The 100708-nt window shown below is 69.1% G+C and carries 75 protein-coding genes; 14 read left to right on the forward strand and 61 right to left on the reverse strand.

What is annotated here, in order from left to right:
- Nucleotides 1-111: 111 nt before the first annotated feature.
- Complete coding sequence (locus tag RT2_RS16570) at nucleotides 112-1257, forward strand: alkaline phosphatase family protein (protein ID WP_072845900.1); 1146 nt, start codon at nucleotides 112-114, stop codon at nucleotides 1255-1257.
- 86 nt (nucleotides 1258-1343) lie between these two features.
- Here RT2_RS16570 and RT2_RS16575 read toward each other — a convergent pair whose 3' ends face one another.
- From RT2_RS16575 to eccCa, 4 genes are all read right to left on the reverse strand, one after another.
- Nucleotides 1344-1634 carry a WXG100 family type VII secretion target gene (locus RT2_RS16575; protein WP_072845901.1) on the reverse strand — a complete coding sequence of 97 codons (291 nt, stop codon included), beginning with the start codon at nucleotides 1632-1634 and terminating at the stop codon, nucleotides 1344-1346.
- Between the two features lie 57 nt (nucleotides 1635-1691).
- The gene (locus tag RT2_RS16580) at nucleotides 1692-2006 is read right to left on the reverse strand and encodes a WXG100 family type VII secretion target (RefSeq protein ID WP_072845902.1); all 315 of its coding nucleotides are present in this window, start codon (nucleotides 2004-2006) and stop codon (nucleotides 1692-1694) included.
- 148 nt (nucleotides 2007-2154) lie between these two features.
- A complete protein-coding gene (locus RT2_RS16585) occupies nucleotides 2155-3645 on the reverse strand; it encodes a type VII secretion-associated protein (protein ID WP_139191273.1) in 1491 nt (496 codons plus the stop codon).
- On the reverse strand, nucleotides 3627-7622 hold the full coding sequence (eccCa, locus tag RT2_RS16590) for a type VII secretion protein EccCa (protein WP_072845904.1): 3996 nt from the start codon (nucleotides 7620-7622) through the stop codon (nucleotides 3627-3629). The genes RT2_RS16585 and eccCa overlap by 19 nt, the downstream gene beginning before the upstream one ends.
- A gap of 197 nt (nucleotides 7623-7819) precedes the next feature.
- On the opposite strand from eccCa, the gene eccD reads away from it, so the two are divergent.
- Nucleotides 7820-9304 carry a type VII secretion integral membrane protein EccD gene (gene eccD / locus RT2_RS26520; protein WP_072845905.1) on the forward strand — a complete coding sequence of 495 codons (1485 nt, stop codon included), beginning with the start codon at nucleotides 7820-7822 and terminating at the stop codon, nucleotides 9302-9304.
- Nucleotides 9301-10683 (forward strand): type VII secretion-associated serine protease mycosin, encoded by a 1383-nt coding sequence (gene mycP / locus RT2_RS26525; protein ID WP_072845906.1) that lies wholly within the window; start codon nucleotides 9301-9303, stop codon nucleotides 10681-10683. The genes eccD and mycP overlap by 4 nt, the downstream gene beginning before the upstream one ends.
- Here mycP and eccB read toward each other — a convergent pair.
- Entirely contained in the window at nucleotides 10650-12116 is a 1467-nt protein-coding gene (eccB, locus tag RT2_RS16605) for a type VII secretion protein EccB (RefSeq protein ID WP_072845907.1), read from the reverse strand. The genes mycP and eccB overlap by 34 nt on opposite strands.
- 127 nt (nucleotides 12117-12243) lie before the next feature.
- On the opposite strand from eccB, the gene eccE reads away from it, so the two are divergent.
- A complete protein-coding gene (gene eccE / locus RT2_RS16610) occupies nucleotides 12244-13920 on the forward strand; it encodes a type VII secretion protein EccE (RefSeq protein WP_083577433.1) in 1677 nt (558 codons plus the stop codon).
- 14 nt (nucleotides 13921-13934) lie between these two features.
- On the opposite strand, the gene RT2_RS16615 is transcribed toward eccE, so the two are convergent.
- The 3 genes from RT2_RS16615 to RT2_RS16625 form a co-directional block, all read right to left on the reverse strand.
- Nucleotides 13935-14495 carry an NADPH-dependent FMN reductase gene (locus RT2_RS16615; RefSeq protein ID WP_371851178.1) on the reverse strand — a complete coding sequence of 187 codons (561 nt, stop codon included), beginning with the start codon at nucleotides 14493-14495 and terminating at the stop codon, nucleotides 13935-13937.
- A gap of 105 nt (nucleotides 14496-14600) precedes the next feature.
- Nucleotides 14601-15509, reverse strand: a complete 909-nt coding sequence (locus tag RT2_RS16620) for an Ig-like domain-containing protein (protein WP_169888409.1) — start codon at nucleotides 15507-15509, stop codon at nucleotides 14601-14603.
- A 168-nt stretch (nucleotides 15510-15677) separates the two neighbouring features.
- Nucleotides 15678-16253 (reverse strand): TetR/AcrR family transcriptional regulator, encoded by a 576-nt coding sequence (locus RT2_RS16625; RefSeq protein ID WP_072845910.1) that lies wholly within the window; start codon nucleotides 16251-16253, stop codon nucleotides 15678-15680.
- 57 nt (nucleotides 16254-16310) lie between these two features.
- On the opposite strand from RT2_RS16625, the gene RT2_RS16630 reads away from it, so the two are divergent.
- Nucleotides 16311-17453 carry an acyl-CoA dehydrogenase family protein gene (locus RT2_RS16630; RefSeq protein WP_072845911.1) on the forward strand — a complete coding sequence of 381 codons (1143 nt, stop codon included), beginning with the start codon at nucleotides 16311-16313 and terminating at the stop codon, nucleotides 17451-17453.
- Between the two features lie 72 nt (nucleotides 17454-17525).
- Here the strand turns inward: RT2_RS16630 and RT2_RS16635 are convergent, their stop codons facing one another.
- Nucleotides 17526-18059 carry an MmpS family transport accessory protein gene (locus RT2_RS16635; RefSeq protein ID WP_169888412.1) on the reverse strand — a complete coding sequence of 178 codons (534 nt, stop codon included), beginning with the start codon at nucleotides 18057-18059 and terminating at the stop codon, nucleotides 17526-17528.
- A 348-nt stretch (nucleotides 18060-18407) separates the two neighbouring features.
- On the opposite strand from RT2_RS16635, the gene RT2_RS16640 reads away from it, so the two are divergent.
- Nucleotides 18408-18788, forward strand: a complete 381-nt coding sequence (locus tag RT2_RS16640; protein WP_139191275.1) for a PAS domain S-box protein — start codon at nucleotides 18408-18410, stop codon at nucleotides 18786-18788.
- Nucleotides 18789-18832: 44 nt separating this feature from the next.
- Here the strand turns inward: RT2_RS16640 and truA are convergent, their stop codons facing one another.
- From truA to infA, 8 genes are all read right to left on the reverse strand, one after another.
- The gene (gene truA / locus RT2_RS16645; protein ID WP_072845914.1) at nucleotides 18833-19687 is read right to left on the reverse strand and encodes a tRNA pseudouridine(38-40) synthase TruA; all 855 of its coding nucleotides are present in this window, start codon (nucleotides 19685-19687) and stop codon (nucleotides 18833-18835) included.
- A 23-nt stretch (nucleotides 19688-19710) separates the two neighbouring features.
- On the reverse strand, nucleotides 19711-20214 hold the full coding sequence (rplQ, locus tag RT2_RS16650) for a 50S ribosomal protein L17 (protein WP_072845915.1): 504 nt from the start codon (nucleotides 20212-20214) through the stop codon (nucleotides 19711-19713).
- 35 nt (nucleotides 20215-20249) lie between these two features.
- Entirely contained in the window at nucleotides 20250-21314 is a 1065-nt protein-coding gene (locus RT2_RS16655; RefSeq protein ID WP_072845916.1) for a DNA-directed RNA polymerase subunit alpha, read from the reverse strand.
- Between the two features lie 115 nt (nucleotides 21315-21429).
- The gene (gene rpsD / locus RT2_RS16660; RefSeq protein WP_072845917.1) at nucleotides 21430-22035 is read right to left on the reverse strand and encodes a 30S ribosomal protein S4; all 606 of its coding nucleotides are present in this window, start codon (nucleotides 22033-22035) and stop codon (nucleotides 21430-21432) included.
- Between the two features lie 21 nt (nucleotides 22036-22056).
- The gene (gene rpsK, locus RT2_RS16665) at nucleotides 22057-22470 is read right to left on the reverse strand and encodes a 30S ribosomal protein S11 (protein ID WP_072845918.1); all 414 of its coding nucleotides are present in this window, start codon (nucleotides 22468-22470) and stop codon (nucleotides 22057-22059) included.
- Entirely contained in the window at nucleotides 22470-22844 is a 375-nt protein-coding gene (gene rpsM, locus RT2_RS16670; protein WP_072845919.1) for a 30S ribosomal protein S13, read from the reverse strand. The genes rpsK and rpsM overlap by 1 nt, the downstream gene beginning before the upstream one ends.
- Before the next feature lie 226 nt (nucleotides 22845-23070).
- Nucleotides 23071-23184: a 50S ribosomal protein L36 gene (gene rpmJ / locus RT2_RS16675; RefSeq protein WP_003938068.1), complete on the reverse strand. Its 114-nt coding sequence runs from the start codon at nucleotides 23182-23184 to the stop codon at nucleotides 23071-23073.
- Between the two features lie 80 nt (nucleotides 23185-23264).
- Nucleotides 23265-23486 (reverse strand): translation initiation factor IF-1, encoded by a 222-nt coding sequence (gene infA / locus RT2_RS16680; RefSeq protein ID WP_003418601.1) that lies wholly within the window; start codon nucleotides 23484-23486, stop codon nucleotides 23265-23267.
- Nucleotides 23487-23688: 202 nt separating this feature from the next.
- Here infA and dtd point away from each other — a divergent pair, with 202 nt between their 5' ends.
- Nucleotides 23689-24120 carry a D-aminoacyl-tRNA deacylase gene (gene dtd, locus RT2_RS16685; RefSeq protein WP_072845920.1) on the forward strand — a complete coding sequence of 144 codons (432 nt, stop codon included), beginning with the start codon at nucleotides 23689-23691 and terminating at the stop codon, nucleotides 24118-24120.
- Nucleotides 24121-24151: 31 nt separating this feature from the next.
- Here the strand turns inward: dtd and RT2_RS16690 are convergent, their stop codons facing one another.
- From RT2_RS16690 to rpsJ, 25 genes are all read right to left on the reverse strand, one after another.
- On the reverse strand, nucleotides 24152-24463 hold the full coding sequence (locus tag RT2_RS16690; protein ID WP_072845921.1) for a hypothetical protein: 312 nt from the start codon (nucleotides 24461-24463) through the stop codon (nucleotides 24152-24154).
- Nucleotides 24464-24661: 198 nt separating this feature from the next.
- Entirely contained in the window at nucleotides 24662-25456 is a 795-nt protein-coding gene (gene map, locus RT2_RS16695; protein ID WP_072845922.1) for a type I methionyl aminopeptidase, read from the reverse strand.
- Nucleotides 25457-25517: 61 nt separating this feature from the next.
- Complete coding sequence (locus RT2_RS16700) at nucleotides 25518-26063, reverse strand: adenylate kinase (protein WP_072845923.1); 546 nt, start codon at nucleotides 26061-26063, stop codon at nucleotides 25518-25520.
- Nucleotides 26060-27373, reverse strand: coding sequence for a preprotein translocase subunit SecY (gene secY / locus RT2_RS16705; protein ID WP_072845924.1), 1314 nt, complete (start codon nucleotides 27371-27373; stop codon nucleotides 26060-26062). Before secY ends, RT2_RS16700 begins: the two co-directional genes overlap by 4 nt.
- 249 nt (nucleotides 27374-27622) lie before the next feature.
- Nucleotides 27623-28066, reverse strand: a complete 444-nt coding sequence (gene rplO, locus RT2_RS16710; RefSeq protein WP_072845925.1) for a 50S ribosomal protein L15 — start codon at nucleotides 28064-28066, stop codon at nucleotides 27623-27625.
- A 2-nt stretch (nucleotides 28067-28068) separates the two neighbouring features.
- The gene (gene rpmD, locus RT2_RS16715) at nucleotides 28069-28248 is read right to left on the reverse strand and encodes a 50S ribosomal protein L30 (protein WP_072845926.1); all 180 of its coding nucleotides are present in this window, start codon (nucleotides 28246-28248) and stop codon (nucleotides 28069-28071) included.
- Nucleotides 28248-28904: a 30S ribosomal protein S5 gene (rpsE, locus tag RT2_RS16720; protein WP_072845927.1), complete on the reverse strand. Its 657-nt coding sequence runs from the start codon at nucleotides 28902-28904 to the stop codon at nucleotides 28248-28250. The genes rpmD and rpsE overlap by 1 nt, the downstream gene beginning before the upstream one ends.
- A gap of 31 nt (nucleotides 28905-28935) precedes the next feature.
- The gene (gene rplR, locus RT2_RS16725; protein WP_072845928.1) at nucleotides 28936-29343 is read right to left on the reverse strand and encodes a 50S ribosomal protein L18; all 408 of its coding nucleotides are present in this window, start codon (nucleotides 29341-29343) and stop codon (nucleotides 28936-28938) included.
- A gap of 1 nt (nucleotide 29344) precedes the next feature.
- Entirely contained in the window at nucleotides 29345-29884 is a 540-nt protein-coding gene (gene rplF / locus RT2_RS16730; RefSeq protein WP_072845929.1) for a 50S ribosomal protein L6, read from the reverse strand.
- Between the two features lie 14 nt (nucleotides 29885-29898).
- Nucleotides 29899-30297 carry a 30S ribosomal protein S8 gene (gene rpsH / locus RT2_RS16735; protein WP_072845930.1) on the reverse strand — a complete coding sequence of 133 codons (399 nt, stop codon included), beginning with the start codon at nucleotides 30295-30297 and terminating at the stop codon, nucleotides 29899-29901.
- A gap of 153 nt (nucleotides 30298-30450) precedes the next feature.
- The gene (locus RT2_RS16740) at nucleotides 30451-30636 is read right to left on the reverse strand and encodes a type Z 30S ribosomal protein S14 (RefSeq protein ID WP_072845931.1); all 186 of its coding nucleotides are present in this window, start codon (nucleotides 30634-30636) and stop codon (nucleotides 30451-30453) included.
- A 3-nt stretch (nucleotides 30637-30639) separates the two neighbouring features.
- Nucleotides 30640-31206 (reverse strand): 50S ribosomal protein L5, encoded by a 567-nt coding sequence (rplE, locus tag RT2_RS16745; protein ID WP_072845932.1) that lies wholly within the window; start codon nucleotides 31204-31206, stop codon nucleotides 30640-30642.
- A 1-nt stretch (nucleotide 31207) separates the two neighbouring features.
- Entirely contained in the window at nucleotides 31208-31522 is a 315-nt protein-coding gene (rplX, locus tag RT2_RS16750; protein WP_072845933.1) for a 50S ribosomal protein L24, read from the reverse strand.
- Nucleotides 31522-31890, reverse strand: coding sequence for a 50S ribosomal protein L14 (gene rplN / locus RT2_RS16755; protein WP_072845934.1), 369 nt, complete (start codon nucleotides 31888-31890; stop codon nucleotides 31522-31524). The genes rplX and rplN overlap by 1 nt, the downstream gene beginning before the upstream one ends.
- A gap of 256 nt (nucleotides 31891-32146) precedes the next feature.
- On the reverse strand, nucleotides 32147-32434 hold the full coding sequence (rpsQ, locus tag RT2_RS16760) for a 30S ribosomal protein S17 (protein WP_072845935.1): 288 nt from the start codon (nucleotides 32432-32434) through the stop codon (nucleotides 32147-32149).
- Nucleotides 32431-32667 (reverse strand): 50S ribosomal protein L29, encoded by a 237-nt coding sequence (rpmC, locus tag RT2_RS16765; RefSeq protein ID WP_072845936.1) that lies wholly within the window; start codon nucleotides 32665-32667, stop codon nucleotides 32431-32433. The genes rpsQ and rpmC overlap by 4 nt, the downstream gene beginning before the upstream one ends.
- Nucleotides 32667-33083, reverse strand: coding sequence for a 50S ribosomal protein L16 (gene rplP / locus RT2_RS16770; RefSeq protein ID WP_072845937.1), 417 nt, complete (start codon nucleotides 33081-33083; stop codon nucleotides 32667-32669). The genes rpmC and rplP overlap by 1 nt, the downstream gene beginning before the upstream one ends.
- Before the next feature lie 4 nt (nucleotides 33084-33087).
- Nucleotides 33088-33894 (reverse strand): 30S ribosomal protein S3, encoded by an 807-nt coding sequence (gene rpsC, locus RT2_RS16775; RefSeq protein ID WP_072845938.1) that lies wholly within the window; start codon nucleotides 33892-33894, stop codon nucleotides 33088-33090.
- Nucleotides 33894-34298 (reverse strand): 50S ribosomal protein L22, encoded by a 405-nt coding sequence (gene rplV / locus RT2_RS16780; protein WP_072845939.1) that lies wholly within the window; start codon nucleotides 34296-34298, stop codon nucleotides 33894-33896. Before rplV ends, rpsC begins: the two co-directional genes overlap by 1 nt.
- A complete protein-coding gene (gene rpsS, locus RT2_RS16785; RefSeq protein ID WP_003940820.1) occupies nucleotides 34295-34576 on the reverse strand; it encodes a 30S ribosomal protein S19 in 282 nt (93 codons plus the stop codon). The genes rplV and rpsS overlap by 4 nt, the downstream gene beginning before the upstream one ends.
- A gap of 18 nt (nucleotides 34577-34594) precedes the next feature.
- Nucleotides 34595-35434: a 50S ribosomal protein L2 gene (gene rplB, locus RT2_RS16790; RefSeq protein ID WP_072845940.1), complete on the reverse strand. Its 840-nt coding sequence runs from the start codon at nucleotides 35432-35434 to the stop codon at nucleotides 34595-34597.
- A 39-nt stretch (nucleotides 35435-35473) separates the two neighbouring features.
- Nucleotides 35474-35779, reverse strand: a complete 306-nt coding sequence (gene rplW, locus RT2_RS16795) for a 50S ribosomal protein L23 (protein ID WP_072845941.1) — start codon at nucleotides 35777-35779, stop codon at nucleotides 35474-35476.
- Complete coding sequence (rplD, locus tag RT2_RS16800; RefSeq protein WP_072845942.1) at nucleotides 35776-36456, reverse strand: 50S ribosomal protein L4; 681 nt, start codon at nucleotides 36454-36456, stop codon at nucleotides 35776-35778. Before rplD ends, rplW begins: the two co-directional genes overlap by 4 nt.
- Complete coding sequence (rplC, locus tag RT2_RS16805) at nucleotides 36453-37109, reverse strand: 50S ribosomal protein L3 (protein ID WP_072845943.1); 657 nt, start codon at nucleotides 37107-37109, stop codon at nucleotides 36453-36455. The genes rplD and rplC overlap by 4 nt, the downstream gene beginning before the upstream one ends.
- Nucleotides 37110-37129: 20 nt before the next feature.
- Entirely contained in the window at nucleotides 37130-37435 is a 306-nt protein-coding gene (gene rpsJ, locus RT2_RS16810; protein ID WP_003938093.1) for a 30S ribosomal protein S10, read from the reverse strand.
- A 521-nt stretch (nucleotides 37436-37956) separates the two neighbouring features.
- On the opposite strand from rpsJ, the gene RT2_RS16815 reads away from it, so the two are divergent.
- On the forward strand, nucleotides 37957-38445 hold the full coding sequence (locus tag RT2_RS16815; RefSeq protein WP_072845944.1) for a hotdog fold domain-containing protein: 489 nt from the start codon (nucleotides 37957-37959) through the stop codon (nucleotides 38443-38445).
- A gap of 24 nt (nucleotides 38446-38469) precedes the next feature.
- Here RT2_RS16815 and RT2_RS16820 read toward each other — a convergent pair whose 3' ends face one another.
- A complete protein-coding gene (locus RT2_RS16820) occupies nucleotides 38470-39261 on the reverse strand; it encodes an oxygenase MpaB family protein (protein WP_072845945.1) in 792 nt (263 codons plus the stop codon).
- A gap of 542 nt (nucleotides 39262-39803) precedes the next feature.
- Here RT2_RS16820 and RT2_RS16825 point away from each other — a divergent pair.
- Genes RT2_RS16825 through RT2_RS16835 form a run of 3 tightly spaced genes read left to right on the forward strand, consistent with a single transcriptional unit; the run spans nucleotide 39804 to nucleotide 42489 of the window.
- Entirely contained in the window at nucleotides 39804-40772 is a 969-nt protein-coding gene (locus RT2_RS16825) for an ATP-binding cassette domain-containing protein (RefSeq protein ID WP_072845946.1), read from the forward strand.
- The gene (locus RT2_RS16830) at nucleotides 40769-41626 is read left to right on the forward strand and encodes an ABC transporter permease (RefSeq protein ID WP_083577437.1); all 858 of its coding nucleotides are present in this window, start codon (nucleotides 40769-40771) and stop codon (nucleotides 41624-41626) included. Before RT2_RS16825 ends, RT2_RS16830 begins: the two co-directional genes overlap by 4 nt.
- Nucleotides 41623-42489: an ABC transporter permease gene (locus RT2_RS16835; RefSeq protein ID WP_072845947.1), complete on the forward strand. Its 867-nt coding sequence runs from the start codon at nucleotides 41623-41625 to the stop codon at nucleotides 42487-42489. The genes RT2_RS16830 and RT2_RS16835 overlap by 4 nt, the downstream gene beginning before the upstream one ends.
- A 601-nt stretch (nucleotides 42490-43090) precedes the next feature.
- Here RT2_RS16835 and RT2_RS16840 read toward each other — a convergent pair.
- The 13 genes from RT2_RS16840 to fadD5 form a co-directional block, all read right to left on the reverse strand.
- Nucleotides 43091-69448, reverse strand: coding sequence for a non-ribosomal peptide synthase/polyketide synthase (locus RT2_RS16840; RefSeq protein ID WP_169888415.1), 26358 nt, complete (start codon nucleotides 69446-69448; stop codon nucleotides 43091-43093).
- Nucleotides 69449-69704: 256 nt separating this feature from the next.
- Complete coding sequence (locus tag RT2_RS16845) at nucleotides 69705-79283, reverse strand: non-ribosomal peptide synthetase (protein WP_072845949.1); 9579 nt, start codon at nucleotides 79281-79283, stop codon at nucleotides 69705-69707.
- 481 nt (nucleotides 79284-79764) lie between these two features.
- Entirely contained in the window at nucleotides 79765-80646 is an 882-nt protein-coding gene (locus RT2_RS16850; RefSeq protein ID WP_072845950.1) for an oxygenase MpaB family protein, read from the reverse strand.
- A gap of 40 nt (nucleotides 80647-80686) precedes the next feature.
- The gene (locus RT2_RS16855) at nucleotides 80687-81280 is read right to left on the reverse strand and encodes an Rv1363c family protein (RefSeq protein WP_245709508.1); all 594 of its coding nucleotides are present in this window, start codon (nucleotides 81278-81280) and stop codon (nucleotides 80687-80689) included.
- Nucleotides 81270-82487, reverse strand: coding sequence for an MlaD family protein (locus RT2_RS16860; RefSeq protein ID WP_072845951.1), 1218 nt, complete (start codon nucleotides 82485-82487; stop codon nucleotides 81270-81272). Before RT2_RS16860 ends, RT2_RS16855 begins: the two co-directional genes overlap by 11 nt.
- Entirely contained in the window at nucleotides 82484-83560 is a 1077-nt protein-coding gene (locus tag RT2_RS16865; RefSeq protein ID WP_072845952.1) for an MCE family protein, read from the reverse strand. Before RT2_RS16865 ends, RT2_RS16860 begins: the two co-directional genes overlap by 4 nt.
- A complete protein-coding gene (locus RT2_RS16870) occupies nucleotides 83560-84717 on the reverse strand; it encodes an MCE family protein (RefSeq protein ID WP_083577439.1) in 1158 nt (385 codons plus the stop codon). The genes RT2_RS16865 and RT2_RS16870 overlap by 1 nt, the downstream gene beginning before the upstream one ends.
- Nucleotides 84714-85760 (reverse strand): MCE family protein, encoded by a 1047-nt coding sequence (locus RT2_RS16875; RefSeq protein WP_072845953.1) that lies wholly within the window; start codon nucleotides 85758-85760, stop codon nucleotides 84714-84716. Before RT2_RS16875 ends, RT2_RS16870 begins: the two co-directional genes overlap by 4 nt.
- A 40-nt stretch (nucleotides 85761-85800) precedes the next feature.
- Nucleotides 85801-86847, reverse strand: coding sequence for an MCE family protein (locus RT2_RS16880; protein WP_072845954.1), 1047 nt, complete (start codon nucleotides 86845-86847; stop codon nucleotides 85801-85803).
- Nucleotides 86844-88067, reverse strand: coding sequence for an MCE family protein (locus tag RT2_RS16885; protein ID WP_072845955.1), 1224 nt, complete (start codon nucleotides 88065-88067; stop codon nucleotides 86844-86846). The genes RT2_RS16880 and RT2_RS16885 overlap by 4 nt, the downstream gene beginning before the upstream one ends.
- Complete coding sequence (locus RT2_RS16890; RefSeq protein WP_072845956.1) at nucleotides 88067-88924, reverse strand: MlaE family ABC transporter permease; 858 nt, start codon at nucleotides 88922-88924, stop codon at nucleotides 88067-88069. The genes RT2_RS16885 and RT2_RS16890 overlap by 1 nt, the downstream gene beginning before the upstream one ends.
- Nucleotides 88924-89733 (reverse strand): ABC transporter permease, encoded by an 810-nt coding sequence (locus tag RT2_RS16895; protein WP_072845969.1) that lies wholly within the window; start codon nucleotides 89731-89733, stop codon nucleotides 88924-88926. Before RT2_RS16895 ends, RT2_RS16890 begins: the two co-directional genes overlap by 1 nt.
- Nucleotides 89734-89908: 175 nt before the next feature.
- Nucleotides 89909-91495, reverse strand: coding sequence for a fatty-acid--CoA ligase FadD5 (gene fadD5, locus RT2_RS16900; protein ID WP_072845957.1), 1587 nt, complete (start codon nucleotides 91493-91495; stop codon nucleotides 89909-89911).
- 563 nt (nucleotides 91496-92058) lie between these two features.
- Between fadD5 and RT2_RS16905 the strand changes: the two genes are divergently transcribed.
- Nucleotides 92059-93279 (forward strand): TetR/AcrR family transcriptional regulator, encoded by a 1221-nt coding sequence (locus tag RT2_RS16905; protein WP_072845958.1) that lies wholly within the window; start codon nucleotides 92059-92061, stop codon nucleotides 93277-93279.
- Nucleotides 93280-93405: 126 nt separating this feature from the next.
- On the opposite strand, the gene RT2_RS16910 is transcribed toward RT2_RS16905, so the two are convergent.
- From RT2_RS16910 to RT2_RS16920, 3 genes are all read right to left on the reverse strand, one after another.
- A complete protein-coding gene (locus tag RT2_RS16910) occupies nucleotides 93406-94527 on the reverse strand; it encodes a lipid II:glycine glycyltransferase FemX (protein WP_072845959.1) in 1122 nt (373 codons plus the stop codon).
- 103 nt (nucleotides 94528-94630) lie between these two features.
- Nucleotides 94631-95533, reverse strand: a complete 903-nt coding sequence (locus tag RT2_RS16915) for an oxygenase MpaB family protein (protein WP_072845970.1) — start codon at nucleotides 95531-95533, stop codon at nucleotides 94631-94633.
- Between the two features lie 10 nt (nucleotides 95534-95543).
- Nucleotides 95544-97070 carry an aldehyde dehydrogenase family protein gene (locus tag RT2_RS16920; protein WP_072845960.1) on the reverse strand — a complete coding sequence of 509 codons (1527 nt, stop codon included), beginning with the start codon at nucleotides 97068-97070 and terminating at the stop codon, nucleotides 95544-95546.
- 196 nt (nucleotides 97071-97266) lie between these two features.
- On the opposite strand from RT2_RS16920, the gene RT2_RS16925 reads away from it, so the two are divergent.
- Together RT2_RS16925 and RT2_RS16930 are read left to right on the forward strand one after the other, a co-directional pair.
- Nucleotides 97267-98412 carry an acyl-CoA dehydrogenase family protein gene (locus RT2_RS16925; protein WP_072845961.1) on the forward strand — a complete coding sequence of 382 codons (1146 nt, stop codon included), beginning with the start codon at nucleotides 97267-97269 and terminating at the stop codon, nucleotides 98410-98412.
- Nucleotides 98413-98458: 46 nt separating this feature from the next.
- Nucleotides 98459-99154 carry a GntR family transcriptional regulator gene (locus tag RT2_RS16930; protein ID WP_072845962.1) on the forward strand — a complete coding sequence of 232 codons (696 nt, stop codon included), beginning with the start codon at nucleotides 98459-98461 and terminating at the stop codon, nucleotides 99152-99154.
- 264 nt (nucleotides 99155-99418) lie between these two features.
- Here RT2_RS16930 and RT2_RS16935 read toward each other — a convergent pair whose 3' ends face one another.
- On the reverse strand, nucleotides 99419-99640 hold the full coding sequence (locus RT2_RS16935; RefSeq protein ID WP_072845963.1) for an MbtH family protein: 222 nt from the start codon (nucleotides 99638-99640) through the stop codon (nucleotides 99419-99421).
- Nucleotides 99641-99702: 62 nt separating this feature from the next.
- Nucleotides 99703-100708 (reverse strand): thioesterase domain-containing protein (locus RT2_RS16940; protein ID WP_255312548.1); only part of this gene is annotated, 1006 nt, incomplete at its 5' end.

Raw genomic sequence — 100708 nt, forward strand, 5'->3', positions numbered from 1 at the left:
TCGACAAAAGTTACGTGACCGTGAACCGATAGGCAAATCGCCTGGTCAGAGCCGGTGCAATCCGCATCGACCTCATCCGGCGACTATTCCGACGGCGATACGCTGGGCCGCATGCTCCTTGCACCCCGGTACGGCCAGGCGACGCTGTCGGATCTGGTCCCCTCCGCACTGTCCCACTTGGCCGTGCCCGGCGAGACCGACCGGATCGGTCTGCCCCTGGGAGGCGTCTCCCGCATCTGCGTGCTGCTGATCGACGGCCTCGGCGCGGAACTGCTCGCGGCACATCCCGACGCGGCCCCATTCCTGTCCAGCCTGGCCGGGCCCGTCCTGACCGCCGGGTTCCCCACCACCACCGCGACCAGCCTCTCCTCGCTGGGGACCGGGTTGCCCTCCGGTGAACACGGGGTGGTCGGCTACCTGTTCGCGGCCGACGGCCAGGACCGCCTGATGAACCCGCTCAAGTGGCGACTGCACGGCGACGGCCCCCGGGTGGACCTGTTGAAGGAGTTGGTGCCCGAACAGTTCCAGCCCACCCCGACCGCGTTCGAGCGCGCCGCCGACCACGGGGTCACCGTGACCCGGGTCGGGCCGCCCTACCAGTACGAGTCCGGGCTGACCCGCGCCGTGCTGCGCGGCGGAACTTTCGTCCCCAGCTTCTCGATGGGCGACCTGGTGGATGGCGCCGCGACCGCTCTGCGGGCGTCCGATCGCGCCCTCGTCTACGCCTACCACGGTGAACTCGACCTGACCGGGCACGCGCGCGGCGCCGGATCGGAGGCCTGGGCACTCGAGCTCGCGCAGGTGGACCTGCTGGTCCGACAGCTCGCGGACCGGCTCCCCGCCGACACCGCGCTGATCGTCACCGCCGACCACGGCATGGTGGACGTCCAGTCCCCCGTCGACCTCGATGCGCTGCCCGAGCTGCGCGAGGGGGTGCGGCTGATCGGCGGCGAGCCCCGCGCCCGACACGTGTACACCGACGCCGGCGCCGCGTCGGACGTCCAGGCTCGGTGGCGGGACCGCCTCGGTGAGGACTACGAGGTGCTCACCCGCGAGGAGGTGATCGGCCTGGGCTGGTTCGGCCCGACCGTGACCGCGTCGTCGCGGCGGCGGATCGGTGACGTGATCGCGCTGGCCTGCGGCTCCGGGGCACTGATCCGCACGGGTGCGGAGCCGCTGCAGTCCCGGTTGATCGGGCATCACGGCTCACTGACCTCCGCCGAACTGCACGTTCCCCTGCTGGTGTTCCGGAGCTGACGACGGATCCGGAACACGGGTGAACCCCCGGCGGCTCTCCTCCGCCGGGGGTTCACCCACTCATGTACGCGCCCTGCGCGTCGGCGTCAGCTCCAGCTGGCCGCCGCGCTGTTGTTCGTCGCGTTCATGTCGTCGTTGCCGGCGCCGACCGCGCGGCCGATGGCCTCCAGCACCAGGTTCAGGTCGTTGGCTGCGGCATCCCACTTCGCCTGCTGCGCCTGGTATGCCTCCGACGCGGAGCCCTCCCAGTCCGCGACGAGCGGCGCGAGGTAGCTTTTCAGGTCGGCAAGCTTGCCGTTGATGTTGCCGCTGGTAGCGGCGATGTCCGCGCGAGCACCGTCGATTGCCCCGAACGTGTAACGCATGGTCCCGCTCATATGTCTCCCCCTACATCAAGTGGATCGAAGTTCGCCTACCCCCGCGTGGACGCGGACTCAGATGTTCAGGCTGCCGCCGGCGCCGTTGATCGCGCTGGTGTGGTCGTCCTGGGCCGCCGCGTAGGCGACGCCGTTGGCCCGGATGTTCTCGCTGATCGCGAGCAACGACTCGTTGAGCCGCTTGGCGCTCGAATCCCAGCGCGCCATCAGGTTGTCGAAAGCGACCTTGGCCGCGCCCTCCCAGGCGCCGTTGACGGCGGCGAGCCGGCCCTGCAGCGACGACAGCTGTCCCTGGATGTCCGCATTCACGTCGCCGACGTGCCGCGACGCGGACTCCATCGTTTCGGTGGTGGTCCTCATCTGACCGCTCATGCCCCACTCCTCACTTCTCGTCCCGGTGTCCAACGACTTCGGGTCCGGGTGGACCTCGGTCGGACCGCGCCTACACCCAGTTGGACGCGAGCCGGGCGCGGTTCGGTTCCGCCCGACCCCGGGCAATTTCCCCAGGAACCGACCCTCCTCATCCGAGCGTCACCGAGGTCGACCGAATCGCCTGGTCACAGGCCCCCGCGAGGTCCTCCCAGCGGTCGGCGAGCGACTGGCAGCCGACGCTCACCTGCAGGCCGTCCGCGACGTACACGTGCCACCGCACCTCCGAGTCCGGGTCGGGGATCTCCCGGTATGTCAATGCCTCTCGCCCGTCCGCCGGCGCCCGTTCGAGGGACCGGAACACCCCGGGCCGCTCGGCAATGCGCTGCCGCAACGTCCGCGCCACCGCGTCCAGATCCGCACCGGGCGTGAGTTCCTTCTGCACCAACAGGATTCGCGCCGGACCGCCGTCGTCACGCACCAGCTCGAGCCGGTCCGGACGGCGGCCGGCCACGCGCTCACCCCAGCCCGGCGGCACGGCCAGTTCGACCCGGCCCACCGCACCGCGCTCGGTCTTCGGGGCAACATGCTGGGCCACAGGGGGTTCGGCGGCAACGGATTCGGCCGGACCGGCGGCCGGCGCCGGCCACGCCGCCGTGGAACCCGCCGTCGCAGTCCCGTCCTGCGAGTGGAGGACGCCGGCACCCACCACGGCCAGTCCCGTGACGGCGGCCACCGCAGCCAACGCCGCGGCCACCCTCCGGCGACCGGGACTGCCACCGCGCGACGGAGCCGGGTCTGCCGGCTCCCGCCAGGCAGCCTCGGGCAGCGCCGTCGGCAGCGGCGCCGACACGAGCGCCAAGGCACCCGCGACCACCTCGGCACCGGAGACCTCGGTCGCCACTGTCGCGGTGCGCCCACCCGATTCCAGGGCGCGCAGCAGGACCTGCCCCGTCCCGGCGGGACCTTCACCGGTCACCAGCACCCGCGCCGGCCAGCGCGGGCACGCGGCGACCAGTGCCGCCACCCACTCCCCCGCCCGCCCGGGCTCACCGGTCGCCGTGGCACTGTCCGTCGGGTCCCCTTCCCCTCCACCGAGACACAGGTCCGCCGACCCCCACTCGCCGAGGTGGACGCAGTCCAGGGACCCCGACGCGCTGGCCGTCGAGGCGAGCAAGCCCACTTCGAGGACCGCCACCTCGCTGTCGGCACCCGCCGCCCGGCGCACCGCGTCCGGCACCGAGACCAGGGTGACCTCCCGTCCCACGGTGCGACCGGCCGCGGACAGCGCTCCGCGCCGACCGCGCCCCCAGTTCGCGGGGTGGGTGAGGACCACGAGGTCCGCGGGTCGGTCCAGTCCACAACCGGCGGCCGCGTGCGCGACCAGTCCGGCCAGCACCTCCGTCATCGGGAAGACGCCCTCACCGAGCGCGAGGTAGCGGTCGTCCACGTACCGGATCGGGTGTCGCTCGACCACCGCCGAATCCGACAGGCCGAGCCCCATGCCGAACACCAGTCCCGCCGCGGATGCGGACACCGTTGCGGGGCAGAAGAATTCCGCCGCGCCGGATCGCGCCCACAGGGCCGACTCGGTGAGGTGAATCGCCAGCACGCGGGCCGCCGTCACAGCGGGTCCAGCCACGCGACCTGTATGAGGGAGGTGGCGGACCGGGTGACGAACGTGCCGCGACCGGCTGGCATCTCGCTCGCCCGGACCGCGCCGACCAGCGCGCCCTCGTCGCGGCTGCCGCTCATCACCACCCCGACGGGCACCAGTTCCCGCAACCGGGCGAGCACCGGCTCGTACAGTGCGCGGGCGGCTCCACCGGTCCGCCGGGCGACCAGCAGGTGCAGACCGATGTCCCGCGCATGCGGCAGGTAGTCCAGCAGCGGCGCCAACGGGTTTCCGCCGGAGGTGGCCACGAGGTCGTAGTCGTCGACGACGACGTAGATCTCCGGGCCGCTCCACCAGGAACGTTCCCGCAGTTGCCGCTGGGTCACCTCCGGACCCGGCATGCGTCCGGCCAGGATCCCGGCGAGCTCGGTGATCATCGTGGAAAGCGTCGCCGCCGATGCGGCGTACCCCGCGAGGTGGTCACCCTCGACGGCGCCGAGCATGGTCCGCCGGTAGTCGGCCACGATGATCTTCGCCTGCCCCGAGGTGTTCGACTCGACGATGCCCGCACAGATCCCGCGGAGCAGGGTGGTCTTGCCGCTCGCGCTGTCCCCGAACACCAGCAGGTGTGGCTGGTCGGCGAGGTCGACGTAGGCCGGGGCCAGGTCCGCCTCGCCGATGCCGATCGGGACCCGTCGGCACGGCGCCTCCCGGTCGGCCGGGGGCCACTGGGCTGCGGCCAGCAGCGCCGTCCGCGCACACCGCTCCGGCAGCATCCGGACCGGCGGGGCCGTCTCTCCGGCCGCCGCCGCGACCACCCGCGCCACCGTGTCCGCGACCCCTGCGGTGAGGTCGACGCTGCGCGCGACGCCGTCCACCCGGGGCAACGCCGTCAGCAGGTGCAGGCCGTCGCGGGTCATGCCCCGTCCCGGCCTGCCCTCCGGCACTCGGGATGCCTTGGCCCGTCCCATGTCCGAGTCCGACGGGTCGCCGAGCCTGAGCTCGATCCTGGTCCCCAGCTGGTCCTTGAGGGCCGGACGGATCTCGCCCCAACGGGAGGCCGTGACCACCACGTGGACGCCGAAGGACAAGCCCTGGCCGGCGAGCGCACCGATCTGAGCCTCCAGCGGCTCGAAGTCGTGCCGGATGCCCGGCCAGCCGTCGATCACCAGGAACACGTCGCCGAAGGGGTCCGCCGTGACCGCGTCGGCGTCGGACCCGCCAGCTCCACGCAGCCGCCGGAACTCGGCCATCGAGTCGATGCCGAGCTCGCGGAACCGCTGTTCGCGCCGCCGGAGCACGGTGCTCACCTCCGCGACGGTACGCCGGACCCGGTCCACGTCGAGGCGGTTGGCGACCGAGCCGACGTGCGGCACCCCGGCCAGCCCGGCCAGCGTGCCGCCGCCGAAGTCGAGGCAGTAGAACTGCACCTGCCGCGGCGAATGTGTCAGTGCCAGTGACAGGATCAGCGTTCGCAGCGCCGTGGACTTTCCGGACTGCGGACCCCCGACCACGGCGACATTGCCCTGCGAACCCGACAGGTCCACCACCAGTGGGGCGCGGCGCTGGTCGAAGGGGCGGTCCACCACGCCGACCGTCGCCCGCAGGCCCGCCGACGTGGACGCGGGTTCGAGCGGCCCCGGCAGGATCTGGTCAAGTGTCGGCGGATCGGTCAGCGGCGGCAGCCACACCTCGTGCGCCGCGGGACCGCAGCCTCTGACCCCCTCGACGACGGCCTCGAGCACGGTCCGCCCGGACGCCTCGGCCGGCGCCGGCTCTGGAGGCGACTGCGCGGGCCGCTCGGTCACCCAGGCCGCCAACGGAACCGGAGCCGCGGTGAACGGTCGCGGCAGCAGGTCCGTCGCTGCCGACGACGCCCCGAGCGGAGCCCCGGGGCGGCCGGACGGGCACGGGCCCGAGACGTACGCGGCCGCGAAGCGCACGATCTCCGCCGAGTCGCACTTGAGATAGCCCGAGCCCGGCGTCGCGGGCAAGTGGTATGCATCCGGCACGCCGAGCACCGTCCGGGACTCGTTGGCGGAGAACGTCTTGAGACCGATGCGGTACGACAGGTGGCTGTCGAGTCCGCGGAGCTTGCCCTCCTCCAGTCGCTGGCTCGCGAGCAGCAGGTGCATGTGCAGCGAGCGGCCCAACCGGCCGATCGCCACGAACAGGTCCGCGAACTCCGGTTGCTGACTGAGCAGTTCGGAGAACTCGTCGACGACGATGATCAATGCGGGCAGCGGCGCCAGGTCCGCGCCCGCGGCCCGGGCCTTCTCGTAGTCGGACACGTTGGCGAAATTGCCCGCCGAACGCAGCAGTTCCTGGCGGCGGTTCATCTCGCCCGCCAGGGCGTCACGCATCCGGTCGACCATCGCCAATTCCTCGGCCAGGTTGGTGATCACCGCCGCGACGTGTGGCGCCCGGTCGAGGCCCAGAAAGGTCGCACCGCCCTTGAAGTCGACCAGCACCAGATTCAGCGCCGCGGGTGAGTGGGTGGCGATCAGTCCCAGCACCAGGGTGCGGAGGAACTCCGACTTCCCGGATCCGGTTGCCCCGATGCACAACCCGTGCGGACCCATCCCGTTCTCGGCAGCCTCCTTGAGGTCGATCTCCACCGTCGAGCCGTCGGCCCCGACCCCGATCGGCACCCGCAGCCTCTCGCGGGGCGGGCGGGGAGCCCATGCGATCGGGGGGTCGAAGGCCGTCACGTCTGAGATCCCGAGCAGTTGCTGCCAACTCGCGGTCGGCGGGCCGTCCTCGACGTCGGACTCGGTGCCCGCCGCCGCGACAGCCCGGTACGGGGCAAGTCGCCTCGCCGCCGTCTCGGCCTGCTCGACGCTGTGCCGGTCGGCGACGGCAAAGGTCTCCACCCCGGATCCGGTTCGGGCGCCGAGAGACACTTCGCCGGGTGAGGTGCGGTCCAGGACCAGTTCGATTCCGCGGGCGGCCACCAGCGACGGGCAGAATCCCGTCAGGTCCACCACCGTGACCGAGTCCAACCCGTCGGCAAGCCGGCTCTCGCCGTCGAGGATGCCGCCGTCGACCACGACCACCAGTTGGGCGACACCCGCCGCCGCCGGCGCACCACGGGAGTACCCGGCACGCATCGAGAACTGCGAGTACAGCGTGGCGTCGAGTTCCGTCAGCGAGCCGAACACCATCCGGCTCACGCCGGCGCCGTCGACCACCTCCGGGTTCGCGGCGTGCGGGAGCCACTTGGCCCACTCCCACTCGGTCGCGGTGTCCGGCCCGCACAGGATCGCGACCCTGACCTGGTCGGGACCGTGAAAAGTACACAGCTGCAGCAGCATCGAGCGAACCAGGTCACGGCCGGCGGACCTGTCGCCGCTCACGCCGATCGCCGCGAAGCCACGCAGGGACACCGACGTCGGCAGCGCGGGCACCACGGAGTGGGTGCGGACGAACCGGCGCAGCGACACGGCCGCGACCGGCTCGAGGTCCTCCACCGGCCCGGTCTCGGGTGCGATCAGCCTGGTGGCCAGCCGCTGGCTGCCCGCCCCGACGCGGACGTGGCAGTAGTCGACGTCGCCCACCCGGCGCTCCCACATCCGGTCGGTGCCGGCCAGCGTCCACAGCAGGTCCGGGTCGGGGTGAGTCCACTCGAGCGCACGGCGCTGCTGGTGGCCGGTGTCGTAGACGTCGCGCCGCAACTGGTCCAGGTACCGCAGGTAGTCCTTGCGGTCCTCGTCGACCTCCGCCGACCTGGTGCCACCGCCGCGGCCGCTGCCGAGCATGCCCAGCATCGAGACGACCATCATCACCGGGAACAGCAGCGACATCGGGTTCGCCGCCATCCCCGAGGTGAACATCAGCGCCACCATGCCGAGCACCGCGACGACCATCACCAGCGGAAGCACCTTGGCGAGCAGGTTCCCGGGCACCACCTTCGGGACCTCGGGGGGCGACTGCAGGCTGAGTTCGCCACCGGGAACGCGCGGCACCTCCCGCCGCGCCTTGCGTACGAAACGCACAGTGCTCACGCGCGTTCACCCCCATGGTCGTCGCGTTGCCCCGATGCCCGTCCCGCCCCCCCGGGACGATGCATCGACGACGAACGGTAGCCGATCGAATTCCCGCAACGTGGCGAACCGTCGAATCCGGTTGTCGTAGAGTGCGTCCGTGTTCCGTCGAGGAACGCCGCAGGTGGGGACCTGCGTGGCAGGGGGGATTTCCGGGGATGAACAACATTGACGTGGCCGGGCGGCCGACGAACGGGTCCGGCACCGCGCAGTCCGACCTGTGCCGGCTGTCGGTGCGCACCGAGCACACTCAGATCGACCTCGCGGTGCCGCACACCGTGTCGGTGGCGATGATCGTCCCCGGCATCGTCGATCTGATCGACCAGCACGCCCCGTTCGGTCAACACGGCACCGCAGACCTTTTCGGCGGCGGCGAGGGCCGCACGGAGGCAATCCAGTGGGCGTTGTCCCGGCTGGGTCAGGCGCCCCTGGATGCCGCGCGGACCCTCGCCGAGCACGGGGTGCGCGACGGCGAACTCCTCGTCCTGACGCCCACGGAGCGCGCCGCGCCACCTCCACTGTTCGACGATCTCATGCACAACGTCGCGGCCGTCGACGCGGACCGCCACCGGCGATGGGGGCCGGGGCCGGCGCGGGCCATGAGCGCGGTGGTCGCCGCCGCGGCCGCCGTCGTCGGTTCCGCGACGCTGATGACGGCGAGGTCCACCGCCGACGGCGTCGCCGGGGCCCTGGCCGCGCTGGTAGTCGCGGTGCTCGCGCTCACCGCGGGCGCCCTGGTCAGCCGGGTGTACCGGGACCGGTACGCCGCGACCGCACTCGTCGGGTGCGCACTGCCGCTTGCCTTCACCGCCGGCGCGCTGATGGTGCCCGGCCACCTCGGGGCCGCCCACCTGTTCCTCGGGTCGGTGGCCTGCGGGGTCTTCGCGGTGCTGGCCGTCCGGGCCGGCGGGGTGGGACTCGCGTTGTGCACCGCGACCGCGACGGGCGCGGTCCTGGCGGGCGCGGCGGCCGCCGCCGGGATGCTGACCGACCAGCCCCGTCACGTGATCGGCGCGGTGCTCGGTGCTGCGGCCCTCGCCGGACTGGCGATCGCGCCTCGCCTGTCGATTCTGCTGGCGACGCTGCCGCTACCACCGGTCCCCTCGCCCGGGACGCCGTTGGACCCGGACGAGCCCGACTCGGACGCGGGTGGTGTGCCCGCCGCGTTCGAGGGCCTGCAGACCCGTGCCCGGCGGGCGCACCGGCACCTCACCGGTCTGGTCTGCGCGATGGCCCTGACGACAGCCGCCGGCGCGCTGATGTCCGCGCGACTGTTCGCCGACGACGGGATCTACTGGCCCGGAACGATGTTCGCATCCGTCTGTGCGGTGGTGCTGATGCTGCGCGGACGCGGCCACTCCAGTCTCGCCCCGGCCGCCGCCCTCATCGGGTCGGGCGCCGCGACGCTCGCGCTGCTCGTCACCGGCGCGGCGGTCGCCGGCACCGGCCCGTCGCTCGCCCTGTTCGCGCTGGCGGTGCTCGGCGCGGGTGCCGCACTCACGCTCGGCATGCTCGCCCCCGAACACGCCTTCTCGCCGGTGACGCGCCGCAGCGTCGAGATCGTCGACTACGCGGCCATCGCGGCGGTGGTCCCGTTGGCCTGCTGGGTGTCCGGCCTGTTCGCGACGATGCGCGGGCTGTGACCGCCCGCGGCCGCCGACTCGCGACCGTCGCCGCGGTCGCCGGGGCGGTCGCGCTCGGTCCCGGCACCGCGGGCGCCGTACTGCCACCCGTTGTCGACCCGGGCCGACTGCCACCGAACTCGGCACCCACCGCGCCCGCGACCGAGCTCCGCGACCCCTGCACGGCAACCTCCGCGGTGGCCGACCTGGCGCAGGTCCCCATCCCGCAACGCGCCCTCGACCTGGAATCCGTGTGGCCGTTGACAACCGGTCGCGGGCAGCTCGTCGCCGTCATCGACACCGGCGTATCACCGCACCAACGGCTGCCAGGTCTGGTCCCCGGCGGCGACTATGTCTCCACCGGAGACGGCACCGAGGACTGCGACGCCCACGGCACACTTGTCGCCGGGATCGTCGCGGCGACCCGCGACGCCGCGACCGGGTTCGCCGGTGTGGCCCCGGACGCCCGCATCCTGAGCATCCGCCAGTCCAGCAACCTCTACCGGGAGACCGGCGGCGCCCGGGATGCCGAGGGCCGCAATGCCCGCGGCGTCGGCACCATCGGCACCCTCGCGAGCGCGGTCCGACGCGCCGCGGACCTGGGTGCCACCGTCATCAACATCTCGGAGGTCGCCTGCCTGCCCGCGGGCTCGGGGGACGGCGGAGTCCTCGGGGCCGCGGTGGACTACGCGGCGCGGGTCAAGGACGCCGTGATCGTCGCGGCCGCGGGAAACCTCGACACCGAGGCATGCCGGGCGTCGAACCCGCCGCCGGATCCCGCGCGGCCGCACGCAGACCCGTGGGAGGCGGTCACCACTGTCGCCACCCCCGCCTGGTACGACGACCAGGTCCTCGCCGTCGGCTCAGTCGACCCGGGCGGGGCCGCGTCTGCCTTCACCGTGGCGGGCCCCTGGGTGGACGTCGCGGCGCCAGGCACCGGCATCGCCTCGCTGGACCCACGCCGGACGGGACCCGACGGGGTCACCGACTCCACCGACGGCGGCGCGGTGCAGGGCACCAGTTTTGCCGCACCGTATGTCGCGGGCACCGCCGCGCTGGTCCGGGCCCGCCATCCGCATCTCACCGCGCGGCAGGTGATGGACCGGATCGAGGCCACCGCTCACGCGCCCGCCACCGGCTGGGACCCGTACATCGGTCACGGCGTGGTCGACCCGATGGCCGCGGTGACCGCGGAGACGACACTGACCCCGACCGGGCGCGAGCCGCGGTCGAGAGCGGTGGCGGCCCCCGATGCGCCGCCGCCGCCCGACCACCGCGCACGCGACGCCGCGCTGATCGGCGCGACCGCGGTGGGCGCGTTGCTCGGGATCGGACTGCTCGCGTCACTGCCGCTCCGCCGCGTCCGTCAGCGAGCGGGGTCGGGCACCACCACCGGGTGATCGTCCGGTGCCACCCCGTCATGAGCGAGGAACGCGGCCTCTCGCCCCAGCGTGGGCCCCGGCGCCAGCAGCGACAGGATGGGCCACGGTACCGGCGCGCCGGGGGCGGTAAGTCCGAGAGCCTTTGCCGCGTCGTCGTTCTCGACTCCGTAGCGCACCCCGGTGTCGGCCACGAAGAACAGTGCGCCACGGCGCTCACTGGACGCCGCGATGTCCGTGGAGTGGACCAGACCACCGTTGCCCGGACGCAGGTAGGCGGCATCGGCGTTGTCCCCGGCTCCGTCGGCCTGGGCCAGCATGACGGGACGAGCACCGTCGGGCAGCGGCAGCGTGTTCCCGGCGATCACGCTGACCGTCGCGCGCAGCCCGCCCGGCGCCGCGGCGGCGCCCGGCACCGGCTTCCACGACAGGCAGCTGACGGGACTGCCGGCCACCCCGACCAACTCCGGCGGCATCGCCGGAAAGGTCGACACGGCAAGGTCGTTCGCCTGCGGCAACCTGGACACGACGTCGGGAGTGACGGAGTCCGTGCCGGCGGCGCCCTGCGAATCGGAGTACCGGATGAGGCCGGCGGTGGCCTGACTGATCCGTTGCAGCCCGCCGCGCAACAGGACGTAGAACCGGGTCTCCTGCGCGTCCTGCACCTGCACGACCGATCCGATGGTCTTGCCCGGCAGTGAGTACGGCGGCTGCTCCCCCGCACCCTCGATGACGGGCGGCGTCAGCGCCGGCGCCTCCGGGATGGCCTCGAGCAGCCCGGCGCTGACCGGTCGCGGCTCGATCCCGTCGAGACCGAAGGCCAACGCGACCGCGTGGTCCGCCGGGTCGATCCGCGCCCGGGTACCGGCGTGGACGAGGAACGTACCGTCGCCCGCGCGCACCAGCAGCGCCTGCGCGTCGGTGAGCGTGGACACCTGCTCGCCGAGCACCGGGTCGCCGGCCAGCACCGCGGTACTCACTGCGCTGTTGCCGCCGGCGGCGACGGCGTCACAGACCATCCAGGCGACCGCGTCCCCGTCCGGAAGTGCCGACGGCGCACCGGGAATGCCCATCAGGGCTCCCCTCGGCCGGCTGCCGAGCTCGGATTCCTTCACGATCACCGGGGCCGCGGCGCTGCCGGTGACAAGTCGTGCGGACGCCAGGTTGAGGACGGGGTGCAGCACGTCCTCGACCACGACGAACATGGCGCCCGAGTCCTTGCCGACGACAATCGGGGCGTCGCCGATCTTGTCCTGCGGCCGGATCAGCGCGAGCGCGGCGCACCCGGCCAGCCCCAGTACCGCGAGGACGGCCCCCACCGTCATCGCCCTCGACTGGGATCGCATCGGGTCGTGCAGCATTCGCACGTCCCGACGCACCAGCGCGTGCTCCATCCGTCGCACCAGGAAGCGGTATCCGCTCACCTGGACACGCGTAGTCGGCTGTGCAGCCATGGTCCCTCCCCCGTAACGGCGCACATTACGGGGGCACACAGTACAGTGGCCGTCGGCCGGTGCACGGGGGAATTGCCCGGCCATGGGGAACACATCGCATGGGGATGCGTGGTGGGGGGAATCGGGGATGATCGTGTTTCGACGCCGGGGGCGACGTCGGCCGGTGCTGCCGGACACGACGGTCCGGGCACTGGTGTGCGCTCAGTTGCTGGGGGTGACTGCGGCATTGGCGGCCGGGGCGGCCGGGCTGTGCTGGTGGCAGTCGCTGCTGCTGGGCACCGCGGTCGCGGCCGCCGCGATGGCGCCGGTCCGGGGACGCAACCTGCTGTCGTGGTGCGCCGCCGCGTGCGCCTACCCGATGCGGCGGGACCGGACGGCGGTCTCCGCCACGAACTTCCGGTCCCCTGGCGGTCCCGTCGTCGGGCTCGGATGGGACCTCGACCCGTCCGGCCGAGGAGCCGCCGTCGCCGCGGTCGTCGAGATGCTGCCGCCCCCGGGAAGCCACACCGAGCTGTCCCGGAAGGGTTGCGAGCCGTCTCACCGGCTGCCGGTGGCCGCAATCGCGGAATCGTTGAACCACCACGACCTCTGTCTCAGCGGCATCGACATCGTCAGCCACGGCGCCCGGGTGTGTGAGGGCACTACCGCCGCCGATGTGTACGACCAGTTGATCGGACCGCTGCCGGCTACCGCTCGCCGCACGGTCTGGTTGGTGCTCCGGTTCGACGCCGCCGCCGAGTCAGAGGCGGTGGCCCGTCGGGGCGGTGGCGCGACGGGCGCCGCGCGAGCGGCATCCGTCGCCGCCCGCCGGATGGTCCGCACCCTGGAGGCCGCGGGCTGCCCGGCACGAGTCCTCGATGCCGCCGAGATCGACGCGGCGGCAATGCAGGTCACCCGTGGCGTGAGGCCCTGGTCTTTCGCCCGCGCCTGGAGCCAGGTACCCCTGCCCGGCGCCTGCAACACCGGCTACGGAATCACGCCACGGGCATTGTCCGAGGACCTGCTGACCGAACTCTGGGCACAGCCCGGTCTCGGCACCACCGTCGCGCTACGGCTGCGCCCGGGCCACCGGCCGGGCGCGGTGCGGATCGGCGCGTCGTGCCGGCTGACCACCCGGACCCGCCCCGACCGGCTCGAGACGCCGGGGCTGGCGACCATGTCGGGCCGGCACGCCGACGCACTCGCGTCGGTCCTGCCCGCCGCGCCCGACCATCTCGACTCGCTGACCGGCTTCGCAGAAATCGACGCGAACCGCCTCGATGCCCTGGTGCTGCCGACCGCGGGGTGCGGGCAGCTGATCGGGTCCGCCGACGACGGGCGGGCGGTCGCCACCCGCATCGTCGGTCCGGAGATCGGCGCGGTCGAGGTGATCGGCGAGCTGTACCTCGCCCGACAGCTGGTCCTGCGCGCGATCGCCACCGGTGCACGGGTACTCGTCTGCTCGGCCCGCCCGCAGGACTGGGCTCAACTGGTCGACGCCATCGCCGGTCCGGACCGGGTACGCCTGACCAACGAGACGCGGATCGACCCGCGTTTCACCGCGGTGCTCTTCGACGGCATCGAGCCGGTCGAGCTCGGTCCCGGCGTCACCGCGATCCGACTGCTGGAACGGCCAGGGCCCCCGACGCTCGCGCCGCCGGACGTCACCGTCGTCCAGCCCGGCTCGCGGGGAGATCGAATCGTGTTACGGACCAAGGAGACTCGTCGTGAGCTGACCCTGGTCACCATTGCGGAGGAGACCGCGTTCCTGGGGAGCCCGCAACCCGCAGCGGCGGTGCCCGGTGCCCTCGTTCCCTCGTCCTGAGCCCGGCCGCGACGTCAGCCCGGGTACGGCCGGGCCGCGCGCGCCGACCGCGCGGCGTCCGCCCACCAGGCCAGCTGGTCGAGCAGTCGGGCGGCGCCGTCGATCGCCGCGCCGTCCTCGGTCTCCCCGTCCGGGCCGAATCTCTTGCGGGCCTGGTGAAAACTCACCGTCTGCCGGACCGTGACCATGTGCACCTCGGCCACCACCTGACGCAGTTGCTCGGTCGCCCGTAGCCCGCCGGACAGGCCCCCGTACGAGACGAACCCGACCGGCTTCGCCCGCCACTCCTGCTTGGCGCTGTCCACCGCGTTCTTGAGGGCAGCCGGGTAACCGTGGTTGTACTCCGGCGTCACCATCACGAACGCCTCCGCCGAGGCGATCCGCTCGCGGAACCGGTCCGACTCGGCGGTGGCCGAGAGATCGTGCGGCAACTCGACGTCGGCGAGATCCAGGACCTCGGTGTCGAAGGCCGGATGATGCCGGGCCCGCCGGACGAACCATTCGGCGACGACGGGGGCGAATCTGCCCTCCCGGACACTGCCGACAATCACTTCCAGCCGAATAGGTTCTGTCACCACACCCCATCGAACCACGGGATGGGCGACGCCGGACACGACGAGGCCCCCTGCCCAGGCGGGTCAGGGGGCCTCGTCACGACCTGGCGCTACGCGATGGTGCTGTTACGAACCGAACAACCGGCCCAGCGAACCGGCGGACCCGGTGCCGCCGTCGCCATCGCCGTCGTCAGCCACGGACACCTGCGTGGTCAGTGTCGGCGAGACGGACGCGGCGTGCCGGTCCGAGCCGGAGAAGCGGGCCGAGATCCGGTGGGCACCCACCGAGCCGAAGCTGTGTGAGAGCGTTGCCTTGCCGTCGACGACGCCGACCGGCTCACCGAGCGGGACCTCGCCGTCGGTGAACTGCACGGTGCCGCCGGCGGGCGTCGGGGCCACCGTGGCCGTGAGGTCGACCGCGGAGCCCACGGTTGCGGTGCCAGGCACCTCCAACCCGGTGGTGGTGGCGATGTCCCGCGCCTCGACGGTGACGTTCACACCGATGGGGTTGAAGGTCGTCGCCCCGAGCCAGGTGCCCACCTGGAACGAGAGCCCACTGTCGAACGTCCCGGCCCGTGCGGCATCCGGAACCTTGTAGGTGACCTCGAACGTCACGTCCTTGTTCTCGCTCAGCCAACGGTCCGAGACCAGCCACGAACCCGACACGGACAGACTGTTGTTCGCATTGTCCAACGACGGCGTCACCGGGTTCGTCGACGAGCCCGAGGTCAGCCCCGAGGCCGTGACCTTCGCACTGCCGGCCACGTACTCGAACCCGGCAGGATGCACGTCGGTGATGGTCTCGAGGTACCGGTCCACGGCACTGGTCACCTCGAACACCGTCTTGTAGGTCACCGTGGCGCCGCGCTCCGCGCTGCCCGGCGAGACGCTCTTGGTGACCTTGACGTTGTCGGTTGTCTTGGTCGCCGAGGTCGGCGCCGCGGACGCGGCCCCGCTGCCGGCGACGAGTCCGACTGCCACCACCGCAGCGGCGCTGACGGCCGCCGCTACCCGGCGAATCACGTTTTGGGGCATGGGGGTTCCTCCATGGTTCAGACGGGGCCTGCCGCACGAAGGTCGCATCGCGACGGCTGCTGCCGGGCGGCGCGGCGAGCGACAACTGCCAGTGTTCATACAGTTATACAGTTGCAAACATCGTTTCCCCTGTTCAGGGTTCACTCGCCGTCAGATTGCAAGACCCTGTCAGATCGCAAGACCGTGGGTGACCAGCGCGGCCAGCTCCTCGTACGCCTGCGCGTCGCCGAGTCCGGTCGTCTCGGCGACCTGCCTGCGCTGGATCCGCACCATCGTCGACGCCGTCACCTCGGCGACGAACGCCGCGTGGACGTCCCGGAACTCGCCGGCCCGGACCCCCTCTGTGATGAGGTCCTGCACTCGACCCGCCGCGTAGCGGGTGTTCTGCTCGTAGACCTCCCGGGCGGCCGCGTTCGCGGCGAGGTCCTCCATGAACTGCGTCGACGCCGGGCGCAGCTGCTCGCCGACCGCTTCCAGGTAGGTCCGAATGCGGTCTCGGGCGCCGCTCGCCCCGGCTAGTCGCTCCTCCACCCGCTCGGTCGCACCCCGGAAGAAGTGGACCGTCGCGGCGCGGACGAGCTGTTCCTTGCTGGCCGCCAGTCCGTAGAGCGTGGACTTCGAGCACCGCAGCCTGGTCGCCAACTCGTCGAGGGTGAGGTGGGCGAAACCCTCCGCCAACAGCAGCTCGACGAGCTGGTCGAGCAGCTGAGCCTTGCGGGCCGCGCCACGCACCTGGGTTGCCATACAGATAACAGTACTGCAGTATCGATGCTAGTACCGTTATTGACCCGAGGAGAGCGCATGCCCGTCGAACGACTGCTGCCCAGCCAGGAAGCTCACGACCTGATCGCGCTGACCCGCGACGTGGCAGACAAGGTGCTGCGCCCCAAGGTCGACGCACACGAGAAGTCCGAGACCTTCCCCGACGGGGTGTTCCCCGCACTCGGGCGCGCGGGTCTGCTGAGCCTGCCGTATCCCGAGGAGTTCGGCGGCGGCGGCCAACCCTACGAGGTGTACCTCCAGGTACTCGAGGAGCTGGCGGCGCGCTGGGCGGCCGTGGCCGTGGCAACCAGCGTCCACAGCCTGTCCTGCTTCGCGCTCGCCACTCACGGCACCACCGAGCAGCAGGCCAAGTGGCTGCCGGACATGTTGAGCGGCAACACCATCGGCGCCTACAGCCTCTCCGAGCCGCAGGCCGGCTCCGACGCGGCCGCGCTCACCTGCAAGGCCACCGCCGTCGACGGCGGGTTCCGGATCAACGGCTCGAAAGCGTGGATCACCAACGGCGGTCGCGCCGACTTCTACACGCTCTTCGCGCGCACCAGCGACGACGGACCGCGCGGGATCTCCTGCTTCCTGGTCGATTCCGCGACCGAGGGCCTGAGCTTCGGCAAGCCCGAGGAGAAGATGGGACTGCGGGCGGTGCCGACCACCTCCGCACACTACGACGACGCCTTCGTCGACGCCGAGCGCCTCATCGGACAGACCGGCCAGGGCCTGCCGATCGCGTTCAGCGCGCTCGACTCGGGCCGACTCGGCATCGCCGCCGTCGCGGTCGGGCTCGCCCAGGGCGCACTCGACGACGCGGTTGCATATGCCAAGGAGCGCAAGGCATTCGGCAAGCGCATCATCGACCACCAGGGGCTCGGCTTCCTCGTTGCCGACATGGCCGCCGCCGTGGACTCTGCGCGCGCCACCTACCTCGACGCCGCACGGCGACGCGACGCCGGGTTGCCCTACTCACGCCAGGCGAGTGTGGCCAAGCTGATCGCCACCGACGCCGCCATGAAGGTCACGACCGATGCGGTCCAGGTCTTCGGCGGCTACGGCTACACCCAGGACTTCCCGGTCGAGCGGTACATGCGCGAAGCCAAGATCACCCAGATCTTCGAGGGCACCAACCAGATCCAGCGCCTGGTGATCGCGCGGTCGCTCGCCGGCTGATACTCAGATCGGCTCCGGTCCCGTTCCAGCACGAGCGCCCCGCACAAGGCGGGGCGCTCGCTGGCATTTCGATCAGAACATCGGGGCAGTGCAGTTCACGACCGCATACTTGCCGGTCGCGGTCTGTTCATCCTTGACCTTCCCGTCGACCGTGACACGACACGTAACGGAAGTGCCCTCGGTTTGAGCCGTCACACCTGCGATCACGACGGTCGACGGATTCGTCACGGTCAACGACCACGGAGCAGTCGGGTTGCTCTCCTGCTGCATCTCACTGTTGGCATCGAAATAGGTGACGCTATTGAGCGTCGCACTGTCAGAGATCACCTCGTAGGCGATGGTCTTGCCCTTGCCCGAGGGAGCCGCTGCGGTCAGGGGCGGAATCGACGCAGGCGCGGGCGCATCAACCACTGCAGGCGCATCAACCCCGCCTGCAGCGGTACCAGCGTCACCCTCCTTGTCCCCTCCGCCGGCCATTCCCACGATGACAAACAGGGCGATGATGCCGCCCACGACCCACGGCCACTTCTTGCGCTTCTTCGGCGCCGACGCCGGCACCTCCTGGTGGCCAGTCGGTGACTGATTCGGGTCAAACGGTGCAGACATTGAAGGCTCCCTGGGTATTTCGGTCCTGATGGCGCCGACGCATTCCCCGCCGTCGCCGGTTTGCCGAAGATTTGTCATCAAATTCTCAGCAAACTCAAAGAATTGTAGTTCGGCTAGCTAACGACTAGCCTTGCCGCCCCGTTCGAGTCCCAGGTCGGTGCCATGCTTGCCTGAAAGTCAGCGCTGTGCCGCTTGCCGTGGCCACGGAGCGGAGCGCGGCCGCACGACCGCGTCAAGTGTCATGTGTCGCGCATCACGTTGCGCGCCCACATCGCCCGCTGACACATTGTCGTGCAAGGCTCACGACGCTGGGCCGAGCCAAGACTCAGGCCAGTCGGGAGGTCGCGGGTGTCATCGAATTCCGTGAGCGCGATCAGCGGTGCCCACTATCGCTCCCTGATCCAGAACGTCGACATGCCGGTCATCGTGCACCAGAGCGACGACCACGTGGTCGACGTCAACCGCGCCTTCGCGGAACTCCTCGGCTACACGCTGCCCGAGGCCCGCGCCCTCGGACCGCGAGAGTTCGTACACCCGAGGCTCCTCGACGAACACGACCGGGGACAGCACCGGTTGATCTCGGGGGCGCAACTGGACCTCGCCGCCGACTACGACCTCGTCCGCAAGGACGGCGGCGTCATCCGGGCCCGGGTGAAGAAGTCGGTCGCGCGGCACAACGCGGAGACCGTGGTGATGACGGTGATCGAGGGAACTCCGCTGGCGCTGTGACCGCCCGCTCGGCGGCTCCGTCCTCGACGGGACGGGACGAGGACTCAGTCGCCGCAGCACCCGCCCGGCACCGTGCGCACCTCTCGGGTCGCCGCGTTTCGCGCGGCCAGTTCCTCGTTCGGCGGATAGTCGACGGCCACCAGGCTGAGCCCGTGCGCGGGTGCCACCAACACCGAACTCGACCGGGACCGCTCCTGCAGCAGGGCAATCGTCCACTCCGGGGTGCGGCGACCCTCGCCGACCGCGATCATCGCGCCGACGAGACTGCGCACCATCGACCAGCAGAAGGCATCGGCACTGACGTAGGCCGTGACGATGTCACCCTCACGTGACCAGTCGAAGCGCTGCAACTCGCGGACGGTCGTCGCGTTCTCCTTACGCCGGCAGAAGGCGGCGAAGTCGTGCAGACCGAGCAGCCCGCGGGACGCCTCACGCATCGCGTCGAGGTCGAGCGTCTTGGGCACCGACACGGTGTCGCGGGCACGCAGCGGTTCGGCGCCGTAGCGCGCGGTGGTGATCCGGTACTCGTAGTGCCGGCGGATGGCGGAGAATCGGGCGTCGAACTCGGCCGGCACCTCGGTGACCGCCGTGACCCGCACGTCCGGCGGCAGGAAGCGCGCGAGCCTGCGCACCAGGCGCTCCGGTTCGGCGGGCGCGGCGGCCACGGACACGTCCAGGTGCGCGACCTGGCCGCTGGCGTGTACGCCCGCGTCGGTGCGGCCGGCGACGGTCAGCGCCGCGGGCTCGCGCAGGATCGTCGAGAGCGCCTGCTCGAGCACGCCGCAGACCGTCCGCAGGCCGGGCTGTCGGGCCCAGCCGGAGAAGTCGGTCCCGTCGTAGGTGATGTCGAGGCGAAAGCGAACGAACCCGCCGTCCCTGGAAGGGGCGGCGGGTTCGATCGAGGGTTCTGACGCGTTCAGCGTTAGTCCTTCTTGGCCTCGTCGGCCTCGACGACCTCGGCCTCGACCTCGGGGGTCTCGACCTCGGCCTCGACGGCCTGCTCCTCGACGGCCGGAGCTGCCTGCGAAGCCTGCACGCGACGTGCGCGGTCGGCCTCGGAGGTCACGGTCTGCTCCTTGACGAGCTCGATGATTGCCATCGGCGCGTTGTCACCCTTGCGGGGGACCGTCTTGACGATGCGGGTGTAGCCGCCGTTGCGCTCCGCGTAGAACGGACCGATCTCCGCGAACAGGGTGTGCACGACATCCTTGTTGCGGATGACCTTCAGCACCTCACGACGGTGAGCCAGCGTGCCGGCCTTCGCGTGCGTGATGAGCTTCTCGGCGTAAGGCCGCACGGCCTTCGCCTTGGCCTCGGTGGTGGTGATGCGGCCGTGCTCGAAGAGCGCGGTGGCCAGGTTGGCGTAGATCGCCTTCTGGTGGGAAGCCGACCCGCCGAAGCGGGCACCCTTCTTGGGCTTGGGCATGATGAATCTCCTAGTGAAGAACCTAAAGAGCTGGTCTACAGCTGTTCGGTCTCGGCGTAATCCTGGTCGTTGCCGTCGGTGTCGTTGAAGGCACCCGCATCCGTGTCGCTCCACGTACCGGTGGCGGCGTCATAGCCGGCAACGGTGCTGGGGTCGAACGAGGCCGGGCTGTCCTTCAGGGCCAGGCCGAGCGAATGCAGCTTGACCTTCACCTCGTCGATGGACTTCTGACCGAAGTTGCGGATGTCCAGCAGATCGGACTCGGTGCGACCAACCAGCTCGCCGACGGTGTGAACACCCTCGCGCTTGAGGCAGTTGTAGGAACGGACCGTCAGGTCCAGGTCCTCGATCGGCAGTCCGAAGGAAGCGATGTGATCGGCCTCGGCGGGCGAGGGTCCGATCTCGATGCCTTCTGCTTCGACGTTCAGCTCACGGGCCAGGCCGAAGAGCTCAACCAGGGTCTTGCCCGCCGAGGCGAGCGCGTCCCGCGCGGTGATGGAGTTCTTGGTCTCCACGTCCAGCACGAGCCGATCGAAGTCGGTGCGCTGCTCGACGCGGGTGGCCTCCACCTTGTAGGTGACCTTGAGCACGGGCGAGTAGATCGAGTCGACCGGGATACGGCCGATCTCGGCGCCGGACGCCTTGTTCTGGACGGCGGGGACGTAGCCGCGACCGCGCTCGACAACGAGCTCGATCTCCAGCTTTCCCTTGTCGTTCAGGGTGGCGATGTGCAGATCCGGGTTGTTCACCGTGACGCCGGCCGGGGGCACGATGTCGCCTGCGGTCACAGCGCCGGGGCCCTGCTTGCGGACGTACATGGTGACCGGCTCGTCCTCTTCGGAGCTCACGACGAGGCCCTTGAGGTTCAGGATGATGTCGGTGACGTCTTCCTTCACACCCGGGACGGTGGTGAACTCGTGCAGGACGCCGTCGATACGGATGCTGGTGACAGCAGCGCCGGGGATCGACGACAGCAGGGTGCGGCGAAGCGAGTTGCCGAGGGTGTACCCGAAGCCGGGCTCAAGGGGCTCGATGACGAACTTCGAGCGGTTGTCAGCGATGACCTCTTCGGTCAGCGTGGGTCGCTGAGAAATGAGCATTCGTTTTCCTCCTGTACGGGCGTCCGCTATTTGACGCCGCGATGGATGGTGCCTGGGGCACTCGTGCGCCTCCCCGGTGACCGCAGCCACCGGAAAGGCGCACGAATGGAAGGCATTACTTCGAGTACAGCTCCACGATCAGCTGCTCCTGCAGCGGAACGTCGATCTGTGCGCGCTCGGGCTCCTGGTGGACCAGGACGCGGAGGCGACCCGGGACAACCTGCAGCCAACCGGGGACCGGACGGTCTCCGACGGTCTCGCGGGCAACCTGGAACGGCAGGGTGCTCAGCGACTTCTCCTTGACATCGATGATGTCGTACTGGGAGACGCGGTAGCTCGGGATGTCGACCTTCTTGTTGTTCACGAGAAGGTGGCCGTGGCTCACGAGCTGACGGGCCTGACGACGGGTACGGGCCAGGCCGGCGCGGTACACGACGTTGTCGAGACGGGTCTCGAGGATGCGGAGCAGGTTCTCGCCGGTCTTGCCCGGGCGACGAACCGCTTCCTTGTAGTAGCGGACGAACTGCTTCTCCATGACGCCGTAGGTGAAGCGAGCCTTCTGCTTCTCCTGCAGCTGGAGCAGGTACTCGCTCTCCTTGATCCGCGCGCGGCCGTGCTGGCCCGGCGGGTAGGGGCGGCGCTCGAATGCCTGGTCGCCTCCAACGAGGTCGACGCGCAGACGACGCGACTTGCGGGTCATGGGGCCGGTATAACGTGCCATTTTCTAAACCTTTCCTTCCCGCTAGACCCGACGCCGCTTGGGCGGACGGCAGCCGTTGTGCGGCTGGGGGGTGACATCAGAGATGGTGCCGACCTCGAGGCCTGCGGCCTGCAGCGAGCGGATTGCGGTCTCGCGTCCCGAGCCGGGGCCCTTGACGAACACGTCGACCTTCTTCACACCGTGCTCCTGCGCCTTGCGGGCAGCGCTCTCGGCGGCCAGCTGCGCGGCGAACGGGGTGGACTTACGCGAGCCCTTGAAACCGACGTGTCCCGAGGACGCCCACGAGATGACGTTTCCGGCCGGGTCCGTGATGGACACGATGGTGTTGTTGAAGGTGCTCTTGATGTGAGCGGCACCGTGCGGGACGTTCTTCTTGTCCCTGCGACGCGCCTTCTGGGTCTTCTTGGGACCGGTGCTACGAGACTTGGGGGGCATTACTTCGCCTTCTTCTTGCCGGCAATGGTGCGCTTCGGGCCCTTGCGGGTACGGGCGTTGGTCTTGGTGCGCTGACCACGCACGGGCAGACCACGACGGTGGCGCAGGCCCTGGTAGCAGCCGATCTCGATCTTGCGACGGATGTCCGCCTGAACCTCGCGGCGCAGGTCACCCTCGACCTTCAGCGACTCCTCGATGTACTCGCGGAGCTTGGCCAGGTCCTCGTCGCCCAGATCCTTGCTGCGCAGATCCGGGTTGACACCGGTCGCGGCAAGGATCTCCTTGGAGCGGGTACGGCCGACGCCGTAGATGTAAGTCAGTGCGATCTCCATACGCTTTTCGCGAGGAAGATCAACACCTGCGAGACGTGCCATGAGGCATTTCCTATCGGTGTGCGGAGGTCTGCTCCCAGCCCGTCCCCTGTGTCCTCTGATTGCTCAGAGCGTCTTTCAACTAACTCAGTGGGGCCCCGGCCTCCGTGCCGGGGGTCTACCGTTGCGTGCCTGTTGGGTCGGAACCCGAGGGCCGTCGCACCGGCTGGTACTGGGAGGTCTTCTTGTCAGTTGCGTCGGGCAAGCCGATCGCAAGTCGTGCAGGTGGTTATCCCTGACGCTGCTTGTGACGCAGGTTCTCGCAGATCACCATGACCCGGCCGTTACGACGGATCACCTTGCACTTCTCGCAGATCTTCTTGACGCTCGGCTGAACCTTCACGTCTGTCTAATCTCCTGTGTGTCGCCCACCGGGGGTGGACATAGTTCTTCCCGGGCCAGGTGTGGCCCGGGGAGCTTTCGTTACTTGTACCGGTAGACGATGCGACCGCGAGAAAGGTCGTAGGGCGACAGCTCTACGACGACACGGTCTTCCGGCAGGATGCGAATGTAGTGCTGACGCATCTTGCCGCTGATGTGCGCGAGCACCTTGTGGCCGTTCTCGAGCTCAATGCGAAACATTGCATTGGGCAGCGGTTCGACCACGCGACCCTCGACCTCGATGGCCCCGTCTTTCTTAGCCATATCCTCCGCGATCCGTTGGTGGGCATCGTTCTCCGTTACGGTGGTGCCCAGGCGTTACTGAACCGGACGAATACAGGCCTCGCACGCAAGCGCTGAGCCCATTCGACCGGCACGCAGGACGCACCATTGATCTAGCTTACCGGAGTTCCCTCACCAGGCCAAATGCGCCCCGCGGAACCGCAGCCGGTGAAAGGACCGACCCGTGCGTGCCGTCGTGCAACGAGTGACCTCCGCCTCGGTCGAGGTCGACGGCCAGATCGTCGCCACGATCGACCCCGACACCCAGGGGCTGCTGGTCCTGCTCGGGGTGGGACACGACGACGACTCGGCAGCGGCCGCAGCCCTCGCCGCGAAGGTGTGGAAGCTACGCATTCTGGACGGTGAACGCTCCGCCTCCGACGTAGCGGCACCGATCCTGGTCGTCAGCCAGTTCACGCTGCTCGCCGACACCCGCAAGAGCCGGCGACCGTCCTGGTCGGCGGCCGCGCCCCGCGCTGTCGCGGAACCACTGGTCGACGCGTTCGCCGACGCACTGCGCGGGCTCGGCGCCGACGTCGCGACCGGTCACTTCGGCGCACACATGAAGGTGGCCTCGGTCAACGACGGGCCGGTCACCCTGCTGCTCGAGTCCTGACGCCCTCCCCTCGACAGGCGGACAGGGATCCTCAGCCGTTGGCGACCAACGGATCCGGGGCCGTGACCACCACTGGGCGATCGCACTGCGGGTCGTAGACGAGCGTCTCGTAGTCGCACCACTGCGGACGGGCCGAGTCCTCCGCCGGCAGGTCGCACTCGGGACCGAGGTTGACGACGATGCCGCGGCACTGCAGCGGCGGACCGCTGGGGTCCGCCCCGGTTCCGAGGTCGACGGGTGGCTGGGAGGGCACGTCGGGGGCGGAGGCGAACGCTGGTTGGGCGGCGCCGAGACACAGGAGCAGGGCGAACGGCGCGGCGGCGACGAGTCGGTTGACGGACATGATCGAGATCCTCTCTGGTCGGGACTGGACACCTTCGACAGTGGTCGACGGCCTCCGTCACAACCAGTCCCCCGCGGTCGGAGTCCCCTGCCCCCGCCGGTGCCGGAATTCCCTCCGCGGAGTGGTTGACACGACAAAGGACAAGGCACCCACGGCCGGGAACGGCCGTGGGTGCCTTGCCTGCTGCGCGTGCGCCCGTTACTCGGGCCGCAGGGTGAGGATTCGCGGGCCGTCCTCGGTCACCGCGACGGTGTGCTCCCAATGCGCCGCCCGGGAGCCGTCGGTGGTGACGACAGTCCAGTCGTCGTCGAGCACCTCGGTCTCGGTGGTGCCGAGGGTCAGCATCGGCTCGATGGCCAGGACGGAGCCGACGACCAGCTCCGGCCCCTTGCCCGGCTTGCCCTCGTTCGCGAGGAACGGGTCCATGTGCATCTCGCGCCCGATGCCGTGACCGCCGTAGCCGTCGACGATGCCGTAGCGACGGCCGTGTGCCTGCTCCGCAGCCAGGGTGCCCAACTCGATCGCGTGGGAGACGTCGGTCAAGCGGTTACCCGCCAGCATCGCCGCGATGCCGGCCTCCATCGACAGCCGGGTGGCCTCGCTGAGGTCGCGGTCCGCGTCGAGGTACTCCCCCACCGCGAACGTCCACGCCGAGTCGCCGTGCCAGCCGTCGAGGATGGCCCCGCAGTCGATCGAAACGAGGTCGCCCTCGACGAGGATGTCCTCGGCGGACGGGATGCCGTGCACCACACGGTCGTTGACCGACGAACAGATCGACCCGGTGAAGCCGTGGTACCCGAGGAACGAGGGCACCGCCCCCGCGTCCCGGATGGTCTGTTCGGCGAGCCGGTCCAGTTCCAGCGTGCTCACGCCGGGCTTGGCGGCGTCCCGGACCGCGACCAGGGTCGCGCCGACGATGGCCCCGGCCGCGGCCATGGCATCGAGCTCACCGGCGGTGCGGAACGGGACGACCTTCTTGCGACGGAACCCCACGAAAACCTCTTACCTTGTACTTGTCGAGCTTGGAGTCTTGTCGAACTTGGACGAGCGGTGGCTACTTACCGAGTGCGGCGAGCGCGCGGGCGTTGACCTCGTCGACCTCGCCGACCGCGTCCACCGTGACGACGGTGCCCGCGTAGTGGTCGAGCAGCGGTGCGGTCTCCTCGCGGTAGACGCGCATCCGGTTGCGGATGACGTCCTCGGTGTCGTCGGCGCGGCCCCGGGCGAGCATGCGCTCGACCACGACGTCATCGGCGACGTCGAAGGCCAGCACCCCGTCCAGCTTGGCATCGAGGTCGGCGAGGATCTTCTCGAGCGCGAGCGCCTGGTCCACCGTGCGCGGGAAGCCGTCGAGCAGGAACCCGTTGACCGCGTCCGGCTCGGCCACGCGCGCCTTGACCATGTTGTTGGTGATCTCGCTGGGCACCAGGTCGCCGGCGTCCATGTACTTCTTCGCCTCGAGGCCGAGCGCGGTCTGCTGACCGATGTTCGCGCGGAACAGATCGCCCGTCGAGATGGCCGGAACGCCGAGCTTCTCCGACAGGATGGCGGCCTGAGTGCCCTTACCGGCACCGGGAGGACCAAGGAGGACAAGTCTCACTTGAGGAACCCTTCGTAGTTGCGCTGCATGAGTTGGCTCTCGATCTGCTTGACGGTGTCGAGGCCGACACTGACCAGAATCAGGACCGCCGCACCACCGAAGATGCTGCTACCCGACGCCCCCTGGGAGAGGAAGAGGTTCGGCAGCACTGCGATGAGACCGAGATAGATCGCGCCCGGCAGTGTGATGCGGCTGAGCACGTAGTTGAGGTAGTCCGCCGTCGGGCGGCCGGGGCGGATGCCCGGGATGAAGCCGCCGTACTTCTTCATCTCGTCCGCGCGCTCTTCAGGGTTGAAGGTGATCGCGACATAGAAGTAGGTGAAGAAGACGATGAGCAGGAAGTAGATGAGGATGTAGACCGGGTTCGACGGGTTCACCAGGTACTCCTGGATGATCCGCTGCCACCAATTCGGATCCGCGGCCGTGCTCGAACCGGTGAGCTGCGCGATCAGGTTCGGCAGGTACAGCAGCGAGGACGCGAAGATCACCGGGATGACGCCGGCCTGGTTGACCTTCAGCGGCAGGTACGTCGACGAGCCGCCGTACATCTTCCGGCCGACCATGCGCTTCGCGTACTGCACCGGGATGCGGCGCTGGCCCTGCTCGACGAACACCACGCCCGCGATCAGTGCGAGGACCGCCACCAGCACCAGGGCGAAGATGAGGCCGCCACGGCTGTCGAGGATGGCACCACCCTCCGAGGGAAGTCGCGAGGCGATGCCCGAGAAGATCAGCAGCGACATGCCGTTGCCGACGCCGCGCTCGGTGATCAGCTCGCCGAACCACATCACCAGGGCCGCACCGGCCGTCATCACCAGCACGATGATGACCAGACCGAAGATCGACTGGTCGTCGATGATCTCCTGCTGGCAACCCTGCAACAGCTGACCACGCGCCGCGAGCGCGACGATGCCGGTCGACTGGAGGATGGCGAGCGCGATCGAGAGGTAGCGCGTGTACTGCGTCATCTTGACCTGGCCCGATTCGCCCTCCTTGCGGAGTTCCTCGAACCTCGGGATGACCACGGTCAGCAACTGCACGATGATGCTTGCCGTGATGTACGGCATGATGCCGATCGCGAACACCGACAGCTGCAGCAACGCGCCACCGGAGAACAGGTTGATCAGCGAGTAGATACCCGCAGACTCACCGCCGGAGATCTGGTCGATACAGGCCGTGACGTTCGCATAGTTGACACCGGGCGACGGCAGTGTTGCACCGAAGCGGTACAAGGCGATCAGGCCCAGGGTGAAGAGGATCTTCCGCCTCAGGTCGGGAGTCCTGAAGGCCGAGACAAAGGCGGAAAGCAAAGATCCTCCTGGCACGACGGGTTGTCGCGAGCGATTTGCTCGGCTGGCTAGATGAACTCTAGAACACTAGCAGTGAGGGCACGGCGAGCAGCCCGGCATACACAGATTGGTCTGCCGTCAGCGCCGTACCTCGGGGCGCGCATCTTTGGCAACGCGGCCCGAAGTACGGACTATACAGAACGCCGATGGCCGCAGCACTGCCCTTGCGGACAGTGACTGCGGCCATCGGATATCCGGTTCAGAGACCGATCACAGCTCGGTGGTGGTCCCACCTGCAGCAGCGATCTTCTCCTTGGCGGAACCGGTGAACTTGTTCACGGTGACCTGAACGGCAACCGTGAGCTCTCCGTCGCCGAGAACCTTGACGAGCTCGTTCTTACGAACGGCGCCGGCCTCGACGAGCTCCTGAACACCGATCGTGCCGCCGTTCGGGAACAGTCGGGCGATGTCGCCGACGTTCACAACCTGGTACTCGGTGCGGAACGGGTTCTTGAAGCCCTTGAGCTTGGGCAGACGCATGTGCAGCGGCATCTGTCCACCCTCGAAGGCGGCCGGCACGTTCTTACGAGCCTTGGTGCCCTTGGTACCGCGACCCGCGGTCTTGCCACGCTTGCCGCCCTCACCACGACCGACGCGAATCTTGTCGGACTTGGATCCCGGTGCGGGGCGCAGGTGGTGCAGTTTGATGGTCATGGTTAGACCTCCTCAACGGTTACGAGGTGGCGCACCACGTTGATCAGACCGCGGTTCTGTGCGTTGTCCTCACGAACAACGGTCTGACGGATGCCCTTGAGACCGAGCGTGCGCAGAGAATCCTTCTGGTTCTGCTTGGTCCCGATGGTGCTCTTGATCTGGGTGACCTTGAGATCTGCCATTACTTCACACTCCCAGCCTGTGCGCGAGCGCGCAGCATGCCGGCGGGGGCAACCTCTTCGAGGGTCAGGCCGCGGCGAGCCGCAACTTCCTCGGGACGCTGCAGACCCTTGAGCGCAGCAACGGTCGCGTGAACGACGTTGATGGCGTTGTCGCTACCGAGCGACTTCGACAGGATGTCCGCGATACCCGCGCACTCCAGCACGGCACGCACCGCGCCACCGGCAATGACACCGGTACCCGGGCTGGCCGGACGGAGCATGACCACACCGGCCGCCGCCTCACCCTGGATCGGGTGGGTGATGGTGGAGCCGATCATCGGGACGCGGAAGAAGCTCTTGCGAGCCTCCTCGACACCCTTCTGGATGGCCGCGGGAACTTCCTTGGCCTTGCCGTAGCCGACGCCGACGAGTCCGTTGCCGTCGCCCACGATCACCAGAGCGGTGAAGCTGAAGCGACGACCACCCTTGACGACCTTGGAGACACGGTTGATGGTGACAACGCGCTCGATGAAGTTCGACTTCTCGGCCGACTGGCCACCGCGACGATCGTCACGGCCGCCGCCACGACGGTCGCCGCCGCCACGGTTGTCCCCGGTGTTGGGGCCATTCTGTCCGGCGGGTCCGCTGCCGCCGTCACGCCTCTGACGTCCCGGCATCAGACTGTCCTTCCGTTCGAAATGTTGGTCATCAGAACTTCAACCCGCTTTCGCGGGCTGCATCCGCGAGTGCCGCGATGCGACCGTGGTAGCCGTGTCCACCGTGGTCGAAGACCACAGCTTCGATGCCGGCGGCCTTGGCGCGCTCGGCGATCAGCTGACCCACCTTGGCGCTGAGGGCCTTCTTGTCGCCCTCCGCGCCACGGATGTCGGCCTCGATGGTCGACGCCGCCGCCAGCGTGTGGCCGGCGAGGTCGTCCACGAGCTGCACGTGGATGTGGCGAGAAGACCGGTTGACGACCAGGCGAGGACGCTCGGGCGTGCCGGAGATCTTCTTGCGAAGACGGAAGTGACGACGCGTCTTCGCGAGACGACGCGTGGTGGACGCATCCTTGCCCAGCGGAATCCGCTTGGCTTTCTGGTTTGCAGTCTGGCTCATATCACTTACCCGTCTTTCCGACCTTGCGGCGGATCTGCTCACCCTCGTAGCGAACGCCCTTGCCCTTGTAGGGGTCGGGGCGACGCAGACGACGGATGTTGGCCGAGATCTGGCCGACCTTCTGCTTGTCGATGCCGGACACCGAGAACCGGGTGGGCGACTCGACCACGAAGGTGATGCCCTCCGGCGCCTCGATCGGCACGGGGTGGCTGTAGCCCAGGGCGAACTCGAGGTCCTTGCCCTTCAGTGCGACGCGGTAGCCGACGCCGTGAATCTCCATCTTGGTGGTGTAACCCTCGGTGACACCGGTGATGAGGTTCGCGACCAGGGTGCGCGAGAGGCCGTGCAGCGCGCGGCTGCGACGCTCGTCGTCCGGACGGGTGACCAGAACGGCACCGTCCTCGCCCTTGGTGACGGCGATCGGCTCGGAGACCGTCAGCGAGAGGGCGCCCTTGGGGCCCTTCACCGAGATGTCCTGACCATCGATGGTGACGTCAACGCCCGCGGGGACGGTGACCGGAATCTTTCCAATACGCGACATTGTGGTGGCCTCCCTTACCAGACGTAGGCGAGGACTTCGCCGCCCACGCCCTGCTTGGCCGCCTGACGATCCGTGAGCAGGCCGGATGACGTGGAGATGATCGCCACGCCGAGGCCGCCCAGGACCTTGGGCAGGTTGGTGGACTTCGCGTAAACCCGGAGACCGGGCTTGGAAACGCGCCGGACGCCCGCGAGGCTGCGCTCTCGGCTGGGTCCGTACTTCAGGTCGACGATGAGGGTCTTGCCCACCTCGGCGTCCTCGGTACGGAAGTCGGAGATGTAACCCTCGCGCTTGAGGATCTCGGCGATGTTCGCCTTGATCTTCGAGTGGGGAAGCTTCACCTCGTCGTGAAACGCCGTGTTGGCGTTGCGCAGACGAGTCAAGAAGTCTGCGATCGGATCGGTCATGGTCATAGGGGTGACCTGTTCACCTTTCTCGCAGTGGTTCCCATGCAACACCGTTCCGTGGCCGGTGACCTCTCGGTCACCGGCCACGGCCGGCCGTGGGCCTACCGCGAAGGGGTTTTCCTATTGAACTGGCTCACGGCTGCGAGCCAGAAGTCTGTGCTACCAGGAGCTCTTGTGAACGCCGGGCAGCTCGCCCGCGTGGGCCATCTCGCGCAGGCAGATTCGGCACAGGCCGAACTTGCGGAACACCGAGTGGGGCCGGCCGCACCGCTGGCAGCGGGTGTAGGCGCGCACCGCGAACTTCGGCTTCTTGTTGGCCTTGTTGACCAGTGCCTTCTTCGCCATGGCTCAGTTCTCCTTGAACGGGAAGCCGAGGTGCTTGAGCAGGGCACGGCCTTCTTCGTTGTTGGTGGCGGTCGTCACGACGGTGATGTCCATACCGCGCGGGCGATCGATCTTGTCCACATCGATCTCGTGGAACATCGACTGCTCGTTGAGACCGAAGGTGTAGTTGCCGTTGCCGTCGAACTGCGTGCCCGACAGGCCGCGGAAGTCCCTGATACGGGGCAGCGCGATGGACACGAGACGGTCCAGGAACTCCCACATGCGGTCGCCACGGAGGGTGACGCGCGCGCCGATGGGCATGCCCTCGCGGAGCTTGAACTGCGCGATGGACTTGCGAGCCTTGCGGATCTCCGGCTTCTGGCCGGTGATCAGCTCGAGGTCGGTGACCGCACCGTTGATGAGCTTCGCGTCACGGGCGGCGTCGCCGACACCCATGTTGACGACGACCTTGACGACGCCGGGGATCTGCATGACGTTCGCGTAGGCGAACTCCGCGTTCAGCGCGTCCTTGATCTCCGCGCGGTAGCGGGCCTTCAGACGCGGCTGGATCTTGTTCTCAGTGCTAGTCATCTCAGATGTCCTTCCCGTTCTTACGGGAGATCCGAACCCGCTTGCCGTTGTCATCGGTCCGGTAACCCACGCGAGTGGCGTTGCCGTCCGAGTCCACGACCTGCACGTTCGAGACGTGGATCGGGGCCTCCTGCGTGACGATGCCGCCGACGGAGGCGCCACGCTCGTTCGCGGAGACCGCGGTGTGCTTCTTGATCCGGTTCACGCCCTCGACGAGGACCTTGTCGGTCGCGGGGAAGGCCTTGATGACCTTGCCCTTCGCGCCCTTGTCCTTGCCGGCGATGACCAGAACGGTGTCACCCTTGTGCACCTTCATCACAGCACCTCCGGGGCGAGCGAGACGATCTTCATGAACTTCTTGTCGCGCAGCTCGCGGCCGACGGGGCCGAAGATGCGGGTACCGCGGGGATCGTGGTCAGGCTTGATGAGAACGGCAGCGTTCTCATCGAACTTGATGTACGAACCGTCCGGACGGCGACGCTCCTTGGTGGTGCGAACGATGACCGCCTTGACGATCTCGCCCTTCTTGATGTTGCCACCGGGGATGGCGTCCTTGACGGTTCCGACGATGATGTCGCCGATCCCGGCGTAGCGACGAGACGATCCGCCGAGAACGCGGATGCAGAGAATCTCCTTGGCACCCGTGTTGTCGGCGACACGCAGTCGCGACTCCTGCTGGATCACTGATCTCTCCTAAGACCTGGATTTTCTTACGCAGCGGATACCGACCCGATGCGCGCGGCCTGTTGCCCCACCCACCCGCATGCGGACACGCGGAGGCACAGGCAACCGCTCTAGTGTAGGGAACTGCAGGGCCGATGCCAAATCGACCCCACTCCCCCGCACCCGAGCTGACCTGGCGCCGGCGTCGGTAAACCACTCTGAAATGGCAGCGGCCCGCCCCCGACGGGGAGCGGGCCGCTGCACGGTACTGCTGTTCCTACTTGGCCTTCTCGAGCACCTCGACCAGACGCCAGCGCTTGGTCGCCGACAGCGGTCGGGTCTCCATCAGCTGGACGCGGTCGCCGACGCCGGCGACGCTGTTCTCGTCGTGCGCCTTGACCTTGGTGGTACGGCGGATGATCTTGCCGTAGAGCGGGTGCTTGACCCGGTCCTCGAGCTCGACCACGATGGTCTTCTCCATCTTGTCGGAGACCACGTAGCCGATGCGGGTCTTGCGCATGCCGCGCTCTTCACTCACTGCGCTGTCCTTCTGGTTCTCACTCATGCCGCGTCACCCGCATCGGGTCCGGCGGCGAGACCGAGCTCACGCTCACGCATGACGGTGTAGACACGCGCGATCTCGTGGCGGACGGTCCGCAGACGACGGTTGTTGTCCAACTGACCGGTCGCCATCTGGAAGCGCAGGTTGAACAGCTCTTCCTTCGACTCGCGGAGCCGGGTGACCAGCTCCTCTTCCGTGAGCTCGCGGAGCTCTGCGGCTGGGGTTCCAGTAGCCATCAGAACTGCTCCTCCCTCGTGACGATCCGGCACTTGCAGGGGAGCTTGTGCATCGCGCGGGTCAGGGCCTCGCGAGCAGTCTCCTCGTTGGGGTACGTCATCTCGAACATGACGCGGCCCGGCTTGACGTTCGCGATCCACCACTCGGGCGAACCCTTACCGGAACCCATTCGGGTCTCGGCAGGCTTCTTCGTGAGCGGGCGATCCGGGAAGATGTTGATCCAGATCTTGCCGCCACGCTTGATGTGGCGCGTCATCGCGATACGAGCGGACTCGATCTGACGGTTGGTGATGTAGGCGGGCTCGAGAGCCTGGATGCCGTAGTCACCGAAGGTCACCTGGGTGCCACCCTTGGCAGCACCGGTACGGCTCGGGTGGTGCTGCTTGCGGTGCTTGACCCGACGGGGGATCAACATAGCGTCAGCCCTCCTGATTCGTGTCGGTGGAAACCGGAGCGTCAGCGGTCGCGGTTGCGGCGCGACCGGCCTCGGTGCTGGTCGCGGTGGTGCCCGAGGCACCGGAGCGACGCGGACGCGAGGGACGCTCGCGGCGCGGGCGGTCGCCGGCCGGGGCTGCGCTGGCGGTGACCTCACGCTTGCCGCCGACGATGTCGCCCTTGTAGATCCAGACCTTCACGCCGATGCGGCCGAAGGTGGTCTTGGCCTCGTAGAGCCCGTAGTCGATGTCCGCACGCAGCGTGTGCAGCGGAACCCGACCCTCGCGGTAGAACTCCGAGCGGGACATCTCGGCACCGCCGAGACGACCGGAGCACTGCACCCGGATGCCCTTGACGTTGGGCTGACGCATCGCAGACTGGATTGCCTTACGCATGGCGCGACGGAACGCGACACGGTTCGACAGCTGCTCGGCGACACCCTGGGCCACGAGCTGGGCCTCGGCCTCGGCGTTCTTGACCTCGAGGATGTTCAGCTGAACCTGCTTGCCGGTCAGCTTCTCCAGCTCGGCGCGGATGCGATCGGCCTCGGCGCCGCGGCGGCCGATGACGATGCCCGGACGAGCGGTGTGGATGTCGACGCGAACCCGGTCACGGGTGCGCTCGATCTCCACCTTCGCGATGCCGGCCCGCTCCATGCCCGTGGCGAGGAGCTTGCGGATGGCGACATCTTCCTTGACGTACTCCGCGTACTGCTTGTCTGCGTACCAGCGAGACTTCCAGTCGGTCGTAATGCCGAGGCGGAAGCCGTGCGGGTTGATTTTCTGGCCCACTATCGAGCACTTCCCTTCCGGCGATTACGGGTCGCGGCGCCGGCCTTGGGCAGGCTCTCCACGATGACCGTGATGTGGCTGGTGCGCTTGCGGATCCGGAACGCACGTCCCTGTGCACGCGGCTGGAACCGCTTGAGGGTCGCACCCTCGTCCACGTACGCCGTCGCAACGACGAGCGTGCTGGGGTCCAGGTCCAGGTTGTTCTCGGCGTTCGCAGCTGCGCTGGCGATCACCTTCGCAACCGGCTCGCTGGCGGCCTGCGGCGCGAACCGCAGGATGTTCAGCGCGTCCTCGACCGAGCGCCCGCGAACCAGGTCCACGACACGACGCGCCTTCATCGGCGTCACGCGCACGTGGCGCGCGATTGCCTTGGCGGTCGGGTTGGCGGTTTCGGTGTTACTCATCGCCTCTTCGCCTTCCGATCATCCTTGATGTGACCCTTGAACGTGCGGGTCGGTGCGAACTCTCCGAGCTTGTGTCCAACCATCGAGTCGGAGACAAACACGGGAACGTGCTTACGGCCGTCGTGCACCGCGAACGTGTGCCCGATGAAATCCGGGATGATCGTGGAACGACGGGACCAGGTCTTGATGACCTGCTTGGTTCCCTTCTCGTTCTGCACGTCCACCTTCGCAAGGAGGTGGTCATCGACGAACGGGCCCTTCTTAAGGCTGCGTGGCATCCTTCACTCCCTCCTTGACTAGCGCTTGTTCTTGCCGGAACGGCGGCGACGGACGATGAGCTTGTCGCTCGGCTTGTTGGGCTTGCGGGTACGGCCCTCAGGCTGTCCCCACGGGCTGACCGGGTGGCGACCACCGGAGGTCTTGCCCTCGCCACCACCGTGCGGGTGGTCGACCGGGTTCATCACGACACCACGGACGGTCGGGCGCTTGCCCTTCCAGCGCATGCGGCCGGCCTTGCCCCAGTTGATGTTCGACTGCTCGGCGTTGCCGACCTCGCCGACCGACGCGCGGCAACGCACGTCGACGCGACGGATCTCACCGGACGGCATACGCAGGGTCGCGTACGCGCCCTCCTTGCCCAGCAGCTGGATGCTGGCACCGGCGGAGCGGGCCATCTTGGCGCCGCCACCCGGACGCAGCTCCACCGCATGCACGGTGGTACCGGTCGGGATGTTGCGCAGCGGCAGGTTGTTGCCCGGCTTGATGTCGGCTCCGACACCGGACTCGACCTTCGCGCCCTGCTTGAGGTCCTTCGGCGCGATGATGTAGCGCTTCTCACCGTCGGCGTAGTGCAGCAGGGCGATGTTCGCCGTGCGGTTGGGGTCGTACTCGATGTGAGCGACCTTGGCCGGCACGCCGTCCTTGTCGTTACGACGGAAATCGATCAGCCGGTAGGCGCGCTTGTGGCCGCCACCCTTGTGTCGAGTGGTGATTCGACCGTGGGCGTTACGACCACCGCGACCATGCAGCGGGCGAATAAGCGACTTCTCGGGAGTCGACCGAGTGATCTCGGCGAAGTCCGAGACGCTCGAGCCACGACGGCCCGGGGTAGTCGGCTTGTACTTACGGATTGCCATGAGTCTTCTCGTCCTCTATGTCTCGTCAAGTCCCGGCGCTTACGCGACCGGTCCTCCGAAGATCTCGATGGGCTTGCTGTCGGCCGAGAGGGTCACGAGCGCGCGCTTGGTGTCCTTGCGCTTGCCGAAACCGAACTTCGTCCGCTTGCGCTTGCCCTGACGGTTGGCCGTGTTGACGCTGGTCACCTTGACGCCGAAGACCTTCTCGACGGCAATCTTGATCTGCGTCTTGTTCGAGTCCGGGTGCACCAGGAAGGTGTAAGTACCCTCCTCGATCAGTCCGTAGGACTTCTCGGAGATCACCGGGGCCAGCAAGATGTCGCGGGGGTCAGCGATGGTGCTCACTTGCTCTCCTCCTTGCTGTCTGCCTGGGCGGACTCGGCCGGCCCGTGGATGAACGCGTTGAGCGCCTCGACGCTGAACACGACATCGTCGCTGTTGAGCACGTCGTACGTGTTCAGCTGGTCGGGTGCGATGGGGTGCACGCCTTCCAGGTTGTGCACGCTCTTCCAGGCTGCGATGTCCTCGCGGCCCACGACGAGCAGGACCTTCTTGCGATCGGAGATCTCGCCGAGGAACTTCTTCGCGCCCTTGGTGGACGGAGTCTGCCCGGCGACGAGCTCGGTGATCACGTGGATGCGCTCGTTGCGTGCCCGGTCGGAGAGTGCACCGCGCAGGGCGGCGGCAATCATCTTCTTGGGCGTGCGCTGCGCGTAGTTGCGCGGCTGCGGGCCGTGCACGATGCCACCACCGGCGAACTGCGGAGCGCGGGTCGAACCCTGACGGGCGCGGCCGGTGCCCTTCTGGCGGTACGGCTTCTTGCCACCACCGCGAACCTCGCCGCGGGTCTTGGTGGAGTGCGTGCCCTGACGTGCCGCAGCGAGCTGCGCGACGACGACCTGGTGCATCAGCGAGATGTTGGCCGTCACGTCGAAGAGCTCGGCGGGAAGGTCGACGGTCCCGTTGGTGCCGCCGTCGGCGGTGCGGACGTCGAGGGTCAGCTTGGTTGCGGTCTCGGTCATGCGGACGCACCACCCTTCACTGCGGTCTTGACGATCACGAGGCCACCCTTGCGGCCCGGGATCGCACCCTTGATGAGCAGCAGACCGTTCTCGGCATCCACCTTGTGGACCGAGAGGTTCTGCGTCGTGATGCGGTCGCTACCCATGCGACCCGCCATGCGCATGCCCTTGAACACGCGGCCGGGGGTGGCGCAACCACCGATGGAACCGGGGCGACGGTGCACGGCCTGGGTGCCGTGCGAGGCGCCCTGACCCTTGAAGCCGTGACGCTTCATGACACCGGCGTAGCCCTTGCCCTTGCTGGTGCCGGTGACGTCGACGTAGCCGCCGTCCTCGAACAGCTCGGCGGTGAGCTCCTGGCCGACCTCGTACTCGGAGGTGTCGGCAACGCGGAGCTCGACGACGTGGCGACGCGGGGTGACGCCGGCCTTGGCGAACTGGCCGGCCTCCGGCTTGTTCACCTTGCGCGGGTCGATGGCGCCGAACGCGAGCTGCACGGCGCTGTAGCCGTCACGCTCTTCGGTACGGATCTGGGTGACGACGTTGGGCCCAGCCTTGACGACGGTCACCGGGACGACCCGGTTGTTCTCGTCGAAGACCTGGGTCATGCCGAGCTTCGTGCCCAGGATTCCCTTGATCTTGTTCTCAGTCATTGTTTTTGTCTCCGCCGCGCTCACTGGATGTTGACATCAACGCTGGCCGGCAGATCGATGCGCATGAGGGCATCGACTGTCTTGGGCGTCGGGTCGAGGATGTCAATCAGCCGCTTGTGGGTACGCATCTCGAAGTGCTCGCGCGAGTCCTTGTACTTGTGCGGCGAGCGGATGACGCAGTACACATTCTTTTCGGTCGGCAACGGCACCGGTCCAACGACACGGGCCCCGGTACGGGTCACCGTCTCGACGATCTTGCGCGCTGACGCATCGATCGCCTCATGGTCGTAGGCCTTGAGCCTGATGCGGATCTTCTGTCCCGCCACGCTTGTGTCCTCTTCCTTGCCGAATAGGCCCTTGTAGACCCGGGGGGCTACTTCGTTCACGTAGACCCGGCTGGGGCTACCTCGTCTGCACAGTTCCTGCCCAGCCCATGAGTGTCCGAACGTTGGCGATCGCAAAAGAATCCGATCCCGATCGAAAGAATCCGATCCGCTGCCGCTGTTCATCTGTCATGGATCTCCGACACACGCGGTCGGGCGTGTCGCCCTCCCACTCATTCTCCGATCCACGCTTTCGCGCCGATCTGAAAAATGTGCACCGGATGCGCTCGTAATGAGCACCTGGTGGTACTGCTTCCGTCTTGCACTGGTTCTGACCAGGCCTCCCGGGACTTTCATCCCTGGCACGCCGGGTGCATGACCCTCACTCGCCCGACGCAGGCCGCAAAACAGCACGTCCCGGGTCAAGGCAACCTGAACAGTATGCCGCAGACCGGCAACGAGTTCAACTCCTCGCCGACGCCGACTGGGTCACGTCAACCTTACTCCAGAGTAAGGTTGACGGCATGGCCACCCAGCCCCCCTCCCCCAGCCCGACGTACCGCAGCTGGCTCCGACTGCCGGACAACGCACTTCGCCCCGCACTGTTCTCACTGGGCATGTGCGCCCGGGTGCCGTACTTCGCAACCGTGCTCCCCCGCGTCACCGCGCTCGAGCCCGGGCGATGCGAGGTGCGGGCCCCTAAATGGTGGGGCGTGCACAACCACATCGGGACGTTCCACGCGATCGCCGCCTGCAATCTCGCCGAGGCCGCCATGGGCATGCTCGCCGAGGCGACCGTCCCCACCACGCACCGCTGGATCCCGAAGGCGATGAACACCCGGTACCTGGCCAAGGCCGAGTCCGGGCTGCGCGCGGTCGCGTCGTTGTCGGCACTGCCCCGGTTCGAGGAGATCACCTCCGGCGCCGAGCTCACCGTGCCGGTCTCGATCTACGACAAGTCCGGCACCGAGGTGGTGCACGCCGACATCACCGTCTGGCTGACGCCCGCCTGACCAGGCGGCCGCCGGCACCCGCGGTCAGGCCTCGATGCCGCCGCGGGTGCGCAGCCGGCGGCGCATGTCCCACAGGTAGACGGTCTTGGGCGCGTGCCGCACCCCGGCGGGGATCCGCGGGTACACCCACGAGAGCAGCGTCATCACCCGCTCGAACCGGCGCTGGTCCCGCGCTGTCCACGGCAACTCGAACTTCTCGCGCAGCTGCGCCGGCAACAACCCGGTGGTGAGCCAGCGGTACGCCGGCAGGTTCCAGCGGATCAGCATCGGCGCCTTCACCGGATGGAACAGGTCCCGGGAGGTCGCCCGCACCTGTGCGTCCACCTCGACACGGTCGAGCTCTTCCTTCCAATAGGCGGCAAACGCGGCGCGGTCGCGCGGCCACATCCCGGCCGGCACCTGCAGCGCGGTCCCGAGCACCGCGTACTCCCGGTACAGCGCGTCCGCATTCGCCTCGTCGAGCCGGCCGAAGAGCCGCTCGTAGAGGCTCACCGCACTCTCGTAGAGCGTCGCCGCCACCCACAGCTGCAGTTCGGGGTCGAAGGCGTTGTAGTTCTCCGCACGAACCTTCGCGTGCGCCTTGTTCACCATCCGCACCACCGCGGCGCGCTCGGCCTCGGTCCCGTAGACCACCGCATAGATGTACGTCATCGTGGTCCGCAGCCGGTCGACCGCGCGATAGGCGAAGTCGCTGTGGTCCGCGACGCCGTGCCCGACGCCCTCGTTGGCAATCTGCAGCAGGATCGCCCGGCCGCCGGCGGCGAGCATGACGCCCTCGCCGGCGAGATCCTCGATGTGTACGGCGCGACGGCTCATGCGATTGATGAAACCACAGCAGTTCTCGGTTCACCAGCATCCGGACGAAACCGCCGCATCAAGACTCTCAACTGCAGCAACACGATCATCTCCACCGCACACATAGGAGATTCACCGTTAACTTCTTACATCCGACACGGTCAGTCGGCGGACGCGGACGCCTTGCGAGGGTTCCCCCGGGGGTTCGGGACCGGGTGCGTGCGGACGCCCCGGACGACACCCCTGCTACGACTTGACCACCTCAGGTGACTCGAATCGGTGGCGCCGGCGCCGGCGCCGACCAGGAATCGGGCAAGCAGCGTCACCCAGTGACATTCGGACCGGGTTCGATTCGACCCACCGTGTCCTTGCCCACCACACGCAGTGATTCCTGCCATTCGGCGAGAGTGTGCACGCCGGCTGGGCCGACCGCGTACAGGACATTCAGTGCCTATCGATCTGCACCCGCCGAGTGTTACCAACCTGTTCGCCACCAGCCGAACCCGCCGGATTCACAGCCCGGACAGCCTCCGCATACAGCTACCCATGACATACTCGCGGGCATGCCTTCACCCCACTCTGCGGTCCTCGTCGAGGGAATCCGCAAGTCCTTCGGTGACGTGAAAGCGCTTCAGGGGGTCAGCTTCGAGGTGCCGCGCGGCACTGTGCTCGGGATTCTCGGGCCGAACGGCGCTGGTAAGACGACCACGGTCAACGTGCTCTCCACCTTGCTGCGCCCCGATTCCGGACGCGCGCTGGTCGCCGGCCACGACGTGGCGACCCAGGGCGCCTCGGTTCGGCGTTCGATCATGATGACGGGCCAGTACGCCGCCCTCGACGAATCGCTCAACGGCCGGGAGAATCTCATTCTCTTCGGCCGACTGATGGGCCTGAATCGGCAGGCCGCCAAGTCTCGGGCCGAAGAGTTGCTGAATCAGTTCGACCTCGTCTATGCCGCGGAACGCAAGGTGTCCGGCTACTCCGGCGGCATGCGCCGGCGAGTGGACATCGCCTGCGGGCTGGTGACCCGCCCCGAGGTGGTGTTCCTCGACGAGCCGACCACCGGCCTGGACCCGCGCAGCCGCCAGGGAGTGTGGACACTGGTGCAAGACCTCAAGAACGAGGGCATCACCGTCCTCCTGACCACCCAGTACCTCGAGGAAGCCGACGTCCTCAGCGACAACATCGTCGTGATCGACAAGGGCACCGTGATCGCCGAGGGCACAGCGGACCAGCTCAAGGAACGGACCGGCGGCAGCTTCTGCGAGGTCGTCCCGATGCGACTCGAGGACCTGCCGAGGGTCTACGCGGTCCTCACCAGCCTCGCCCCCCCGGAGTACATCACCGAGACCGGTCACGACCGGCTGTCGATTCCCGCGCAGTACGGGGCCCAGACGCTGGCCGAGGCGCTGCGTCGGCTCGACATCGCCAGGATCCCACTGGCGGACATCGCGCTGCGCCGACCGTCGCTCGACGACGTCTTCCTGGCCCTGACGGGCAAACCCCAGGTCTCCGAGGACGAGGAGTCATGACCGCGATCACGGCCGGCACCACCAGAACCTCGGACGAGGGCCGACCGCCGGAGCCACGTTCGAGGGCTGTCGCGCGGACCGGCCGCCACCGTCGGCCCGAACTGTCGAGCGTGCAGCAATGGCTGGCGCTGTCCGGCCGAAGCCTGCGCAGCATGTGGACCACCGGGCAGTTCCTCATCGCCGTGCTGGCCCCCGCCATCTTCACCATCGGCTTCTACCTGCCGTTGCGGCTGGTGATGCGATTCCAGGGCATCGACTACGCACAGTTCGTGATGCCGATCATCGTCCTGCAGGCAATGGCCTTCACCGCCATCTCGGCCGCCGGTCGGGCTGCCCTCGAGGCATCGAACGGCATGAACGACCGGTTCCAGACGATGCCGATCTTCGCCGGCGTGCCGCTGATGTCCAGGATGACCGCCGCGCTGGTGCACTGCACGGTCTCGTTGATGGCCGCGCTCGTGTACGGCTACATGATCGGCTTCCGATTCGATGGCAGCACCAGCAACACCCTGCTGTTCCTCGGAATGTCCCTGGCGATCGCGATGACGTTGTCCTTGATGGGTGACCTGATCGGCACCCTGAGCAAGAGCCCGGCAATGACCAGTCAGGCGCTGACGCTGCCGCAGCTGATCCTCGGCATGTTCTCGGCCGGCTTCGTGCCCGTCGCACAGTTCCCGAGTTGGTCGCAGTGGTTCGTCCGAAACCAGCCGATCTCCCAGTTCGCCATTTCCATGCGGGACATCGCCGCCGGCACGATCACCATGCACGTGCTCACGCCGGCCCTGCTGTGGTGTGCAGGGCTTGCACTGGTGTTCGCTCCGCTGACGGTGTGGGCGAGTGTGAGGCGAGGATGACCGACCTCCACTCCGCCCCCGCGCCGGCAGTAGCGCCTGAGTCGGTGGCGCTCCGTTTCCCGGTGCCCACCGAGGTGTACCCCGAGACGTCGTGGAAGGCGCTCGTCACCCACAGCAAGATCCAGACCTGGCGACTGCTCCTGAGGTCGGCCAAGGACCCATTCACCATGCTGCAGGCCATCGTCTACCCGTCGGTCATGCTGGTGATGTTCTGGGCGGTGCTGGGGATCTCGGTCACCAAGGCCACCGGCGTCAACAGCGTCTACGGGTACGCCCCGATGCTTGCCCTGGTCGGCGCGATGTTCGGGTCGATGGCCAGCGGCCTCCACCTCAAGGAGGAATGGCGCAAGGGCCTGTTGGCTCGGTTCTGGATCCTGCCCACCCACCGGGCCGCGGGTATGGTCAGTCGGCTGATCTCCGAGGCCGTGCGGATCGTGTTGACCACCGTGCTGATCATGTTGGTCGGCGTACTTCTCGGCTTCCGATTCGGCCAGGGATTCCTGGCAGGTGTGCTGCTGCTGCTGGTCCCGCTGCTGATGGGTGTGGGGTTCGCGACCATGGTCACCGCGCTGTCGGTGAACTTCGCCAAGCTGCCGCTGGTGGAACTGCTGTCCCTCGTCTGCACTCTGCTCATGTTCTTCAATTCGGGCTTCGTGCCGACCGCCGCCTATCCGGTCTGGCTGCAGGGTTTCGTCGAGAACCAACCGATGTCCACCGCCATCGACGCGATGCGTGGCCTCAGTCTCGGCGGGCCGGTAGCCGAGCCGCTGATCAAGACCGCGCTGTGGTCGCTCGGCGCGATCGCCATTTTCGCCTGGCCCGCAATCAACGGCTACAAGCGCGCCGCCGGAACGCCCATCTGATCCAGCCAGACGCCCCGTCCCCTCGGATGCGGGGTGACACGGGCCCGGGAGAGCCGCCGGTTGCCGCGGGGTGTTCGCCGATCCGCGCTGAGGCGGCCCGGACGGCGGCTGCGCCCACGCCGGAGGTCGAGTAACCGCCCCGGCAGACTTCGCGCGCAGCGCCGAGAGAGCCGGATGCGCGAGGGCCGGGGCGGTGACGGTCGGCGCGCATGTCTGCGCCGAGAAGTGGACCCGCGCTGCGTCGACGGTGCCGGTATCGATGAGATCCTGGCGTGGCTGGAGCCGCGAGTCCAGGCCGATCCGTTTGTTCCGGCGGCGTCCACACCGCGTGCCGCTCGACCTCGATGCCCGCCGTGGACTCTGCAGGTACCTTCGGGCCTGCACTGCGTCGAGGGCTTGCCGGACGGCGCTGTCGTCGCTCTGCTGACGTCTCACCCCTGCGCGAGCCACGGCCTCCGCTGGGCATGTCGCAGCGTCGTTCACTCACACCGCGTACCGCTCGTTCCACGGCGACCGAGCGGCAAGCCAAGCTGTTGACGAAATCCGACTGTGGTGAGCCCCCGCCCGGAAGGACCGGAGCTCACCACCTCGACCTGTCGGGTCAGCCGAGCGCCTCCTGCAACCGCGGACCGATCACCGCGAGAGCGTCGGGGCTGAGCATCGACCAGTGCGTGACCGGCACCGGGGTGTGCACGATCTCCCCGGTCACTGCGCCCGCCCACGACAGCGGTCCCACCGTGTCATCAGCCCGGCCCCGGGCCGCCGTGAACAGCAGCAGGTCCGTATCGACCGGCTTGGGCACGTATGCCCGCATCAGCTCCGTCGAGACGGTCGCCGTAGCCACCATCGACTTCAGCCACTGCTCAGTGACCCCGGCCAGTGGGCCGTCGCCCGTGCCACGCAGCAACTCGAGCAGATCCTCGATGCCGGCGGTCTCCGGATCCAGTCCGCCCACTGCCTCGATACCGAACCCGCCGAGGATCTCCCCGGTGCTGACGGTGCCCGTCCCGAGCGCGTCCGCCGACCCGCCGGCGAAACTGTCCAGCATGGCGAGCAGGTCCACCCGCTGCCCCGCGTCCTGCAACTGTGCTGCCATCGCATGCGCGATGACGCCGCCGAGCGACCAGCCCACCAGCCGGTACGGTCCCTCCGGCTGCACGGCGCGGATCTCGGCGACGTAGCGTGCCGCGATCTCCTCGATCGAGCTCGGCACGGCGGTGTCCCCCGATGCGGCCGGCGACTGCAGTCCGTAGACCGGGACGCGGCCACCGAGCGCGGTCGCGAGCCCCGAGTACGCCCACGACAATCCGAGCACCGGGTGCACCGCGAACACGGGCACGCTACCGGCCGGGGTCCCGGCCACCGGACGGATCGGCAGCAGCACGTCGAACATGTCCACGGCGGGCGCGGTGCCGGTCCGCTCGGCGTCGACCGCGGCCGCGATACCTGCCGGGGTCGGGTCGAGGAACACAGCCCGCAACGGCACCGGCACTCCGAGGACCTCGGTGAGCCGGGACATCACCCGGGTCGCGGTCAGCGAGTTTCCGCCGAGGTCGAAGAACGACGCGTCGACCGACACCTGTTCGAGCCCGAGCACCTCGGCCAGTACCGCGGCCACCGCGATCTCCGTCTCCGTCGTCGGGGCCCGGTACTCACCGGTGTCTCCGAACTCCGGAACCGGCAACTGCTTCCGGTCGAGCTTGCCGCTCGCGTTGAGCGGGAACTCGTCGAGGACGACTACCGCGTTCGGAACCATGTAGACGGGCAGGGCGGCGCCGACGAACGCCTTGAGCTCGTCCGACTGCACCGACTGCCCACCCTCCGGCACCACGTAGGCCACCAGCTGATCACCCGTCCGCTTGTCCTGGACCACCAGCACCGCGGTCTGCAGGACCGCCGGATGTGCGAGCACCGCCGACTCGATCTCCTCGAGCTCGATCCGCTGACCCCGCAGCTTGACCTGGAAGTCGGTGCGCCCGATGTACTCGAGCACCCCGTCCGATCGGCGCCGCACCAAGTCACCGGTCCGGTACATTCGCTCCCCGCCGGGCGCCGCTCCGAAGGGGTTGGCGACGAAGCGGTCCGAGGTCAGGTCCGGTCGGGTCAGGTAACCGCGGGCCAGCTGAGGGCCACCGATGTAGAGCTCGCCCGCGACACCCGCGGGGGTCGGGCGCAGCCCGGCATCGAGCACGTACGCCTGGACGTTCCACTGCGGCAGACCGATCGGCGTGGTGACGGTGTCCTCGGCACGCGAGCGCCAGTTGGTCACCGAGACCGCCGCCTCGGTCGGCCCGTACATGTTGTGCAGGCCGGCAGGCGTGAGCTGGTACCACCGCGCCACGGTCTCCGGCGGCAGCGCCTCGCCGATCACGAACGCCCGCCGCAGCGTGCGCAGTGCCTCGGCCTCCACCACCGCGACGAACACGCCGAGCGGTGACGGCACGAAGGTCGCCGTGGTCACCGAGTACTCGGCGATCAGCTTCGCCAGGTACGTCGGGTCCTTGTGTCCGTCCGGCTTGGCGATAACCAGCCGGGCACCGTTCTGCAGGCCCCAGAAGAACTCCCAGACCGACACGTCGAAGGTCATCGCGATCTGCTGGAGCACGACGTCGTCGGTGCCGAGACCGTACTCGGACTGCTTCCACACCAGCTGGTTGACGATCGCCCGATGCGTCAGCTCGACGCCCTTCGGTTTGCCGGTCGAGCCCGACGTGAACATCACGTAAGCCGCGTTGTCCAGGTGCAGCGGGGCCCGCCGGTCCGCGTCGACAATCGGCGCCGGGTCGTAGCCAGAAGTGTCTAGACTGTCGATCTCGAGCACGGTGAGCCGCGGGTCAACCTCGAACCGGTCCCGCGTGGTGGTCAGCACGCACACCGGATCAGCCGTCGCCAGCACGTAGTCGGTGCGATCCGCCGGATGGTCCGGGTCGATCGGCACGTAGGCACCGCCGGCCTTGACGATCGCGTACATGCCGACCATCAGCTCCAGCGAACGCCTGATGCCCAGACCCACCATCGACTCCGGACCGACGCCGAGGTCGATCAGGTGCCGGGCCAGCCTGTTGGCCCGCGCGTCGAACTCGGCGTAGGTCAGCTCCTCGCCCTCGAACACCAACGCCACCGCGTCCGGCGTCCGGCGAACCTGGGCGTCGAACAGGTCGGCCAGGGTGGCCGCCGGAACGGGGTGATCGGTGGCGTTCCACTCGTCGAGCTGACGCAACTCCGAGCCCGAGAGCACCTCGAGTTCGGCAACCGTGCTCTGCGGCGCCGCCACCAGGGTGGCCAGCACCCGGTCGAACCGGTCCACCACGGACTGCATGTCCGCACGGGTGAACACGTCCGGCAGGAACTTGGCGTCCATCCGAATGCCGTCGTTGACCTCGACGAACAGCGACAGCGGGAACGTGTTGGCGTCTTCGCCCTCCACACCCAGCAGCCGCATGCCGTCGATGTCCGTGACATCTGCTCCTGCGGCATCCACCGGGTAGGACTCGAACACCGTGATGGTGTCGAATACCGCGCCGGCACCCGCGCGCTGCTGGATGGTGGGAAGCCCCACGAAGTGGTGGTCGAGCAGGTCCGCCTGCTCGACCTGCACCCGGGAGAGCAGCTGAGTCAGGGTCTCGCCCCGGTCCAGCCGCACCCGTACAGGCAGCGTGTTGATGAACATGCCGACCATCGACTCGACACCGGACAGTGCCGCCGGACGCCCCGACACCGTGGCGCCGAACACCACGTCGTCCCGGCCGATCAGCCGCGAGAGCACCAGGCCCCACACCGTCTGCACGACGGTGTTCAGCGTGACCCCCAGGTCCCGCGCGAGGGCCGAGAGCTCGGCGGTGCGGTCGGCAGCGAGTTCGAGCTGGACCACGTCCGGCATCACGGACTGCGAACGGCCGCGGTCCGCAGAGGCGAGCAGCGTCGGATCCTCGGCGCCCTCGAGCGAACCGGCCCACGCCTCCAGCGAGGCATCGGCGTCCCGCTCCGACAGCCACTCCAGGAAGTCCCGGTAGGAGCGGACCGGCGGCAGCATCGAGCCGTCGCCGTGCGTCGCGTAGAGCACCACCAGGTCCTTGAGGATCAGCGGCATCGACCAGCCGTCCACCAGGATGTGGTGGGTGGTCATCACGAGGTCGTAGTTGCCGTCCGGCTTCCCGATCAGCGTGAACCGCATCAGCGGCGGCGCCGTCAGGTCGAACCGGGCGACCCGGTCCTGCTCCAGCAGTTCCTGCCTCCGGGCCTGCATCTCGTCGGCGCCGAAGCCAGTCAGGTCGACGCGGCGGAACTGCACCGGCGCGTCCTCCACGACCACCTGCAGCGCATTGCCGTGCTCGTCGTGGACGAAGCCGGCCCGCAGGTTTGGGTACCGGTCCACCAGCGCCTGCGCGGCGGCCCGCATCCGATCTGCGTCCACGACGCCGCCGAGCCCGATCGCCAACTGCGAGGTGTACACGTCCAGCGACGTCGAACTCTCCGCCAGCACCGCGTGGAAGAGCATGCCCTGCTGCAACGAGGTCAACGACCAGACGTCTGCCAGCGTCGGGTAGCGCGCCTCCAGCTTGTCGATCTCGCCCTGGCTGATCGAGACCAGCGGCAGGTCGGACGGCGTGAACGCGGGCGTCCGCGGACGGTCGTCCGGCGTTGCCCACTGCGCCAGGGCCTCGAGTGCACGGACCCACAGGTCTGCGAACTCCGAGACCTCGGCCTCGGTGAGCAGGCTCGACGGGTACGCGAACGACGCCGTCAAGCGGGTCCCTGCCACCTCGGCGTTGATGTCGACCGCGGCCGCGGCCGGCATGTCGTCGTCCGCCACGGCCGTTGCCGACAGCTCACCCGCGGGCGCGGGCAGCCAACCGATCGGCCGGCCCGCGTCGGTCTCCTCGCCACCCGACATCTTCCCGAGGTAGTTGAAACCGATCTGCGGCAGCTGGTGCTCGGACAACTCCGGTGCCGTCCGCGGGTTCAGGTATCGCAGCAAGCCGTATCCCATGCCCTTGTCCGGCACGGCCAGCAACTGCTCCTTGACCGTCTTGAGCGCGGCGGCCACCGAGTCGCCACCGGCGAGCGCGTCGTCGACGTCGACGCCCGCCAGGTCCAGGCGCAGCGGGAACATGCTGGTGAACCAGCCGACGGTGCGGGAGAGGTCCGCGCCGGGCAGCAGGTCGTCCTCGCGGCCGTGGCCCTCGAGCTTGATCAACGTGGACGCCACGTCCTGCTGGCCGCGAGTCCGACGCCAGGCCGTGGTGGCCAGCGCCAGGGCCGCGAGCAGGCCGTCGTTGACCCCGCCGCGAACGGCCGCGGGCACTGCGGTGAGCAGCGCGTCGGTGGTCCGTTCGGACAGCGTCACCCGAACCTGGGCGACCTCCGAGAACAGGTCGACCGTCGGGTCCAGCGGACGCTGCGTCAGCAGCGGGTCCGGAGTCCCCACCACCGAACGCCAGTAGTCCGCCTCCGCCTCGCGCCGGGGACTGACCGCCTCCTCCGCGAGGCCGTGGGCCCAGCGGCGCATCGAGGTCCCGACGTGGGCCAGTGCGGGCTCCGCGCCGGCCGCCACGGACTGCCAGGCCGTGATGAGGTCACCGACCAGGATCCGCCAGGACACGCCGTCCACCACGAGGTGGTGCGCGACGAGCAGCAGTCGGCCGGTCCCCGAAGTGCCGGGCGCCGGATCGAACCAGACGTACCGGATCACCGAACCCGATGCCAGGTCCAGCGCGGCCGCGGCCGCCTCCATCGCAGGCGCGGCGAGGGCGTCGAAGCCCGGGGTGCCGGGCAGCGCGGAGTCGTCGAACTCGACCCGCTCGACCAGTGCGTCGACGTCCACGGACGCGGCCACCCGCGCCACCGGCGGGCCGTCGACAACGGGAATCGACGCACGCAGCATGTCGTGCCGCGCGGTGACCGCGGCCAGCGTGGCAATCAGTCGGGCACGGTCGACACCGTCGGGCAGTGCCAGGTAGGCCGGCATCAGCAGCCGGTCGTGCCGGCCCGACCGCTCGGTCATCCAGCGCATGATCGGGGTCAGCGGCAGGTCGCCGACACCACCACCCGGCAGCTCGGCCAGCGTGACGATCTCGGCGCCCTCCGAGACGAGGGTCGCGACCTGCGCGAGGGCCGCCACGGTCTTGCGCTCGAAGACGTCCCGAGTGCGGATCACCAGACCCGCAGCCTTGGCCCGCGCCACCAACTGGATGGACACGATGGAGTCGCCGCCGAGCGCGAAGAAGGAGTCCGCCACGCTGACCCGGTCGACCCCGAGGACCTCGGCGAACAGACCGGCGAGAAGCTCCTCGGCCGGGCTGGAAGGCGCGACATAGGTGGTCACCGAAGAGCCGAAGTCCGGCTCCGGCAACGCCTTCCGGTCGACCTTGCCGTTGACGGTCAGCGGGATCGCGTCGAGTACGACGATCGCCGACGGCACCATGTGCGAGGGCAGCGTCCGCCCCACGAATTCGGTCAGCGCAGTCGGATCGACCGTTCGACCGGACACCGGCACCACGTAGGCAGCCAGAACCGTCGCACCGGACGGTCCCGTGCGGCCCACCGTGACGGCGAACTCCACCGACTCGTGTGCCGACAGCGCCGCGTCGATCTCGCCGAGTTCGATACGGAATCCGCGCACCTTCACCTGGAAGTCGCTGCGGCCCACGTACTCGATCTCGAGTCCGGCGGTCGCATCCCCCGTCGCTGCGCTCGCCCCGGTCACATCCCCCGTCGCTGCGCTCGCCCCCGAGCCCTCCACCCAGCGCACCACGTCGCCGGTCCGGTACATCCGGTCACCGGCCTCCCCGAACGGGTTGGCCACGAAGCGGTCCGACGTGAGTGACGGACGGTTCAGGTAACCGCGGGCCATCTGGACACCGGAGACGTAGAGCTCCCCGGCCACGCCCACCGGCACCGGGTGCAGACGCCGGTCCAGGACCATCGCGGACATGCCGCGGATCGGACCACCGATGGTGAGCCTGTCCGCGGTGGTCAAGGCCCGGCTGATCGCGACCATGATGATCGTCTCGGTGGGGCCGTACCCGTTGTAGAAGTTGCGCCCCGGCGCCCAGACCTCGACCAGGCTGTCGGGGACCGCCTCGCCTCCGGCAACAAGGTGCTGCAGGCAGTCGAGTCCGTCGGGCGAGAGCGATGCCAACGCGCCGGGCGTGATGAACGCGTGGGTCGCGCCGCCTGCGGTGATGACCTCGGCCAGTTCGCCGCCTCCGTACACTCCCGGCGGCACGATCACCAGCGCGGCACCCGCGCTCACCGCGAGCAGCAACTCGAGCATGGACGCGTCGAAGCTCGGCGACGAGAAGTGCAGTGCGCGGGACTTCGCGGTCACCGAGTAGCGCTCACGCTGCTCGGTTGCAAAGTTGTTCAGGCCCTCGTGGCTGACCACGACGCCCTTCGGGAGACCGGTCGATCCGGACGTGTAGATGACGTACGCCGCATGGTCCACCGACACCGGAATGCGGCGGTCTGCGTCGGTGACCTCGGCGACGGACTGCCGCCCCCACAGTTCGAGGAAGTCGGGGTCGTCGAGTACCAACCACTCGGCGGCCGGCAGACCCTCGACGTTCTCGGAGGCGGTCAGACCCAGCACCGCACCCGAGTCGGTGACCATGTGCTCGATCCGCTCCGGCGGGTATGCCGGGTCCATGGGCACGAAGGCCGCCCCGGACTTGACCACCGCCCACAACGCCACCTGCGACTCGATCGAGCGCGGCAACGCCAGCGCGACGAACGACTCGGCACCGACACCCCGCTCGATAAGCAGCCGTGCCAGGGCGTTCGAACGGTCGTCGAGCTCGCCGTAGCTGAGCGTGCGGTCGCCGAACACCAGGGCGACGGCGTCCCGGTCGACAGCGGCCTCGGCCAGCATCGCGGGCAGCGTCACTGCCGACGTGCCCGCCGGCCCGGAAACAGGCGCCAGTGCCGCCCGCTCCGCCCCGTCGGTGACCTCGACGTCGCCAACCGCGACGACCGGATCCGACGCGATCGCGTCGAGCACTCGGAGCAGGCGTTCGGAGAGCACCCGGACCGCGTCCGCATCGACGAGTTCGGGGGCGTGGATCAGCTTGAGCCGCAACGTCGCACCCAGGCCGGCGGTGAGCGTGACCGGGTAGTGGGCGGCGTCGGCGCCGCCGAACCCGGTGACCCGCATGCCGGCGATGTCGGTCTCCGCAGTCGCGCCCGCCATGTCGACGGGGAACGACTCGAACACCGCGAGGGTGTCGAACATCGCGGCCTCGCCCGCGGCGCGCTGGATGTCGGTCAGGCCCACGTAGTGGTGGTCGAGCAGCGACATCTGCTCGCCCTGCAGCCGCACCAGCAGCTCGGCCACGGTCTCCGCCGGGTCGAGGTGCACCCGCACCGGGACCGTGTTGATGAACAGTCCGATCATCGACTCCACGCCGGCGATCTCCGGCGGCCGACCCGACACGGTGGCACCGAAGACCACGTCCTCGCGGCCGGTGAGTGCGCCGAGCAGGATCGCCCACGCGCTCTGCACCACGGTGTTCGGCGTCACGCCCAGCTCACGTGCCCGCTCGACCAGCCGTGCCGTCTGCTCCTCGGACAGTTCGGTGTGGAACTGGCCGGCAATGCTGTCCTGCTGCCGGCCCCGGTCGCCCGAGACCAGCAGGGTCGGACCGTCCACGCCGGACAACGAGTCCGCCCAGGCCTGCCGGGAGCGGCCGAGGTCCTGCTCGTCCAGCCAGGTCAGGAAGTCCCGGTAAGTCCGGACCGAGGGCAGCACGGAGCCGTCGCCGTCGGCGGCGTACAGCACCAGCAGTTCCTTGAGCAGCAACGGAGTGGACCAGCCGTCGATCACGATGTGGTGATTGGTCATCACCAGCTCGTAGTTCCCCTCACCGAGGGTGAAGAACGTGAACCGGATCAGCGGCGGCTGGGCGAGGTCGAACTTGGCCAGCGCGTCGGCCTCGAGGATCCGGGCCTGTTCGGCCGCCCGCTCCGCCGGCGCCAGTGCCGACAGGTCGACGACGGTCATCGGCAGCTCGACCCGGTCGAGCACCACCTGGACCACGGCCCCGGACTCGTCGGCGACGAACGCGGTACGGAAGCTCGCGTGCCGGTCGATCAGTGCCTGGCCGGCGCGGCGCATCCGCTCCGCGTCCACGACACCGCCGAGCCGCAGCGACATCTGTGCCGTGTAGACGTCGACGGCCTCCTCGGAAAGCTCCGCATGGAAGAACATGCCGTACTGCAGCGGGGACAGCGACCACACGTCGGAAAGTTCCGGGAAGCGCTGCTCGAACCATTCGATCTGGCGCTGGGTCAGCGAGACCAGCGGCAGGTCGGACGGGGTGAGCCCACCCGCACCGGGTTCGGCGGCACAGGTTGCCACCGCGGTCAGGGCGTCGCGCCAGAGCTCGGCCAACTCGGTGACCTCGGCCGTGCCGAGCACCCCGGTCGGGAACGTGAACCCGGCCGTCAGCCGTTCCTCGTTGTCGACCTGCGCGGCGACGGCGTTGATGTCGAGCGCGGTCGTCTCCATGTCGGCGTCCAGCGCGGAGCCGAGCTGGAAGCCGTCGTCGGCGGGCACCCAGCCCATCGCCCGCAGTTCGTCGGTGATCTCGACTGCGCCGGTGCGGCCCAGGTAGTTGAACCCGATCTGCGGAGCCGCGTATCCGGCCAGCTCCTCGGCGGTTGCCGAATTGAGGTAGCGCAGCAGCCCGTAGCCGATGCCCTTGTCCGGCACTGCGCGCAACTGCTCCTTGATCAGCTTGACCGCGGCACCCGTCGCGGGCCCGCCGGCGAACGCCGCGTCGATGTCGACGTCGGCAAGATCCAGGCGTACCGGGAAGAGCGAAGTGAACCAGCCGACGGTGCCGGAGAGGTCGGCACCGGGGACGGCGTCCTCCTCGCGGCCGTGACCCTCGAGCCCGATCAGCGTCGCGGATTCGGTGATACCGCGACGTGCACGCCACCGGGCCATGGCAAGCGCCAGCGCCGCGAGCAGTCCGTCGTTGACACCACCGCCGAAGACCTCCGGCACCGTGGTCAACAGGGCCGCGGTGGTCTCCGCGGACACCGTCAACCGGACCGTCTCGACGGTCGCGATCACGTCGACCGCGGGGTCGACCGGACGTGCGCCGAGTACCGGGTCCGGCCCGGCGAGCACGCCACGCCAGTGATCGAGCTCGGCGACCCGCTGTGGGGACGCCGCGGCCTCGACCAGGCCGTGCGCCCAGCGGCGCACCGAGGTGACCGGCCCGGTCAGCTCGGGCTGCTGACCGGAGGCCAGCCGACCCCAGGCAGCGGCGAAGTCCGGCAACAGGATTCGCCAGGAGACACCGTCGACCGCCAGGTGGTGGACCATCATGAGCAGCCGGCCGTTGGCGGAGGCGTCCGCCGGGTCGAACCACACGAACTGGGCAACCACGCCGGCCTCCGGGGCAAGCCGATCCGCGGCGGCGTCGAACTCGGCCCGGACCAGCTCGGCGAAGTCGTCGGACCCGGTGGCCGCGAACTCGACGCGACGGATGAGCCCGGCCGCCTCGACGGAGCCGGGCGCGGCGAACTCGAGAACCGGTGCGCCGTCCGTGTCGGCGACCCACCGCATCCGCAGCGCGTCGTGCCGGTCGACCACGGCTTCGACAGTCGCGGCCACCGTGGCCGCGTCGATGCCCACCGGAAGTGTCACGTACGCCGTCTGGGAGAACCGCGAGTGCCCGCCGGCCTGCTCGGCCATGTGATGCATGATCGGCGTCAACGGGGCCTGGCCCACGCCGCCACCGGGCAGCTCGGCCAGCACCGTCGCGGTGGCCGCGGACGCGGCAACCCGCGCCAGCGCCGCGACGGTCTTGTGCTCGAACACCTGCTTGGCGGTGAGCACCAGCCCCGCTGCCTTGGCACGCGAGACCAACTGGATCGACATGATGCTGTCGCCACCCAGCGCGAAGAACGACTCGTCGGCACCGACCCGGTCCACGCCGAGCACCTCTGCGAACACCCGGGCGAGGGTGTTCTCGGTGGGGTTGGCGGGCGCCACGTACTCGGCCGTCGCGGCGGTGAACTCCGGTTCCGGCAGTGCCCGCCGGTCCAGCTTGCCGTTGACGGTCAGCGGCATCGCCGCGAGCACCACGAGCGCGTCGGGGACCATGTACGCGGGCAGCACTCGGGCGGCCCGGGCGGTCAGCTCGGCGATGTCGACAATCGCTCCGGCGACGGGCACCACGTAGCCTGCCAGCCGCTGGCCTCGATCGGTGTCCACGGCCAGGACGACGGCCTGGTCGACGGCCTCGTCACCGAGCAGGACCGACTCGATCTCCCCGAGCTCGATGCGCAGACCACGCACCTTCACCTGGAAGTCGGTGCGGCCCAGGTACTCCAACTCGCCGGCCGCGTTCCAGCGGGCGAGGTCGCCGGTGCGGTACATGGCCGCACCCGGCGCGCCGAACGGGTTCGCGACGAACCGCTCGGCGGACAGATCGGGGCGCCCGTGGTATCCGCGGGCCAGCTGCGCGCCGGCCAGGTACAGCTCACCGGCGGCACCGCCGACCACCGGACGCAGGCGGGTGTCGAGCACGTAGGCCTGGGTGTTCCAGACCGGACCACCGATCGGGACGGTGCCGGTCTCGGTGCCGTCGGTACGGAAGACGGTAGAGACGACGGTGACCTCGGTCGGGCCGTACTGGTTGTCCAGCACCGCATCCGAGACCCGGTGGGTGCGTGCGGACAGCTCCGGCGGCAGCGCCTCGCCGCCGACGGAGAGCATCCGCACCGACTCCGGCAGCCCCTGCCCGCCCTCGCCGACCAACAGCGCCAGCATCGACGGCACGAAGTCCAGGGAGGTCACGCCCCAGCGCCGAATCGTCTCGACCAGGTACTCGGGATCACGATGCCCGTCGGGGCGCGCGATCACCAGGCGGGCGCCGGAGATGAAGGGCAGGTACAGCTCCCACACCGAGGCGTCGAAGACCACCGGGGTCTTGTGCAGACCGACGTCGTCGGAACCGAACCCGTACTCCCCCTGCATCCACAGCAGGAAGTTCACGACGGCGCGGTGCTCGATGGTCACGCCCTTCGGGGTGCCCGTCGAGCCCGAGGTGAAGATCAGGTAGGCCGCGTTCTCCGGCCGCAGCGGCGCGCGCCGCTCGGCGTCGGTGACCGGCGTACCGGCGTACCCGTCGAGTTCGACCGCGTCCAACTCGAGTACCGGCACGCCCACGGGCAGACCGGTGGCGTCGGCACGGGTGCTCAGCACACATACCGGCTCGGCGAGGGCAAACACCGCGGCCAGTCGCTCGGCCGGCTGCTCCGGGTCCACGGGCACGTAGGCGCCGCCGGCCTTGAGCACCGCGTACATGCCCACCAGCAGTTCCATCGACCGCCGGGCCGCGAGGACGACCCGCTGCTCCGGGCCGACACCCATCGAGATCAGGTGCCGGGCCAGGCGGTTCGCCCGGTCGTCGAACTCCGCGAAGCTCAGCGTCCGGTCCTCGAAGGTGAACGCCGGCGCCTGCGGGGTGCGGGCGGCCGCCTCGTCGATCAGCTGCGTCAGCGTGACGGCGGGCAGCGGCACGGTGGTGCGGTTCGGTGCGTGCAGCGACCGCTCCAGGTCGGCGGTGTCGAGCACCTCGACGTCACCGATCGCCCGCTGCGGATCCGCCACCACCTCGGCGAGGATCCGGACGTACCACCGCGCCATGGACTCGACGCTCGCGCGGTCGAACAGGTCACTCACGTAACGGAACACGCCCGCGTAGCCGTCCGGCGTGCCGTCCGCGGCCACCCGCGGCGACAGCGCCAGCTCCAGGTCGTCCTTGGCCTCGCCCAGGTCGGACGCCAGTGCCTCGACCGTCAGGCCCGGCAGCTCGAAGGTCGCGGAATCCATGTTCTCCACGCCGAACGAGACCTGCACCAGCGGCGCGTAGGAGGTCGACCGTGGCGGGTTGAGTACCTCGACCAGCCTCTCGAAAGGCACGTCGGTGTGCGAGAAGGCCTGCAGGTCCGCCTCGCGGGTGGTGGCCAGCACCTCCGCGAAGGTGGCAGCCGGGGCGATCGGGGTGCGCAGCACCAGCGTGTTGACGAACATGCCGACGATCGGGTCGAGCGCCTCCTCGCCGCGACCGGCGACCGCGGTGCCCACCGCGATGTCCTCGGCCCCGGTCAACCGCTGCAGCAGCACCGCGAACACGGCGTGCAGCACCATGAACGGCGTCGCGGCGGCCGACCTGGCCAATGCGTCGACATGCGTGGCCAGCTCCGCCGGCACCTCGAAGGCCACCCTGCCGCCGGCCGTGGTGCGGGCCGGGCGGGGCCGGTCCAGCGGCAGCTCGAGCAGGTCCGGCAGCCCGGCCAGTGCGTCGCGCCAGTGCGCGATCTGCTGGGACAGCACCGACTGCGGGTCCGACTCGGACCCGAACACCTCGCGCTGCCAGAGCGCGAAGTCCGCGTACTGGACCGCGAGCGGCTCCCATTGCGGTGCGGTACCGGCGGTGCGGGAGAGGTAGGCCATCATCACGTCACGAGCCAGCGGTGCCATCGACGCGCCGTCGGCGCTGATGTGGTGCACCACCATCAGCAGCACATGCTGGTCCGGCGCCAGTGCCAACAGCGCGGCCCGTGCCGGCACCTCGGTGGTGACGTCGAATCCGCGGGCGCCGAACTCCAGCGCCCGGGCGGTCAGCTCGGCCTCGGTGACCGAGACCTGTTCCAGCCGCACGCCCGACTCGGCAACCCCCAGAACCACCTGCTGCGGGTGACCGGCGGCGTCGGCGGGGAACACGGTACGCAGGGACTCGTGTCGTTCCACCACGTCCCGCAATGCCGCCTCCATGGCAACCACGTCCAGCGCGCCGGTCAGCCGGACGCCGAGCGGGATGTTGTAGGTGGCCGCCGCGGTGTCGTACTGGTTGAGGAACCACATCCGCTGCTGCGCGAGCGAGAGCGGGATCCGCTCGCCCCGCGGCCGAGCCGTCAGCTCCGGCCGGTCCGTGGCCCCGGCGAGCACCGACACGCGTGCGGCGAGCGCCACCACGGTGGGGGCGTCGAAGAGCATCCGGACACCGACTCGGACACCGAGCGCGGCTCCGACCCGGGCTGCCACCCGGGTGGCCACCAGCGAGTTGCCACCCAGGTCGAAGAAGTTCTGGTCGACCGAGACCCGATCGACTCCGAGGACGTCCGCGAAGACGGCCGCGATGACCTCCTCGACCGGATTCCGCGGCGCGACGAACTCGCCTGACAGCTCAAATACCGGCTCCGGCAATCCCTTACGATCGAACTTGCCGTTGGTGGTCATCGGGATCTCGTCGAGTTCGACGAGGGTGGACGGCACCATGTGTGCGGGCAGGTTCCCTGCCGCATGGCCTAGGAGCCGCGTGCGGTCCAGTTCGTGGCCCGCCGTCGGCAGCACGTACGCCACCAGCACCGCGGTACCGCTCGGCAGGGTGTGCGCGATGGTGGCGACGAAGTCCACCTCGGGCAGTTCGCCGAGCACGTTGTCGATCTCGCCGAGCTCGACGCGCAGGCCGCGCACCTTCACCTGGAAGTCACTGCGACCGATGTATTCCAGTTCACCGGCCGGCGTCCAGCGCACCACGTCACCGGTGCGGTACATGCGGTCACCGGTGCCGCCGAACGGGTGGGCGACGAACCGGTCGGCGGTCTGGGCGAACCGGTCGTGGTAGCCACGGGCCAGGTCCGGCCCGGCGAGATACAGCTCGCCGAGCACCCCGACCGGCACCGGCCGTAGCCGGGCGTCGAGCACCAGTGCGGAGACTCCGGCCATCGGCGCACCGATGGTGACGGCCTCACCGGCCACCAGCGGCTCGGTGCAGGTCACGACCATGGTCGTCTCGGTGGGACCGTACGCGTTGTGGAAGGTCCTCCCCGGCGCCCACCGCGAGGTGAGCTCGGGGGTGCACACGTCGCCGCCGACCATGACGGCACGCACGCTCTCGAGACCCGTGGGATCCACGGTGGCCAACGCCGTCGGGGTCATGATCATCCCGGTCACCCGCTCCGCGCGGACCAGTTCGGCAAGTTCCTCACCGCCGAAGACGTCCGCGGGGGCAACGACCAGGGTGGCGCCGACACGGAACGCGGAGAGCAACTCCGCCACGGAGGCGTCGAAGTTCGGCGCGCACACGTGCAGCAACCGCGACTCGCTGGTGGCGCCGTACCGCTGCACGATGTCGGCCAGGAAGGTCGCGAAGCCGCGGTGCGTCACCAGCACACCCTTCGGCTTACCGGTCGAACCCGACGTGTAGATGACGTATGCAGTGTTGTCGACGTGCACCGGGCCGGCCAGCTCGCCCGCCTCGATACGGTCGGCGGACCGACCTGCCACTGCGGCCGCGGTCAGGGCGTCATCGAGGACCACCGCCTGCACACCGGCCGGCAACCGGTCCGTGTGCTCGCCGACGGTCACCACGGCGACCGCGCGCGAGTCCTGCACCATCTCCGCGATCCGATCGAGCGGGTAGCGCGGGTCGACCGGCATGTAGGCGGCCCCGGTCTTGGCGATCGCCCAGATCGCCAGCACCGACTCGAGCGAGCGCCTCAGTACGAAGCCGACGACGGTCTCGGGGCCGGCGCCGCATTCGATCAGTTCGCGGGCCAGTCGGTTCGAGCGTTCATCGAGCTCGCGGTAGGTCCAGACCGTCTCGCCGTAGACCAGCGCATCGGCTTCCGGGTCCAGCTGAACGGCCTCGCCGAACAGCGCGGCCATGGTGTACGGCGCGGTCTCCACGGGCGCGGGCGTGGTCAGCTCGCGACGTTCCTCCGCCGAGAGCACCTCGAGCGCGCCGATCGCGGTGCTCGGGGCCGCCACCACCGCACGCAGGATCCTCACGAATCGATCCACGAACGACCGGGCGGTGGACTCGTCGAACAGGTCGGTGGCGTAGTCGAGCAGGGCGGAGATGCCTGCTGCCCCGCCGTCGACGTCCGGGTCCTCGCCGAGGCTGAGCTGCAGGTCGCTCTTGGCAACGGTCAGCGGCGAGTCGACGATGCTGACCTCGAGACCCGGCAGTGCAAAGGTGGCGCGCTCGTTGTTGGCCAGCGACAGCCCGACCTGGAACAGCGGCGTGTGAGCCCTCGAGCGCGGCACGTCGAGCACCTCGACAAGCCGCTCGAACGGGACCTCGGCGTTGCTGAAGGCATCGACGTCTGCGGAGCGGACAGCACCGAGCAGATCGGCGAAGCTCTGATCCGAATCGAGCGTCGTGCGCAGCACCAGCGTGTTGACGAACATGCCGACGAGGTCGTCGAGCGCCTTCTCACCACGGCCGGCAACGGGGGTGCCGATGACAATGTCGTGCTGACCGCTGAGGCGCTCGAGCAGCACCGCGTACGCCGCGTGCAGCACCATGAAGAGGCTCGCCCCGTGGGTACGGGCCAGGTCCCGGAGCTCCCGATGCAGGTCCGCGTCGAGGCGGAATTCGACGGCCTTGCCCCGGTAGGACGGTTCGGCCGGACGAACCCGGTCGGTGGGCAGCTCGAGCACCTCCGGAATACCCGCAAGCCGGTCGCGCCAGTACCCGATCTGACGGGACACCGTCGAGTCCGGATCGGACTCGTCACCGAGCGCTTCGCGCTGCCAGATGCTGAAGTCCGCGTACTGGATCTCCAGCGGCGCCCACGCCGGCGCCGTACCGGCGGCCCGGGCTAGATAGGCCGTGATGAGATCGCGCGCCATCGGTGCCACCGAGGCACCGTCGGACGAGATGTGATGCATCGAGACGAGCAGCACATGCTCAGTGTCAGAGATCGCGAAAATTCGCACTCGCCAAGGGATCTCGGCCGATACGTCGAATCCGAGGGTGGCGAACGCGCGCATCTCGTCCATCACGTCACGCTCGGCGACGGGGACCACCTCGACCCCGAGATCGAGGTCGTCGAGGCCGAGGACCACCTGGTGCGGACCGGACTCGCTGTCCGGGAACACCGTGCGCAGCGACTCGTGACGGTCCAGCACGTCGGTGAGCGCGGTCCGCATCGCGCCGAGGTCGAGCGGCCCCGACAACCGGATCGCCCGGGGAATGTTGTAGGCGGGAGAATCGGTGTCGAACTGATTGATGAACCACATCCGCTGCTGCGCCAACGACAGCGGGATCTGGCTCGGTCGCGGCCGCCGTACCAGCGCGGGACGGTTGCCGATTGCGGCGCCGGACCGTTCCACCCGGCGTGCGAGTCCGGCCACGGTCGGATCCTCGAACAGGTCCCGCAGGTTCACCGTGCCGCCGGAGGCGGCATTCACCCGGGCCACCGCACGGGTCGCCACCAGCGAATCGCCACCGAGTGCGAAGAAGCTGTCGGTGGCGGAGACTCGCGAAACCGACAACAGGTCACCGAAGACCGTCGCCACCATCTCCTCGGCGGCGGTGGACGGCGCCCGGTAGTCCTCACCGCCCGAACCGAAGTCCGGATCCGGCAGGGCCCGCCGGTCGAGCTTGCCGTTGACCGTCAGCGGCAACTCGTCGAGCACCAGTGCCGCCGCCGGCACCATGTAGTCCGGCAGCGCCCGCGCGGCGATCTCGAGGACCGCGGCCGGATCGAGCGCCGCGTCCGGCTCTGCCACCACGTAGGCGACCAGGCGGTCGACCCCCTGCTCGCTCGTACGCAACAGCACCGCGCACCGACCCACCCGGGGGTCTGCTGCGATCACGCCCTCGATCTCGCCGAGCTCGATGCGGATACCACGCAGCTTGACCTGGAAGTCGCCGCGACCGACGTACTCGAGGGTGCCGTCCGCGCGCCGGGACACCAGGTCCCCGGTCCGGTACACCCGTCCGCCGGACGGACCGAAGGGATCTGCGACGAACCGTTCCGCACTCAGGTCGGGCCGCCCGACGTAGCCACGGGCGACCTGTGCGCCGCCCAGATAGAGCTCACCTGTGACCCCGACCGGAACCTGTCGGAGCGCGGCGTCGAGCACGTAGGCAGTGACGTTCGCCTGCGGGGTGCCGATGGACACTCGCTGACCGGACACGTCCGCCGGCACGGTCCCCCACCGGGTTGCCGTGACCGTCGACTCGGTGGGGCCGTACTCGTTGTGCACCTCCGCGGAGCAGACCGCGGAGAAGTCGGCGAGCAGGCGCGGCGGCAGGGACTCGCCACCGCAGAACACCATGCGCAGCGAGTCGCACTCGCCGGGCTCGATCGCCGAGACGAACACCTCGAGCATGCTGGGCACGAAGTGCATCGCGGTGATGCCGTGCTCCACCACGGCCTGAGCGAGGTACCGCGGGTCGCGGTGCCCGTCCGGCGTCGCGATCACCAGGCGGGCGCCGGAGGTCAGCGGCCACCAGAACTCACGCACGGAAGCATCGAAGGTGAACGGCGTCTTCTGCATCAGCGTGTCGGCGGCGGTCAATCGGTAGGTGTCCTGCCGCCAACGCAGCATGTTGACCACCGAACTGTGCGCGACCGCAACACCCTTCGGGAGTCCGGTCGAGCCCGAGGTGAAGATGACGTAGGCGGGGTTCTCCGGACGCAGCGGTGCGATCCGCTCTGCATCGGAGATCGGCCCGGCGGCCCGCCCGGACACCTCGACCGTGTCGACATCGATCACCCGGACGCCGGCGGGTGCGGAGACCGCATCCGCGCAGGTGCTCAGCAGCATCTGCAGGCTGGCTGCTGCGACGACGTGCTCGATACGCTCGGCAGGTGCATCCGGGTCGACCGGGACGTAGGCCGCACCGGTCTTGGCGACCGCGTACATGCCGACCATGAGGTGCACGGATCGGCGAATACCCAGACCCACCAACGACTCCGGGCCCACGCCCTGCTCGATGAGGTAGCGAGCCAGTCGGTTGACCCGCGCGTCGAATTCGGCGTAGGTCACCGTCTCCGTCTCGGAGACGAGCGCCGGGGCGTCCGGGGTGGCACGGACCTGTGCGTCGAACAGGTCGACCAGCGTCCCCTCGACCGCGTTGCCGACCGTCTCGTTCCACCCGGCCATCTGGACCGACTCCGCCGGGGACAGCAGCGCAAGCGCGCCGAGCGGGGTGTCGGGCCGCGCCGTGAACTCACCGAGCACCCGCAGCACCCGGTCCAGGTGCGCGGCGACAACGTCCTCGTCGAACACCTCACGCTGGAACTTGGCAGCGAAGTGCAGTCGCCCCTGCGACGGTGCCACCGCGATCGACAGCGGGAAGTGGCTGGCCGCTGCGGATTCCACGCCGAGCAACCGGACCCCGGCGATGTCGACATCGCCACCGGACCCCGCGGTGTCGACCGGATACGACTCGTACAGCAGCGCGGTGTCGAACTGCGCGCCCGGACCCGCCGCCTTGTTGATGTCCGCCAGACCCAGGAAGTGGTGCTCGAGCAGTCCCGCCTGCTCGGCCTGCAGGCCCGTCAGGAACGAGCGCACGGTGGTACCGGGGTCGAGGCGTACCGCGACGGGAATGGTGTTGATGAACAGGCCGATCATCGACTCCACCCCGGCCAGCGCCGGCGGCCGGCCAGACACCGTCGCTCCGAAGACCACCGAGTCCTGCCCGGTCAGTGTGCCCAGCACCACCGCCCAGGCGGCCTGGACGAGGGTGTTCAGGGTGACACCGAGTTCGGCGGCCAGGGCCTCGGCCGCCACCGTCTGCTCGGCGGTCAGCGCTCGTTCGATCTGCGCCGGGACGGACTCGTGCTTGCCGCCCCGGGTAGCCGGCGCGAGCAGGGTCGGATCCTCGAGTCCGGCCAGCGCCTGACGCCAGGTCTGCAGCGACTGCGCCCGGTCCTGGGCAGCGAGCCAGTCCAGGTAGTCCCGGTAGGACCGCGGTCGCGGGAGCGCCGAGTCGTCCCCGTCCAGGGCGTACAGCGTCATCAGCTCGCGGATGGCCATCGGCGTCGACCAACCGTCGACGACCACGTGATGGTTGGTGAACACCAGCTGCGAGCGTCCGGGTGCCAACTCGAGCAGGGTCAGACGCAGCAACGGTGCTGCGGCCATGTCGAATCCGGTGGTCCGATCGGCGTCGAGCACCCGCAGTCGCTCTGCCTCGAGGACGGCGCCACTGAACCCGCTCAGGTCGACCGTGCCGATCGGGACCGACACGCCGTTCGTCACCAGCTGCAGTGCACCGGCGGTCTCGTCGATCACGAAGGCGGTCCGCAGGTTCGGGTACCGCAGGACAAGCCTGTCGGCGGCCCGGCCGAGCCGGGCCAGGTCCACCTCGCCCGCCAGGTTCATGACGAACTGGGCGGTGTACACATCGACGTCGTCGTTCGACCCGGCCGCCAGCAGGGCGTGGAAGAGCATCCCCTGCTGCAGCGGAGACAGCGACCAGACGTCCTCGAGTTCCGGGTACCGGGTCTCGAGGCCATCGATCTGGTCCTGAGTCAGGTCGACCAGCGTCAGGTCGGACGGGGTGAGCCCGCCCGATCCCTCGGTGCGGGCGTGCTCGGCGATCGCCGTCACCGCCTGTCGCCACAGCTCTACCAGCTCGGCGATCTCGGCGCGGGTCAGCAGCGCGCGGGGGAAGCTGAAGGTCGTCGACAGCCCGCCCCCTGCCTGGATGGACGAGTTCACGTCCAGCGCCGCGGCGGCGGCCATCGTCGGGTCGGCGGCGCCGCCGAGTCGGCCGCCGTCGGTGACCGGGATCCAGCCGAGGGCACGGACCTCGTCGGACAACTCGTCGGTGCCGAACCGGCCCAGATAGTTGAAGGTGATCTGCGGCTGGGCACCGTCGCCCAGCTCCGCCGCGGTCTCCGGGTTCAGGTACCGAAGCAGGCCGTAGCCGATCCCGTGGTCGGGGGCGGAGAGCAGCTGCTCCTTGACAGCCTTGACTGCCTGCCCCGCCGCCGGACCGGCGGCGAGAGCGTCGTCGAGGTTGATCCCGGTGAGGTCGAGACGGGCCGGGTAGACGCTGGTGAACCAGCCGACGGTGTGCGAGAGATCGGCGCCGAGTGCGACCTGTTCCTCACGTCCGTGACCCTCGAGGGTGATCAGCGTCGAGGCGTCCGTGGTCCCGCGGTCCCTCTTCCAGAGCGCGACGGCGAGCGCCAGTGCGGCCAGCAGTCCGTCCTGCACGCCGCCGCGGAACTTCGCCGGCACCGCGGTCAGCAAGGCGTCGGTGATGTCGGCAGGCAGTTTGGTGGTCACCGACTCGACGGTGGCAATCGTGTCCACCGCCGGGTCCAGCGCTCGGGAGCCCAACGGCGCCTCGGGTTCGGCGACAAGCCCGCGCCAGTATTCGAGCTCGGCAACACGCGCCGGGGCCTGGGCCTGCTCCACCAATGCGTGCGCCCAGCGTCGGGCGGACGTGACCGTGGGCTCGGCCGTGGGCACCTCGTCGGCCTCGAGCTGACCCCATGCGGCGGCCAACGCGGGCACCAGCAGCCGCCACGACACTCCGTCCACCGCGAGGTGGTGCACCACGATCAACAGTCGGCCGTTGACACCGTCGAGCGAGGCGGCCGGCTCGAACCACACCACCTGCACCATCACACCGCCAACCGGGTCCAGCCGGTCCGCGGCCGCGTCGAGGCCTGCCGCCGCGAGGGCCTCGAATCCCGGTGTGCCGGGCAGGGAGTCGGCATCAAACTCGACGCGGACGAGCAGCGGGTCCGCCTCCACCGACCCGGCCGGGCCGGTGCGCAGAACCGCGTCGCCGTCGCCATCGGCGGGAATCAGCCGGGCACGGAGAATGTCGTGCTGGTCGAGCACGGCCGCGAGGGTCTCGGCGAGCCGGGCGCGGTGCAGGCCGATCGGCGCGGTGAGCAGCACTGCCTGCGAGAAGCGCGAGCCCGCCCCGCGGTCGTGGGCCCAACGGGCCACCGGCAGCAGCGGCATGTCGCCGACACCGCCGCCGGGCAGTTCGGCGAGGACCACCGGTCCGTCGCCGTCGGCGCTGAGGGTGGCTACCTGTGCCAGCCCGCCGACGGTCTTGCGCTCGAAGACGTCCCGGGCCTTGATCAGCACGCCCGCGGCCTTCGCTCGGGACACCAGCTGGATGGACACGATGGAGTCACCGCCGAGCGCGAAGAACGAGTCCGTCACGCCCACCCTGTCGACGCCGAGCACCTCGGCGAACAGACCGGCGAGGATCGTCTCGACCGGCGTGGACGGCGCGACGTACGAATCCACGGCAGAGCCGAAGACCGGCTCCGGCAACGCCTTGCGGTCCAGCTTGCCGTTGACTGTCAGCGGCACCGACTCCAGCACGACGATTGCTGCGGGGACCATGTGCGCCGGCAGTACCTCCGCCACGTACGCGGTCAGCGCGCCGGGGTCGACGGTCGTGCCGGGCGCCGGCACCACGTAGGCCACCAGGACCGTCGCACCCGACGGCCCGCTGCGGCCGATGGTGGCCGCGAAGTCGACCGACTCGTGTGCGGACAGTGCGGCGTCGATCTCGCCGAGCTCGATCCGGAAACCACGCACCTTCACCTGGAAGTCGCTGCGACCCACGTACTCGACCTCGAGCCGGGAGAGGTCGCCCGCCTCAGAGCGGTCCACCCAGCGGACCACGTCGCCGGTCCTGTACATCCGACTTCCGGGCGCACCGAACGGGTCGGCGACGAAGCGGTCCGAAGTGAGAGCCGCACGGTCGTGGTAACCGCGCGCGGTCTGGGTCCCGGATACGTAGAGCTCACCGGCGACGCCGAGCGGCACCGGCCGCAGCCGGCCGTCGAGGACCACGGCGGACACACCCTGGATGGGTTCGCCGATGGTCAACGGATCTCCTGCGGCGATCGCATCGCCGGTGGTCACCATGATCGTCGCCTCGGTGGGGCCGTAGGCGTTGTGCAGCCGGTGCCCGGGTGCCCACCGCTCGACGAGCTCCGTGGTCAACGCCTCGCCACCCATGACGAGGTACCGCAACGAGTCGAGTCCCTGCGGGGAAAGCGCGGACGCAGCGGACGGAGTGATGAAGGCATGCGTGACCCGGTGGCGGGCGATGATCTCGGCGAGCTCACTGCCGCCGAACACCCCGGACGGCACGATCACCAGGACGGCGCTCGAGCCGACCGCCATGAGCAGCTCGAGAAGTGATGCGTCGAAGCTCGGTGACGACGAATGAAGTACCCGGGCCGAGCTGGACAGCTCGTACCGTCGCGCCTGCTCGGCCACGAAGTTCACCAGGCCACGGTGGGTGACCACGACGCCCTTGGGCAGACCCGTCGACCCCGACGTGTAGATGACGTACGCCGTGTTGTCGACCAGGATCGGCGCGTTCCGATGCGCATCGGTGAGCGGCGCGGTCGACGTGCTCTCCCACTCTGCGACAAAGTGGTCGTCGTCGAGCACCAGCCAGGTGGTCTCGGGCAGGTCGCCGACGTGCTCGGCCACCGTCAGGCCGACCGCTGCCCCCGAGTCGGTGACCATGTGCTCGAGCCTGTCGAACGGGTACGCCGGATCCATCGGCACGAACGCGGCTCCGGACTTCGCCACCGCCCACAGGGCGATCTGTGACTCGATCGAGCGGGAGATCGCCAGGGCAACGAAGGACTCGGGGCCGACGCCGTGTGCAATCAGCATGCGAGACAGGGCGTTCGAGCGATCGTCGAGCTCGCCGTAGGTCATCGTGCGGTCGCCGAAGACCAGGGCAATCGCGTCGCGGTCTGCGGCGGCTGCACCCAACAGCTCGGGCAGGGTCACCGGCGCGACGGCAGCCGGACCGGTCACCGGGACCAGCGCTGCGTGCTCGGCGGGGTCGGTGATCACCACGTCACCCACCACGACGGACGGATCCACGACCACCTCGCCGAGCAGTCGGACGAACCGCTCGCCGAGAACACGGATGCTGGCCTCGTCGAAAAGGTCGGTGGCGTAGACGAAGGAACCGGTCATGCCCGACCCGTCGGTGTTCTCGCCGATCGAGAGCTGCAGGTCGAACTTGGCGAAGGTGACCCCGGGGTCGACCGCGCTGACGGTCAGCCCGGGCAGTTCCAGGACGGCCGGCTCCGTGTTCTCGAGCGCAATCACAACCTGGAAGATCGGCGCGTGCGCGGTCGACCGCTCCGGCGCGAGAATCTCCACCAGCCGCTCGAAGGGAACCTCCGCGTGCCCCAGCGCCCCCAGGTCGGATTCCCTGGTCGACGCCAGCATGTCCGCGAAGGTCGCGGACGGGTCCACCACGGTTCGCAGGGCCAGGGTGTTGATGAACATGCCGACCATGTCGTCGAGCTCACGCTCGCCGCGGCCCGCGATCGGGGTGCCGATGACGATGTCGTCCGTACCGGAAATCTTCGAGAGCAGCAGCGCGAACGCGGCGTGGACTGTCGTGAACAGGGTTGCCCCGTACTCGCGCGAGAGTTCCAGCAAACGCCTGTGCAATTCCGCATCGACATCGAACTCGACGCGACCGCCACTCATGGATGTCACGGCGGGCCGCTTCCGGTCCGTCGGCAACGGCAGCACATCGGGGATCCCGGCAAGCTCATCGGCCCAGTACCGAACCTGGGCGGCTACCAACGACTCCGAGTCGTCCTCGCTACCCAGCAGTTCGCGCTGCCAGATCGCGTAATCCGCATACTGCACCGCCAGAGGTTCCCAGTCGGGAGCCTTCCCATGGGTCCAGCTCGTGTACGCCGCCATCACGTCGCGCGCCAGCGGGGCCATCGAGGCACCGTCCGAGGAGATGTGATGCACCAGGAACAAGAGCACATGCTCGGTGTCGCCGAGACGGAACAGGCGCGGCCGGACCGGGATCTCGGTGGTCACGTCGAAACCACGCGAGGCCAACTCCGAAACCTGTGCCGCCAGGTCCTGCTCACTCGTCACCGCGACGGGCTCGAGGCCGAGATCGATTGCGGCCGAGGGCAGGATCACCTGGCTGGGTCCGTGGCCGTCGTCGGGGAACACCGTTCGCAACGACTCGTGCCGCTCGAGCACACTCGCCACCGAGGCGCGCAGTGCGTCGACGTCCAAGTCGCCGACCAGGCGAATACCCAACGGCACGTTGTATGCGGGCGAAGTGGTGTCGAACTGGTTGATGAACCACATCCGGGCCTGCGCGAGGGAGAGCGGCAGTCGCTCCGGACGCTCGACAGCACGCAACTCCGGCCGGGCGTGGCCGGTTCCGGCCGTGGATTCCACCAGTGCCGCAAATCCTGACACGGTGGGCGTGTCGAAGAGGTCACGCAGGTTCGCGTCGGACCCCATCTCGGCGTTGACGCGGGCCACCACCCGGGTTGCCGACAGGGAGTTGCCGCCGCTCTCGAAGAACGAGTCGTCGGCCCCGACCCGATCCGCACCGAGGATCTCGGCGAAGATCTGAGCGACCACTGTCTCGGCATGCGTGGCAGGCTCGCGATAGACCTGTGCATTGGCGCCGAAGTCCGGCTTCGGCAGCGCCCTGCGGTCCAACTTGCCGTGCGAAGTGATCGGCAGCTCGTCGAGCACCATCACGGTCGCGGGCACCATGTACTCGGGCAGCACTCCTGCGACCTGTGTGCGTGCCTCGCCCGGATCCACCTCTTCACCGTCCGCGGGCACCACGTACGCCACGATCCGGTCGAAGCCGACTCTGTCCGTGTCGACCAGCGCGACCGCACGGCGTACCCGCCGATCGCGTAGCAGCGCGGCCTCGATCTCGCCGAGCTCGATTCGGAAGCCCCGGACCTTGACCTGGAAGTCGGTGCGGCCCATGTATTCGAGGTTGTCGTCACTGCGACGGCGTACCTCGTCACCGGTGCGGTACATGACCGAACCGGCATCACCGAACGGGTTGGCAACGAACCTGGCGGCTGTCAGATCGGCCCGGCCGACGTAACCGCGGGCAACCTGAGGTCCGGCAAGGTACAGCTCGCCGGCGATTCCGACTGGCACCTCCCTCAGACGCCGGTCCAGGACATAGCCCTGCAGGCCCTCGTAGGGCGTACCGATCGGAACCCGGACGGACGTCTCGTCCTGCGTGGTGGTGGCGTGTCGAGTACCCGAGACGGTGAACTCGGTCGGGCCGTACTCGTTGTTGACTCGGGCAGTCAGTGCAGCGTGCAGCTGTGCCAGCAGCTGCGGCGACATCTCCTCGCCACCGCTGAAGATCTCGCGCAGGGAACCGCACTCGCCCGGCCGGAGTGACGCCACGAACAGCTCGAGCATCGAAGGGACAAAATGCATCACAGTGATGCCGTGCCTGTCGATCGCCTCCGCGAGGTACCTGGGATCACGATGACCGTCGTGCGAAGCCAGCACCAGTCGGGCGCCGGTAGCGAGCGGCCACCACAGCTCGCGGACGGATGCGTCGAAGGTGACCGGGGTCTTCTGCAGCACGCGGTCGTCGGTGCCGAGGGCGTACAGGCCCTGGCGACGTGCGATCAGACCAACCACGTTGGAGTGCGGGACTGCCACACCCTTGGGGTGACCCGTCGAGCCGGAGGTGAAGATGACGTACGCGGGGTTCGCGGCGCGCAAGGGCCGCAACCGCTCGTGGTCGGTGACCGGCCCTGCTGCGTGAGCCGTGGTGTCGAGCGCATCGAGGTCGAGGACGACAGCGTCCTCCGGCCAGGGCATTGCGTCGCTCGAGCGGGTCAGCACACAGACAGCCCCCGCTGTGGCAAGCACGTCCTTGATGCGCTCCGCCGGGTGATCCGGATCGATCGGGACGTAGGCGCCACCAGCCTTGACGACGGCGTACATCGCCACCATCATCTGAAGCGAACGACGGAAGCCCAGCGCGACCAGGGACTCGGGACCCACCCCCTCCGCAATCAGCAGCCGTGCCAACCGGTTGACATGCGCGTCGAACTCCGCGTAGGTCCAGACCGCGCCGTCACTCTCGATCGCGACGGCGTCCGGGGTGCGTGCGACCTGCGCCTCGAACGCATCCACCAACGTTGCCGGGGCAGAGTCCTCCCCCAGGTCCTCGGCGGGGGCAAGCGACGTCGCGTCCTTTGCGATCCGGTCGAGAACCGCACCGATCCCGCCCTCTGCCGCGACGATCGTGGGGACCAGCCCGGTCAGCACCACCGACACGATGGCGTCTGCGTCCATGCCCCTCTCGGCAAGCGGCCCGGCCAGCATCTGCAGCCGCTCGTCGAGCTCTCGGTACGTCACCGACATTCCATCGACGGACACCACGATCACGTCCGGACGGTCCGAGGCGAGGCTAGAGATCGATCGAGTCAGATCCGCAGCAGACAACAGGTCCTCCAAAGCTCGCGAGCCAAATCTATTCGTTTACGTATCGACAGTTGTACGACGCACAATGACGCATCGCACGACAACATGTCGCGAGCAGCCGATGCCGACACCGCTCGCGACTGGATCAAAGATACGGGACCGCCCCGGACCGACCCGCCGGCAAATCGGATCAGCCGCCGGCGACCAGTCCGCTCGAGTCGGCCGACTGCGACGTGGCGCGGGCGCGGGCGTGGGCATCCGCGACCAGCTTGTCGACCACGTCGGCGAATCCGTCGCCGGCCCCACTGCCGCCCGCGGCCAGCAGAATCGTAGGAACCAGGCTGGTCAGAGCCGTGGTGACGATCGCCTCGACCGCCATCCCGCGGTCGGCCAGCGAGGCCGTCAACAGCTTCAGCCGCTCGTCCATCTGGCCGTAGGTGACCGTGATGCCGTCGTGCTCGAGCGCGATCGTGTCCGAGCTGGACTCGGCAACCGTGGCAACGAGTCGTGGTAGGTCGTCGACGGTCGGCGCGGCGGCGGAGCGCCCGACGACCTCAGGGGCGTTCCAGATGTCGATGTCGCCGACCACGGCGTCGGCGTCGGTCACGACGGTCCGCACGATGTGCAGGAACCTGTCCGCGAACCCGATCACGGTCGCCTCGTCGAACAGGTCGGCCGCGTAGAAGAGCGAGGCAGACAGGCTCGACACCGCACCGGTCGCGTCCCGGTTCTCGACCAGGGTGAGCTTCAGGTCCGTCTTGGCCATCACGAGTCCACTGTCGAACTCGGTGGCGGTCAGTTCCGGCAGTTCCAGCGTCGGCCTGCCGAGGTTCTCGAAGGAGAGCATGACCTGGGCCAGCGGCGAGTACGACGGCGACCGCACCGGGTTCAGCCGCTCCACCACGCTGTCGAAGGGGACATCGGCGTGCGCGTACGCCTCCAGGTCCGTCTTCTTGGCCTGCTGGACGATCTCGGCGAAACCGCGCCCACCGTCCACAGCGGTGCGCAACACCAGGGTGTTGACGAACATCCCGACCATCTCGTCGAGTTCGGCCTCACCACGACCGGCCACCGCGGTCGAGATCGCGATGTCCTCGTTGGCGGTCAGCCTGGACAGCAACGTGGCGAGCGCTGCGTGCATCACCATGAACAGCGTGGCACCGCCGCGGCGCGCGATCTCGTGCAGGCCGGCCACCAGGTCGGCGTCGATCTCGAAGTCGACCTTCCCGCCGCGCATCGACTGCCGGGCCGGCCGCGGGCGGTCGGTGGGCAGTTCGATCAGTCCGGGCATGCCCGCAAGGGTGCCCTCCCAGAAGTCGAGCTGACGCCAGGCCAGCGACTCGGAATCGTCCTCGGCGCCGAGCACCTCACGCTGCCACAGCGCGTAGTCTGCGTACTGCACGGCCAGCGGTGCCCAGTCGGGGACCGCGCCGGTGACCCGCCGGCCGTACGCCAGCATCACGTCGCGCGCCAGCGGACCCATCGACGCACCGTCCGCACTGATGTGGTGGACGACAAGCGCCAGCACGTACTCCTGGTCGTCGGCCTGGAACAGCCGGGTGCGCAGCGGCGGCGTCGTGGTGACGTCGAAACCCTGCGAGGCGAACTCAACCAGCGCGGCAGGGACCGCGTCCCCGTCGACCGGCACCGGGGACAGGTCGATCTGAACCGAGGAGACCGGCAGCACGACCTGCCGCGGCACCCCCTCGTCGTCCGGGTACACCGTCCGGACGGATTCGTGGCGGCCGAGCACGTCAGCCACCGCCAACTCGAGCGCGTCGAAGTCGAGGCGTCCGTAGAGCCGGACGGCGATCGCGATGTTGTAGGCGGGCGATGCGGGGTCGAGCCGGTTGATCAGCCACATACGCTGCTGCGCAAGCGAGAGCGGCACCTGCTCCGGGCGCTCCGCGGCGACCAGCGCGGGCCGAGGGGCGCGCCCCTCGGCGCTGACCGCGCGGGCGGCCAACTCGGCGACCGTCGACGCCTCGAACAAGTCCCGCACGCCGAGCGCAGATCCGACCGCCGAGTTGACCCGGGCGACCACCCGAGTCGCCGAGAGCGAGTTGCCACCCAATGCGAAGAACGACTCCGTTGCGGAGACCCGCTCGATCCCGAGCACGTCGGCGAAGACTCCGGCGACGGCCACCTCGACCGGCGAGCCGGGCTCGACGTGCTCGCCCGCGTCCGCACCGAAGTCCGGGTCCGGCAATGCCTTTCGGTCGAGCTTGCCGTTGACCGTGAGCGGCAACGCATCGAGCAACACGATCGCCGACGGCACCATGTGGGCGGGCAGAGTCCGGCTGACGAACTCCTTGAGCTCGGCAACCACCACCGACTGGCCTGCCACCGGCACGACGTACGACGCGAGCAGGACGTCGCCGGTCGGACCGGTACGGCCGACGGTCACCGCGAAGTCCACCGCATCGTGTGCGTCGAGAGCGGCGTCGATCTCGCCGAGCTCGATCCGGAATCCTCGGACCTTCACCTGGAAATCGCTGCGGCCCACGTACTCGACCTCGAGACCGGCGGGGGCCTCCACCCAGCGCACCACATCTCCGGTCCGGTACATCCGCGCGCCGGGTGCGCCGTACGGGTCGGCAACGAAGCGTTCCGACGTGAGCGCTGACCGACCGTGGTAGCCACGGGCCACCGCCGGACCGGACACGTACAGCTCACCGGCGACGCCGACCGGCACCGGCCGCAGCCGAGAGTCCAGGATCACCGCGGCGACACCGCGGATCGGGCCGCCGATGGTCACTGCGCCGCCCGGCACCAGCGCGCTGCTGATGTTGGTCGCGACGGTGCCCTCGGAGGGACCGTAGGCGTTGAACATGGCCCTGCCGACGGCCCACCGCGAGACCAGTTCCGGTCCGCAGGCGTCGCCACCGACGATCACGGCGGTGACTTCGTCCAGACCCGCCGGGTCCACCGTGGACAGTGCCGCCGGGGTCACGAACGCATGCGTCACCCGCTGCGACTGCAGCAGGATGCGCAGTTCGTCGCCGCCGTAGACCTCGGTCGGCGCGATCACCATGGTCGCGCCCGCACCGACAGCGAGCAGCAGTTCGAGCACCGATGCGTCAAAGCTCGGCGACGAGAAGTGCAGGGTGCGAGACGAACTCGTCACCGAGTAGCGCTCCCGCTGCTCGATCGCGAAGTTCTCCAGGCCGGCGTGGGTCACCACGACGCCCTTCGGCAGACCTGTCGAACCAGAGGTGTAGATGACGTACGCGGTGTGCTCGGGGCGCAGCGGCGCGAGCCGATCCGCGTCGACGATCGCGTCCGCGCGCAACTGCGCGCACCGCGCCTCGAAGGCCGGGTCGTCGAGGACCACCCAGACCACCGAGTCGGGCAGCGCTTCGCGGTGTGCGGCGAGCGTCAGACCGAATCGAACCCCGGAGTCGGAGACCATGTGCTCGATGCGGTCGGCCGGGTACGCCGGGTCGATCGGCAGGAAGGCACCTCCGGCCTTGGCCACCGCCCACACGCCGAGCACCGACTCCACCGACCGGGGCAGTGCCAGCGCCACGAAGGCCTCCGGACCGACGCCCGCGGCGATCAGCGCCCGCGCCACCCGGTTCGACCGCTCGTCGAGTTCGGCGTAGCTCAGTTCCCGGGCGCCGGCGACCAGCGCGGGTGCGGCCGGGTTCACGGCGACGGCTGCGGCCATCAACTCCGGCAGCGGGGTGCCCGCCGCGGCGGCCTCGCCGCGGACCGGCACCAGTCGCTCGTGCTCGGCGGTGTCGAGCAGGTCGATCGCGCCGACCGTCGCCTCGCTGTCGGAGGCGAAGGCCTCCAGCACCGTCAGCAGCCGGTGCGCGAAGCCCTCGACATCCTCGCGGGAGAACGCGGTCGACATGTACTTGAAGTTCAGTTCCAGTGTGGCGCCGAGGATTCCGACGACAGCCAGCGGGTAGTGCGAGCCGTCCTTCACGTCGACGTCGAGCAGTCGCAGGCCGGCGATGTCCGACTCGTCGGTGACGCCCTGTCGGTCCACCGGGTACGACTCGAGCACCAACAGGGTGTCGAACAGGTTGCCCTTGCCCTCGGCGGTGATGATCTCGCTCAGGCCCACGTACTGGTGGCCGAGCAGCTGCGTCTGTTCCTGCTGGACCCGGGTCAGCAACTGCGCCACCGACTCGTCGGGGTCCACGCTCACCCGGACCGGAACGGTGTTGATGAACAGACCGACCATGGACTCGACGTCGGCCAGCTCCGCCGGCCGACCCGAGACGGTGGCGCCGAAGAGCACGTCCTCACGCGCGGTGAGCCGTGCGAGCACCAGACCCCACGCGGCCTGCAGCAGCGTGTTGGTGGTGACCTCGAGCCTCCGGGCGAGCTGCTTCAACCGACCGTCGAGGTCGTCGTCGAGCACCACGGAGACGTCGTCAGGCGCGGCAACCGCCGGCTCCGCGCCGGTCCGGGCGGCCAACATGGTCGGCTCCTCCACGTCGGCGAGGAGGCGGTGCCACTGCGCGCGGCTGGCCTCGGCGTCCTGCGCCGCGAGCCACGCCAGGAAGTCCTTGTAGGTCCGCACCCGCGGAAGCATGTCCGAGGTGCCGCCCGCGGCGTACAGGGTGAGCAGGTCACGCACGATCAGCGGCGTCGACCAGCCGTCGGCCAGGATGTGGTGGTTGGTGACCGTGAGGATCCACCGGTCCGCGTCCGTGCGGATCAGGTGGAACCGGGTCAGCGGAGCGGCAGTGAGGTCGAACCGGGAAGCCCGATCCGCCTGCATCAGCCGGGTCAACTCGGCGGACCGGACGTCGACGTCGAGCACCGACAGGTCGGTCTGCGTCCACGGCAGCGTCACGTCGTCGAGCAGCACCTGCAGGACCTCGCCGCTGTCCTCCTCCTGCACGAAAACGGTGCGGAAGACCTCGTTCCGGGTGATCAGGGCCTGCCCCGCCGTGCGCATCCGGTCCGGATCGACCTCGCCGCCGAGTTCGAGCACGATCTGCGCGGTGTAGACGTCGACATCCTCGGCAAGCAGCGAGTGGAAGTACATGCCGTGCTGCAGCGGCGCGGGCGGCCACACGTCGACCAGCGCCGGGTATCGCTGCTCGAACCGCTCGATCTGCTTCTGCGACAGCGTCACCAGGTCCAGGTCCGACGGGGTGAGGCCGCCGGCCGACTCGTCGGAAGCATAGGTCGCGACGGCCTCGAGTGCCCGGACCCACCACTGCGCGAGGTGCTCGGCCTCGTCCGCGGAGAGCAGCTCGGACGCGTAGGTGAACGACGCCGCGAGGTGCGCGCCGGCGCCCTCGCCTTCGATACCGGCGTTGATCTCGACAGTGGCCGAGAGTGCCGCGTCGGCGTCGTGCGCCGACAGGAAGCCGCCGATGCCGACGGAGTCGTCCGGCGTCCACGGCGCACCCGCAAGGTCCTCGCCCAACGCCGCCGACGTCCGCCCGAGGTAGTTGAACATGATCTGCGGCGACGCGAACTCGGCGAGCGTGCCGCCGGTGTCCTCGCGCAGGTGCCGCAGCAGCCCGAAGCCGAGGCCGCCGTCCGGCACCGCCAGCAACTGCTCCTTGACGGCCTTGACCACGGCGCCTGCCGCGTCCCCGCCGTCAAGGGCATCGTCGACATCGAGCCCACCGTGGTCCAACCGCACCGGGAAGATGTTGGTGAACCAGCCGACCGTCCGGGACAGGTCCGCCCCGACGATCACGTCGTCGTCGCGGCCGTGGCTCTCGAGCGCCACCAGGACCGAGGACTCGTCGACCCCACGGTCGCGACGCCAGCGGGTCACCGCGAGCAGCAGCGCCGCGAGCAAACCGTCGTTGACGCCGCCGCGGAAGGCGCGGGGCACGCTGGTGAGCACCGCGTGGGTGACCTCCGGGGAGAGGTCGATGCGGACCGTTCGCGCGGTCGCGGAGGTGTCGCGCGCCGGGTCGAAGGCGCGCGACCCGAGCACCGGGTCCGGACCCTCGAGTGCGCGCTGCCAGTGGTCGAATTCGCTTGCCCGAGAATCGCTCAGGGCCTCGTCACGCAGGGCGTGTGCCCACCGCCGCACAGAGGTGCCGACCGGCTCGAGCTGCGCGGGCTGACCCACCGCGAGCCCGGTTGCCGCGATCGCCAGGTCCGGCAGCACGACCCGCCAGGACACACCGTCGATTGCGAGGTGGTGGATCACCAGAAGCAGCCGGGCGGCGCCCGACGGTGCGCGCAGCCACACGGCCGCGACCAGCAGGCCGGCGGCCAGGTCGAGGCGGTCGGCGGCCGCGTCGAGCTGCTCCGCCACTACCGACTCGAACTCTTCGGTGCCGGGTTCGGCGGTGACGTCCTGTCGGGAGATCACGTCGACGGCCCGCACCGAGCCGACCTCGCGAACCTCGAAGGCCCAGTCGCCGTCGTCGGTCCGGGAGAGCCGCGAGCGCAGTGCGTCGTGGTGGTCCAGGACCGACTGCAGCGCGCCGCCGAGGACGTCCTCGGTCAGGTCTGCTCCCAGGTTGAGCAGGATCCCCTGGGACCGGCGGGCAAAGGGACCCTGGTCCAGCATCCAGCGTCCGACGGGCAGCAGCGGCACCTCTCCGACACCGCCACCGGGCAGCTCCTCGAGCACCGACGCGATCTCGTTGCTGAGGGCGCGCTGCGCGACGAGTTCGGCGAGCCGGGCGACAGTCTTGCAGTCGAACACGTCGCGGGTGGTGAAGGCGACGCCAGCCTCCTTCGACCGGGACACCAGCTGGATCGACATGATGCTGTCGCCGCCGAGCGCGAAGAAGCTGTCCTCGATGCTGACCTCGGCGAGCCCGAGCACGTCGCCGAAGACCGTCGCGATGGTCTTCTCGAGCTCCGTGACCGGGGCGACGTACTCCACCGTCCGAGCCTTGAAGTCGGGTTCCGGCAACGACTTCCGGTCGATCTTGCCGTTCGCGTTGAGCGGCAGGTCGTCGAGCGTGACGACCGTCGACGGCACCATGTAGCTCGGCAGGTGCAGCCCGGCGTACTCGATGAGTGCGGGGACGTCCAGCTCGGCACCGGGTGCGGGGACCGCGTACGCGATCAGACGTTGACCGAGCTCGCCCTCGTGCACAAGCACGGCGACCCGGACCACGTCGGGGTGGCCGAGCAGCACGGCCTCGATCTCGCCGAGCTCGACACGGAGACCGCGGATCTGGACCTGGAAGTCACTGCGGCCCTGGTACTCGAGCTCACCGTCGGCGTTCCACCACACCACGTCGCCGGTGCGGTACATGCGCCCGCCGTCGGCGGCGAACGGGTCGGCCACGAACATCGACGAGGTCAGTGCGAACCGGCTGCCGTAGCCGCGCGCCACGCCCTCGCCGCCGACGTACAGTTCGCCGGTGACGCCGGGCGCCACCAGCCGCAGCTGCGAGTCCAGGACGTACACGCCGAGGTTGCCGATCGGCCCACCGATCGGGATCCGGCCCTCCCGGTACGCGGTGTCGACGGCGGCGATCCGATGCGAGGTGACCATGTCGGTCGCCTCGGTGGGACCGTAGTTGTTGTACAGCCGTACCCCGCCGGCCTCGAGCTGGTGCAGGCGGTGTGGACGCACTGCCTCGCCGCCGAGCAACACCGCGCGCAGGCGCGGCAGCGCGGCCCGGGTGTCGTGGTCGAGCAGCACGTTGAACGCGCTCGGGGACATGTTCGCGATGGCGACGTCGCCGCGCTCGACGATCCCCAGGATCTCCACGGGATCGAAGCCCTCGTCGGGCAGGTGCAGCACCGCCCCCTCGGTCAGCGCGACCCACACGTTCTTCTGCGTCTGGTCGAACACCGGGGCGTTGCCCACCAGAACGCCGTCGCCCTCGGTCAGACCGAGTTCGCCGCGGTACCACTCGACGATGTTCGCGAATCCGCGCATCGGGACCAGTGTCGGCTTGGGGCGCCCGGTCGAGCCGGAGGTCGAGATGACGTACGCGAGCCGGGCGTCGGCCTCGCTTCCCCAGGAGTTCGGTACGGGCAAGTCGTCGAGGTCCGCGATGCGGGCCTGCGCGATCGGGTCGTCGAGCAGGATCATCGGGCCGGCATAGCCGGCGGCGCCGGCCCAGGCGCTGGTCGCGACGAGACATCGCACGTCGCAGTCCTCGAGGAGTGCCTGCGCCCGCTCGACGGGAGCAACGACGTCAACGGGCGCGTACGCGGCGCCGACCTTCCACACCGCCAGCATGCTGACGAGCCAGTCGATCGACCGAGGCACGATCAGCGCGACGACGTCGTCGACACCCACACCACGACCGGCCAGTTCACGGGCCAGCCGGTTCGCACGACGGTCGAGTTCGCCACGAGTGACGGTCAGCTCTCCCGCCACCGCGGCCACCGCGGCCGGGTCCGCCGCGACCGAGCGGTCCCAACGGTCGGTGATGTCGACGCCGAAGGACACCGGAGCCCCGGCGCCGGCAGCCAGCAGCTGCTGAGCCTCGCCTGCCTCGAGCAGGTCGAGCCGGTTGACCACAGTGCCGCGGTCGGCCGAGAGAAAGGTCCGCAGGTAGTTCAGGAACCGGTGGTGGTAGCCACCGAGTTCGCCCTCGGAGTACAGGTTCGGGTTGCCCTCGAAGTCGATCTGGACACTCTTGCCCGCGACACTCGGGTAGAGGTTGACCGCGAGATCCTCCACCGGGCCCGTGCTGAGCACCTTGAACCGGCCGGTGAAGTCGCCGAACCGGAGCTCACGGTGAAACATCATGATGTTGATCGACGGGCCGAAGAAACCCCGCTCGCCGGTGACGGCACCCGCATCGCGACGCATGTCCTCGTGCCGGTACATCTGCCGACGCAGTGCCCCGGTCAGTTCGAGGTTCGCCGCGGCGATCAATTCGTCCACGGTGGTGTCCGAGTCGATCCGCAGCCGCAGCGGGACGACGTTGGAGACCATGCCTCCGGAACGGCGCAGCACCGCGGTGGCACGCGCGGAGACCGGCAGGCTGAGCACCACGTCATTGCTACCGGTCATACCGGCCAGGTAGGCGGCGAAGGCCGCCACGATGGCGGGGGTCTCGCCGGCGACACTGCTGTCCGCGGTGGCCGCGAGCAGCTCCGAGGTTGCGTCCGGGACCAGCTCGCCCGCAACCGTGGCATGCGAGTCCACCGGCGCGGTGCGGCCACTCAGGCTCAACGGGGCGGGTAGGTCCGCAACCCGCCCGGACCAGTACTCCCGGTCACGCTGGAATCGGGGCGAACTGCGGTACGCCAGTTCGTTGTTGTAGATCTTGACGAGCTCTTCGGCATGGCCGGCCTCGATGTCGCGGCCCTGCACGACGGCCGTGTACAGCTCGGCGGCACGGTTGAGGATCGCCATTGCGCCGAAGCCGTCGAGCGCGATGTGGTGGATCCGGCAGTACCAGTAGCTGTGGGTCTCGCTGAGCTTGAGCACGGTGGAGACGATCAGCCGGTCCTCGAACAGGTCGAGGGGCGACCCGTAGTCCTGGCGCATCCAGGCCTGCGCCGCGGCGACCGGGTCGTCCTGGTCGGAGAAGTCGAGGAACCGGACGTGGTCGTCGATCGAGCGGTCGACGACCTGCTCGGGTATCCCGTCCGCGGGGACCAGGCGGAGGTATCCGGAACCGAATTCCTTGCCGGCGATCCGGTTGGTCATGGTCAGGATGTCGACGTCGAGGAGTCCGTCGACCTCGATGTACTGGGCGATGGTGAGCGGGACATCCCCGGCGGCCTGCTGTGCGAACCACATACCCCGCTGAGCGGACGACAGTGGAAACTGCCCGGAGGTGTGCGCTGCCGGTGCCTGCGACGCCTCCTCCGGGGCTCCACCAGATCCGACTGCACCCAGGGTGTCCAAGGTTTCGCTCCCCCATCTCGACGAAGTTCCGTCGCTGTGTCTCGTCGTGGTCTCGCTCGTGGCACGACAGTTCCCTGCCGATCCACAGTTGTCATCGCTCCGGCATCACCCTTTGTTAGCTCACGCCTCCTCAGGAAACCACCACGACCACGTCAGCCGCCTCACGTTGCCGACATTATGTCGGCAATCACAGACGAACGCCGGTCGATCGGCCACCCACTCGTGGCGAGCGGCCATCGTCCGGCGTGCGAGACAACCGCCCGGAATCATGTCACATGCAAACGGGACGACAGCACACCACACCGCGGCGGAGCACCCGTAGTTGTTATCAGTTCCCCCGCCGCACGACAAAATTCTGTGCGCAGCGTCTCCCCCACTCTCCCACAGGGTTACTCGACGGTAAGTTGACGTTCGGTTCCGGATAATCGGGACCCGCGCCGAGGCGCCCGATCGGCGTGGTCACGGGCAGCTCGCACCGCCGCTACACCAGGTTCGCCCCGGCACCCATTCGCCGGCGGACATCCCGCAACAACACATGGTTGGCACCGTGCCGGACGAACCGCGGCAGGAACCTGTTGACGAACGAGACGGTCGCGAAGAGGTTCTCGAACCGTCGGCGATCGGTCTCGGTCCACTCGATGTCGAGCAGGTCCCGGAACAGGGGCGGCAGGAATCCTGCGGTCAGGAACTGAAGCAGGTTCCCGAAGGCGGCCCGCAGCGGCCAGGCGATCATCCTCAGGTTCACCAGGTCGTCCAGGTACCGACGGGTCCGCTCGTCGATGGTCACCTGCTCGCAGGCCAGGTTCCAGTACCGGTCGAAGTCGGCGCGGGTGGGCGGCCACATGTCCTCGGTGACCTGCAGGGTGGTGCCGAGCGTGGACGACGACTGGTAGAACGCCTCGGCCTGCTCCTCGGTCAGCTTGCCGTGCAGCAGCTGGTGACTGTCCTCGAACCCGACGTAGAGGCACGCGGCCACGTACATCTGCAGCTCACGGTCGAAGGCGTTGTACTCGACGGGGCTGTTCTCGTCCGAGCGCACGTGCCGGTGCACGCCGTTGACCGCCTGCCGGTAGGCGAGGCGTTCCTCCTCGCTGCCCAGGATGGCGACCGCGAGGTACTGGAAGGTGGTGCGGGCGCGTTTCCAGGGATGCCGGACCAGGCTGCCGGACTCGACCTTGCTCTCCATCACGCCGTACGCGACCCCGGGCCACCCCAACTGCATGATGACGTTGGCGGCGCCGCCCGCGAACGCCCAGAAGTCGAGGGCGTCGGTGATCAGCACCTCCCGGCGGTTCCGGCGCCGCACCTGCGAGCCGATCTCGATCCGGGTGTACGCGGTGGTGAGCGTCGGCTCGGTATCCATGGTTGCTGTCCTTACGTTCGTATCGACTCTCTGGTGTCGACTACTTGGTGTCGACGTTGTCGACCACCCAGCGGTCGCCGTCGCGTACGAGGCTGACCACCATTCGGTACTTCTGGGAGTTGCCCTCCGGCGAGAGGACGTTCTTCGCCTGCTGGTCCACGAACACCAGCACCACCGCCGACGAGTCGTCGAGGCTCTCGATGCCGACGTGGTCCGCGGTCGCGGTCGCCTGCCCCTTGCCCTCCGTGACGATCTGGCGCAGCGCGTCGACCATCTCGTTGTACTTGCCCGCGAAGGCCGGGGTGGACATCCCGACCACCTTGTCCCGGTTGGCGTCCAGGCTCTGGAAGTCGAACGAGGACAACGCCACCGAGTAGTCACGGGCGATGTCGACCGCCTCGCCGCGCAAGGCGTCGGCGTGGCGGGCCGCCAGCGCCTGGATCACCAACGCGACCGAGACGGCGGCCAGCGCGCACACCAGCAGCAGGGCCGCCAGCATTCGGGGCCGCCGCATCGCCGCCGCCCTGGGCCCCGCGACGCCGGCCTCGTCGGGGGTGGCCGCCATCGGGTCGTCGTCGGCCGGGATCGCCTCCATCACGCTGGTCGTGGCGGGGTCGGTGTGCTCACTTGCCATTTCCGAGATCCTCCAAGAGCTGTTTCCAGTAGTTCAGTGCCTCGACCCCGGTCGGGACGAGAATCGGGTCGTCGACCACCGGCGGACCGATCTCGGTGCCCGGCGTGGTCGCATTCTGCAGGCCGAGACCGTTGGGGCGGGGCGCATTTCGGGCGCCGCGGGTCGACAGGTTCTCACCGGGCGGGCAGTAGTAGGTGAGGTTCGGTTCCACGGGCGTCATGTCGCCGAGCGCCCGGCGCGTCGTGTCGTAGTTGCACACCGGGCCCTGGGTGGCGACGAGGGAGAAGTCCGCGCGGTTGCCCTTGACGATCGACTCGAGCTTGCCGAGGCCGTCGGGCAACGCGACGAGGCCGGCGGCCAGGGAGTCACTGCGGTCGGAGATCACCGGGGCCACCGTGACCAGATTCGCGAGCACGGACCCGAAGGTGTCGTGGTAGCGGTCGAAGAGTTGCCGCGCTTTGCGCAGCGCCGGTGGCGCGGTGTCGGTGAGGTACACCAGCACCGGCGCGTTGGAGTCGAGTTGCTCGGTGAAGTTCCGGGCCGCACCCATGCCGCGCACCAACGAGTCCGACTGTCCGGCCATCGAATCCACCAGGTCCGCGGTCCGTTCGAGCAGCGACCGCAGCGTCGGGGCCTGGTCGTCGAGTTGCGCGGACAGTGCGTCGCCGTTGGCGATCAAGCTCGCCATGCTGGGCCCGAGTCCGTCGAACGACGCCCCGAGTTCGGTCCCGATGTCGCTGATCGCCTGCGGGTCGATGCCCTCGAGCAGTCGGTTCGCCTGCAGCATCAGCTCACCCATCTGCACCGGCTGCCGGTCCTGCGGCACCGCGAGTTCGTCACCGGTGGCGAGGAAGGGCCCGTCACCGGTGTTGGGGAAGATGTCCACGTTCTGAATGCCGGCGGCGGTCCCCATCCCGATCTTCGCGATGCTGTCGCGCGGGATCTCGGTACCCGGGTCCAGGTCGAACTCGACTCTGGCCCCGTGGCTCTCCGGGTCGAGCGAGACGCCCGCCACCCGGCCGACCATGACGCCGCGATAGGTGACGCTGGTGCCGGCCGTCACGCCGAGGGCGTCCGCCATCCGGGCGTGCACCCGGATCGGGGTGCCGAATGCCTGCGGACCGAGCACGTAGTTGATGCCGAACGGGATCACGATCGCCGAGGTGATCGCGAACAGGATCAGCTGGACCAGCGTCAGGCGCCTCATCGCGGACCTCCGGAGAGCAGGGCCTGCAGGGTGCCCGGAGGCTGCGTGGCCGGGCCGGCCGGCAACGCTCCCCCGGTCAGGAGCGTGTCGATCACGCCGGGGACGTCGAGCGCGCCGTTGAACACCAGGTAGTCACCCTTCACCGCGCGGCCGAAGTTGCCCAGGAAGGTGTTCATGTTGGTCAGCGTCGAGCCGATCTCGGAGTTGAACGAGGCGAGCGAGCCGAGGACGGTGGACGCGTCCTGCAGGAGCCCATCCAGGCCCTGCGGCGAGTCCGCCAGGATCGCGTTGGCACTGGCCGCCAGCTGTGCGCTCGAGTCGAGCAGCGCGGCGATCGTGTCCCGCTGCTCGCCGAGCACCCGTACGGCCCCCGGCAGCGCGTCGAGGTAACCGTCGATGACGCCCTGCTGCGCGGCCAGCTGCCCTGACACCCGCGCCGCGAGGTCGAGTGCGTTCTCGAAGTCCTGCTGGTTCGCCGTGGCCGTCCCGAGCAGGGCGCTCATCGTGGCCGTCAGCCCGCGCACCTCACCGGAGCGGCCGCCGAACGCCTTGTCGAGTTCGACCACGACGGTCCGCATCTGGCTGATCCCGCTGCCGCTGAGGACGGTGCCCATCGTCGCCAGCGCGCTCTCGATCTGGGGCCCGATCTCGGTGTGGGACACGGAGATCACGTCCCCATCCCGCAGGGTCCGCGAGGACGGCCGGTCGGGGACGACGAGCCGGACGAAGGGGCTGCCCAGCGCGGACGGCAGCTCCACCGACGCGTCGACGTTGTCGGGCAGCTCGGCGGCGGTCGCCAGGCTCAGTCGGACGCTCGCGCCGACGGTATCGGTCGCCAGGTTGGCGACCCGGCCGATCACCTGCTGGCCGTTGCGCACGTCCGCGCCGAGCAGGAGTCGGTCGGCGTTCGCCAGCTGCAGGGTCACCTCGTAGGCCGGGCCGTCCGCGGACCGCCCCAGCGGCAGGTCCTGCATGCCTAACCCGCAGCCACTGAGCAGCAGGCACCCGGTTCCGGTGGCCGCCAGGCGCCGCCACCGCCGGCCGCGGGTGATGCTGCTTGATCGCGGAGTCATCAGTTCCCCTTCGGTGCCACGGCGCCGCCGGTGATCGCCGAGACGATGCCGAGCGGGTCGGATGCGCTGACCGGGAACGAGATCGGGTTGGTCAGCCCGGCGCCGGTGCACAGCGGCATCGGGTACTGCTTGCAGAGCGGCTCGGCGACCGCAAACTGGGTCAACGCGGTGGAGACGTTGAGCCGGATCCGGCCCCGGTCGTCGTCGCCGACGGACCGGGACAGGTTCTGCATCAACAGCGGGACGACGTCCATGAACTCCGCGAGGCCCGACTGGTTGGCCGCCAGCACGTCGCCGAGTGCCGCGGCGTTGCCCGCGACCGCCCCGATGTCTTCGCCGTGGCCGGCCATGAAGGTGTTCATCTGGTCCAGGACGACACGCAGGTCCCGCAGCGGGGCGCCGATGTCGACCTGCTGGGCCGACCACTCGTCGCCGAGCTCGCCGAGTCCCGAGACGAGGCTGTCCAGGCTCACCTGCCGGGCGTCGAGCGCGGTCATCAGCGTGTTGAGGTTCTCGACGAGGGCACCGATGTCCTCGGCGCGCGCGCCGACCACACCCGTTGCGGTACTGAGGTTCGTGATCGCCGTGTTGAACTGCTCACCCCGGCCCCTCCAGCCGTTGGCCGCGTCGGTGACCAGGTCCCCGATCTGCCCGTCCTTGCCGCCGAGCGCGTCGGTGAGGGTGCTGAGGCTGCCCATCAGTCCGTCGAAGTCGATCGGCGCGTGGGTGCGCTCGACCGGGATCTGCGCGCCGTCCTCGAGCAGCGGGCCGCTCCGGTAGGTGGGGCCGAGTTCCACGTGCCGATCGCTGATGACCGACGGGTTGAGCACGTACGCATTGGCGTCGGCGGGCAGTTGGACGTCGTCGGGCATGGACAGCGTCACCCGGACCGTGGTGCCGCGGGGCGCCACCTCGGTCACCGTCCCGACCGGGACCCCGAGGACGGTGACCGTGCTGCCGACGAAGATGCCGTTGACGTAACCGAAGTCCGCGTAGACGGTCCTGGTCCGGTCGGTGCCGCCGAAGACGAACCAGCCGGCGGCCGCCACAGCCGCGACGAGCAGGAGCGCGGTCGCGACCTTCGGCCACCGCCGGCCGCCGGACCCGGTCTGGGTGGAGTCGGCCTGGTTGGAGTCGGTCTGCGCAGCCGTGTTCATTTGCACCCCTGCATCACTCCGATGGCGCACAGCATGTTGTCCGGGATGACCGCGGACGGCGCCGTGACGTCGGTCCACGGCCCGTTGCCTGTCGCGTCCGTCGCCGAGCGCAGGGCCGGCGGCAGCCGCTTCATGACCTGGTCGATGTTGCCGGCGTTGGCCTTCAGCGTGCCGGTGACCGCGGTGAGGTTCACGACCAGCTGGTCGAACTCGGCGTCGTGCTCGGTGAGGGACGTCGACGCGGTGGCGAGGACGTAGCCGAGGTTGTCCACCAACTCGGTCAGGGCTTGCTTGCGCACGGCCAGGATCTCGACCAGCGTCTGCGCGTTCGACAGTGTCGTTGCCAGCGAGTCACCTTGGCGGACAAGCAGGTCCGAGATCGACCGCGACACGGTGAGCAGATGGTCGACCTGCTCACCGTTGCGCGCGAAGGCGGCAGACGCCCCGCTCAGTCCCGCCAGGGTCTTGCCGAGTTGCTCCGAGTCGCTCGGAATCACCTGCTGCAGTGACGACAACATCGCCTTCATCGCCTCGGTGTCGACACCCTGGGCCGCCGCGGTCGCGTCACGGCCGACGTCGTCGAGGCTGTAGGGCACGGTGGTCCGGGCGAGCGGGACGAGGTTCGTGCCGTCGTCGATGCCGCCCGGCACCACCTCCAGGTAGCGCTTGCCGAGCACCGTCTTCAGCCGCACGGTCGCGGTGGTCTGGTTTCCGAGCGGCTGCCGGTCGTCCAGCCGGAAGTCGACCCGCACGTGGTCGCCGGCCAGCACGACGGCTTCGACGCGTCCGGCGGGCACCCCCGCGACGTACACCGGGTCACCGCCGGAAAGGCCACTCGCATTGTCGAGTTCGGCCACGTAGGGGCTGGTTCGCATCTGGTACCAGACCTTCGGGACCCCGATGGCCACGGCGAGGCCGGTGACCAGCAGCACGATGCCCAGCGTGCCCAGTGCCAGCGGCGTACCGCTGTTGGCGCGTCGCTCGCCCCGGAACAGGAACAGGTAGATCCCGACGCCGATGTCGATCAGCTTGACCAGGAACATCTCAGCCCCTCACCCCCCGCGACCCGACCCACCCGGCACCTCACGAGCACACCGGAGAATGCGTGGGGCCGAAGATGTTCGCTTCCAGATCGCCCGCTTTCAGGGTGAAGTTGCAGAGGTAGAGATTGACGAATCCGCCGTAGCTGCCGATCCGGTTGATCGAGTTGGCAAAGTCCGGCATCTTGGCGACGAAGGCGTTGAACTCGTCGGTGCTGGCGATCCAGCTGTCGGTCACCGACTTCAGGTCGCTCACCGACCGGCCGAATGCCCCGTTGGACCGGGCCATCGCCGCCGCCAGCGACGCCAGGGCCTGGTTGCCGTCGCCCAGCAGCGCGACGAACTGGTCGTTGCTCCCGACGATCGAGGTGCTGAGCCCGCTCAGGCCGGCCATCAGCTCCTCGAGCTGAGGCTGCCGGGCGTCGACGGAGCCGAGCAGCGACCCCAGGTTGGTGACGAGCTGCGCCATCACGTCCTTCCGGTCGTCCAGGCTCGAACTCACCGCTCCGATCTGGGTCAGGAGGGTCGCGACGGCCTCGCCCTGACCGTCGAAGGTCAGGACGAAAGTCCGGGTGAGTGCGTTGACCTGGTCCGGGTCCAGTGCGTCGAAGAGTGGCCTGAAGCCGTTCATGAGCGCGGTCAGGTCCACCGGGGGCGTGGTCCGGGTGAGCGGGACGACCTCCCCCGGCCGCAGCGTCCGTGCCGGGTCGCCGGCCGCGTTGTCGTTGGCGCCGCCGAGCGGGGGCGTGAGCGCGATGTACCGCGCGCCGAGCATGTCGCCGTACCGGACCGCGGCGGTCAGCCCGCGCGAGAGCGCGTAGCCGGACTCGACCTCGATGTCGACCACCGCCTTGCTGGTACCGCCGCCCGCGTCGGCGAACGCGATGGAGTCGACCCGGCCGACGCGGACGCCGGCCAGTGTCACCGCGTTGCCGGGGCCCAGACCCTCGACGTCGGTGAACTCCACCGTGTACCTCTCCGTGTCGCCGCGCACCGGGACCGACAGCGTGTTCGCGACGAGCACGGCACAGACCCCGCCCACCGCGCAGAACCCCACCGCCTTCACGATCGGTACCCACCCGAGCTTCACCGGACCGTCACCTCGTTCCCGCGTACCAGCGGACCGAGCATGACGACGGTGGCCGGGTTCGGGGCCGCGTCCGGCTCCGCCGTCGCACCGAGCACCTGGTCCTGCAGGTACTCGAGCACCGACGCCTCCCGTACCCCGTCGACCACGTCGCTCGGGCCCGGTGCGGCGGGCGCCGCCGCGCTGCCCACGCACCCCGTGCTGGTCTCGGCGCCGTACCGCGGGCAGTCCGACGCGTCGTAGGGCAGCGGGTCGGAGAAGGTCGCGACCGTGGTGATGTCGAACTTCCCCGTGGAGAACACCCGGGCGCCGGCCGCCCCGAACGAGTTCGCCTTGGCCAACGTATCTACCAGCCCCGCGGGGTTGGCCGCGGTTGTCGCCAGGATCGTTCCCGTCGAGTTCAGCACGGTGGTGATCCGCTCACGCTGCTCACCGACGAACGCGGTTGCCACAGAGGCGAACCCGGCGGCGGACCCGAACGTGGCCGCCACGCCGTCGCGGTGGGTGACCAGGTTCTGCGACACCGAGGTCGCCGCGGAGAGCGTCGCGATCACATCGGGGGTGGCGGCCTCGAGAGCCTGCATCACCGACCTGAACTCCGGTGTGGCGTCGAGAAGCCGCTGCGCCGCCGGCATCAGGGTCCGGGACGCGGAGTCGAGCCGGTCGACGATCCGGCCGATCGTCTCGCCGCGCCCGTCGAGGGCCTTGCCGAGCTCGGTGAGCGCGGTCTGCATCTTCTGTGGCTGCATGTGGTCGAGCACGTCGATGACCTTGGTGTAGACGCCGTAGAGCGCCACCGCCTCGGGGCCGGTGTCCACCCCGATCTCGGCACCGTCCGACAGGCTCGACGAGCCGGTCGCGGTCGGGTCGTCGACGAGCTGGATGTAGATGTCCCCGAAGAACGTTCGCGGAACCACCCGGGCCAGCACCGTGGCGGGGATCAGCGAGATCGAATCCGAGTCGATCTGCAGGCGCACCGTGGACGACGTGCTACCCGAGTCGATTCCGGAGATCCGTCCGACGTTGACGCCGGAGTAGCGCACGGGCGCCTCACCGCTGATCAGTCCGGCGGTCGCCGGAATGGCCACGAAGACCTCGGGGTCGCGGTGCAGCGAACCCGATCCGCGCATCACCATCGCCGCGGCGATCGCCGTGACGGCGATCGCCGCGAGCACCCCCCGCAGCGCGAGGGCGGCCCGACTGCGCCCGGTGAACTGGTCCATCAGAATCCCGTTCCCGGGATCTGCGGGACCAGGCCCCACAACGCAAAGGTCATCAGCACGTCCAGCACACCGATCGCCAGGATCGCCGTCCGCAGCGCCCGGCCGGCGGCCTGGCCCACCCCGGCGGGCCCACCGGCGGCGAAGTAGCCGTAGGAGCAGTGCACGAGGGACACCACCGCCGCGAAGACGACGGCCTTGAGCGCGGAGTACAGCAGGTCCTGCGGGGCGAGTGCCAGGTGGAAGAAGTAGTCGTAGGTGCCCGCCGAGGCGCCACCGAAGAACACGATCACCAGCCGCGTCGACAGGTAGCTGGCAAGCAGACCGATCATGAAGATGGGCAGCACGCACACCATGGCCGCGAGGACGCGGGTGCCGGCCAGGAACGGAATGGACCGGATTGCCATCGCATCGAGCGCGTCGATCTCGTCCGAGATCCGCATGGCGCCGATCTGGGCGGTGAATCCGGTGCCGACCTTGGCGGCCAGCGCGATTGCGACGACGACGGGGGCGAGCTCGCGGGTGTTCGCGATCGCCGACAGCATGCCGGACATGGTGGTCATACCGACCAGTTCCAGGCCGCGCTGGGTCTCGACGCCGAGCATCATCGCCGCGGCCAGTGACATCGCGAACACGATGCCGATGGTGCCGCCGCCCGAGAGCAGCGAGTTGGTCCCGAAGCTGATCTCGCTGATCTGTGCGAGCACGTGCTTGCGGTACTTGAGCAGGGCGAAGGGGACGGACGCCAGCGTCCGGTAGAAGAAGGTGACGTGGCGGCCGACGTCCACCAGGCCGCCGTAGGCCGACCGGACCGGGCGCGCGGCGCGCTGCAGCCGGTGTACGGCGTCGACCACCGCCATCAGTACGACCCCACGGCCGGCACGATGACCGTGTACAGCGCGGAGAGCGCGGCGTTGACGACGAACACCAGCGCGAAGGCGATCACCACCGCCTCGTTGACCGAGTCCGCGACGCCCCGCGGGCCGCCCTTGGTGTGCAGGCCCTTGAAGGTGGCCACCAGCGTGGAGGTGAGACCGAAGACCGCGGCCTTCACGAGGGCCATGACGAAGTCCGACGTCCTGCCGTACTGACTGAACGTGGCCATGAACGTTCCGGCCGGAAGATGTTGGACGTAGATGTGATAGAGGTAGCAGGCCAGGACGCCGCCGAAGGTCACCATCGAGCACAGCGCCAGCGAGACCACCACGGCGGCGACCAGTCTCGGGGCCACCAGGCGCTCGACGACGTCGATGCCCATCACCTCGAGTGCGTCCACCTCCTCGCGGATCTTCCTCGACCCCAGGTCGGTGCAGATCGCCGAACCGGCCACACCGGCCATCATCAGCGCACAGACCAGCGCGGCGGCCTGCCCGACGACGATGAACGCGACCACCGCCCCCGAATACCCACCGGCCCCGATGCGGCCGGCGAGCTCGCCCACCGAGACCGCGATGAACACCCCGATCGGGATCATCAGCAACAGGGACGGACCGGTGCTGACCCGGCCGATGAACAGGACCTGGGTCACCGTCTCGCTCAACGAGAGTCGGCGTCGCAGCAGCGCGCGGAGCAGCGCGACCAGGGCCTGGACCGAGAACCCGATCAGGTAGCCCCCCTGGGTCGCGACGTCGCGCGCGGGCCCCTTGGCCGTGGGCAGTTCGTAGGTCATCTCCGCGATCCCCTTCGCATCTCCCACCCCTCCCCTGTCGGTGAAGCGTGTCACAACGGGTGTCACGGATCAACAGTTATGTGAACCGCTATTCTCATCGTGACTCACCGCCGATGCCGCCGGCCGAGCCGCGGGTGCGACCCGGCCGGCATCACGATCGGGCAACCACGTCGCGTCAGCTCGCGTTGGCCGCGAGTGCACCCCGGTTCTTGCGCAGCTCCCCCTTGACCACCTTGCCGCTGGCATTGCGCGGCAGCGCGTCCACGATCACCAGTTCCTTGGGATGCTTGTACCGGGCGAGCCGGTCCTCGAGGAACGCCACGAGTTCGTCGAGGGTGAGGTCCCCCTCGCGCAGCGCCACGACGGCCACCGGGACCTCACCCCACTTCGGATCCGGCCGTCCGATCACCGCCGCCTCCAACACCTTCGGGTGACCGAAGAGCACGTTCTCCACCTCGGCGCAGTAGATGTTCTCACCGCCCGAGATGATCATGTCCTTCTTCCGGTCGACGACGAAGACGAAACCCTCCTCGTCCTGGCGGACCAGGTCGCCGGAGTGGAACCACCCGCCGGCGAAGGCATCGGCGGTGGCCGCGTCGTTACCCCAGTACCCACGCATCATCGTCGGGCCCCGGTAGACGATCTCACCGACCTGCCCGACCGGGACGTCGTTCATCTCGTCGTCGACGACCCGCGCCTGGATCGTCGGGATCACCTTGCCGACCGAGCCCAGCTTGCGCAGCGCATCCTCGCCGTCGAGCACACAGGTGATCGGCGACATCTCCGTCTGCCCGAACACCGCCACGTTCATCGCGTCGGGAAAGGTCTCCGACATCGCGCGCAGCACCACGTCGGAGGCGGGAGCGGCGCCCCAACTGATCACCCGGAGGGCGAGATCCCGCTGACGCACGGTCGGTTCCGCGCAGACTGCCTGCCACTGGACGGGGACCAGGAACGCGGTGGTGACGCGCTCGGCCTCCCACACGTCGAGCAGTTCGACCGGGTTGAATGCGCCGAGCGGGTGGATGACCGTGCAGACACCAAGCACGATCGACGGCGCCATGCTGCCGAGGGCGGCGATGTGGAACATCGGCGACGCACAGAACCCGACGTCGTCGCCGCGATCCATGCGCAGGGCCCGGATGCAGGTCAACGCCTGCGCCTGCAGGTTCGCATGCGAGAGCACCGCCCCCTTGGGCCTGCCGGTGGTACCGGAGGTGTACATGATCAGCGCCGCGAGGTCGTCCGGCAGGTCCACCGGACGGTGCGCCTCACCCGGCTCGGCGAGCAGGTCCTCGTAGCCGAGCGTGCCGCCGTCCCCCGGTTGCCCGACCACCACGCAGGTGGCCAGCTCCGGCACCTGCTGACGCACCGCGGAAACCAGCGGGGCCAGCGGGACGTCGGTGACCACCGCGGTGGCGCCGCTGTCACCGACGATGAAGGCCATCTCCGGCGGCGTCAGACGGAAGTTCACGGGCACCGCGATCGCACCGAGCGCGTTGACCGCGAGCACCGCCTCCAGGAACTCCGGGCGGTTGAGCATGACCAGCAGCACCCGGTCCCCGAACCCGACACCCCGCCGGGCCAGCGCGTCGGCGAAGGCCTCCGACCTCGCGTGCAGCCCGGACCAGGTGGTACTCGCCCCCTGAAACCGGAGTGCGACCTCCTCCGGTCGCATGAGGGCATGGGTCGCGACCTGGTTGTTCCAATTGTTCCGACGGGCCCGGAGCGGTTGCGCGAGAAGATTGTCGCTAGATGACATCCTGTAGGTCCTTCCCTGTCACGATGATGTGGTCGGCACGGCGGGCGCACCTCGTGGGGCGCGCCCAGTATGGCAATTCCGAAGGCGACGCGGGGGCCAATTTTGTTAACAGTTATTCGCATCTGATCCCGTCCGACACCTGGAACATCGGCGAGCCCCCGAGCAGCCCGGTTACTCCGGCGGATTCCGGCCTCGCGACCGAGCGGGCGGCGACGAATTCCGTTGCACCGCTGACCGAATTGATGCCGCCCGGTCCGCCCGGCAATACTGGACGCACGCGGGCGCCCGGGCAGCGCACGCCGGATCCACCCAGGAAACCGACCGCACGGCCCGGCAGCGATCCGCCCACACCGCCGGGACCGCGCGCAGTGCGGGTGAATTACTGTTAACTTGCAGACCGGATCCGCCGGGTGCCCAAGAGCGAACACTGTTGCAGATCAACAGTTTGCGTGTACTCGCCGACACAGACAAATGACCGCACCTGCCGACGGCCCGATTCGCATTCGTCCGGAGCGCCGCGGACACTCGGATATGGTTTGCGGCATCGAAGTCAGGAGACGGCCATGGCCCAGACAACCCGGAGCCGGCCGGTTCCGACCGACGCACCGGTGCGGCGGCGACCGAAGGACCGCAAGGCGCAGATCGCCCTGACGGCCGCCCAGGCCTTCAGCGAACGCGGTTACCACGCGGTCGGCGTCGACGAGATTGCCGCCGCCCTGGGTATTTCCGGACCCGCGCTCTATCGCCACTTTCCCAACAAGTACGCGCTGCTGCTGCAGGCGGCACTGAGCACGGTGGGCTCGTTGCGGGCGGCCGCGGATGCCGCGGCCGCCCCGGATGCAAGTCCCGAGGACCAGCTGGACCGGGTCCTGCGTGCCCTGATCGCGACCACCGTCGAGCACCGCCGGACCGGCGGCCTCTACCGCTGGGAGGGCCGGTACCTGCAGCCGGCCGACCGGGAGCTGATGCGCGCGGACTTCCGCGCGCTGAACGAGCGTCTCGCGAAGCCGCTCGGCAGACTCCGCCCGGACCTGGGCCGACGCGACGCCACGATCCTGGCCGCCGCCGCCCTGAGCGTCGTCGGCAGCATCACCGCCCACCGCAGCGCACTGGCGAACCGTCGGATCGAGAAGCTGCTGCTCGCGACGGCGTGGGGCGTGCTGCGCTGCGACCTCGCGGCGGCCCCGCCTGCCGAATCCACCATCGAGGACCCGGCCGCCCGGGGGCTCGCGGTGACCTCCAAGCGCGAACTCCTGCTCGGCGAGGCGATGAAGATCTTCCACGCGCAGGGTTACCACGAGTCGAGCATCGAGGAGATCGGCGCCGCCGCCGGGATCAACGCGTCGAGCGTCTACCGGCACTTCCCGAGCAAGGCAGACCTGCTCGCGGCCGGTTTCCACCGTGCGGCCGACCGGCTGGCCGTGGCGACGGACGATGCTCTCGGCGCCTCCGCCGATCCGGAGGAGGCGCTGCGCCGACTCTCCGCCGCCTACATCGACCTGGCGTTCGCCCGCCCGGAGGTGCTCTCGGTGTACTTCGCCGAGATCGGCAACCTGCCCAGTGCCGAGCGGACGAATCTGCGCAACGTGCAGCGACTGCACGTCGAGGAATGGGTCCACCTGCTCGGCGCGGTCCGCCCCGAACTGTCCCCTGTCGAGGCCCGGTTCGTGGTGCATGCGGCACTCGGCCAGGCACTCGACGTCGGCCGGCTGATGCGTTTCGACGTCGACGCACGGACCCGCGGGCAGATGCAGGCCGTGATGCTCGCGGTGCTGCTCGGCTGACCGGTCGACGGCGAAGCCAACCGAGGACGTGCAGGAGCTACGCGTCGTGCTGGGTCAACTGAATGCTTGCACTCCCAAATATCGGGCCGAGTATCACACCTGCGGCCTGACTGGCGAGACTGGGACTCAGTAGTAGAAGTCGCGGCGGACAACCAGCGAAAAGCGGTTCATCTCCCGCTCGAGCCATGACCGCCAGACGTCGTGCTTCCAGTCGACAAGCGGAAGGTCGTAGGCACCGACGTGGTCGGTGATCTCCTTGTTGAAACTCTGCTTGAACTCGGTGATACCCCGGTACTCGTGGGTGGGGTCGTCGGCCGACGCGGCGGGCGTGGTGCCGCACATGTCGTAACGCACGCAGCCGTGTTCCTTGGCCCAACGGATGATCTCCCACTGCACGGCGTGGCCCACACCGTGGGCGCCGAGACCGTTCTCCTTCGACGACTCGGCGCTCTTGCGCACGGACGCACCGTCCTTGTACAGGCTGTGGGTCCCGAGCTTCATCGCGAATGCACCGGCGACCACCTCGCCCTCGAACCGCGCGACGAAGAGCTGGCCGCTGCCGGAGGCGTCGTAGCGTTTCCAGATCGCGGACATGTACGGAAAGCTCCGGACCCCGAAGCGTCCGTCCGCCGTCTTCGAGAGCAGGTCGTACATGAGGGTGCAGTTCTCGTCCGTTGCCGGGACCCGCTCGACCGTGACGCCGTCGCGGGCGGCGCGCTTGATCCAGCGGCGGGCACGGGTACTGAAGCGCGCCATCACCTGCTCCGGTTCACCCTCGATGTCGACCACGATGGTGTAGTTGTTGGGGAGCATCTCGTGAGGTACCCGTCGCAGCCCCGCCTCGGTCAGCGTCCGCGTGGTCTCCTCGCCGGCCACCAGCGTGGGCTCGACTCTGATCATGAACACGCCCTGCCCGCGTGCGAAGTCCGCGATCGCCCGAAGCGCTCGGAGCAGCTCCTCCGCATTGGCGGCCGGCGGCCCCGCCGGCAGATACCAGAGCTTGCCGAGCAGCGGAACCCGCTTCTCGTGGACGGTGACGGCGACGCCGTCGACCATGAGGTACACGCTGCTGTAGCGCACATGCTCCCGCTTGTGCTCCGCGAAATCGTAACTTCGCCACACGTCGCCGCCGTCGGGGTTCGCCCCGATCAGGTCGTCCCAGCCCTCGACCTCGAGCGGTGTCGCGCGGCGGACCCGCTCCGACATTCCGAGATTGCCACCCGACTGCCCCTGCCCTGATTCGGCCATCGTGATCCCCCATCGTTCCAGTTCAGGCGTTTCGGGAGACAATAACCGGCGGGATACAGCAAAGTTCCCAGCTTGCGGATTACGTGATGTTTGACATGTCGGTTCAGCGCCGGGGGCATCCACTGTCCCGGTCCGCGCCCAGGTCGCCGGGCCGGTAGCCGACCGGGTAGCCCGGGTAGGTGCGGTTACGGGGATCGCGGGCGGCTTTCGACCTACGGCGCGGCGGCAGCCGTCGCACCAGCCGGGCCCGCCCGCGCAGCGCGCCCTGCCCCACCGACGTCACCCAGGCAGGTGCGGCCCGGAAACCGAAGGCGGAAAGCATCATCGGGTCGAGCATTGCATTGACGCCCACCTTCACCGCGGGCCGCAGCGGGCGGGGGAACCACGCACAGAACAGGTCTCGGGTGTACACGCCGATCGCATGATTGTCGTCGGTGTAGTGGAAGTGCTCGCGCTCGAAGTCCATCTTGAACCGGTGCAGAACCTGGAAATCCTCCGGGATCTCCCGGATCCCCATCCGGATGCCCACCTGCCGGTAGAAGTGGAAGCAGGCGAGCCGTTCGTGCGGGTGCAACGGCCGCCAGCCGTACCGGTCGATCCAGTCCAGCGGGTCGTAGATGAACGTGCACAGCACGTACAGCATGTCCGCGTTGTCGATGTCGTACTTGCCGTGCATGCGGTTGACGGTGCGCAGCGACTCGCGACCGCGGGGCGAGTCGTAGCCGTGCTCGAGCAGCTCCGCCATCAACAGTGCGGTGTCGTCGTAGCGCTTCTGCGGCCGCTTCTCGAACTCGCCGGTCTCGCGGAGCAGCCCCGAGATGGTCGGGACGCAGTAGGTACGAAAGAGCGCAAGCTCGAGCGAACGCTGGTAGTCCCAAGGGAATTCGTAGCCGGCGGTGATCCGGTGGATCTCCTGGCAGTCCGCCTCCGGATCCAGTTGCTCGATCCGGCGGAGCCAGCCGCGGCGGCCGCGGGGCGCCGAGTCGGTGTCCTTCACCAGTAGCATGGTGCGCTCCTCAGCCTCGTCCATGCCGGGTCTTGAGCAACCAGGCCGCGATCTTCATGTCACGGGCCTTGCGTTCCATGGTCAGCAGGTTCATCGGCGCCCGGTACTTCTGCCGGGTCACCGACTTCGCACGGCTGAACTCGCGCAGTCCGTCGGCGCCGTGGATCCGCCCGAAGCCGGACTCCCCCACCCCGCCGAAGGGCAGAGCAGGCACGGCCGCGAAGCCGAGCACGGAGTTGACGGTCACCACGCCGGAGCGCAGGCGCTCCGCGGCGTCGAGCGCCCGACGCTGGTCGCGGGTGAAGATCGAGGCGCCCAACCCGTAGCCGACGGCATTGGCCTTGGCGACCCCGTCGTCGAGGTCGGCCATCCGGTTGATCACCACGGTGGGGCCGAAGGTCTCCTCGCACGTCGCGCTGCTGTCCTCGGGCACGTCGGTGAGGACGACCGGCTCGATGTACGGCTCTCGGATCGAGTCCGGGCCGCCGAGCGCCGCGGTGGCGCCGTGGCCGAGCGCGTCGGCGATCTGCCCACGCACCACCTCGGTCTGCCGCTCCATGGTCATCGGGCCGTACGACGCGTCTGCCCCGCCGCCCGGACGCAGCCGTCGGGTCTTGGCCACGACCTTCTGCACGAAGTTGTCGAACACCTTGTCTGCCACGTAGATTCGCTCGACACCGACGCAGGTCTGGCCGGCGTTGCCGAACGCCCCGAAGACCGCGAAGTCGGCCGCCTGGTCGAGGTCGGCGTCGGCGCACACCAGCATCGCGTCCTTGCCGCCGCACTCCGCGACCAGCGGGGTCAGCGTCTCGGCGCAAGTGGCCATCACCTTCTTCGCCGTCGGGGTGGAACCGGTGAACGCGATCTTGTCGACGCCGGAACGGACCAGGGCGGTGCCGGTGTCGCCGAAGCCGGTGACCACCTGCAGCACCGGCTGGTTCGGCACCAGCGAGTTCCACTTCTCGGCGATCCACACCGCCACCCCCGGCGTCAGCTCGCTCGGCTTGAACACCACCGCGTTGCCGGCCGCGAGCGCGTAGGAGATCGAACCCATCGGCGTGTACAGCGGATAGTTCCACGGACCGATCACCCCGACCACGCCGAGCGGCTGGTACCGGACGGTGGCCTCCTGGTTCGCACTCACCAGGCCGGACGGCACCTTCCTCCGGCCCAGCACCTTGCCGGCGTTGCGGGCCGCCCAGTCCAGGTGTTCGACGGCGAGCATCACCTCGAGCAGCGCGTCGCCGGCGGGCTTTCCGGTCTCGGCGGCGATCACCTCGGCCAGCGACTGGGCGTCGGCGGCGATGGCACTCTTCCAGCTCAGCAGCCAGCGCTTGCGGCCGTCGAAGCCGAGCCCCTCCCACCACTGCGCGGCGCCCCGCGCCCGCTCGACCGCCCGGTTCACCTCGGCGACGCCGTCGACCCGGTACTCGGCGAGCACGGCCGCGTTCCGCGGATCTCGGGACGCGAACACCGCGGTCGCGCCAACCTCGTCGCCCGTGACGCCGCTCGGTTCCTGGTCGACCTGCTGGGGCATGGCTGCTTCCCTCCGTTGGCGTGGCAGATCCGTCGCATGAACCTTGGCGCAGTCGCCGCGATTCCGACGCAGATCACATCAAATATATTTGATGTGAAGTACTGTCGTGTGCATCACATTAGGCGGACCCGTCCGGTCGGACAAGGACCCGGCAACGCGTGTGAACAGTCCCCACCACGATGAGGGAGATTCGAAGATGAGCGTCGAGTTCAGCACCGAGCAGAAGGCATTCGCCCAGGCAGTGGCCGATTTCTGCAAGCGGGAGGCCGGCACCCGCGAGAAGCGCGACCAGCTGACCGGGCATGGCCGGCACAACCACAACCAGGCGCTCTACGAGAAGATGGCCGACCTGGGCTGGCTCGGCCTGACCGTTCCCGAGGAGTACGGCGGTTCCGACGCCACGATGGTCGACATGTGCATCCTGCTCGAGCAGTCGCATCTCGGGATGGCGCCGATCGGCGCGATCGGACCGACCCTGATCACCGGCGGTGCCTACGCCAGGTTCGGCACCGAGGCACAGAAGGAGAACGTGCTGCGCGGCATCGTCCGCGGTGTGTCGCAGTCGATCTCGATGTCCGAGCCGGAGGCCGGCTCCGACGTCGCCAACCTCAGCACCAAGGCCGAGCGGGTCGACGACGGCTGGCTGGTCAACGGCCAGAAGACGTGGTGCTCGAACGCGCACATCTCCGAGAACATCCTGCTCGTCGCCCGCACCGGACGCGGCGAGAGCAAGCACGAGGGCCTGACCATGTTCCACGTGCCTGCCGACACCCCCGGACTGAAGATCAACCCGATCGAGCTGATGGGCGGGCAGAAGGAGACCAACGACCTCTACTTCACGGACTGCCTGCTGCCGGCGGACGCGGCGGTCGGCGAGGTCGGCAACGGCTGGCGTCAGCTGATGACCGGGCTGAACTTCGAGCGGCTGATCCTCGCGGCGATGATCCTCGGCACGGCCGAGCGCGCGTTCGCCGACACCCTCGAGTTCATCACCACGCGCAAGCAGTTCGGCCGGCCGATCGGCAGCTTCCAGTCCCTGCGGCACCGGATGGCCGACCTGGCCACCGAGATCGAATGCACCCGACTGCTGGTCTACTCGGTGGCGCGGGAGGCCGATGCCAACCCGGACAAGATGCTGGCCCGTGAGGCCTCGATGGCCAAGCTGAAGGCCACCGAGACCGCCAAGCGGGTGGCGCTCGAGGGCATGCAGATGATGGGCGGGTACGGATACGCGACCGAGTTCGACATGGAACGCCATGTGCGGGCGACGCTGGTGTCGACCATTTTCGGCGGGACCAGCGAGATCCAGCGCGACATCATCGGCAAGACGTACGGGCTGTGACCGCGCGCTGAGTGTCTATGCTGACGTTCTGCCCGAAGGAGCCTCGATGACCTCGTCCGCCACGTCTCGTAACCCTGCCGGTCCCGCGCTTCGCCGCAGGCCGCAGCTGTCCGACGACGTCGCGGCGCACGTGCGTGGACTGATCATGTCCGGGGGTGCGCGGCCGGGAGAGTTCATCCGGCTCGACGAGACCGCCGCCGAGCTCGGGGTCAGCGTGACCCCGGTGCGGGAGGCCCTGCTGACCCTGCGCGGCGAGGGTCTCGTCGAGCTGGTTCCGCATCGCGGGTACGTGGTGGCGCCGTTGACCCGCGGCGACATCAACGACGTGTTCTGGCTGCAGGGTCAGATCGCCGAGCAGCTCGCGGTCCGTGCCACCGCCGCGGTGACCCCGGATACGCTCGACGAACTGCGCGCGATCAACACCGACCTCGCCGCGGCCGTCGTGGCGGGCGACGCCACCCGGATCGAGGACCTCGAGTTCGGCTTCCACCGGGAGGTCAACCGCCTCGCCGGCGCCACCAAGCTGTCGTGGTTCCTGTTCAACGCCATCCGCTACACGCCCGTGCATTTCTACTCCGGCGACAGGGAGTGGGGCGAGTCCGCGACCGCCAGCCACGACCGGCTGATCGCGGCGATGGCGTCCGGTGACGCCGACGAGGCGGGACGCGAGACCCGTCGGCACTTCACCGACGGCGCCAAGCGGCTGCTCGCGCACCTCGAGCAGACCGGAATCTGGGACTGAGAAAAGGCGTGCTGTCAGGGAACCGTGTTGCTGCGGTGGCAAACTCGGCGTCGGTGACGAGCCGGTAGGCGTAGCCCTCGAGGCCGCCCACCGGTCAGGCGCCCTCTCCCGAGGCACCATCTTCGCGCCCATCACCTCGATGTGACGCGCCGGCAGGAACATCGCTGCGGTCGCCGTTCTCGACCCTGTTGCCTGCCGGTTGCGTTACATCTCCTCGACTCGGCCCCGGAACAGCGATTCCGGGGCCGAGAGGTGCGTCCAGGACTATTCCGTGACGTCTGCGGCCATCGCCTCGATCAGGCTCTTGGGCCGCATGTCGGTCCAGTTGGCCTCGACGTAGGCGACGCAGTCCGGGCGCGAGGTAGGTCCGTGCACCTCGGCCCAGCCCGCCGGGACCTGCGCAAACATGGGCCACAGCGAATGCTGCCCCTCGCTGTTCACCAGAACCAGGAACTGGCCGTCCTCGTCATCGAATGGATTGCTCATTGATCTACCTTTCTCGGAATTTGTCTTGTCCCACAATTATTTTCACGTTTCGAACAGGGAACCTACTTGTCAACCCCGGCTTCTTCGACGGTCCACGCCTCGTTCAGCACCTCCCCGATCCGGGCGAGAGCGGCCGACGAGGCCATCCCCCAGTGCGTTTCCTCGATGCCGTGGGTGATGACCCGGCCGTCCACGAAGTCCTGCCAGGTGTCGGCACCGGCGTTGCCACTGGGGTCGTCCGCGAGGGCGGCGAAGTAGAAGACGTCACCCTTGAACTTGGACGGCACGTGACCATCGGTCATCGCGCCGGCCTCACCCACTGCCGCAATGGCCGCCGCGATCCGATCAGCGCCCATCGCATTGAACGGAGCGGGCAGGTGCGCCATGATGCCTTCCAACAGGTCGTCGGACAGCTCCTCTGCGGCAAGCGAATCCAGCGACAGTCCGGCCGCAGCGCCGTTGTCGGAAACCAGCGCCGGCAAGAGTCCGCCAAGCAGGTCGCCAGCGGTCATCGCACGCTCCGGGAGCGAACCGTCGGTCACCTGGTACGCGTAGCTGTCCATCAGCCCAACCAGTGCGACCTCTTGGCCCATCGCCTGCAACTGCGCCGCCATCGCGTGCGCAATCACGCCGCCGAGCGACCAGCCGACCAGGTGGTACGGGCCTTCCGGTTGCACGGCCCGAATCTTCTCGACGTACAGCCGGGCCCACGCCTCGATCGTCGACGGCACCTCGGCGCCCGACAACGCAGGCGACTGAAGTCCGTAGATCCCCCGCTCTCGGTTGACGAACTGCCCCAGCCCCGCGAAGGCCCACGACACTCCGAGCACCGGATGGACGCAGAACACCGGGGGCTTCGTCCCACCCTCCCGCAACGGGATCAGGACATCGAAGACGGCGTCTTCGCTGAGGTTCTCCAGACCGGAACGAGCCGAGTCGATCCGACCGGCCAACGAGTCGACCGACGAGTTGGTGAACAACCACAACACCGGAATCGCCAGGCCGAGTTCGACGCCCAGACGCACGGCGACCCGGGTGGCCATCAGCGAGTTGCCGCCCAGAGCGAAG

Origin of the sequence: Rhodococcus tukisamuensis NBRC 100609, assembly GCF_001894985.1 — a bacterium.
Taxonomy (GTDB): domain Bacteria; phylum Actinomycetota; class Actinomycetes; order Mycobacteriales; family Mycobacteriaceae; genus Rhodococcus_G; species Rhodococcus_G tukisamuensis.

Bases quoted from the DNA above. Each gene is read 5' to 3' on its own strand.
- RT2_RS16570 (WP_072845900.1), top strand. From the start codon at position 112: ATGCTCCTTGCACCCCGGTACGGCCAGGCGACGCTGTCGGATCTGGTC.
- RT2_RS16575 (WP_072845901.1), bottom strand. From the start codon at position 1,634: ATGAGCGGGACCATGCGTTACACGTTCGGGGCAATCGACGGTGCTCGC.
- RT2_RS16580 (WP_072845902.1), bottom strand. From the start codon at position 2,006: ATGAGCGGTCAGATGAGGACCACCACCGAAACGATGGAGTCCGCGTCG.
- eccD (WP_072845905.1), top strand. From the start codon at position 7,820: ATGAACAACATTGACGTGGCCGGGCGGCCGACGAACGGGTCCGGCACC.
- eccB (WP_072845907.1), bottom strand. From the start codon at position 12,116: ATGGCTGCACAGCCGACTACGCGTGTCCAGGTGAGCGGATACCGCTTC.
- eccE (WP_083577433.1), top strand. From the start codon at position 12,244: ATGATCGTGTTTCGACGCCGGGGGCGACGTCGGCCGGTGCTGCCGGAC.
- RT2_RS16620 (WP_169888409.1), bottom strand. From the start codon at position 15,509: ATGCCCCAAAACGTGATTCGCCGGGTAGCGGCGGCCGTCAGCGCCGCT.
- RT2_RS16625 (WP_072845910.1), bottom strand. From the start codon at position 16,253: ATGGCAACCCAGGTGCGTGGCGCGGCCCGCAAGGCTCAGCTGCTCGAC.
- RT2_RS16630 (WP_072845911.1), top strand. From the start codon at position 16,311: ATGCCCGTCGAACGACTGCTGCCCAGCCAGGAAGCTCACGACCTGATC.
- RT2_RS16635 (WP_169888412.1), bottom strand. From the start codon at position 18,059: ATGTCTGCACCGTTTGACCCGAATCAGTCACCGACTGGCCACCAGGAG.
- rplQ (WP_072845915.1), bottom strand. From the start codon at position 20,214: ATGCCCAAGCCCAAGAAGGGTGCCCGCTTCGGCGGGTCGGCTTCCCAC.
- RT2_RS16655 (WP_072845916.1), bottom strand. From the start codon at position 21,314: ATGCTCATTTCTCAGCGACCCACGCTGACCGAAGAGGTCATCGCTGAC.
- rpsD (WP_072845917.1), bottom strand. From the start codon at position 22,035: ATGGCACGTTATACCGGCCCCATGACCCGCAAGTCGCGTCGTCTGCGC.
- rpsK (WP_072845918.1), bottom strand. From the start codon at position 22,470: ATGCCCCCCAAGTCTCGTAGCACCGGTCCCAAGAAGACCCAGAAGGCG.
- rpsM (WP_072845919.1), bottom strand. From the start codon at position 22,844: ATGGCACGTCTCGCAGGTGTTGATCTTCCTCGCGAAAAGCGTATGGAG.
- infA (WP_003418601.1), bottom strand. From the start codon at position 23,486: ATGGCTAAGAAAGACGGGGCCATCGAGGTCGAGGGTCGCGTGGTCGAA.
- RT2_RS16690 (WP_072845921.1), bottom strand. From the start codon at position 24,463: ATGTCCGTCAACCGACTCGTCGCCGCCGCGCCGTTCGCCCTGCTCCTG.
- rplO (WP_072845925.1), bottom strand. From the start codon at position 28,066: ATGACCATCAAACTGCACCACCTGCGCCCCGCACCGGGATCCAAGTCC.
- rpmD (WP_072845926.1), bottom strand. From the start codon at position 28,248: ATGGCAGATCTCAAGGTCACCCAGATCAAGAGCACCATCGGGACCAAG.
- rpsE (WP_072845927.1), bottom strand. From the start codon at position 28,904: ATGCCGGGACGTCAGAGGCGTGACGGCGGCAGCGGACCCGCCGGACAG.
- rplR (WP_072845928.1), bottom strand. From the start codon at position 29,343: ATGAGCCAGACTGCAAACCAGAAAGCCAAGCGGATTCCGCTGGGCAAG.
- rplF (WP_072845929.1), bottom strand. From the start codon at position 29,884: ATGTCGCGTATTGGAAAGATTCCGGTCACCGTCCCCGCGGGCGTTGAC.
- rpsH (WP_072845930.1), bottom strand. From the start codon at position 30,297: ATGACCATGACCGATCCGATCGCAGACTTCTTGACTCGTCTGCGCAAC.
- RT2_RS16740 (WP_072845931.1), bottom strand. From the start codon at position 30,636: ATGGCGAAGAAGGCACTGGTCAACAAGGCCAACAAGAAGCCGAAGTTC.
- rplE (WP_072845932.1), bottom strand. From the start codon at position 31,206: ATGACTAGCACTGAGAACAAGATCCAGCCGCGTCTGAAGGCCCGCTAC.
- rplX (WP_072845933.1), bottom strand. From the start codon at position 31,522: ATGAAGGTGCACAAGGGTGACACCGTTCTGGTCATCGCCGGCAAGGAC.
- rpsQ (WP_072845935.1), bottom strand. From the start codon at position 32,434: ATGAGTGAGAACCAGAAGGACAGCGCAGTGAGTGAAGAGCGCGGCATG.
- rpmC (WP_072845936.1), bottom strand. From the start codon at position 32,667: ATGGCTACTGGAACCCCAGCCGCAGAGCTCCGCGAGCTCACGGAAGAG.
- rplP (WP_072845937.1), bottom strand. From the start codon at position 33,083: ATGTTGATCCCCCGTCGGGTCAAGCACCGCAAGCAGCACCACCCGAGC.
- rplV (WP_072845939.1), bottom strand. From the start codon at position 34,298: ATGAGTAACACCGAAACCGCCAACCCGACCGCCAAGGCAATCGCGCGC.
- rpsS (WP_003940820.1), bottom strand. From the start codon at position 34,576: ATGCCACGCAGCCTTAAGAAGGGCCCGTTCGTCGATGACCACCTCCTT.
- rplB (WP_072845940.1), bottom strand. From the start codon at position 35,434: ATGGCAATCCGTAAGTACAAGCCGACTACCCCGGGCCGTCGTGGCTCG.
- rplD (WP_072845942.1), bottom strand. From the start codon at position 36,456: ATGACCGAGACCGCAACCAAGCTGACCCTCGACGTCCGCACCGCCGAC.
- rplC (WP_072845943.1), bottom strand. From the start codon at position 37,109: ATGACTGAGAACAAGATCAAGGGAATCCTGGGCACGAAGCTCGGCATG.
- RT2_RS16815 (WP_072845944.1), top strand. From the start codon at position 37,957: ATGGCCACCCAGCCCCCCTCCCCCAGCCCGACGTACCGCAGCTGGCTC.
- RT2_RS16820 (WP_072845945.1), bottom strand. From the start codon at position 39,261: ATGAGCCGTCGCGCCGTACACATCGAGGATCTCGCCGGCGAGGGCGTC.
- RT2_RS16825 (WP_072845946.1), top strand. From the start codon at position 39,804: ATGCCTTCACCCCACTCTGCGGTCCTCGTCGAGGGAATCCGCAAGTCC.
- RT2_RS16830 (WP_083577437.1), top strand. From the start codon at position 40,769: ATGACCGCGATCACGGCCGGCACCACCAGAACCTCGGACGAGGGCCGA.
- RT2_RS16835 (WP_072845947.1), top strand. From the start codon at position 41,623: ATGACCGACCTCCACTCCGCCCCCGCGCCGGCAGTAGCGCCTGAGTCG.
- RT2_RS16850 (WP_072845950.1), bottom strand. From the start codon at position 80,646: ATGGATACCGAGCCGACGCTCACCACCGCGTACACCCGGATCGAGATC.
- RT2_RS16855 (WP_245709508.1), bottom strand. From the start codon at position 81,280: ATGGCAAGTGAGCACACCGACCCCGCCACGACCAGCGTGATGGAGGCG.
- RT2_RS16860 (WP_072845951.1), bottom strand. From the start codon at position 82,487: ATGAGGCGCCTGACGCTGGTCCAGCTGATCCTGTTCGCGATCACCTCG.
- RT2_RS16865 (WP_072845952.1), bottom strand. From the start codon at position 83,560: ATGACTCCGCGATCAAGCAGCATCACCCGCGGCCGGCGGTGGCGGCGC.
- RT2_RS16870 (WP_083577439.1), bottom strand. From the start codon at position 84,717: ATGAACACGGCTGCGCAGACCGACTCCAACCAGGCCGACTCCACCCAG.
- RT2_RS16875 (WP_072845953.1), bottom strand. From the start codon at position 85,760: ATGTTCCTGGTCAAGCTGATCGACATCGGCGTCGGGATCTACCTGTTC.
- RT2_RS16885 (WP_072845955.1), bottom strand. From the start codon at position 88,067: ATGGACCAGTTCACCGGGCGCAGTCGGGCCGCCCTCGCGCTGCGGGGG.
- RT2_RS16890 (WP_072845956.1), bottom strand. From the start codon at position 88,924: ATGGCGGTGGTCGACGCCGTACACCGGCTGCAGCGCGCCGCGCGCCCG.
- RT2_RS16895 (WP_072845969.1), bottom strand. From the start codon at position 89,733: ATGACCTACGAACTGCCCACGGCCAAGGGGCCCGCGCGCGACGTCGCG.
- fadD5 (WP_072845957.1), bottom strand. From the start codon at position 91,495: ATGTCATCTAGCGACAATCTTCTCGCGCAACCGCTCCGGGCCCGTCGG.
- RT2_RS16905 (WP_072845958.1), top strand. From the start codon at position 92,059: ATGGCCCAGACAACCCGGAGCCGGCCGGTTCCGACCGACGCACCGGTG.
- RT2_RS16910 (WP_072845959.1), bottom strand. From the start codon at position 94,527: ATGGCCGAATCAGGGCAGGGGCAGTCGGGTGGCAATCTCGGAATGTCG.
- RT2_RS16915 (WP_072845970.1), bottom strand. From the start codon at position 95,533: ATGCTACTGGTGAAGGACACCGACTCGGCGCCCCGCGGCCGCCGCGGC.
- RT2_RS16920 (WP_072845960.1), bottom strand. From the start codon at position 97,070: ATGCCCCAGCAGGTCGACCAGGAACCGAGCGGCGTCACGGGCGACGAG.
- RT2_RS16925 (WP_072845961.1), top strand. From the start codon at position 97,267: ATGAGCGTCGAGTTCAGCACCGAGCAGAAGGCATTCGCCCAGGCAGTG.
- RT2_RS16930 (WP_072845962.1), top strand. From the start codon at position 98,459: ATGACCTCGTCCGCCACGTCTCGTAACCCTGCCGGTCCCGCGCTTCGC.
- RT2_RS16935 (WP_072845963.1), bottom strand. From the start codon at position 99,640: ATGAGCAATCCATTCGATGACGAGGACGGCCAGTTCCTGGTTCTGGTG.